At 66.3% G+C, this 114,411-nt stretch carries 105 protein-coding genes, 1 tRNA gene and 2 pseudogenes (2 of these 108 cut by a window edge); 60 read left to right on the forward strand and 48 right to left on the reverse strand.

The features are described from left to right. The 15 genes from F8O06_RS02810 to F8O06_RS02875 form a co-directional block, all read right to left on the reverse strand. Positions 1–49, reverse strand: the beginning of a protein-coding gene (locus tag F8O06_RS02810; protein WP_158037339.1) for a hypothetical protein. It extends 392 nt beyond the left edge of the window; 49 of the gene's 441 nt are visible here — the first part of the coding sequence; its start codon is at positions 47–49; its stop codon lies off the left edge, out of view. Beyond that, positions 46–225: a hypothetical protein gene (locus F8O06_RS02815; RefSeq protein ID WP_158037340.1), complete on the reverse strand. Its 180-nt coding sequence runs from the start codon at positions 223–225 to the stop codon at positions 46–48. The genes F8O06_RS02810 and F8O06_RS02815 overlap by 4 nt, the downstream gene beginning before the upstream one ends. Next, the gene (locus F8O06_RS02820; RefSeq protein WP_158037341.1) at positions 222–965 is read right to left on the reverse strand and encodes a hypothetical protein; all 744 of its coding nucleotides are present in this window, start codon (positions 963–965) and stop codon (positions 222–224) included. The genes F8O06_RS02815 and F8O06_RS02820 overlap by 4 nt, the downstream gene beginning before the upstream one ends. A 14-nt stretch (positions 966–979) precedes the next feature. Further along, the gene (locus tag F8O06_RS02825; RefSeq protein WP_225733373.1) at positions 980–3,535 is read right to left on the reverse strand and encodes a phage/plasmid primase, P4 family; all 2,556 of its coding nucleotides are present in this window, start codon (positions 3,533–3,535) and stop codon (positions 980–982) included. After that, entirely contained in the window at positions 3,532–3,771 is a 240-nt protein-coding gene (locus F8O06_RS12140) for a hypothetical protein (protein ID WP_192496829.1), read from the reverse strand. Before F8O06_RS12140 ends, F8O06_RS02825 begins: the two co-directional genes overlap by 4 nt. Positions 3,772–3,853: 82 nt before the next feature. Next, positions 3,854–4,594: a hypothetical protein gene (locus F8O06_RS02830; protein ID WP_158037343.1), complete on the reverse strand. Its 741-nt coding sequence runs from the start codon at positions 4,592–4,594 to the stop codon at positions 3,854–3,856. 29 nt (positions 4,595–4,623) lie between these two features. Further along, positions 4,624–5,361, reverse strand: coding sequence for a hypothetical protein (locus F8O06_RS02835; protein WP_158037344.1), 738 nt, complete (start codon positions 5,359–5,361; stop codon positions 4,624–4,626). Continuing rightward, positions 5,358–5,546: a hypothetical protein gene (locus F8O06_RS02840; RefSeq protein WP_158037345.1), complete on the reverse strand. Its 189-nt coding sequence runs from the start codon at positions 5,544–5,546 to the stop codon at positions 5,358–5,360. The genes F8O06_RS02835 and F8O06_RS02840 overlap by 4 nt, the downstream gene beginning before the upstream one ends. Beyond that, a complete protein-coding gene (locus tag F8O06_RS02845) occupies positions 5,543–5,794 on the reverse strand; it encodes a hypothetical protein (RefSeq protein WP_158037346.1) in 252 nt (83 codons plus the stop codon). Before F8O06_RS02845 ends, F8O06_RS02840 begins: the two co-directional genes overlap by 4 nt. 2 nt (positions 5,795–5,796) lie before the next feature. Beyond that, positions 5,797–6,162, reverse strand: a complete 366-nt coding sequence (locus tag F8O06_RS02850) for a hypothetical protein (protein ID WP_158037347.1) — start codon at positions 6,160–6,162, stop codon at positions 5,797–5,799. A 16-nt stretch (positions 6,163–6,178) separates the two neighbouring features. Then, positions 6,179–6,532, reverse strand: a complete 354-nt coding sequence (locus F8O06_RS02855) for a hypothetical protein (protein ID WP_158037348.1) — start codon at positions 6,530–6,532, stop codon at positions 6,179–6,181. After that, the gene (locus tag F8O06_RS02860) at positions 6,529–6,735 is read right to left on the reverse strand and encodes a hypothetical protein (RefSeq protein ID WP_158037349.1); all 207 of its coding nucleotides are present in this window, start codon (positions 6,733–6,735) and stop codon (positions 6,529–6,531) included. The genes F8O06_RS02855 and F8O06_RS02860 overlap by 4 nt, the downstream gene beginning before the upstream one ends. Further along, the gene (locus F8O06_RS02865; RefSeq protein ID WP_158037350.1) at positions 6,732–6,974 is read right to left on the reverse strand and encodes a hypothetical protein; all 243 of its coding nucleotides are present in this window, start codon (positions 6,972–6,974) and stop codon (positions 6,732–6,734) included. The genes F8O06_RS02860 and F8O06_RS02865 overlap by 4 nt, the downstream gene beginning before the upstream one ends. A 2-nt stretch (positions 6,975–6,976) precedes the next feature. After that, positions 6,977–7,246, reverse strand: coding sequence for a helix-turn-helix domain-containing protein (locus F8O06_RS02870; protein ID WP_158037351.1), 270 nt, complete (start codon positions 7,244–7,246; stop codon positions 6,977–6,979). Between the two features lie 83 nt (positions 7,247–7,329). Further along, the gene (locus F8O06_RS02875) at positions 7,330–7,566 is read right to left on the reverse strand and encodes a helix-turn-helix domain-containing protein (RefSeq protein ID WP_158037352.1); all 237 of its coding nucleotides are present in this window, start codon (positions 7,564–7,566) and stop codon (positions 7,330–7,332) included. 100 nt (positions 7,567–7,666) lie between these two features. Between F8O06_RS02875 and F8O06_RS02880 the strand changes: the two genes are divergently transcribed. From F8O06_RS02880 to F8O06_RS02890, 3 genes are read left to right on the forward strand one after another with little or no spacing between them, the layout of a single operon-like run. Then, complete coding sequence (locus tag F8O06_RS02880; protein ID WP_192496812.1) at positions 7,667–8,161, forward strand: helix-turn-helix domain-containing protein; 495 nt, start codon at positions 7,667–7,669, stop codon at positions 8,159–8,161. An 11-nt stretch (positions 8,162–8,172) separates the two neighbouring features. After that, positions 8,173–8,595: an ImmA/IrrE family metallo-endopeptidase gene (locus tag F8O06_RS02885; RefSeq protein WP_158037354.1), complete on the forward strand. Its 423-nt coding sequence runs from the start codon at positions 8,173–8,175 to the stop codon at positions 8,593–8,595. A 2-nt stretch (positions 8,596–8,597) separates the two neighbouring features. Next, positions 8,598–9,110, forward strand: coding sequence for a DUF4352 domain-containing protein (locus tag F8O06_RS02890; RefSeq protein WP_225733374.1), 513 nt, complete (start codon positions 8,598–8,600; stop codon positions 9,108–9,110). Between the two features lie 938 nt (positions 9,111–10,048). Here F8O06_RS02890 and F8O06_RS02895 read toward each other — a convergent pair. The 4 genes from F8O06_RS02895 to F8O06_RS02910 form a co-directional block, all read right to left on the reverse strand. After that, positions 10,049–10,906, reverse strand: coding sequence for a potassium channel family protein (locus F8O06_RS02895; RefSeq protein WP_225733347.1), 858 nt, complete (start codon positions 10,904–10,906; stop codon positions 10,049–10,051). Continuing rightward, positions 10,876–11,520 (reverse strand): DedA family protein, encoded by a 645-nt coding sequence (locus tag F8O06_RS02900; RefSeq protein WP_158037356.1) that lies wholly within the window; start codon positions 11,518–11,520, stop codon positions 10,876–10,878. The genes F8O06_RS02895 and F8O06_RS02900 overlap by 31 nt, the downstream gene beginning before the upstream one ends. A 170-nt stretch (positions 11,521–11,690) precedes the next feature. Then, entirely contained in the window at positions 11,691–12,392 is a 702-nt protein-coding gene (locus F8O06_RS02905) for an iron transporter (protein WP_192496814.1), read from the reverse strand. A gap of 156 nt (positions 12,393–12,548) precedes the next feature. Further along, a complete protein-coding gene (locus tag F8O06_RS02910) occupies positions 12,549–14,027 on the reverse strand; it encodes an FTR1 family iron permease (RefSeq protein ID WP_158037358.1) in 1,479 nt (492 codons plus the stop codon). A gap of 269 nt (positions 14,028–14,296) precedes the next feature. Here F8O06_RS02910 and F8O06_RS02915 point away from each other — a divergent pair, with 269 nt between their 5' ends. The 3 genes and pseudogenes from F8O06_RS02915 to F8O06_RS02925 all read left to right on the forward strand — a co-directional run. Beyond that, complete coding sequence (locus tag F8O06_RS02915) at positions 14,297–14,701, forward strand: fluoride efflux transporter FluC (protein ID WP_158037359.1); 405 nt, start codon at positions 14,297–14,299, stop codon at positions 14,699–14,701. Next, a complete protein-coding gene (locus F8O06_RS02920; RefSeq protein WP_158037360.1) occupies positions 14,698–15,123 on the forward strand; it encodes a fluoride efflux transporter FluC in 426 nt (141 codons plus the stop codon). Before F8O06_RS02915 ends, F8O06_RS02920 begins: the two co-directional genes overlap by 4 nt. Before the next feature lie 114 nt (positions 15,124–15,237). Beyond that, positions 15,238–17,454 (forward strand): annotated as a pseudogene (locus F8O06_RS02925) (heavy metal translocating P-type ATPase); the annotation flags it as partial. Here the strand turns inward: F8O06_RS02925 and F8O06_RS02930 are convergent. Then, positions 17,452–18,180, reverse strand: a complete 729-nt coding sequence (locus F8O06_RS02930; RefSeq protein ID WP_158037361.1) for a VIT family protein — start codon at positions 18,178–18,180, stop codon at positions 17,452–17,454. The pseudogene F8O06_RS02925 and the gene F8O06_RS02930 overlap by 3 nt on opposite strands. A gap of 203 nt (positions 18,181–18,383) precedes the next feature. On the opposite strand from F8O06_RS02930, the gene F8O06_RS02935 reads away from it, so the two are divergent. From F8O06_RS02935 to F8O06_RS02985, 11 genes are all read left to right on the forward strand, one after another. Next, positions 18,384–18,779, forward strand: a complete 396-nt coding sequence (locus F8O06_RS02935) for an ArsR/SmtB family transcription factor (RefSeq protein WP_158037362.1) — start codon at positions 18,384–18,386, stop codon at positions 18,777–18,779. Continuing rightward, positions 18,779–19,705 carry a cation diffusion facilitator family transporter gene (locus F8O06_RS02940; protein ID WP_158032027.1) on the forward strand — a complete coding sequence of 309 codons (927 nt, stop codon included), beginning with the start codon at positions 18,779–18,781 and terminating at the stop codon, positions 19,703–19,705. The genes F8O06_RS02935 and F8O06_RS02940 overlap by 1 nt, the downstream gene beginning before the upstream one ends. Before the next feature lie 443 nt (positions 19,706–20,148). Beyond that, positions 20,149–21,120, forward strand: a complete 972-nt coding sequence (locus F8O06_RS02945) for an ATP-binding cassette domain-containing protein (protein WP_158037363.1) — start codon at positions 20,149–20,151, stop codon at positions 21,118–21,120. Further along, the gene (locus F8O06_RS02950) at positions 21,117–23,324 is read left to right on the forward strand and encodes a YhgE/Pip domain-containing protein (RefSeq protein WP_158037364.1); all 2,208 of its coding nucleotides are present in this window, start codon (positions 21,117–21,119) and stop codon (positions 23,322–23,324) included. The genes F8O06_RS02945 and F8O06_RS02950 overlap by 4 nt, the downstream gene beginning before the upstream one ends. Continuing rightward, positions 23,324–23,977, forward strand: a complete 654-nt coding sequence (locus F8O06_RS02955) for a TetR/AcrR family transcriptional regulator (protein ID WP_158037365.1) — start codon at positions 23,324–23,326, stop codon at positions 23,975–23,977. Before F8O06_RS02950 ends, F8O06_RS02955 begins: the two co-directional genes overlap by 1 nt. A 10-nt stretch (positions 23,978–23,987) precedes the next feature. Then, entirely contained in the window at positions 23,988–26,501 is a 2,514-nt protein-coding gene (locus F8O06_RS02960; protein WP_158037366.1) for an ATP-dependent helicase, read from the forward strand. A 37-nt stretch (positions 26,502–26,538) separates the two neighbouring features. After that, positions 26,539–27,774, forward strand: a complete 1,236-nt coding sequence (locus F8O06_RS02965) for a DUF6350 family protein (protein WP_158037367.1) — start codon at positions 26,539–26,541, stop codon at positions 27,772–27,774. A gap of 9 nt (positions 27,775–27,783) precedes the next feature. Then, entirely contained in the window at positions 27,784–28,413 is a 630-nt protein-coding gene (purN, locus tag F8O06_RS02970; RefSeq protein WP_158037368.1) for a phosphoribosylglycinamide formyltransferase, read from the forward strand. A gap of 13 nt (positions 28,414–28,426) precedes the next feature. Then, on the forward strand, positions 28,427–30,019 hold the full coding sequence (gene purH / locus F8O06_RS02975) for a bifunctional phosphoribosylaminoimidazolecarboxamide formyltransferase/IMP cyclohydrolase (protein ID WP_158037369.1): 1,593 nt from the start codon (positions 28,427–28,429) through the stop codon (positions 30,017–30,019). A 129-nt stretch (positions 30,020–30,148) separates the two neighbouring features. Then, positions 30,149–31,957: an ABC transporter ATP-binding protein gene (locus F8O06_RS02980; protein ID WP_225733348.1), complete on the forward strand. Its 1,809-nt coding sequence runs from the start codon at positions 30,149–30,151 to the stop codon at positions 31,955–31,957. Continuing rightward, the gene (locus tag F8O06_RS02985; protein WP_158037370.1) at positions 31,954–33,801 is read left to right on the forward strand and encodes an ABC transporter ATP-binding protein; all 1,848 of its coding nucleotides are present in this window, start codon (positions 31,954–31,956) and stop codon (positions 33,799–33,801) included. Before F8O06_RS02980 ends, F8O06_RS02985 begins: the two co-directional genes overlap by 4 nt. On the opposite strand, the gene F8O06_RS02990 is transcribed toward F8O06_RS02985, so the two are convergent. Continuing rightward, positions 33,770–35,068: an MFS transporter gene (locus F8O06_RS02990; RefSeq protein ID WP_158037371.1), complete on the reverse strand. Its 1,299-nt coding sequence runs from the start codon at positions 35,066–35,068 to the stop codon at positions 33,770–33,772. The genes F8O06_RS02985 and F8O06_RS02990 overlap by 32 nt on opposite strands. Positions 35,069–35,214: 146 nt before the next feature. Here F8O06_RS02990 and F8O06_RS02995 point away from each other — a divergent pair, with 146 nt between their 5' ends. Continuing rightward, positions 35,215–35,736, forward strand: a complete 522-nt coding sequence (locus F8O06_RS02995) for a hypothetical protein (protein WP_158037372.1) — start codon at positions 35,215–35,217, stop codon at positions 35,734–35,736. A gap of 30 nt (positions 35,737–35,766) precedes the next feature. Here the strand turns inward: F8O06_RS02995 and purU are convergent, their stop codons facing one another. After that, positions 35,767–36,639: a formyltetrahydrofolate deformylase gene (gene purU / locus F8O06_RS03000; protein ID WP_158037373.1), complete on the reverse strand. Its 873-nt coding sequence runs from the start codon at positions 36,637–36,639 to the stop codon at positions 35,767–35,769. 284 nt (positions 36,640–36,923) lie between these two features. On the opposite strand from purU, the gene glyA reads away from it, so the two are divergent. Together glyA and F8O06_RS03010 are read left to right on the forward strand one after the other, a co-directional pair. After that, positions 36,924–38,204 (forward strand): serine hydroxymethyltransferase, encoded by a 1,281-nt coding sequence (gene glyA, locus F8O06_RS03005; protein ID WP_158037374.1) that lies wholly within the window; start codon positions 36,924–36,926, stop codon positions 38,202–38,204. A 4-nt stretch (positions 38,205–38,208) separates the two neighbouring features. Further along, positions 38,209–39,093, forward strand: a complete 885-nt coding sequence (locus F8O06_RS03010; RefSeq protein WP_158032014.1) for a bifunctional methylenetetrahydrofolate dehydrogenase/methenyltetrahydrofolate cyclohydrolase — start codon at positions 38,209–38,211, stop codon at positions 39,091–39,093. A gap of 136 nt (positions 39,094–39,229) precedes the next feature. Here F8O06_RS03010 and F8O06_RS03015 read toward each other — a convergent pair whose 3' ends face one another. The 11 genes and pseudogenes from F8O06_RS03015 to sdhC all read right to left on the reverse strand — a co-directional run bounded on the left by F8O06_RS03015 (position 39,230) and on the right by sdhC (position 52,269). After that, a complete protein-coding gene (locus tag F8O06_RS03015; protein ID WP_158037375.1) occupies positions 39,230–41,218 on the reverse strand; it encodes an ABC transporter ATP-binding protein in 1,989 nt (662 codons plus the stop codon). A 194-nt stretch (positions 41,219–41,412) separates the two neighbouring features. Then, on the reverse strand, positions 41,413–42,858 hold the full coding sequence (locus F8O06_RS03020) for an MFS transporter (protein WP_158037376.1): 1,446 nt from the start codon (positions 42,856–42,858) through the stop codon (positions 41,413–41,415). A gap of 224 nt (positions 42,859–43,082) precedes the next feature. After that, positions 43,083–43,673 (reverse strand): annotated as a pseudogene (gene ribA / locus F8O06_RS03025) (GTP cyclohydrolase II); the annotation flags it as partial. 10 nt (positions 43,674–43,683) lie between these two features. Then, entirely contained in the window at positions 43,684–44,772 is a 1,089-nt protein-coding gene (gene ribD, locus F8O06_RS03030) for a bifunctional diaminohydroxyphosphoribosylaminopyrimidine deaminase/5-amino-6-(5-phosphoribosylamino)uracil reductase RibD (RefSeq protein WP_225733349.1), read from the reverse strand. 177 nt (positions 44,773–44,949) lie between these two features. Further along, the gene (gene trpS, locus F8O06_RS03035; RefSeq protein WP_158037379.1) at positions 44,950–45,951 is read right to left on the reverse strand and encodes a tryptophan--tRNA ligase; all 1,002 of its coding nucleotides are present in this window, start codon (positions 45,949–45,951) and stop codon (positions 44,950–44,952) included. Between the two features lie 57 nt (positions 45,952–46,008). Further along, positions 46,009–46,995 (reverse strand): exodeoxyribonuclease III, encoded by a 987-nt coding sequence (locus tag F8O06_RS03040; RefSeq protein WP_158037380.1) that lies wholly within the window; start codon positions 46,993–46,995, stop codon positions 46,009–46,011. A 75-nt stretch (positions 46,996–47,070) separates the two neighbouring features. Beyond that, entirely contained in the window at positions 47,071–48,111 is a 1,041-nt protein-coding gene (locus F8O06_RS03045; protein ID WP_158037381.1) for a YihY/virulence factor BrkB family protein, read from the reverse strand. Positions 48,112–48,764: 653 nt separating this feature from the next. Then, positions 48,765–49,595, reverse strand: a complete 831-nt coding sequence (locus F8O06_RS03050) for a succinate dehydrogenase iron-sulfur subunit (protein WP_158032006.1) — start codon at positions 49,593–49,595, stop codon at positions 48,765–48,767. 2 nt (positions 49,596–49,597) lie between these two features. Next, positions 49,598–51,400: a succinate dehydrogenase flavoprotein subunit gene (gene sdhA, locus F8O06_RS03055; RefSeq protein ID WP_158037382.1), complete on the reverse strand. Its 1,803-nt coding sequence runs from the start codon at positions 51,398–51,400 to the stop codon at positions 49,598–49,600. Between the two features lie 39 nt (positions 51,401–51,439). Next, entirely contained in the window at positions 51,440–51,874 is a 435-nt protein-coding gene (locus tag F8O06_RS03060; RefSeq protein ID WP_158032004.1) for a succinate dehydrogenase hydrophobic membrane anchor subunit, read from the reverse strand. Positions 51,875–51,891: 17 nt separating this feature from the next. Then, on the reverse strand, positions 51,892–52,269 hold the full coding sequence (sdhC, locus tag F8O06_RS03065; protein ID WP_225732980.1) for a succinate dehydrogenase, cytochrome b556 subunit: 378 nt from the start codon (positions 52,267–52,269) through the stop codon (positions 51,892–51,894). A gap of 212 nt (positions 52,270–52,481) precedes the next feature. Here sdhC and F8O06_RS03070 point away from each other — a divergent pair, with 212 nt between their 5' ends. Both F8O06_RS03070 and F8O06_RS03075 read left to right on the forward strand, forming a co-directional pair. Beyond that, positions 52,482–53,606, forward strand: coding sequence for a mannose-1-phosphate guanylyltransferase (locus F8O06_RS03070; RefSeq protein WP_158037383.1), 1,125 nt, complete (start codon positions 52,482–52,484; stop codon positions 53,604–53,606). A gap of 46 nt (positions 53,607–53,652) precedes the next feature. Further along, complete coding sequence (locus F8O06_RS03075; RefSeq protein WP_158037384.1) at positions 53,653–54,804, forward strand: adenosine deaminase; 1,152 nt, start codon at positions 53,653–53,655, stop codon at positions 54,802–54,804. Between the two features lie 6 nt (positions 54,805–54,810). Here the strand turns inward: F8O06_RS03075 and hrpB are convergent, their stop codons facing one another. Genes hrpB through F8O06_RS03090 form a run of 3 tightly spaced genes read right to left on the reverse strand, consistent with a single transcriptional unit; the run spans position 54,811 to position 60,187 of the window. Next, complete coding sequence (gene hrpB, locus F8O06_RS03080; RefSeq protein WP_158037385.1) at positions 54,811–57,546, reverse strand: ATP-dependent helicase HrpB; 2,736 nt, start codon at positions 57,544–57,546, stop codon at positions 54,811–54,813. After that, positions 57,543–59,318: a phospho-sugar mutase gene (locus tag F8O06_RS03085; protein ID WP_158037386.1), complete on the reverse strand. Its 1,776-nt coding sequence runs from the start codon at positions 59,316–59,318 to the stop codon at positions 57,543–57,545. Before F8O06_RS03085 ends, hrpB begins: the two co-directional genes overlap by 4 nt. Further along, positions 59,315–60,187, reverse strand: a complete 873-nt coding sequence (locus F8O06_RS03090; RefSeq protein ID WP_158037387.1) for a purine-nucleoside phosphorylase — start codon at positions 60,185–60,187, stop codon at positions 59,315–59,317. The genes F8O06_RS03085 and F8O06_RS03090 overlap by 4 nt, the downstream gene beginning before the upstream one ends. 42 nt (positions 60,188–60,229) lie before the next feature. Between F8O06_RS03090 and F8O06_RS03095 the strand changes: the two genes are divergently transcribed. Together F8O06_RS03095 and F8O06_RS03100 are read left to right on the forward strand one after the other, a co-directional pair. Next, positions 60,230–61,654: an NAD(P)H-quinone dehydrogenase gene (locus tag F8O06_RS03095; protein WP_158037388.1), complete on the forward strand. Its 1,425-nt coding sequence runs from the start codon at positions 60,230–60,232 to the stop codon at positions 61,652–61,654. A 184-nt stretch (positions 61,655–61,838) separates the two neighbouring features. Beyond that, positions 61,839–62,864 (forward strand): LLM class flavin-dependent oxidoreductase, encoded by a 1,026-nt coding sequence (locus tag F8O06_RS03100; protein WP_158037389.1) that lies wholly within the window; start codon positions 61,839–61,841, stop codon positions 62,862–62,864. 368 nt (positions 62,865–63,232) lie between these two features. Here the strand turns inward: F8O06_RS03100 and F8O06_RS03105 are convergent, their stop codons facing one another. Both F8O06_RS03105 and F8O06_RS03110 read right to left on the reverse strand, forming a co-directional pair. Then, on the reverse strand, positions 63,233–65,026 hold the full coding sequence (locus F8O06_RS03105) for an acetyl/propionyl/methylcrotonyl-CoA carboxylase subunit alpha (protein ID WP_158037390.1): 1,794 nt from the start codon (positions 65,024–65,026) through the stop codon (positions 63,233–63,235). Positions 65,027–65,135: 109 nt separating this feature from the next. After that, on the reverse strand, positions 65,136–65,861 hold the full coding sequence (locus F8O06_RS03110; protein ID WP_158037391.1) for a Maf family protein: 726 nt from the start codon (positions 65,859–65,861) through the stop codon (positions 65,136–65,138). Between F8O06_RS03110 and F8O06_RS03115 the strand changes: the two genes are divergently transcribed. The 5 genes from F8O06_RS03115 (at position 65,856) to F8O06_RS03135 (ending at position 70,943) form a co-directional block, all read left to right on the forward strand. Next, positions 65,856–67,229 carry a class I SAM-dependent RNA methyltransferase gene (locus F8O06_RS03115; RefSeq protein ID WP_158037392.1) on the forward strand — a complete coding sequence of 458 codons (1,374 nt, stop codon included), beginning with the start codon at positions 65,856–65,858 and terminating at the stop codon, positions 67,227–67,229. The two genes, F8O06_RS03110 and F8O06_RS03115, sit on opposite strands and share 6 nt — an antisense overlap. Positions 67,230–67,387: 158 nt before the next feature. Continuing rightward, a complete protein-coding gene (locus F8O06_RS03120) occupies positions 67,388–67,909 on the forward strand; it encodes a hypothetical protein (protein WP_158037393.1) in 522 nt (173 codons plus the stop codon). Between the two features lie 131 nt (positions 67,910–68,040). Next, on the forward strand, positions 68,041–68,967 hold the full coding sequence (locus tag F8O06_RS03125; RefSeq protein ID WP_158037606.1) for an ATP-binding cassette domain-containing protein: 927 nt from the start codon (positions 68,041–68,043) through the stop codon (positions 68,965–68,967). Next, the gene (locus tag F8O06_RS03130; RefSeq protein WP_158037394.1) at positions 68,964–70,025 is read left to right on the forward strand and encodes an ABC transporter permease subunit; all 1,062 of its coding nucleotides are present in this window, start codon (positions 68,964–68,966) and stop codon (positions 70,023–70,025) included. The genes F8O06_RS03125 and F8O06_RS03130 overlap by 4 nt, the downstream gene beginning before the upstream one ends. A 213-nt stretch (positions 70,026–70,238) precedes the next feature. After that, positions 70,239–70,943 carry a DJ-1/PfpI family protein gene (locus F8O06_RS03135; protein WP_225733350.1) on the forward strand — a complete coding sequence of 235 codons (705 nt, stop codon included), beginning with the start codon at positions 70,239–70,241 and terminating at the stop codon, positions 70,941–70,943. 43 nt (positions 70,944–70,986) lie between these two features. Here F8O06_RS03135 and F8O06_RS03140 read toward each other — a convergent pair whose 3' ends face one another. Further along, entirely contained in the window at positions 70,987–71,271 is a 285-nt protein-coding gene (locus tag F8O06_RS03140; RefSeq protein ID WP_158031990.1) for an acyl-CoA carboxylase epsilon subunit, read from the reverse strand. Beyond that, a complete protein-coding gene (locus tag F8O06_RS03145) occupies positions 71,268–72,845 on the reverse strand; it encodes an acyl-CoA carboxylase subunit beta (protein WP_158032146.1) in 1,578 nt (525 codons plus the stop codon). Before F8O06_RS03145 ends, F8O06_RS03140 begins: the two co-directional genes overlap by 4 nt. A 563-nt stretch (positions 72,846–73,408) precedes the next feature. On the opposite strand from F8O06_RS03145, the gene F8O06_RS03150 reads away from it, so the two are divergent. Genes F8O06_RS03150 through F8O06_RS03170 form a run of 5 tightly spaced genes read left to right on the forward strand, consistent with a single transcriptional unit; the run spans position 73,409 to position 77,899 of the window. Continuing rightward, complete coding sequence (locus F8O06_RS03150; RefSeq protein ID WP_158037395.1) at positions 73,409–74,224, forward strand: biotin--[acetyl-CoA-carboxylase] ligase; 816 nt, start codon at positions 73,409–73,411, stop codon at positions 74,222–74,224. Between the two features lie 10 nt (positions 74,225–74,234). Further along, a complete protein-coding gene (locus F8O06_RS03155; RefSeq protein WP_192496815.1) occupies positions 74,235–74,903 on the forward strand; it encodes a PH domain-containing protein in 669 nt (222 codons plus the stop codon). Then, positions 74,900–76,060 carry a 5-(carboxyamino)imidazole ribonucleotide synthase gene (locus F8O06_RS03160; RefSeq protein WP_158037397.1) on the forward strand — a complete coding sequence of 387 codons (1,161 nt, stop codon included), beginning with the start codon at positions 74,900–74,902 and terminating at the stop codon, positions 76,058–76,060. Before F8O06_RS03155 ends, F8O06_RS03160 begins: the two co-directional genes overlap by 4 nt. An 11-nt stretch (positions 76,061–76,071) precedes the next feature. Then, positions 76,072–76,575, forward strand: a complete 504-nt coding sequence (gene purE, locus F8O06_RS03165) for a 5-(carboxyamino)imidazole ribonucleotide mutase (protein ID WP_158037398.1) — start codon at positions 76,072–76,074, stop codon at positions 76,573–76,575. Between the two features lies 1 nt (position 76,576). Then, positions 76,577–77,899, forward strand: a complete 1,323-nt coding sequence (locus F8O06_RS03170; RefSeq protein ID WP_158037399.1) for an LCP family protein — start codon at positions 76,577–76,579, stop codon at positions 77,897–77,899. A 73-nt stretch (positions 77,900–77,972) separates the two neighbouring features. Here the strand turns inward: F8O06_RS03170 and F8O06_RS03175 are convergent, their stop codons facing one another. Both F8O06_RS03175 and galE read right to left on the reverse strand, forming a co-directional pair. After that, the gene (locus F8O06_RS03175; RefSeq protein WP_158037400.1) at positions 77,973–79,109 is read right to left on the reverse strand and encodes a glycosyltransferase; all 1,137 of its coding nucleotides are present in this window, start codon (positions 79,107–79,109) and stop codon (positions 77,973–77,975) included. Positions 79,110–79,173: 64 nt separating this feature from the next. Continuing rightward, positions 79,174–80,157, reverse strand: coding sequence for a UDP-glucose 4-epimerase GalE (galE, locus tag F8O06_RS03180; protein ID WP_158037401.1), 984 nt, complete (start codon positions 80,155–80,157; stop codon positions 79,174–79,176). A gap of 194 nt (positions 80,158–80,351) precedes the next feature. Here galE and F8O06_RS03185 point away from each other — a divergent pair, with 194 nt between their 5' ends. The 3 genes from F8O06_RS03185 to F8O06_RS03195 are packed head-to-tail and all read left to right on the forward strand — an operon-like array spanning position 80,352 to position 84,997. Further along, entirely contained in the window at positions 80,352–80,669 is a 318-nt protein-coding gene (locus F8O06_RS03185) for a WhiB family transcriptional regulator (protein WP_158031982.1), read from the forward strand. Positions 80,670–80,685: 16 nt separating this feature from the next. Then, on the forward strand, positions 80,686–83,499 hold the full coding sequence (locus F8O06_RS03190; RefSeq protein WP_158037402.1) for a glycosyltransferase family 2 protein: 2,814 nt from the start codon (positions 80,686–80,688) through the stop codon (positions 83,497–83,499). After that, positions 83,489–84,997 carry a DUF5719 family protein gene (locus tag F8O06_RS03195; RefSeq protein WP_158037403.1) on the forward strand — a complete coding sequence of 503 codons (1,509 nt, stop codon included), beginning with the start codon at positions 83,489–83,491 and terminating at the stop codon, positions 84,995–84,997. Before F8O06_RS03190 ends, F8O06_RS03195 begins: the two co-directional genes overlap by 11 nt. Positions 84,998–85,006: 9 nt before the next feature. On the opposite strand, the gene F8O06_RS03200 is transcribed toward F8O06_RS03195, so the two are convergent. After that, complete coding sequence (locus tag F8O06_RS03200) at positions 85,007–85,423, reverse strand: hypothetical protein (RefSeq protein WP_158031979.1); 417 nt, start codon at positions 85,421–85,423, stop codon at positions 85,007–85,009. A gap of 72 nt (positions 85,424–85,495) precedes the next feature. Between F8O06_RS03200 and ahcY the strand changes: the two genes are divergently transcribed. From ahcY to secA, 6 genes are all read left to right on the forward strand, one after another. Next, positions 85,496–86,968, forward strand: coding sequence for an adenosylhomocysteinase (gene ahcY / locus F8O06_RS03205; RefSeq protein WP_158037404.1), 1,473 nt, complete (start codon positions 85,496–85,498; stop codon positions 86,966–86,968). Between the two features lie 3 nt (positions 86,969–86,971). Then, on the forward strand, positions 86,972–87,649 hold the full coding sequence (gene mtrA, locus F8O06_RS03210; RefSeq protein ID WP_158037405.1) for an MtrAB system response regulator MtrA: 678 nt from the start codon (positions 86,972–86,974) through the stop codon (positions 87,647–87,649). Between the two features lie 2 nt (positions 87,650–87,651). Continuing rightward, on the forward strand, positions 87,652–89,184 hold the full coding sequence (gene mtrB / locus F8O06_RS03215; RefSeq protein WP_158037406.1) for an MtrAB system histidine kinase MtrB: 1,533 nt from the start codon (positions 87,652–87,654) through the stop codon (positions 89,182–89,184). Then, positions 89,181–90,887 carry a GerMN domain-containing protein gene (locus F8O06_RS03220; RefSeq protein ID WP_158037407.1) on the forward strand — a complete coding sequence of 569 codons (1,707 nt, stop codon included), beginning with the start codon at positions 89,181–89,183 and terminating at the stop codon, positions 90,885–90,887. The genes mtrB and F8O06_RS03220 overlap by 4 nt, the downstream gene beginning before the upstream one ends. A 60-nt stretch (positions 90,888–90,947) precedes the next feature. Further along, complete coding sequence (locus F8O06_RS03225; protein ID WP_158037408.1) at positions 90,948–91,601, forward strand: ComF family protein; 654 nt, start codon at positions 90,948–90,950, stop codon at positions 91,599–91,601. A gap of 129 nt (positions 91,602–91,730) precedes the next feature. Beyond that, a complete protein-coding gene (gene secA, locus F8O06_RS03230; RefSeq protein WP_158037409.1) occupies positions 91,731–94,421 on the forward strand; it encodes a preprotein translocase subunit SecA in 2,691 nt (896 codons plus the stop codon). Positions 94,422–94,507: 86 nt separating this feature from the next. On the opposite strand, the gene F8O06_RS03235 is transcribed toward secA, so the two are convergent. Further along, positions 94,508–94,891 (reverse strand): Rv3235 family protein, encoded by a 384-nt coding sequence (locus F8O06_RS03235; RefSeq protein ID WP_158037410.1) that lies wholly within the window; start codon positions 94,889–94,891, stop codon positions 94,508–94,510. Positions 94,892–95,072: 181 nt separating this feature from the next. Here F8O06_RS03235 and F8O06_RS03240 point away from each other — a divergent pair, with 181 nt between their 5' ends. Then, positions 95,073–96,572, forward strand: coding sequence for a sensor histidine kinase (locus F8O06_RS03240; protein ID WP_158031971.1), 1,500 nt, complete (start codon positions 95,073–95,075; stop codon positions 96,570–96,572). A 101-nt stretch (positions 96,573–96,673) separates the two neighbouring features. Here the strand turns inward: F8O06_RS03240 and F8O06_RS03245 are convergent, their stop codons facing one another. Continuing rightward, positions 96,674–96,922, reverse strand: a complete 249-nt coding sequence (locus tag F8O06_RS03245; protein ID WP_158031970.1) for a WhiB family transcriptional regulator — start codon at positions 96,920–96,922, stop codon at positions 96,674–96,676. Between the two features lie 188 nt (positions 96,923–97,110). Here F8O06_RS03245 and F8O06_RS03250 point away from each other — a divergent pair, with 188 nt between their 5' ends. Continuing rightward, the gene (locus F8O06_RS03250; RefSeq protein ID WP_158037411.1) at positions 97,111–97,509 is read left to right on the forward strand and encodes a hypothetical protein; all 399 of its coding nucleotides are present in this window, start codon (positions 97,111–97,113) and stop codon (positions 97,507–97,509) included. A gap of 36 nt (positions 97,510–97,545) precedes the next feature. Here F8O06_RS03250 and bcp read toward each other — a convergent pair whose 3' ends face one another. Continuing rightward, the gene (gene bcp / locus F8O06_RS03255) at positions 97,546–98,037 is read right to left on the reverse strand and encodes a thioredoxin-dependent thiol peroxidase (protein ID WP_158037412.1); all 492 of its coding nucleotides are present in this window, start codon (positions 98,035–98,037) and stop codon (positions 97,546–97,548) included. Between the two features lie 87 nt (positions 98,038–98,124). On the opposite strand from bcp, the gene F8O06_RS03260 reads away from it, so the two are divergent. The 10 genes from F8O06_RS03260 (at position 98,125) to F8O06_RS03305 (ending at position 106,990) form a co-directional block, all read left to right on the forward strand. Continuing rightward, a tRNA-Lys gene (locus F8O06_RS03260) sits at positions 98,125–98,197 on the forward strand. Positions 98,198–98,355: 158 nt separating this feature from the next. Then, positions 98,356–99,003 (forward strand): DedA family protein, encoded by a 648-nt coding sequence (locus F8O06_RS03265; protein ID WP_158037413.1) that lies wholly within the window; start codon positions 98,356–98,358, stop codon positions 99,001–99,003. 54 nt (positions 99,004–99,057) lie between these two features. Next, positions 99,058–99,765, forward strand: a complete 708-nt coding sequence (locus F8O06_RS03270) for an SGNH/GDSL hydrolase family protein (RefSeq protein WP_158037414.1) — start codon at positions 99,058–99,060, stop codon at positions 99,763–99,765. 43 nt (positions 99,766–99,808) lie between these two features. Beyond that, complete coding sequence (locus tag F8O06_RS03275; RefSeq protein ID WP_158037415.1) at positions 99,809–101,308, forward strand: alpha,alpha-trehalose-phosphate synthase (UDP-forming); 1,500 nt, start codon at positions 99,809–99,811, stop codon at positions 101,306–101,308. After that, a complete protein-coding gene (gene otsB, locus F8O06_RS03280) occupies positions 101,305–102,090 on the forward strand; it encodes a trehalose-phosphatase (RefSeq protein ID WP_158037416.1) in 786 nt (261 codons plus the stop codon). Before F8O06_RS03275 ends, otsB begins: the two co-directional genes overlap by 4 nt. A gap of 258 nt (positions 102,091–102,348) precedes the next feature. After that, the gene (locus F8O06_RS03285; RefSeq protein WP_158037417.1) at positions 102,349–104,142 is read left to right on the forward strand and encodes an acetolactate synthase large subunit; all 1,794 of its coding nucleotides are present in this window, start codon (positions 102,349–102,351) and stop codon (positions 104,140–104,142) included. Between the two features lie 4 nt (positions 104,143–104,146). Further along, a complete protein-coding gene (ilvN, locus tag F8O06_RS03290; protein WP_158031962.1) occupies positions 104,147–104,656 on the forward strand; it encodes an acetolactate synthase small subunit in 510 nt (169 codons plus the stop codon). Positions 104,657–104,732: 76 nt separating this feature from the next. After that, positions 104,733–105,773: a ketol-acid reductoisomerase gene (gene ilvC, locus F8O06_RS03295; RefSeq protein ID WP_158031961.1), complete on the forward strand. Its 1,041-nt coding sequence runs from the start codon at positions 104,733–104,735 to the stop codon at positions 105,771–105,773. 237 nt (positions 105,774–106,010) lie between these two features. Continuing rightward, positions 106,011–106,478, forward strand: coding sequence for a hypothetical protein (locus tag F8O06_RS03300; protein WP_158037418.1), 468 nt, complete (start codon positions 106,011–106,013; stop codon positions 106,476–106,478). Further along, a complete protein-coding gene (locus F8O06_RS03305; RefSeq protein WP_158037419.1) occupies positions 106,475–106,990 on the forward strand; it encodes a hypothetical protein in 516 nt (171 codons plus the stop codon). Before F8O06_RS03300 ends, F8O06_RS03305 begins: the two co-directional genes overlap by 4 nt. Before the next feature lie 26 nt (positions 106,991–107,016). Here the strand turns inward: F8O06_RS03305 and F8O06_RS03310 are convergent, their stop codons facing one another. Further along, positions 107,017–107,319: a rhodanese-like domain-containing protein gene (locus F8O06_RS03310; protein ID WP_158037420.1), complete on the reverse strand. Its 303-nt coding sequence runs from the start codon at positions 107,317–107,319 to the stop codon at positions 107,017–107,019. A gap of 151 nt (positions 107,320–107,470) precedes the next feature. Between F8O06_RS03310 and F8O06_RS03315 the strand changes: the two genes are divergently transcribed. The 3 genes from F8O06_RS03315 (at position 107,471) to F8O06_RS03325 (ending at position 110,683) form a co-directional block, all read left to right on the forward strand. Next, on the forward strand, positions 107,471–108,517 hold the full coding sequence (locus F8O06_RS03315; protein WP_225733352.1) for a 3-isopropylmalate dehydrogenase: 1,047 nt from the start codon (positions 107,471–107,473) through the stop codon (positions 108,515–108,517). 200 nt (positions 108,518–108,717) lie between these two features. Continuing rightward, the gene (locus F8O06_RS03320; protein ID WP_225732976.1) at positions 108,718–109,821 is read left to right on the forward strand and encodes a branched-chain amino acid aminotransferase; all 1,104 of its coding nucleotides are present in this window, start codon (positions 108,718–108,720) and stop codon (positions 109,819–109,821) included. Between the two features lie 91 nt (positions 109,822–109,912). Next, positions 109,913–110,683: a fumarylacetoacetate hydrolase family protein gene (locus tag F8O06_RS03325; protein WP_158037422.1), complete on the forward strand. Its 771-nt coding sequence runs from the start codon at positions 109,913–109,915 to the stop codon at positions 110,681–110,683. Positions 110,684–110,716: 33 nt separating this feature from the next. On the opposite strand, the gene F8O06_RS03330 is transcribed toward F8O06_RS03325, so the two are convergent. After that, positions 110,717–112,180, reverse strand: a complete 1,464-nt coding sequence (locus F8O06_RS03330; protein ID WP_158037423.1) for a glutamyl-tRNA reductase — start codon at positions 112,178–112,180, stop codon at positions 110,717–110,719. A 64-nt stretch (positions 112,181–112,244) separates the two neighbouring features. On the opposite strand from F8O06_RS03330, the gene hemE reads away from it, so the two are divergent. Together hemE and F8O06_RS03340 are read left to right on the forward strand one after the other, a co-directional pair. Continuing rightward, the gene (hemE, locus tag F8O06_RS03335; protein WP_158037424.1) at positions 112,245–113,357 is read left to right on the forward strand and encodes a uroporphyrinogen decarboxylase; all 1,113 of its coding nucleotides are present in this window, start codon (positions 112,245–112,247) and stop codon (positions 113,355–113,357) included. After that, positions 113,354–114,411 carry the 5' portion of a protoporphyrinogen/coproporphyrinogen oxidase gene (locus F8O06_RS03340; protein WP_192496816.1) on the forward strand. 505 nt of this gene lie beyond the right edge of the window, so the window shows 1,058 of its 1,563 coding nt (coding positions 1–1,058); it begins with the start codon at positions 113,354–113,356; the stop codon falls past the right edge of the window. The genes hemE and F8O06_RS03340 overlap by 4 nt, the downstream gene beginning before the upstream one ends.

Raw genomic sequence — 114,411 nt, forward strand, 5'->3', positions numbered from 1 at the left:
CCATGCGGCAGCGGGGGCAGCGCGACCAGGTGACGTGCTGGGCGGTCATCGCTTCGCCTGCTTGTCTTCGGCTCGGCGGCGCGAGATCTCGGCACGGTACAGGTCGACGGCCACGGTGTCGCCGGCCTCGCGGGCGACCTTGATCATGCCGCGCAGCCCCGACGTCGGGAACACTTTGCGGTCGCGCAGCGCGGCTTCGGCTTTCGGGATCCAGTCGGCGGTCATGAGCGGGCCTGCCGGTCGGCGAAGGCGATCGCGTCAGCGAACGTCGGGAAGATCGTGATGGTGCGTCCGTCTGGCCCGATGGGCTCGCTCGCGAACCAGAAGTGCATGCCCTTGTCGACCCGCCAGCGGCGCCGCTCCTGCGCGCGTTCGGATTGGGCGAACGTTCGTGGCTCGTTCGCGTGTTCGGTTGCCGGTGTTGGTCGGGTGACCCTTGGTGACCTGTTTTCCTGTTGAGCAGTCTCCTGCGCGCGCGTAGTAGTTAAGTTAATATGCGCGCGTGTGGTGCCTACATGTTGCAGAAACTGGTCACCAAGGGTCACCCGTGCCGTTGGATCGGCTTGTTTGTGCGGATGTAGCGGGTGACCAGTTTCTGAAAAACTGTTCCCCAACTGGTCACCCAGAGAAAAAACCGGTCCCCCGTTTCTGTGTGTTTGCTGTGTGGCAGGGTGACCAGTTGCCTGTCCGGGTGACCAGTTTTCAGGAGCCTGAGTCGAACTGGTCACCCGGTTGTCGAGTGGCCGTTGGCTGATGTATTGGAGTGGTGCGAACAGCTCAAGGAGCGCCTCATCTTTGCACTCGCCTGCGGTCGTTTCGCGGCGCCACCATGTTCGTTTTTTTGTCCAGGTTGAGCCGTACTTGTCTCTCAGGATTGCACGCGAGGGGAGTGTCTTGATCTGCTCGATCTTGAGGATGGGCCGCTCCATCCTGAGCTCTTGTATTGTCTTCTGCTTGTTTGTCATGGGTGTGGCTCCGTTCATTTGTTCCAGTACTCGGTGTCGATGACGGGTTCGTCTGTGGCGAGGGAGAGGTTGGTGTAGTAGTTGCGGCCGTGACTCTTCATGGATCCGAGCTCGGGCAGTTTCTGTTTGAGGGCACGGCCGAACGCGGTGACGTTGAGTTCGTGCTCGCCGGAGGATTGGCACCAGTTGATGTAGTCGGCGCGCACTTCAGCTTTTGGTACGGCCATGATGCTGCCGCCGCCGACTTTGAGCCGTTCGGCGGCGTACCGGCCGAGGTGGTCTTCTTCCTGCTTGTACTCGGCGGTGGCGGCGCGTACGGCGTCGGGTTCGTCGAGTCCTTCGTTCAGGTAGTCGACGGCTCCTTGGACGATCCAGGCGAGGATGCCGGCGCCTTCGTGTTCGATGAGGCGTTCCTGCAGGTTCTCGACGCGCTGCTCCTTGGTGACGGTGTGCAGGAATGGGATGAGGCGCAGGCGTCGCCAGAATGAGTCGCCGCCGGTTTCGACTTTGGGCTGCGAGTTGCCCATGAGCCAGAGCGTGTGTGACGGGGTGAAGGTGAAGAAGTCCTGCCGCATGTACCGGGCGGTGATTTTGTCGCCGCCTGTGAGCATTTTGACTTTGGCTTCGTCGAAGCGGGTGCCTTCGTTGATTTCTGAGGCGACGGCCATGCGCCTGCCTTGCAGGTTGGCGAGTTCGGTTTCGTGGCGGTCTCGGCCTGCGAGGAGGAAGTTGGGTGGTGTTTCGGTGGCGTATTCGCCGAGGATGCTGGTGATGGTTTCGAGGAACACGGTTTTGCCGTTGCCGCCTGATCCGTGGAGGAAGGGGAGGATGTTCTCGAGCACTTCGCCGATCGCGGACAGCCCGGTGAGGCGTTGCACGTAGGTGATCATTTGCTGGTCGCCTTCGAAGGTTTGCTCGAGGAATGTCGTCCAGAGGGGTGTGGGCTGCCCGTCGTCCATGCTGACGCGGGTCTGTTTGGAGTGGAACAGGGTCGGCAGGGGTTCGATGTGTGCGCCGGTGCGCAGGTCGATGGCGCCGTCGGGGGTGTTGAGCTGGTAGGGCTGCCGGTCGAATCGGTCGGCTGCGACGCGCATGTCGGGCATGGTTTTGAGGATGGCGACGGCGTTGGAGAGTGACCGTGCGCTGAGGGATTTGAGCCGGTGGGCGTGGGTTTGTTTGTCGACGTCTGGGAGCCGGTCTGCGATGTCGAGGGCGGCTTGGATGGCGGCTGCCTGGTCGGGCTGCCATTGCCAGCGGGTGTTCTCCCAGGTGGCCCATTTGCCTGCGTCGGGGATGTATTTGAGGGTGGTGGAGTATTCCTGTGCGGCGAGGCGGGCGTTGCCGGTGTCGGTGAGGTCGTCGTCTTCGCCGGTGGTGGTTGCGGGTGCGGGTGCTGCGCTGGCGGTGGTGCGGCCGCCTTGTACGACGGAGAGTGCGGGGCGCTCGGTCTGTGCGGGTGTTGCTTCGGCGGTCATATTATTCTGGCCGGCCTGAGATTGGAATGTTATTCCATCGGATGTAACAGGAGCGCTGTTATCTGCTTGGGGTGCCTCGCGCGGCGTGAGTTCGCGTGCTGCCCGTTTGCCGTATCCGGCGGCGTGGAGTGCACGGGCGGCGGCGGAGTGGTCGCCGCTGTGCTGCAGGAGCGCGTAGGCGCCGAACTTGGTGTAGGGCTTCTCTGCTTCGAACTCGGTGGAGGTGGAGAAGACGTAGAGGCGGTCGCGGTCGTCGGCGTGCCCGGTGGTGGCGGAGATGCCTTCGTCTTTGCCGGGGCGTCGCCAGTAGCGTGTGCGGCCGCGGGCGCCGAGCAGTGTCCAGCCCGCGGGGGTGAGGATGTCTGCCCAGTCGGTGCGCTGCTCGTAGTCGTCGCCGGGTTTCACGTCGCCGGGCTGATCGGTGACCTTTTCGTTGGCGCCACCGAATTGGTCATCCCAGATGCTGGCTGTCTGGGTGGAGTCCCAGGGTTCTTCCTCGGGGGTCTTGTCGAGGGCGAGGTTGAACACGAGGTGCAGTGCGTCGCGCTGCGCCTTGGTGATACTGGTGATGGTGTCGGGGCCGCCGAGGAGGCGCACGTATGGGCGCCCGGTGGGGTGGACGGTGCCGGCGGAGGGTGCGAGGACGACGAAGCCGCCTTCGCCGCGGGTCTCGGCCAACGTTTCGTGGTTGTCCGCGCGGGCGATCTTCTCGTTGCCTGGCACGGGTGCGTCGCTGATGCGGTAGAAGAGGTGCAGGCCGCCGGAGGGTGACTGTTCGGACCAGCCTTGGAGGATCTGCTGGTAGAGGCCGGTGAGTTCAGCCCCGTCGAGGAGTTCGAGGAGTGCGGGCATGTCGGACATGGCGCGGCCCTCGATTTCGAGGAGTTCGATGCTCCCGGAGATTGCGCCGGTGATCATGCCGACACCGAGTGGGCTGCCGTCGGGGAACCAGTCGGTGATCTGTTGTTCGGTGGCGCGCTCGCGGGTGTAGGGCTTCCAGGCGATGGCGGGTGATTTCGACCCGTCTGCTTTGACTGGCACGACGGATGCGCCGGCGGCGTGGAGCTGGAGCGCGGCGTCTATGATTGTGCTCATTTGGTGGCCTCGACCTTGGGAGAGTTGTGAGTAATTTGTACGTGGATTCGCATGGTGTCGATGTCGAGCTGATCGCGAACCCGGAGACGGATCCGGCGTTGACCGGCGCACAGGTCTTTCGTGTTGTGGAGACTGGTGCCCTTCGTGCCATCACGGACGATGATCAGCGATACATCTTTGGCGGTGGGGAGGGTGATCACGGGATCACGGAGCCTGCTCGCGACTGAGTTGTTCATGTGCCCCTGCCGCAGACTCGACTGCGGGTGTATGCCGTTCCAGGGGCGGCCTGCATGACGCTGCAGACGGGCGATTGGGCTGTTAGGCGACCTGCAGGCCGTTGGCTGCCGCGACCTGTCGGACGGTTGCCTCGTCCACGCCGGTGGCGCGGGTGAGGGTGTCGAGCGGCGTTCCGAACTGCAGGAGGGGCAGCACCTTGGCGACGACGGCCGGGTCGATCGCGGGCGCTGCAGGCTGTGGTGTCTGCTGGATCGGGGTCTGCACTGGCTGGGGTGCCTGCTGTGCCGCCGGCACCTGCTGGGTTGGCTGTGCGGCGGGCTGCTGCACGTAGCCCTGCTGGACGGGCTGTGCAGCGGCCTGTGAGAGTGCCTGGTCGATGCCCGCCGGCGCACCCTTGACCAGCGTGTACGTGTAGTCCTTCTGCGTGAACGTGCCGGTCTTGCCCTGCACCTGCTTCTCGCCGACGAACGTGGCGGTCATGACCGTGCCGGGCACGAGGATCTCGGACGCCTTGTGTGCGCCTGACGCCTGGATGGCGGCGGCGAGCGCCTGCTTCTTCGACCCCCAGGCGTTGATGTAGAGGGCGCGGATGCCGTCGTCGTCAGGGTCGTCGTGCTCGGTGGTCTGCAGCTGGATGACGAACTGCATCTTCGGGTCACCGGAGGGGAACACGGCGGGCTGGTTGGTGCCGTATTCGGTCTGCTGACGGTAGTCGACGGCGGTGATGGTGCCTGTCACCGTGGTGCCGGGTGCACTGTACTTGTCGAAGGGGGACTTGCCGCTGCCGGCGAATGCTTTGTCGAGGTCTTCGAAGTTGACCATGATGTGTTGCTCCTTTGTTGTGGTGGTGATCAGGCGAGTGCCCGGTCGATTCGTTGGGTCTTGGTGCCCCGGTTGCGTTGCTCTGTCTTGCACCAGGGGCAGAATGGGTTGCTGCAGGGGTCGTATGCGGCGAGCGCCGCATCTTTCCCGACGACGCGCACCATTTCGGCGAGCATGTTGAGCCGTGCGAGCGCGTCGAGGGCGACCTGCTCGTCGTAGGGCTCTGTCCACAGGAACCTCTTTGACCATTCGGCTTCCCTGGGGAGGAAGCAGATGGCGACGGCCTGCACCGGGTATCCGCGGCGCGCCCACCCTCGCCCGTACAGGTGTGCTTGGGTGCGGTACTGGCGGGACGGGCCGTGCGTGCGGTACTTCGACAGGGTCGAGTTGCCGACGATCTTGTGGTCGAGGACGGTGCCGGTGAACGTGTCAAAGAGGTCCGTGCTGCCGGTGATGTGCGTGTCGCCGAGTTCTCCGACGTCGACGCGGTCTTCGCAGATCCACCGAATCACCGGATCGTAGTGGGCGTTGTCGGTGTTGAACCATTCTTCGAGCTGCGTGTGCATGGCTGTGCCCAGTGCTGGCTTCCAGGGGATGCGACTGTCGGCTGGTTCGTCGTCGCCTGCGATCTTGTGGATGAGGCGGCGCTCGCAGTCGATGCCGATCTCGGACGGGCCGATGCGTTTCTGCAGGCTGCGTGGGTGGGCGGCGATGGACTCTTCGATGACTTGCACGTAGTCGGCGAGGACGTCCCGTGTGTCGCTCATGACGAGTGCTCCTGGCGGATCATGCGCGCCCACCATTCGGCGTCGCCGTCGATCTTGTAGACGACGTTGGCGATCGCTTCGGCGAGCTCGGACGCGGTCTTGGTGTCGAGGATGTGCACGTGCCCGTTGATGGTGGCGCGCACTTCACCACGGGTGGTCTTGCCGACCGAGCAGGTGACGCTCATGCTGGTCGCCTCTCTCCGGTGTGCGCCAGGCGGAACACCTGGGCGGGGCGCTGGTGTATGCCTTGGGTGGCTTCGGTGAGCACCTCGGCGAGCTGGGCGGCTTCGGTGACGGGGATGAGCAGGGTGCGGTCGCGGATGCTGCCACCTTCGACGACCGGTATACGGACACGCAGTGCTGTGGCGACGCCGGGCACGTCGATGTCGGCGAGCACAGCGGGCGACTGGAAACGAATGTGCTGGGCGGGCATGCTCACTTCACCTCGTCGATGTGGACGGTGGGCGCCGACTGTGTTTGGAATGCCTCGAGCGCGGCCGGGGCGAACTGCTTCTTCACTGCGGCAGTGTCGAGCTTCGCCGCGTACAGTCCTGGGTACTGGGCTGCCGGGTAGGCCTTCTCGATCTTCTTTGCGTCGATGCGGCGGGCGCCCTGCTGGATGCGCACCTTGAAGCCTGCGACCAGGTCGGTGCGTGGCTCGGTGATGTGTTGCAGCAGCACTTCGTCGATCTGCTCGATGCGTTCCTTCCTTTCCGCGATCTCGGCGGCCAAGTCGAGGCGTTCGATCGCGAGGGCACGTAGCTGCTCGTCCGTGGCCTGGGTGGCGGTGGTTTCAGTCATGCTGGTGTGCTCCGTTTCAGATGAGGTTGAGGATGGTGAGGAAAGTGGCCAGGGTGAGGGTCACGTACTGGTCGGCTGGCTGGCCTTTGCCGCGGCGCTTGTGCACCACGACCCCGCCGAGCACGTCAGGAAACCGCTTGTCGGCGTTGCCCGCCTCGGCGTCCGCCTGGGCGACCCAGTCAGCCAATTCCATGCGCTGGTGGTTCTTCGCCTCGATGACGATCCGCCCGCTAGGTGTGGGCAGGTGCAGGTCGCCGTCATCGGCGGTGCCCTTGAGCGCGCGGCGTTCGACCGGCTGGCCGACCACGTCGGACAGGTAGCCTGCGAGCGCCGTCTCGAACGCGGTGCCCTTCTGCTTGCTGCGGCTCATTCGTCGACCTCGATTCGGGTCAGCTGTTCTGGTGCCGCCGAGGCGTTCGTGTAACGCTTCTTGGACTCTGGGTAGGGCTCGAGACTGACGATGGTCTTGCCGGTGTATGACTGAGAGCCGGCAGTGATGGAGTTCACGCGCCACTGCAGCTTGGACTTGCCGCGGGTGACGATGTCACCGACCCTGATCATGCTGCGGTTCATGCTGCCCGCCTTCCGTGGTCGCGTGCCGGCTCGAGCACGGCATCGGGGTCCTGCTCGGCTCGCCATTCGTCGACCATCTGGGTGACGGCGCCGGCGATAGCCAGGCCGATGAGGGTGATCGCCGCAGCGCCGAGCACCGCCCACACCCAGCCGGGCACGGTGACGAGCGCGGCAGAGAACGCGATCACGGACAGGAGGGTGAGCAGCCAGACGATGCAGATCATGTGGAAGCGGGTCATGGTCAGATCACCGCCCGGAGTCCACGCTGGATGCGTTCGCGGTCGCGTTTGCCGCGGCGTGCGGTCGAGCGGGGCGCGTGGTGCAGCAGTTCGAAGATCGCTTCGAGGTCGTCGTGGGTGATGACCCGGTTGCGCTCGCTGATCTTGGTGTGTGGCCATGCGCCGGAGTAGATGCGTTTGCGCACCAGGTCGCGGGGGACGCGCAGGATCTCTGCGACCTCGTCGAGGGTGTAGACGGCCGGGCGGTCGCCGGTAGGATTGGTGTCAGGCATGAGAGCCTTTCCTCTCTTGTTCTTGGCCCTGCCGGGTGCGATCCGGTGGGGCCTTTTATGTCAGTGGGTCGGTGTTGACTTGGTCAGGCGACGTCGGCGACGCTCGTCTCGATCGGATTGGCGACGAACTCGGCCAGCTTCGACATCGCGTTGGCGATGTAGCGTGGCGTGACGTTCGGCGCCTTCCCCGTCTCCACCTGCGAGAGGTAAGAGGGCGAGGAACCGACGAGGCGTGCGGCTTCGGCGAGCGTGAGACCAGCCATTTCGCGTACCGCCCGGATGCTTGTCCCGGCGGCTGCGGTGGTGGTTGCTGTGCTCATGTGTAAGAACGTAGCACAGTTACACACAGAGATGTGTCAGCTTGGTTTGATGTTGCGCTCACAGTTACCCTCAATGTGTAACTGTGGTACTGTTATCCCCATGACAACGCCGGATGATGTGCAAAAGATTTTTTCCACGATTTTCGACGTGGACTCTCTGACATTGGACGAGCGACAGAAACTCGGTCCGAAAGTGCGCGAGGCTCGCCTGAGCCTCGGGATGAAGCAAGCGGAGCTTGCGGACGCCGCTGGTATCTCACGCAAGACGCTGTCCGACCTCGAGCAGGGGCGCCGCGGCGCGCAGGCCGGTGTGCTCCACAAAGTGCTGTCAGTCCTGGGTGTGCCGCAGGTTGGCGACGCCGAGACCAAGTACAGCGAGGCGACACAGCTGTTCATCGCGTCGACGGCACCGATCTTCGACACGCTTCCAGTCGATGAGCAGAGTGGTGCTCACGAGGATGTGGTGGCATTGCTGGCGTCTCGTCTCGCGCGTGCGAACCGTGGTGGCCTCCGCCTTGTCGGTGGCATGGACGAGGATGAGCGCAGAGCCGCCTCGCATGACCAGGGCGGGCTCGAAGAGAGCGACCTGGACTGATAGGGGAGAGCATGGGGGAGACGTACGATCCGGGCGTCGAGGCAGACCGTCTCGGCGCCCGTGTCATCGAATGGGCGGCACCGTTGCGGCCCGGCGAGAACGGGCTCTACCTGGACGATTTCCGGCTGATCATCCTGCGCCCGAAACTCGAGCCGATCGCCCAGCGCTCCGTGCTCGCTCACGAGGTGGAGCATGCCCGCTCCCATGACAGGCCGACACGGCTGACGAAGCCACGCATGGAGCGCCTCGCCGACGAGCGGGCGGCCGCGAGGCTGATCGACGACGACCGCTTGGACGACCTCATGCGCACGTACCCATCATGCGCGGCACGGTGGGCGGTCGACCTGCAGGTGTCCCCGCACCTGCTGACCGTGCATCTGGACGCCACCGGTAGGATGATCCCGGATCTCACCGACGACGCGATAGGGGCATGAGCATGGGGGAATGGCGCAAGGCAGGGGCGATCGCGGCCGGAGGTGCCGTGCTCGCGACCCTCCTCCTGGCAGGATGTTCGACAGAGACGGAAAGTCAGGACAGCACTCCGGCTTCGACCGACCAGACCTTGAAAGTTGGGGAGACCGCACATACTGATGGTGGTGACGTCACCGTGCACTCGGTAAAGCGATACGCGGTCCCCGAGAATACTCCGGATGGGGAGCCGCGCCTGTCGGCCGATGTCGAGCTTTGTAACACGAGCGACGCAAGCTACGAATACTCATCGAGCCCCTGGGAGTTGGCTCTGGACGGTGGCTACCGCATGCACACTGCCAGCACCCTGTACGACCCCGAGCAGCCCTACTACGGGCTGCCGTCCGGAACGCTGCAGGCAGGCAAGTGTGCGCGCGGCAACATCCCATTCAGTCTCGGAAGCGTGACAGACCCGAAGCCTGTCGAGATCACGTACTCTCCGCAGCGCATCAAGACGGTCATCACCTGGACGATCAGCTGACCCATACTGCCCGTTGAAATTTCAACGGAACCAGGCCGAAACCGGCTCTAGGCGGTCACCCAGAAATGGCTGTACCCGCGTAAACACTGGGGTGACACGCCCGGGCGGGCGTCCGTAAGGGGTTCGATTCCCGGCGGCTCCACAATGAAACAAAGAAACACTGAACTGCAGCCTCTGCTGTCGACACGACCAGTCGTGTTGACGCGGAGGCTGCTGCCGTTTCCGTGCGTCACCGACACGCAGCACCCGCTCTGCCGAACAAGTATCATGGCCGAAGTGCGCTGTCCGACATAGGCCAGCCCACGGAGCCGCACAAGCGCCCCCCGATCGATCGCATCCCCAATGAGCTGCTCTCGACATCCGTGTGAGCGCCTCGGCAGCCTCCGGGAAGGGCACATCACTACGGAGCGGAGTGCTGCCGTTGATGAGAAGGCTAGTGAAGAGACCACCGTTGGAAAGATCGCCATTGAAGAGAAAGACGCCGCTGCGAGTCGCCTTCGCCGCTGCCCTTCTGCTGGCGACTGCAGCGGGAGCCGCTGGGTGTGGTGACACCGCCGGCTGCGACGACAACGAACCCAAGAGCTCCTCAGCGGCGACGGTCAGCGTAGCGCCAGCTGTGGTGTCATCGTGGAAGACGCGTGGAGGCCATGGCCACGGGCACGGGCACGGGCACGGGCACGGGCGAGATCATGACACCCACACCGAGGGGTGGTGGCCCCCATTCGGCGGACGCTCCCACAGTCATCCATGTCACACCGCGACCCCTGACGTGGGAAGCGATCGCACGCCCTGACCGGCCACGTCGATCGTGTGCCCTCGCTGTTCGAGCAAGATCGAGGTCACACCAGCGCTCGTCGACGCACAAAATCAGTCGCCGCCAGACCCAGTCGCCGCCAGCCCCAGTCGCGCACCGACCTTTGATCGCGGCGAACGCCGAATCATGTCTGGTCGGAGGATGCGGGCGCGACCGCGGCATCCGTCGATGCGTCTGTTTGCGAGGCGGGCGGATGCGGAGTCGTGTGGCCTTTCTGCGCAGCGAGCAGCTGATCGATCTTGCCTTCGAGCTCACGGAACTGCGCGCGGGTCGCGGCCTGATTGTCTTCGTCGACCTGATGGATGCGCTCGACGATCCACGAGGCGAGCGTGCCGGTCACGGTGCTGATCAGCGTGATGCCACCGGCCATGAGTGTGATGGCCACAAGGCGCCCGGTGAGCGTCACGGTGGTGAGATCGCCGTAGCCGACGGTCGTGATGGTGACGATGCTCCACCAAATCGCGTCGCCGTAGGTCTCGATGCTCGATCCAGGCTGACCGCGTTCAGCGTCGAGGATCGCGAGCGACCCCACGAGCACGAGCATGCCGACGGTGCCGATCACATAGACGAGGATCTTGCCGCGCAGCGCGGCACCGGCTGTGCGCTGCAGCACGCGCAGCAGAGTGACCAGGCGCAGCAGCCTGAGCGGCCGAGCCATCGGCAGCAGCACCATTGCCAGATCCAGCAAGTGTGTGTAGAACCAGCGCCAGCGGGGTCGAGCGAGGAGAATCGAGACCACATAGTCGACGAGGAAGATCGCCCAGGTGACATTCATCGTCCACTCGGTGATGGTGCGCAGACGGCCGTCGAGGTCGCCGAGCACCTGCCAGGCGTAGGCGAAGAGAAAGACCAGTGCGGCGATGGCCAGCGGCCAGTCGGTGGCGCGCTTCCAACGCTCCAAGTCGGCCCCGAAGGTGCGCTTCGACTCGAACATCGTCTCCCCGATCGCGTTCAGGCAGCCGCTCGTCGACTCTGCAGCCATCCGACCGCGAGTCTGATGGCCACGGGCAGAACCGACAGCACGACGATGAGAATGAGAATGACGTCGACATGGTCGGCTATCCAGGGGATGCCGCCGAGCAGATGCCCGGCCACCGGAAGCCCGATGCCCCAGATCAGGGCGCCGATGCCGTTCCAGAACAGGAATCTGGTGCGTCCGTAGCCGGCGACGCCTGCTGCGAAGGGAACGAATGTGCGAATGATCGGAATGAACCGAGCCAAGAGAATTGCCGGCCCGCCGAAGCGTGCGAAGAAATGACTGGCCTTCGCCGAATGAGGGGCGAGGCGGCCCTGCACAGAGCGGGCGATGCGCTCACTGCGCAGTGAGAGGCGGCCGATGCTGTAGCCCGTCTGATCGCCTGCGAACGCCATCACGGCGATCACCAGACACACCAGCCACAGCGGCAGTGCCGAGAGCGCCTCGTTCTGCGACTGAGCGGCGCCGGTCAGCATGCCGAGCAGAAAGACCAGCGAGTCTCCCGGCAGAAAGAAACCGATCAGCAGGCCCGTCTCGGCGAAGACGATGACTGCGCAGACGACCAGCGCCCATGGGCCGGTGGTAGCGAGAATGAGGTGAGGATCGAGCCAAGGAAACACCTGCTCACTCTACTCGCCGGATGGCCCGGTCGCGCCCGTCTCACAGCCACGCCTTCTGCGCTGAAATGACGGCGGTCGCCTGTCGTCTGCCGGAGGGAACGCCATCCGTGACAGAGACAGGCGACCGTGCGGGTGGACATCCGGACGCCGCCGTCAGCGTCAGCCGTCGATTAGGCGCGAGGATCGTCGACGATGCACTTCTTCTGCTCAGCGGTGTAGAGCCAGTCCATGCTCACGTCGAACGGAGCGAACCACTCGGTGGCTTCGATGCCGGTGCGCTTGTCCTGGTGCAGGCCGTAGTTCTTCGGAGGCGCGATGTGGAACGTCACCGTGTACTCTCCGGGGTTCTCCAGCGATCCAACGAGCCCGGCGGCCTCTGCCGACTTCGGGATGTTCGTGCCGTAGTGCGACCCGTCGGCGGCGTTCATCTCCATGAACATGCCCTTGACGATCTCTTTGCCTGACTTGTCGGTGACCGTGTAGTCGATATTGAGGTCTGCCGGTGTCTCGTCGACTGACCAGCCGTACTTGGTGCCCTCTTCATTGACCTTGACGTCGAGCTCGATGTGCGCGATCGAATCGGCGTAAGCCGGCATCATGCCGCCGTCAAACGCCATGTCGCCGGGCTGAAAGTAGTTGGCCTCCATATGGAACGGGCCCTCATCGGCGTCTCCGACGGGAATCTCATGGTTCTGACCGTCGTCTTCAGGCGTACCGCACACCGAAGGGGCCAGGCGGGCGTCTTCAGCGGACGAATCGCTGCTCGCGGCCGCACTGCTCTGCGTGCTGGCATTGTCGCTCGATGAGCAGCCGGTCAGCGCCAGCGTGCTGGCGGATGCGACCAGGCAGATGCCCAGTGCGGTGCGGGTCATGCGGTTCATTGTCATTCTTTGCTCCTTTGTCTCTGGGCGACCGGACGTCGCCCCGAATGGGGGAAAACTGCGGGGAAGGGTGATGGCTGGCGCCCAGAACACATGCTGCAGCCAGTCAACGGTGGGCTGATATCGGCCGGGTCTGTGCGGTCGTGCTCAGTCGTCGCTCTTCGCCGAGCTCAGTGCTGCCTCGGCGAGTTCACGTTTCTCGCGGCGCAGCTGTCTGTTCTGTGCCATGGTCAGCCAGACAGCGGCGACGACCAGAATGAGCTGCGGCAGCAGCGTTTCGGCACGTGGGTAGAGCCCGAGTACGGGCACTGTCAGCCAACTGAGTGAGGGAATGCTGGTCTGCCCCAGAATGAAGCCGGCCTCACCGAGCTCCACCACTCCGTTGCCCACGAAGACGATCGCGAGCAGGAAGAGCAGGGCCGAGGTCGCCTTGAACACGATGCCGATCGGCAGCTTCACCGCGAAGTAGCGGAAGACGACGAAGACGCCGACGAGCAATGCCGCGGCTGCGGCGATGCCGATGCCGACCCAGAGCGAGTCGGCCATGCCCCCTTGGAACGCGGCGGCATAGAACAGCACGAGCTCGGCGCCCTCTCGGCTGACGGCCAGGAAGGCTGCGAACGAGAGCAGCCACATGCTGCCTGTGGTGATCGACTGGTCGACCTTTCCGCGCACATACCGCTCCCAGGCCTGTTCGTCGGATTTGCTGAGCATCCAGTTCGAGATGTAGAAGAGCACGAGCACCGCGAGGAACATCGTGCCGCCTTCGAGCATCTCCTGCCCCGCACCCGCGTTCTGGAACACCGCGCTCAACAGCACGGCCAGCAGAATGGAGACCCCGATGCCGGCGAGCACGCCCCAGTAGACGTACTTCGTCAGCTGTCTGTTGCCTGACCGAACCAGGTACAGCACGATCGCTGCGACGACGAGCAAGGCCTCAAGGCCTTCGCGGAGCAGAATCGTGAAGGCTGTGACGAACGAGTAGACGCGGCGTGCCTCGGGCGTGACCGCCGTTGTCGAACGCTGGTCGAGCAGTTTCTGTGCGGCGGCCTCTTTCTGATCCTCAGGCAGGTCGTCTGCGATCACGCCGTCGAGCTCGAGCGCATCGCGTGCTGCGTTCAGTTTGATGCTCTCGATGGTGCTGCGCGCGGCAGCGGAGTCTTTGGCCTTGGCCTGGGACTTGGCCTTGCCGAACAGGCCTTCCATCATGGGCTTGCGGTTGCCGCTCAGTGACATCGACGGCCCCTCAAGCAGTGGGTCGTAGTACTTGAAGTAGGCGTTCTGCACCTCGCGGTAAGCCGACTCGTAGTCGGAGCCGTCCAGAGCGTCGATGGCGCTGTCGAGGGTGTCGGCGATCTTCAGTGCGACGTCTTGGTTGCTGGTCTCTGAGGTGTCGGCGGCAGCGTGCGCGGGAGTGGGGGAGAGGGCGACCCCGATGAGCGCCATCAGCGCCAGCGTGAGGCAGACGATGACGCGACCGATCCTGGCCAAACGGGGGTCGAGAGCTGCGACCGCAGATCGCGTCGGCTGCGAGGCTGGGCGCCGCACCGCCGATACGGATGTGGTCTGGGAGTGCGACGCGACGACGCGCGGCGCCTGATTCTGCAGAGATTGGCTGTGTGCCACGACTTCCCCTAAAGGTCTGATGATGCCTTAGTGAGGTTAGACCTTCCTAATTTATTCGGCAACCCGAACATTCTGCGAAGGCTACCCTGACACTGCACTGTGAGGTGGGGCGCATCTCGGCCTGTTCGCAGCCGGGCCGCGGAACTGTCCAGAACAGATCTGCCCAGAACCGGCCTGTCCAGAACAGATCTGCCCAGAACGGGCGCTGCCCAGAACGGCGCTGCCCGGTCGTGTAGGTCGCCGCATCATGGGGAGCGCATAATGGCTGCATGGTGAAAGCGCGCGGCTGGTTCCAGAACGTGTGGCCGGTGGCCGTCGGCGGCATGTTCGGCACGGCAGCGAGGGCCTCGATCGAGAGCGCCCTGCCGGTGGTCTCCGGATGGCCCTGGCCGACATTTCTGATCAACCTCGGCGGGTCTCTCATGCTCGGCCTGCTCACGGGGCTGCTCGCTCGCGGTGCGAGCGTCGGGTGGCGACGCCTGCTGCGTCTCGGCGTCGGCACCGGGGTCATCGGCGGGTTCACCACCTACAGCACGTTCGTGATGGAGGTCGATATGCGACTTGCGGGAGGCAGCACGACGCTGGCGCTGCTCTACGCGTTCGCCAGCATCCTCATGGGCGTGGCCGCTGCGATCGCAGGTCTGGTCATCGGGCGAAAGGCGGTGCGGGCATGACCTTCGCACTGCTTGCACTGACGTCGATCGCGGGCGGCGTCGGCTCTGGCCTGCGCTATGTCGTCGACACGCTGGTGACCGGTCGGCGGCTCGAATCATCGCCGAACGGCATGCCGATGGGCACGATCGTCGTCAACCTGAGCGCCTGCCTGCTGCTGGGGGTGCTCACCGGATGGGCGGCAGCGGAGGCTGCGCCGACGGTGGGGGCGGGGTCAGCCGGCGCGGATGTCTCGACCGGAGTGACCGTGCTCGGCGTCGGTCTGCTGGGCGGGTATTCGACGTTCAGCACAGCCTGCGTCGAGACCGGTCGTCTGCTGCTTCAGGGCAGGGTGCGGCAGGCGGTGGCACATGGGCTCGGCATGATCGTCGGATGCCTCATCGCCGGCATGATCGGCATCGCTTTGGGCGGGCTGCTCGGCTAGCGGCGCCGCCGTTCTGCGGCGAACTGGCGCCGTGTTCGGCTCGGTCGTCGAGCCGACGAGCGCCGCTCGCAGTGAGGGTTCCCAGTGTCGGCGGGTCGGGCTATGGTGTCTGACATGAACGGGACCCCAGACGACCGCAGCGAGATGTCTCACGATGACGGCATGTCGCATCAGGGCGTGCGCCATGACGACATGGCGCACGATATGTCGCACATGCAGAAGAGCTACGGCACAACGAGTGAAGACGCTCTGGCCGGCATGGCAGATATGGGCGATATGGCAGACATGACCGGTACAGGATCGATGGCCCACATGCATCATGCCGGGCACGTGCTGCGCTTCCGACGCCTCTTCTGGATCATGCTCGCGCTGTCGATTCCCACTGTGCTGCTCAGCTCGATGTTCGCAGACATCTTCGGTTACGGCCTGCCTGATGCGCGGTGGGTCACTTGGGTGAGTCCAGTTCTGGGCACCGTCATCTATGCGTGGGGCGGCCGACCCTTTCTTTCCGGCGCCGTCGACGAGATTCGGTCTCGGCAGCCGGGCATGATGCTGCTGATCGCGCTTGCGATTACCGTGGCCTTTCTCAGCTCGTGGGGTGCGTCGCTGCATCTGCTGAGTCATGAGCTCGACTTCTGGTGGGAACTCGCGCTGCTCGTGGTCATCATGCTGCTCGGCCACTGGATCGAGATGCGCTCGCTCGCCCGCAGCGGGTCTGCGCTCGACTCACTGGCCGCTCTGCTGCCCGACGTGGCCGAGCGCGTGGTCGCTCATGGCGATGGCGAGCAGACCCAGGAGGTGGCGCCGGCAGAGCTGCGTGAGGGCGATATCGTTCTGGTGCGGCCGGGTGGCTCGGTACCGGCCGACGGCGTCGTCATCGACGGCACCGCGAGCCTCGATGAGTCGATGATCACTGGCGAGTCCCGCCCAGTGCGGCGCTCGCTCGGCGACCACGTCGTCGCCGGCACCGTTGCGACGGATTCCGGCCTGCGCGTCCGTGTGACGGCAGTGGGGCAGAGCACGGCGCTCGCAGGCATCCAGCGTCTGATCTCCGATGCGCAGCAGTCCACGTCGCACACGCAGCGTCTGGCCGACCGTGCTGCCGGGTGGCTGTTCTGGTTCACGATCGCCGCGGCTGCGATCACGGCGATCGTCTGGGTCGTCGGCGGGCGGCCTGATCAGGCGGTCGTCCGAGCGATCAGCGTGCTGGTGATCGCGTGCCCGCACGCCCTCGGGCTGGCGATCCCGCTGGTGGTCTCGATCGCCACCGAGATCGCGGCGCGCTCCGGCGTGCTGGTCAGTGATCGGCTCGCGCTTGAGCGGATGCGCACCGTCGACACGGTGATCTTCGACAAGACCGGCACACTGACACAAGGGCGCCCAGAGGTCACTGCGGTGCTGCCCGTGGGCCAGTCGACGTCGAATCAGCCTAGTTCGAGTGCGGCCGAGAACGCAGTGCTGTTGACGGCAGCCGCAGTCGAGAAGAGCTCGGAACATCCGCTTGCCGCTGCGATCGTCGGGGCGGCGCAGCAGAGAGAACTCGCACTGTTGCCGGTCGATGACTTCGTGTCGGCTCCGGCGACCGGGGTCTCTGGCACGGTCAATGGACACCGCGTTCGCATCGGCGGGCCGGCAATGCTGGCCGAGACCGGCTTGGCGGAGCTGGAAGGGGTCGAGGCATGGCGTGCCGAAGGCGCGATCATCCTGCATGTGGTCGTCGACGAACGAGTCGTTGGTGCGCTGCGTCTCGCTGACGCCGTGCGCCCCGAATCGAAGCAGGCGGTCGCCGCGCTGCACGATCGCGGGTGCCAAGTGATGATGCTCACGGGCGACGCGGAGGCCGTCGCAGACCATGTGGCCGAGTCCGTCGGCATCGATCGCGTCTTCGCCCAGGTGCGCGCCGAAGACAAGGCCGCGAAGCTTCGAGGTCTTCAGGGTGAAGGCCGCATCGTGGCGATGGTCGGCGACGGGGTCAACGACGCACCTGCACTGGCTCAGGCCGATGTGGGGCTGGCGATCGGGGCCGGAACCGATGTGGCGCGCGGTGCCGCAGGCATCGTGCTGGCCGGGTCGGATCCGCGCGCCGTGGTCTCGGTCATGGAGCTTTCGCGGCACACCTACCGCAAAATGCTGCAGAATCTGTGGTGGGCCGTCGGTTACAACCTGATTGCGGTGCCACTGGCCGCCGGTGTGCTCGCTCCCCTCGGCTTCGTCCTGCCGATGAGCGTTGGGGCCCTGCTGATGTCAGCTTCGACCGTCGTCGTGGCGATCAACGCCCAGCTGCTGCGCGAGATTGATCTGAGTCCGACACGCCTATGCCGTCAGATCTTAGGCCCCGACGGTGGTGCCGAAGAGCATGCCCACGGCATAGGTCACGACCATCGTGAGCAGCCCCATGCCGACGTTGCGCACGACGGCCCGGCCACGTTGCGCACCGCCGAGCGTGGCGCTGACGAACCCAGTGAGCAGCAGCGCGATCGCGACGGCCACGATGGTCACCCCGATGCGCACCGTCTGGTCGAGTGGCAGCAGCATGGCAATCAGCGGAATCAGCGCGCCGACGGTGAACGAGACGAATGACGACCCGGCTGCGGCCCAAGGATTGGTCAGCGCATCAGGGTCGATGCCGAGCTCCGCATCAGCATGAGCGCGCAGCGCGTCGTGCTTGGTGAGGTCGCGTGCGACCAGCTTCGCCACCTCGGGGGTGACTCCGCGGTCGACGTAGATGCCGACCAGTTCGTCGAACTCTTCACGGGGCATCGTCTTCAGCTCGTGGCGTTCCTTGGCGAGCATCGCCTTCTCTGTATCGCGCTGTGTGCTTACTGAGACGTACTCGCCACCGGCCATCGAGAAGGCACCGGCGACTAGTGCCGCGATCCCGGAAGCGGCGATTGCCACCGTGTTCGTCGTCGCGCCGGCGACGCCGATGATAGTGCCTGCGACCGAGACGATGCCGTCGTTGGCTCCAAGCACGCCTGCGCGCAGCCAGTTGAGCTTCTCTCCGACCGCTTCGACATGCTCTTCGCCCTCGTGGTGGGCGTGGGTCGACTTCGCCATGACGGTTCCTCTCGCCGGTGGATTCTGCAGGTGATGACTCTCATGGGATTGTACTGACCGCCGCGGGCCGGCCTGGTGCGCGGCACTGATCACCGCCGCGCAGATCTGACGGTCGGTATGTCATCGCCATTCCTCTCCGCGGAGCCGAACCGCGTTCTCGATGGGCACTTACAATTATCGTTGAGCGTCGATATCATCGTCTTATGGCGATCAAACTCACAGAGCAGGGGCCGATCCGCAGTACCGACTACGCGCAGCTGTTCCATGCTGTGGCCGATCCTGCTCGACTGCGCATTCTGCGCCACCTGATGCTCGGCGAACACAATGTGAGTCAGCTCGTCGACCATCTCGGGCTGGCCCAGTCGACTGTGAGCGCACATCTTGCCTGTCTGCGTGACTGCGGGCTCGTTCGACCTCGTGTGTCAGGACGGTCGACCTACCACTCGATTGTCGCCGAGGGAGAGGTGCGGCGACTGCTCTCGGCCGCCGAGTCTCTGATCGCTGCTACCGGAGTCTCAGGGCGGCATCCGCATGATCATTCACGCATCGAGCGCAGCGTCGATGCGATGCCTGCGGCGTCGGCGCGAGAGGAGGACTGATGCACGACACGCACACTGCCCCAGACGGCGGAGTCGGCGGCCGTGCCCAGCGTCGCCGTCTCGCTTTTGCCTTCGGCATCACGGCCACGATATTGGTGGCCCAGGCGATCGGCGCGGTCGTCACCGGCAGCCTCGCGCTCACCACCGACACGGTGCATATGCTGGTCGATTCGTCTGGCCTGCTGCTCGCACTGGTCACGGCGCATCTGGTGCTGCGGCCGGCGTCGCCGGAGCGCACTTGGGGGTTCCGCAGACTCGAAGTCGTCGCTGCACTGGTGCAGGCGGGGGTGCTGCTGGCTGTCGGGGTCTATGCGCTCGTCTCAGGTGTGCTGCGGCTCTTTCGGCCGCCTGAGGTGCCGCCTGTCGAGCTGCTCGTCTTCGGTGTCATCGGGCTGTTGTGCAACATGCTCTCGATCATGGTGCTGGCCGGTGGTCGCGAATCCAGTTTCAATATGCGCGGCGCGTTTCTCGAGGTGCTCAACGACGCACTGGGGTCGGTCGGCGTGATCGCAGCGGCCGTCGTCATTTGGGCGACCGGCTGGCAGCAGGCGGATGCGGTGGCGGGGCTGTTCATCGCGGTGCTGATCGTTCCGCGTGCGGTCGTTCTGCTGCGCGACACCGTGCAGGTGCTGATGGAGTTCACACCGAAGGGCCTCGACCTCGCCGATGTGCGGCGGCATATTCTGTCTGTCGACCACGTGCGCGAAGTACATGATCTGCATGCGTCGACGATCGCGACCGGGCTGCCGGTGCTCTCGGCGCACGTCGTCGTCGACGACCAGTGCTTTCGCGATGGGCATGCGCCGCTGATTCTCGAAGAGCTGCGCGACTGTCTGTCGCGGCACTTCGACATCTCGATCGAGCATTCGACGCTGCAGATCGAGACCGCCGGGGTGAAGGCGGGCGAGACTCTGCACCACGAGTAGGGGCTGAGTAGTGGCATTCAGGGTGTCTGTTCTGCACTGATCGCGCGAAAACATGGGGTTCTGGTGTGCTCTGTGCCTGCACCGATTGCTCGGCACCGCCACGGATTGGACGAAAACACCGTGTTTTGGTGCGAACGTGGTCTGCCCCGGCCAATCGACGCAGGTGCCTGCCTGTCTGGCGGTGGCACGAGCCGGCAGGCTGAGCTGCAGCGGTGTGGCGCAGGCCGCAAGATGGTGCAGCAGCGTGAGGTGTGTCGGCGGCGTCGGCTTGGGTCAGCAGGCGGATGCTGCGGTCGTGTGAAGCATCCTGGCGCACACGCTTCACAGCGATTGCATAAAACTGACCGGTCAGTATAAAGTTGCAATCAGTACAACGACGTCGGCTGCTGGCGCCGTAGGCGCCATCTGATCGACACCATGAGACAGAGACGAAGGTGGCATACGTGCAGCACGCAGACGTGAGCGAAGACTCCCGCGCAGAGCATAGGCGCGATCTGTCTCGCGACGCTGACGGCAGTGCCGACTCTGTCGACCTCGCCACACAGCCCCTCTGGTCTCTGGCGAACTCTGACGGCGCCCCACTTGTCGAGTACCGGGCTGCAGAACTGCGCACGAAGCGCGGGCAGGTCTACGGCCCCTTGACCTTCGTGTCGAGCACTCGCTTCGTCGTGCTGCTCGGCAACCGAGGCGACGGCCGCACGGCGCTGCAGCTCTGCGCCGCAGGGCGCATGCATCCCAGCGCCGGTGAGATTCTCACCGAGGGCATCGACATCGTGAAAGAGGGCCGTCGCGTGCGTCGGCTGACCGGCATCGTGGCTTTTCGCAGCATCGACGACCTGGAACCGCGGGCGAGCATCAGCGATCTGCTGCGTGAACGCACCCGGTGGGCGACGCCGTGGTGGAAGTATGTCCCGCGTTTCACCGAGGAACGCACCGCTGAAGCGCTTCGTCTCGTCTTCGGAGAGATTCCCCTGCCCAGTCACAAACAGCTGGCCGGCGGTCTCACCGAGACGCAGGAGTTTCTCTTCAAAGTGGTTCTCGCGCTGATCGAGCGTCCGGAGGTGCTGGTCATCGACGACCTCGATCAAGTCCATGACACCGAGGCGCGCGCGCAGATCATCCGTCGCCTCGAGACGCTCAACCGTGGCGGAGTCGGCGTGCTGATGGTCTCGTCCGACGAGCGGGACTTCGAGCTCACCCCGCCTCTGCAGGTCGAACATGAGCTCGTTCGCATCGCCGACATCACCGGTGATCGCGGCCCCCGCGGGTTACGCGAGCGCATCGAGCGTCGCGTCGCCGAGCGACGGGCGTCGGATGCGGTGGCCGGCGAGCAGAACGCCGCAGCCACGAGCCCCGCCGGCGTCGATTCCCCCAGCACGTCTGCGACACAGCAAGATCAGGAGCCTCACGCATGAACATCTTCGCCACTCTGAGCACCGAGCTCAAAAGGTTCTGGCGCGGCAGCCTCACCAAAGTCGCCGTGCTCATCATCGTGCTGTTCCCCCTGATCTACGGGGCGCTCTACCTGTGGGCCTACTGGTCGCCAACCACAAACATGGGGTCGATGCCGGTCGCCCTCGTCAACGAGGATCAGCCCGCGACCACGAGCCAGGGCGAGCAGATCGACGTCGGCAAGCAGCTGGTCGAGAACCTGCAGGAGGACGGCAGCCTCGGCTGGCGCCTCGTCGACGCGAAGACCGCTGCCGACGGGGTCTCCGACGGTGACTACTACTTCTCACTGGTGATTCCCAGCGACTTCTCCAGCACGATCGCAGCCGCTGGAACCGATGCGGCGGCGCCTGCGAAACTGCAGGTCACCTACAACGACGCCAACAGCTACCTGGCCACCACGCTGGGCAAGTCTGCGATGACGAAGGTGCGCGACTCACTCGCACAGCAGACCAGCGAGCAGACCGCGAACGGCCTCCTGGTCGGCATCAACACGCTCTCTGACGGCATCCACCAGGCGTCTGACGGCTCGGCTCAGCTGGCCGACGGGTCGACGCAGCTGGTCGACGGCTCGGGGCAGCTGGTGGTCGGCATGAACGCCCTCGCCTCTGGCGCAGTGACGCTGAACACGGGAGCGGCCCAACTGGCCACAGGAGCCGACAAACTGGCTGTCGGCACGCAGCAGGCGAAAACCGGCTCGGCTCAGCTGGCCGCGGGCGCTCAGACCTTGGCACAGGGCACGCAGAAGACCGATTCCGGCGCACAACAGCTGTCTGCAGGCGTACAGAGTCTGTCCCAGAAGTACGACGGGCTCGTGAACGAAGTCAGTGCGGCGAACTCCCAGGTGCAGGCTCACCGCGACACGATTCAGCGAGTCGGGCAGGATGCGCAGACGCTCTCAGACCAGCTGGCCACGCTGAACGGCGGGCCGAACACCCCCGAGACGCAGGCGGCCCTGGGTCAGGCGATCGCAGGTCTCAAGGCGATCCAGCCTCAGACCGACCAGACAGCGCAGGCGATCGCACGGCTGGAGGCGTTGAAGACTCTGCTCAATTCCAGCGGAAGCTGGCAGCAGATCAGTGGTGATCTCTCGGCTGGGGCCAAGACGCTGGAGGGCCTTCCTGACCGTCTGAACGATGCGCAACAGCAGGTGGTGAACGGGCAGGACGCCATTCACAAAGAGCTCGTGCCCGGTGCCCAGCAGCTTGCCGCAGGCACACAGCAGGTCACCGAGGGTGCGCAGACCCTTGCGCAGAAGGCTGGAGAGCTCTCCGCAGGCGTTGGGCAGCTGAACGACGGCGCCCAGCAGCTCTCAGACGGCGCGACCAAGCTCGCGGGGGGCACCGGCGATCTGGTGACCGGCACGAACAGTGCGAGCAGCGGCGCCAGCCAGCTGAACGACGGCACCCAGCAGCTTAACGACGGTGCGCAGGAGCTCTCCGGCAAGCTGTCAGACGGCGCGGCGAAGGCCCCCAGCTTCTCTGACGAGTCTCGTGAGTCAAACGCAAAGGCCACAGCCGACCCGGTGCAGGTCGATGCGAACGAGCACAACCTCGCCTCGGCGCTGGGGCAGGGATTCGCCCCGATGTTCACCATGCTCGCGCTCTTCGTGGGCGGCGTGATCAACTGGCTGGTGCTGCGCCCGTTCCCGAAGCGTCCGATGGCCAGCAACGCCAGCGGATTCCGCACGGTGATGGCAGGCTTCGCTCCGGCGATCATCATGGGCATCGCGCAGGCGGTCATCCTCTTCGTGGTGCTGCAGCAGGTTTTGGGGCTCGATGCACAGCATCCGGTCTGGCTGGCGTTGTTCATGGTGCTCGTCTCGCTCAGCTTCCTCGCCCTGCAGCAGATGCTCATCATCGTGTTCGGCAGCGCTCCGGGCCGTGTCGTGAGCATTATCCTGCTGATGCTGCAGCTGACCTCGGCTGGCGGCACCTACCCGATCGAGACCACGCCGGCGTTCTTCCAGGCGCTGCATCCGTACATGCCCGGAACGTATGCCATTGAGGGCATGCGTCAGCTGACCGTCGGCGGCATCGACGGCCGGATGACCGGCTGCATCGGGTTCCTGCTCGGCATGCTGATCGTCGCGCTCACGATCAGCTCGATTACTGCGGCCAGGCAGAAGGTCTGGAACATGACCCGGCTGCACCCTGAGATCGAGGTCTGATGCATCACTCGAAGACCCGAGACGCCATCCTGCGCGCAGCCGTCGAGCTCGCGGCGAGCCAAGGCATCAGCGGCACCTCGATGGATGCCATCGCCGAGACGGCCGGAGTCGCCAAGGGCAGCCTGTACTACAACTTCAAGTCGAAGGATGCGATCTTCGAAGAGCTCGTTCACACCGGGCTCAACGACTTGGCGGAGTACCTGGAGCGCTCGCGCGCGCAGCTTCGCGGGGGCGCAGCGCTGGCCGCCATGATCCACGAGATGTTCGGCATTCTGCAGCGGCATCCGCAGATGGCGAAGATCCTGGCCGCAGAGCTGTTCCGCACCGATCGCTCCTGGGCTGACAGCCTGATGCTGCTGCAGCGCGGCATCGTCGAGCAGTTCCATGAGTGTCTGGTCGAGGCCTGGGGCGACGAGGCGTCGGCGGATGCTCCGCTCACCTCGATCTCGGCATCCGGCGTCTTCGGCATGGTGCTGTTCGCCGGCATCGGCTGGCTGCGGTTCTTTCCGGAGCGAACGCTCGACGAGGCGACCCAGGCCACGCTGCTCACCCTTGCCGTTCCAGGCATCGACCAGTGGCATCCTGATGCCGTCAGCGGGGCTGAGCGAGGCCAGAGTCACGGCTGCTCACACGATGTCGCACCTCGACCGTAGAATCGAGCAGATGCCACTCACGTCAGAAGACCCCAGCTCCGACCACTCGTCGAACCGTGACCCGCGGCCAGCGAAGGGCGCAGCCGACACCCCTGAGGCCGATCAGCAGCTCGTGCGCGGGCTGAACCCGCAGCAGCGTGAGGCCGTGCTCTACTCGGGGCAGTCACTGCTGATCGTGGCTGGTGCGGGGTCGGGCAAGACACGCGTGCTCACCCACCGCATCGCGCATCTCATCGCCACGCACCGAGCCTGGCCCAGCCAGATTCTGGCGATCACGTTCACGAACAAGGCCGCCAACGAGATGCGCGAGCGCGTGGGTCAGCTGCTGGGCGGGGCCGCCGAGGGCATGTGGATCAGCACGTTTCATTCGGCGTGCGTGCGCATCCTCAGACGCGAGATCTCCGAGCTGGGGTACAACTCCAGCTTCACCATCTACGACACACACGACTCGCGCGTGCTGCTCAAACGGCTGATCAAAGAGCGACATGCCGACACCGACGGTCTGACTCCGGCTGCGGCACAGCACCGCATCTCACAGCTGAAGAACGAACTGCGCGACGCCGACGATCTCTCCCGCGACTCAGGCAGCCGCAGCCCGGTCGACGAAGCGCTGATCGACGTCTTCCGCGCCTACGATCAGGCGCTGCTGCGCGCGAACGCGCTGGACTTCGACGACATTCTCGTGCAGACGGTGCACCTGTTCGAGGCATTTCCCGAGGTGCGGCGACGCTACCAGCACAAGTTTCGACACGTGCTCGTCGACGAGTACCAAGACACCAACAAGGCACAGTACGAGCTCATCCGCCTGCTGACGACCTCAGCCGACGGCGCCGGTCCGGCGACCGCTCCCCGCCGAAGTGAGCCGCGCATCCTCGCGGTCGACGGCTCGACTGCGACCGAGCAGACGGGCGTGCGGCAGAGCAGCGAGGCGGTGGCGAGCTTCGGCGGCCCGCAGCACGTCGACGCCCCGACGCTGACGGTCGTCGGCGACTCCGATCAGTCGATCTATGCGTTCCGCGGCGCCGATATGCGCAACATCGTCGACTTCGAGAAAGACTTTCCAGGCACGCACGTCGTGCTGCTCGAGCAGAACTACCGATCGACCCAGCGCATCCTGAGTGCGGCCAATGCGGTCATCGGCAACAACTTCGACCGTGCTGAGAAGAATCTCTGGAGTGCCCTGGGCGAGGGCGAGAAGATCACCGCCTACGCGGGCTACACGGCTCACGACGAAGCCCAGTTCGTCGCCGACCGCATCGACGATCTGCACCTGGACGGGCTCGACTACCGAGACATCGCGGTCTTCTACCGCACCAACGCGCAGACTCGGGCGCTCGAAGAGATCTTCGTGCGTGCCGGTATCCCGTATCGCCTCATCGGCGGAACCAAGTTCTACGATCGCGCCGAGGTGAAAGACGCGCTCGCCTATCTCGTGGCGATCGCCAACCCGGTCGACGAGCTCTCGGTCAGGCGCATCCTGAACGTGCCCAAACGCGGCATCGGCCCCACCACCGAGCAGCGGCTGATGATGTTCGCCGAGCAGCAGCGCATCGACCTGCCCACAGCGCTCACGCGTGCCGAAGAGATCGGGCTGGGCCCCAAAGTGACGCAGGCGATGAGCGCGCTCGGCGGTGCCATCGTCGAGGCCCGCACCGCCCTCGCAGAGGATCGTCTCGACGATGTGGTCGGCCGGTTCTTCGAGCACATCGGCATCATCGAGGTGCTGCGCAGCTCGCTGGACGCTCAGGATCAGGCCCGTGCCGAGAATCTCGAGGAGTTCCTCGCCCAGCTGACCGACTACGTCGACAAGCATCCCGACGCGAGCATGGTCGACTTTCTCACCGAGGTGCAGCTCACCGCAGCGGCCGACGACCTCGACGACGAGTCGGGCACCGTGTCGCTGATGACTCTGCACACCGCCAAAGGGCTGGAGTACCCGGCCGTGTTCATCACCGGGCTCGAAGAGGGGCTGCTGCCGCATCAGATGTCGATCGACGAGATCGGCGGCCTCGCCGAAGAGCGGCGACTGTTCTACGTGGGCATCACGCGAGCCCGCCGTCGGCTCTTCCTCAGTCTGGCGATCAACCGCACCGTGTTCGGTCAGACCCGCGACCAGCTGCCGAGTCGCTTTCTCGACGAGATTCCGAGCGAACTCATCGACTGGCGGCAGCATCCCGACGAGATCGGGGCGAACCGTCGGGGCATCAGCTGGGGAGGCAGCCAGCGCGCCAGCGACGACGATGACTTCGAGACCGGCGGGGGATGGGGCGGGGCCCGCAGTCGCGACGTACGACCGAAGCGCAGCGGCGCCACACACGCCTGGGCCAACGAGATCGGCGTCGGCTCGACCCCGAAGACCGAACTGCACCTGGCCGCAGGCGACCGCATCAGACACAAGAGCTTCGGCGAGGGCACCGTCGAAGAGCTCACCGGAAGAGGTGCGAAGCAGGTGGCTGCAGTGCGCTTCGACTCAGGGCAGCGCAAGAAGCTCGTGGTCGCCCTTGCCCCGATCGAGGCACTGTGAGACGGTGCGCACTCGGCGAGACGGGTAACCTGTTCTGGTGCTGAGACGTCGACTTCGCGAGATCGCCCCGGTGAGCGTCGAGCCGCTCACCCTGCTGCTGGTCACGTTCCTGCCGCTGCTGGTCGTCACCACCGCCATGTGGATCTTCGACGACGGTCTGCGCACCTCCTGGGGCGGTGCCTGGTCACTGGCTGTGCGCGTGTGGCTGCTCGGCTTCGGCGTGCCCAGCGAGGTGACCGCAGGCGCGCTCGCCGCACCCGGCACCATCGGCTCGTATTCGTTCACGCTGATGCCGCTGGGCGTGCTCATCGGCGCCGTGTGGTCGAGCTGGCGCAGCGGAAGCCGCACCGCTCAGGCAGGGCCGCTGCCCACCGTGTGGATCGGCTACGCGCTCGTTCTGGCCGTCGCCGTCGGGCTGCTGGCGACCACGGCATCGAACGCGTCGGCGCGCGTCTCTCTGCTGCCTGCCCTGCTGCTGCCCTGGCTGCTCAACCTCATCGTGTTCGTTGCGGCCACTCTGGTGCATGCGCCTGACTCACGGCCGGGCGCAGGCGTGCGCGTGCTGCTGAGTCGGCTGCGCACATGGACGCACATCGACGAGGTCGTCGCCGGACCGTTCGTCTGGGCGGCTCTGCGCGGCGCAGCTGTCACGATGGTCGCGCTCGTCGGCGCCGCGACGATCGGTCTGACCGTCTCGGTGCTGGGCAACTGGATGAGCATCGTCGCCGTCTACGAGTCGCTGCACGGCGGATGGACCGGTGTGATCATCATGAGTCTCACCCAGCTGCTCTACCTGCCGAACCTCATGATCTGGGCGATCGCCTGGGTCGGCGGTGCTGGCATCGCTGTGGGCACGGGGTCGCTGGCCTCACCGCTCGGCACTCTGGTCGCCCCGATGCCGGCCATTCCGGTGCTCGGCGCGATTCCCACTGGTGGCTCTTGGCAGATCGTGCTGTTGCTGCTGCCCGTTCTGGCGGGGTTCGTCGGGGTCTGGTTCGCGCTGCGACCTCTGGCCGCAGAGCTGGTCGGCGGATGGCATGGCTGGCTTGTCGTCGCGGCCAGCGCAGTCGGTCAGGCCGTCGCGACCTGGCTGGTGCTGACGGTGCTGGCCGCGCTGGCGTCAGGCGCTCTCGGCCCGGGACGGCTGCAGGAGGTCGGCGTGCCGATCTGGCGCATGATCATTCCGGCCGGCTTCGTGGCGCTCGGTGCGCTCATCGCAGCCACAGTTCTGCTGCTCAGGCGACCGGCGCTCGACGAGACTGCGAACCGGTAGGCTGGACAGGTGCTCAGACTCGTCGTGCTCATCTCGGGAGCGGGAACCAACCTTCGTGCGCTCATCGCGGCGCAGTCCCAGCCTGACAGCGGCTTCGAGATCGTGGCCGTCGGAGCCGACCGAGCTGCCGCCGGGCTCGACTATGCCGACGACGCCGGCATCCCGACATTTCGGGTCGACTATCGGAACCATCCCGATCGTGGCTCATGGGGGCGCGCCCTTGCGGCTGCAGCAGACGACTTCCGGCCCGATCTGATCGTGCTCTCGGGACTGATGCGCATTCTGCCCGCCGAGCTCGTCGACCACTGGGCGCACCGCATCGTGAACACGCATCCCGCGCTGCTGCCGAGCTTTCCCGGCGCTCACGCCGTGCGTGATGCGCTCGCCGCCGGGGTCGACGAGACCGGCGCGACCGTGCACCTCGTCGACAGCGGGGTCGACACCGGGCCGGTGCTGGCCCAGCAGAGCGTGGCGATCGTCGCCGGCGACGACGAGACGACTCTGCACGACCGCATCAAGGTCGCCGAACGGCAGCTGCTCGCGCAGACGCTCACCCGCATCGCACACGGCGACATCGACTGTGATGCGGTCGCCGTGGCGACGCAGCCACCGACCTCACAACTTCGAACCCACGATTGAAGGAGACAATCTGATGAGTGCTGGACACAGCGCAGGCGAATACCGCGAACGCGATGTCGTGCCGATCAAGCGCGCGCTGATCTCGGTGTCGGACAAGACCGATCTCGACCGACTCGGTCGTGCGCTGGCCGAGGCAGGCGTCGAAGTGATCTCGACCGGATCGACCGCCAAAGCGGTCGCCGCCACCGGTGCCAAGGTCACCGAAGTCAGCGAGCTGACCGGGTTTCCCGAGTCGCTCGACGGTCGCGTCAAGACCCTGCATCCCAAGGTGCACGCGGGCATCCTCGCCGACCTGCGCCTGAGCGACCACGAGAAGCAGCTCGACGAGCTCGGCATCGAGCCGTTCGACCTCGTCGTGGTGAACCTGTACCCGTTCGTGCAGACCGTCGCCTCGGGCGCACAGGGCGACGACGTGGTCGAGCAGATCGACATCGGCGGGCCCACGCTCGTGCGCGCTGCGGCCAAGAACCACGCCAATGTGGCGATTGTCGTCGACCCGGCCGACTACTCGGCGATCATTGCGTCGCTGCAGGGCGGCACCTCGCTGGCGCAGCGTCGCAATCTGGCCGCGAAGGCGTTCGCCCATACCGCAGAGTACGATCGTGCCGTTGCCGACTGGTTCCAGAGCAACCTGGTCAGCCATCCCGAGGCTGAGGGTCGCTTCTGGCCTGAGAGCGTCGGCGTGGCCGGCGAGCTCGGCCACGTGCTGCGCTACGGCGAGAACCCGCATCAGCAGGCTGCGCTCTACCGCGAGCCCCTGGGACACGGCATCGCTCAGGCCGAGCAGCTGCACGGCAAAGAGATGAGCTACAACAACTACGTCGACGCCGATGCCGCGCTGCGCGCTGCATTCGACTTCGAGGCTCCGGCCGTCGCGATCATCAAGCACGCAAACCCCTGCGGCATCGCGGTCGGCGAGACCATCGAAGAGGCGCACCAGAAGGCGCACGCCTGCGACCCGCTCTCGGCCTACGGCGGCGTGATCGCGGCCAACCGCACCATCACTCTGGCCATGGCCGAGACGGTGAAGGGCATCTTCACCGAGGTCGTGGTCGCTCCGGACTTCGAGCCGGCGGCGCTTGAACTGCTCGAGACCAAGAAGAACATTCGCCTGTTGCGTCTGCCCGACGACTTCTCGCGCGACGAGACGATCTTCAAGCAGATCTCTGGCGGCCTGCTGGTCAGCGACGCAGACAACTTTCCGGGGCATGTCGACAGCTCGAAGTGGCAGCTGGTCACCGGCGACGAGGTCGACGAGGCCACCCGTCGCGATCTCGAGTTCGCCTGGGCCGCCGTGCGATCGGTCAAGTCGAACGCCATCCTGCTCGCTCACGACGGTGCGTCGGTCGGCGTCGGCATGGGCCAGGTCAACCGAGTCGACTCGGCACACCTCGCGGTGAACCGTGCCGGTGATCGGGCCAAAGGCTCGGTTGCCGCGTCAGACGCCTTCTTCCCGTTCGCCGACGGTCTCGAAGTGCTGCTCACAGCCGGTGTGCGCGCCGTCGTCGAGCCCGGCGGCTCGATTCGCGACGACGAGGTCATCGCTGCGGCGAAGCAGGCGGGTGTTCCGCTCTATTTCACCGGTGAGCGTCACTTCTTCCACTGATCATCGTCGTCATCTGACTGCACTCCTGTGACCGAGCCCCGCCCAGCACACAAGCCCACCCGGGCTTCGTCTGGGCGGGGCTCGTCGGCGTCCCAGCGGAGTTCATCAGCGTCCCGGCAGGGCTCGTCCATGTCTGATGGCGCTGCCCGAACCGGCAGCCTGCCGCACGACATGGTGCGTTCGACGCCGCAGGGGGCCAGCATGTCGACGCTGCTGAGGCTGCTGCCCGCGCTGAAACCGGTGATCTGGCGCTACGTGGCCGGGCTGTGCGTCGGCTTCGCCGCCACCGGACTCGGTCTGGCCATCCCACAGGTGATCCGCGCGCTCGTCGACGGGCCGATCAGCGCCGGGCGAGACTCGGGCAGCTCCCGCGGCGTCTGGGTGGCTGCCGGCATAGTGCTCGCGCTCGGCGTGCTGCAGGCCGCCATGTGGTACTCCAGACGCATGCTGCTGATGGGCCCGATGGTCGGTGTCGAGCACCGGCTGCGCACATCGCTCTTCGATCATCTGCTCGATCTGTCGGTATCGTTTCACGATCACTGGGAGTCAGGACAGCTGCTCTCTCGGGCGAGCACCGATCTCAGCCGCATCAGACGCTGGCTGTCGTTCGGTTCGATCCTGCTCGTCGTCAACGTCACGACGGCCGTCGTCGGCATCGTGATCCTCATCGCGCTCAGCCCGCCGCTCGGCGGCATCTTCGCATTGTTCGCCATACCGACAGCCTGGCTCTCGCTGCGCTTCCAGCTGCGCTATCGGGTGCTGACCCGACGCGGCCTCGACCAGGCCGGTGCGCTCGCCACCGAAGTCGAAGAGAGCGTGCAGGGCATTCGAGTCATCACGGCATTCGGGCGCAGCGGCGAGTTCGCCGACCAGTTCATGGACGCCGCACGTCGGCAGCGCGACACCGAGATCGACAAGGCACGGTCGTTGTCGGGCATCCGCATGTGGCTGTCGCTGCTGCCGCAGCTCGCCTTCGCGGTCTGTCTCGCCGCCGGCGTCTGGCTGGTGCGTGACGGCGCTCTCTCACTGGGCGACGTCGTGGCGTTCTTCGGCACCGCGGCCTTTCTGCTCTGGCCGGTGCGGTCGTTGGGCTTCGCCTTCGCCGACGTCATGGACGCCACTGCAGCCACCGCGCGGGTCTTCGAAGTGCTCGACACGGCACCAGACGTCACCGACCCGGTCGATCCCATCGAGGACGACCCCGACCCGAGTCGCATCGGCGAGCTCCTCTTCGACGACGTGCATGTCGGCTACGGCGACCGCGAGGTGCTTGCCGGTGTCGATCTTCGGATCGCCCCGGGTGAGACAGTGGCTCTGGTCGGTGCCACCGGATCGGGCAAGACGGTCATGGTCGAGCTGGTGCCCCGGTTCATGGACGTCACGGGCGGTGCCGTGCGCGTCGGCGGGGTCGACGTGCGCGACATGACCCGACAGCGGCTGCGTGGGCAGCTCGGCATGGCCTTCGAAGCCCCGCAACTCTTCTCGGGCACGGTTCGCGAGAACGTACTCGTGGGGTGCCCGGATGCCGATGCCGATCAGCTCGACGAGGCGCTGGCGATCGCTCAGGCAGGATTCGTCTATGACCTGCCCGACGGCGTCGACACCGTCATCGGCGAAGAGGGGCAGAGCCTCAGCGGCGGTCAGCGTCAGCGGCTGGCACTGGCGCGTGCCATCGCAGCCGAACCGCGCATCCTCGTGCTCGACGACCCGCTCTCGGCGCTCGACGTCAACACTGAAGCATTGGTGGAGGCCAGCCTGCGCCGTGTGCTGCAGGGCGTCACCGCGCTGATCGTGGCCCACCGCCCGTCGACCGTCGCGCTGGCCGACCGCGTCGCTGTGCTGCGCGACGGGCGCATCGTCGCCACAGGAAGACACGACGAACTGCTGCGCAGCGACCCGTACTACCGTCAGCTGATGTCGTTGGAGGTGACCTCATGAGCGCAGCCGACGACCAGAATGCGCCGCTCGGCGTCTCACTTGAGCACCGTACGGCGGTGGATGCGCAGCAGTCGCGTCGCCTGCGCCGGCGATCGCTGCGTCTGCTCGCAGAACTCGTGCGACCCGTGCGCGGCCGAGCCATCCTGCTGTCGCTGTGCGTCGTCGTGGCACAGGCCGCAGGCTCGCTCGGACCGCTGCTGATCGCCACTGCGCTCGATCACGCCCTGCCCGCCGCCATCGACGGCAGCCTCGACGAGCTGACTCTGGTGATCTGCGCCTACCTGGCCGCGGCGGTGTGCGAAGCCGGACTGATGCGCATCTTCGTCGTGCAGACTTCGTCGCTCACGCAAGGAGTGCTGCTCAGTCTGCGACGCCGCCTCTTCGTGCACACACAGCGGCTCGGCGTGAGCTTCCACGAGGGCTACACCTCTGGACGCGTGATCAGCCGACAGACGAACGACATCGACAGCATCCGCACTGCGCTCGACTCAGGGCTCAACGACCTCGTCACCGCAGTGATGCGCATGCTCTTCATCGCGGTGGCGCTCTTCCTGCTCGACCCGATCAGCGGTCTGGTCGCGGTCGTCGCGCTGATCCCGGCGGCGCTGCTCACCCGCTGGTTCCAGGGAGTCTCGACCAGGCTGTATCGCGAGTCGAGCGAGCGCTCGGCCCGACTCATCGTGCGCTTCGTCGAGGTGCTGCACGGCATCCGAGCGGTGCTGTCGTTCCGCACAGAGCGGCGTGACGCGGCACGCTACAGCAGACTGAGCGCACAGTACGCCGAGGCGAGCCGTCGCCAGATCACCACCATGGGCATCTTCTTCACACTGCTCGCCCTGATCTCGAACGTCGCGATCGCCGCGCTGGTGGCGGTCAACGGGCTGCGTGTGATGGACGGCACGATCGGCGTCGGGGTACTGATCGGGTCGCTGCTCTACCTCACCCAGTTCTTCCAGCCGATGGAGGAGATCGGCATGTTCGCGAACACCTTCCAGTCGGCCGCCGCCGCTCTCGAGAAAGTCTCGGGAGTGCTCGAAGAGCAGCCGGCTGTGCGCCCCGCCGCCGGCCAGATCGCCGAAGACCGGGCGCAGGGGCGCATCGACTTCGACGACGTGACGTTCGCGTATACGGGGCTCGGGTCGAAGCGCGGTGCGACCGAACCGGTGCTCTCCGGGCTCGACCTGCACATCCCCGCAGGGCAGACCGTCGCCCTCGTCGGCGCGACTGGCGCCGGAAAATCGACCATCGTCAAGCTGCTCGCCCGGTTCTACGATCCCAGTGCGGGCATGGTGCGCCTCGACGGGCTCGACCTGCGCGAGATCCCTGATGCCCAGCTGCGTCGTGATGTGGTGATGGTGACACAGGAGGCCTTTCTGTTCAGCGGCACGATCGCCTCGAACATCGCGCTGGGGCGGCCCGGTGCCAGCCGCGAGCAGATCGCGGCGGCGGCGGATGCCGTGGGCGCCGATGCCTTCATCCGTGCGCTGCCTGAGGGGTACGACACCCCGATCAGCCATCGCGGCATTCGACTGTCAGCGGGGCAGCAGCAGCTGGTCTCGTTCGCTCGCGCCCTGATCGCCGACCCGCGCGTGCTGGTGCTCGACGAAGCGACCAGCTCGCTCGACATCCCGGGCGAGCGCGAGATACAGCTGGGGCTGCGCCGCCTGCTCGCCGACCGCACGGCGGTGATCATCGCGCACCGGCTGTCGACCGTTCGAGACGCCGACCGGGTGATCGTGCTCGACCACGGCGCCATCGTCGAAGACGACGCCCCTGGCCGTCTGATCGCAGCGGGCGGTGCCTACGCTGATCTCAATCGTCGCTGGCAGGAGTCACTGCAGTAGCACTTGGGCCGTCGTTCCGGGTCGCATCGCGCCCGAGCACGCGGTACGAGACGATCAGCGCGATGCCCAGCGCAGCCGCCGCGACCAGTGCGACTCCCGGCCACCACATCCATCGCAGGGCCAGGCCTGCGAACCAGCCGAGCAGACTTGACCCGGCGTAATAGAAGAGGTTGTAGAGCGAGCCCGCCTGCGCACGCCCCTGCAGCGCGATCGCGCCCACCCAGCCCGATGCGATCGCGTGAGCGGCGAAGAACCCGGCGGTGAACAGGAGCAGTCCGGCGAGAATCGCCCAGATGCTCGAGAACAGAGTGATCAGGGCCCCGGCGAGCATCATCGCGGTCGACGCGGCGAGCACATGGTGCCGCCCCCAGCGGCCGACGAACGAGCCGGCCATCGACGACGAGAGCGTGCCGACCAAGTAGGCGAGAAAGAGCAGGCTGACGATGGTCTGAGGCAGGTCGTAGGGAGGCTGGGTGAGGCGGAACCCCAGGTAGTTGTACACGGCGACGAACGAACCCATCAGCAGAAAGCCGTTGAGAAAGAGTACAAGCGTTCGCGGGTTGCGCAGGTGGCGTCTCACCTGGACGAAGACCCGTGCGTCGGGCAGCAGGTTCGTCGGGCGTCGCCGCAGCGGAACGAAGCCGCGGGAGCGGGGAATGACCGACACGAACACGATCGCGGCGGTGACGCACACCAAGACGACGGCGAGCACGCCGAGCTTCCAGCTGCCGGTGAGCTCGGTGACCGGCCCCGAGATGATGCGGCCCGAGAGCCCGCCGATCGACGTGCCGGCGACGTAGATCGCGCTGGCCTTTGCGGCGGCTCGGCGCGAGACTTCTTCGTTCAGGTAGGCGATCGCGATGGCAGGCACGCCACCCAGCGCACAGCCCTCAAGCAGCCGGAACACGACGATCGGGCCGATCGAGTCGAAGGCGATCGCGCTCAGGGCGAGCACGGAGGCGGCGCTGATCGAGCAGACCATGGCCGGCACACGGCCGATGTGGTCGGCGAACGACGACCATGGAATGACGCTGATCGCGATGCCCAGGGTGACCGCAGAGACGGTCAGGGCAGTGCTCGCCTCGTCTGTGCCGAGGGCATGACTCACCTCGGGCAGGATCGCCTGAAACGAATAGAGCTGGGCGAAGGTCGCAACGCCGGCGCAGAAGAGACCGAGCAGGATGCGGCGGTAGGCGGGTGAACCGGGCTCATGACCTGACCACGGCTGGTCGTCGGCTGCAGACTGCGCGTGCGAGCGGTCGGACACAGGTGACGTCGCCTCCTTCAGCTGCCGGGAGCGGCCGGCGAGCGCAGCCGGCACGGTCACCAGCGTAGACCATGCGACCTGCTAGCATTCCGACCGGGGGAGTCGTCTTGTGATCCCTCGATTGTGCCGATGAAAGGATCCCAGTCATGTCCACTCTGCCTCCGCCGCCGCCAGGTTCGAACCACCCGGGCAGCACCCCTCCCGCGCCGCCGGCTCCTCCTGCCGGCTTCGGCGCGCAGCCCCAGTTCGGCGGCCAGCCCGCGCAGCCACAGTTCGGCGGTCCGCAGCCTCCACAGCAGCCTGGCTATGGGCAGCAGATGCCGCAGCAGCGTTCGGGCGGATCGGCGATGGGCGATATGTTCAATCTCGACTTCGGCAACTCGGCGGCCGGCCGCAAAGCACGCGGGGGCTACCTCATCGTGCTGATCTCGGCGTTGGCAGCCGCGGCGAACACCATCGTGCTCGGCATTATCTACTCGATTCAGCTGTTCAAGACGACCTCGTCGATCGCCGCCTCGTTCACCGGAGCGAACACGACCGGCGGCATGCTCTTCGGCGTCTACCTGCTGCTGGCGAGCATCATCGGCAGCCTGCTCACCGCAGCCGCCGTGCTGGTGGTCGCTCGAACGATCTTCAGCAACTACGTGCGTCTCAACGAGCGCGGCTGACCCGCGAGGTCATGGCGTCGGTGCCCCTCATCACTGGAAGATGATGGTGCGCTGGCCGTCGCGCAGGATGCGCCGCTCGGCGAACCAGGTCACCGCCTGCCGCAGCGTGCGGCTCTCGACGTCCTGGCCGATCGCCCGCAGCTGCGCGGGCGATTTCGAATGATCGACGCGCACCACGTTCTGCTCGATGATCGGGCCCTCGTCGAGGTCAGCGGTCACGAAGTGCGCGGTGGCGCCGATCAGCTTCACGCCGCGCTGGTGGGCCTGCAGATACGGATTCGCACCCTTGAACCCGGGCAGGAACGAATGATGGATGTTGATCGCACGGCCTGAGAGAAAGTCGCAGAGCTCTGGCGAGAGAATCTGCATGTAGCGGGCGAGAACGACCAGCTCGATGTCGTTCTCTTCGACGTACTTCATGATGCGCTGTTCGAACGCATGCTTGTCTTCGGCGCTCTTGATCGGCAGCGAGGTGAACGGCACCCCGTAGAACCCGGCGAGATCGGCCAGATCGGGGTGGTTGCCGAACACGCGGGGAATCTCGATGTTGGTCTGGCCCGAGTTCTGCCGAAAGAGCAGATCCTGCAGGCAGTGCGCGGCCTTCGACACGAGCACGAGCGTCTTGGTCGGGCGGTCCGACTCGCGCAGCGTCAGATCCAGGTGATACTGCTCCACGACCGGAGTCAGCGCGGCGCGCAGCTGGCGTTCGCTCGCCGGCGTGCTGATGCGCAGCCGCATGAAGAAGCGACCCGTGTCGGTGCTGTGGAACTGCTGCGATTCTTCGATGTTGCCGTGAGCGTCGACGATGCCGCCCGTGATGGCGTGGACCAGTCCCGGCTGATCGTCACACGTGATGGTGATGATCCAGTCGTTGTTCGGGGTGCTGTCTGTGTGCTGGGTCACGATGAAAGATCTCCGCTCGATGCTTGACGACAGAGACCAATCGTAGTCGACAGCTGCGGGGGCTGGATCCCTGTATAGAATGGACGCTGTCGCGACTGGCGTTTTTGCAGTCTGACTGCCGAATGCGAATCAGACGGGTGATCTGTCTGATGAGCATCCAGTGGCAGACTTCGAAATGAGATGGACACCATCGGGGAGCGACACACGGATTGGGCCGCACGCCTGGGCCTCGACAGTCTGCTTGACACGCAACCGCAGTTTGCAACCATGACAAGGAGATCCGCGTGACTGGAACAAACCCCACGCTCAACACCCCGATCGAGCAGCTCGACCCTGAGATCGCTCAGGTGCTCGACAACGAGCTCAATCGTCAGCGCAACACCCTCGAGATGATCGCCTCAGAGAACTTCGTGCCACGTGCCGTTCTCGAGGCGCAGGGGTCGGTGCTGACGAACAAGTACGCCGAGGGCTACCCCGGACGCCGCTATTACGGCGGCTGCGAGTTCGTCGATGTGGCTGAGACGCTCGCTCAGCAGCGTGCGCTCGCCGTGTTCGGCGGCGACCATGTCAACGTGCAGCCGCACTCGGGCGCACAGGCCAACGCCGCAGTGCTGCACGCGCTCGCCAAGCCCGGCGACACGATTCTCGGTCTCGAGCTGGCTCATGGCGGGCACCTCAGCCACGGCATGAAGATCAACTTCTCGGGCAAGTTCTACAACGCCCGCGCATATGGCGTCGATCCTGAGACCTTCCGCATCGACATGGACAAAGTCCGTGAGATCGCGCTCGCTGAGAAGCCCAGCGTGATCATCGCTGGATGGTCGGCCTACCCGCGCATCGTCGACTTCCAGGCGTTCCGCGAGATCGCCGACGAGGTGGGCGCACGTCTTTGGGTCGACATGGCGCACTTCGCCGGTCTCGTCGCCGCAGGACTGCATCCGAACCCGGTGCCGATCGCCGACGTCACGTCGACGACCGTGCACAAAACCCTCGGCGGGCCGCGCTCGGGCACGATCTTCTCGAAGCAGGAGTTCGCCAAGAAGATCGACTCGGCCGTGTTCCCCGGTCAGCAGGGCGGGCCGCTCATGCACGTGGTCGCCGCCAAAGCGGTCGCGTTCAAGATCGCAGCGACCGATGAGTTCAAAGCGCGTCAGGAGCGCACACTCGAGGGTGCCCAGATCATCGCCGAGCGCCTGACCGCACCCGACGCCAAGGCGAACGGCATCGACGTGCTGACCGGCGGAACCGACGTGCACTTGGTGCTCGCCGACCTGCGCACCTCGCAGCTCGACGGCCAGCAGGCCGAAGACATCCTGCACGAGGTCGGCATCACGGTCAACCGCAACGCCGTGCCGTTCGATCCGCGCCCGCCGCGCGTCACCAGCGGTCTGCGCATCGGCACGCCGGCACTCGCCACCCGCGGGTTCGGCGCCTCCGAGTTCACCGAGGTCGCCGACGTCATCGCCGAGGCGCTTAAGCCGACGCCCGACGTCGAGGCGCTGAAGGCCCGCGTCGCCAAGCTCGCCGACGACTTCCCGCTGTACCCCGGCCTCGAGCAGTGGTGATCGCATGACCGCGATCAAGATCGACGGCAAAGCGACAGCGAAAGCCATCAAGGCCGAGCTCGCCGAGCGAGTCGACGCCCTTCGCCAGCACGGCGTGACACCCGGCCTCGGCACGCTGCTGGTGGGAGAAGACGCCGGCTCGCAGATCTACGTGGCGGGCAAACACCGTGACTGCGCCGAAGTGGGCATCGCATCCGTCAGAGAAGACCTGCCGGCCACCGCGACCGCTGCCGAGGTGCACGCAGCGATCGAGCGGCTGAACAGCTCGGACGAGGTCACCGGCTACATCGTGCAGCTGCCGCTGCCGAAAGGGCTCGACGAGCTGGCCGCGCTGGAGCTGATCGACCCGGAGAAAGACGCCGACGGGCTGCACCCGACCAACCTCGGGCGCTTGGTGCTCAACGTCGGAGGCGAGATCTCGACGCCGCTGCCGTGCACCCCTGCAGGCATCCTCGAACTGCTGCGCCGCTATGAGGTGCCGCTTGAGGGCCGCAAGGTGGCCATCATCGGCCGTGGCGTGACGGTGGGGCGCCCCTTGGGGCTGCTCCTCGGGCGTCGCGGCGTCGATGCGACCGTGACGACGCTGCATTCGCACACGCCGAACCTGGCCGACGAAGTGCGTCAGGCAGACGTCGTGGTGGCGGCACTGGGCAGGCAGCACTTCGTGCAGCCCGACTGGGTGAAGCCGGGTGCCGCGGTCATCGACGTGGGCGTCAGCCGTGTGGTCGACCCCGAGACCGGCAAAGGGCGCCCCGTCGGCGACGTGCACCCGGACGTCGCCGAGGTCGCCGGCTGGCTGACGCCGAACCCAGGCGGGGTCGGGCCGATGACCCGTGCCGAGCTGCTGGTCAATGTGGTTCGACTGGCCGAACAGCGTCTCGCGAAGTAGCCGATGGCCGAGTCCGGCTCGGCAGGCAGTGAACGACCGCAGGCCTCTCTGACACAGAGACCCTGCGGTCGTTCTGTCTTGCGTGACCGCAACAGGAGCCTGGGCCGTCTGCCAAGAGCAGACGAGGCCGAACGACTCAGGCCAACAGCTGCTGCTCTGCGAGCTCTCGATACAGGGGGCTCAGAGCGAGCAGCTGTTCGTGAGTGCCTGTGGCGACGGCCTTGCCGTTCTGCATGACCACGATCTGGTCGGAGTCGATCACGGTCGACAGACGGTGTGCGATCACGACGAGAGTGCGCTCTGCGGCCACGTGCGCGATGGCCTGTTTGAGCAGCTCTTCGTTCAGGCCGTCGAGACTCGACGTGAGCTCGTCGAGCAGCAGAATCGGCGGCCCGGCCAGCAGCACGCGCGCCAGTGCCAGGCGCTGACGCTCGCCCCCCGAGAGCAGCGAACCGCCTTCTCCGACAGAGGCGTCGAGCCCGGCACCGTCGCGGGAGACGAGATGCTCGAGATTCACCTCGCGCAGCACGGTCAGACACTCATCGTCTGTGGCATCGGGCGCTGCCAGCCGCAGGTTGTCTCCGAGAGAGCCTGCCAGCACGGGGGAGTCCTGCTCGACGTAGCCGAACTGGGCGCGCAGCAGATCGCGATCCCAGCTGCGCACATCGACACCGTCGACCTGCACCGATCCGCTCTGCACATCGTAGAAGCGCTCGAGCAGACCGAGCACAGTCGACTTACCGGCTCCTGAAGGGCCGACCAGTGCGGTCTTGGTGCCCGGGGCCATCGAGAACGAGAGGCTCTGCAGCACGTCTTCGGCACTCGATGGGTAACGGAACGTCACCTGGTCGAGCGCGATTGCCGCGCCAGTAGGCACCGCTTCTGAGACCGAGGACGTCTGGGCAGCAGTCGCTGGCGTGTCAGCGGGCTGGGCCCCGTCAGACAACTGCTCATGTGAGCCTGGGCGCACGCGATCGTGGGCATCTTCGTCGGGCAGATCGAGCACCTCTTGAATGCGGGCCAGCGCACCCAGCGCGCTCTGCACCGAAGTGAAGGCGCCTGCGGCACTCGCCAGGGGCATGACCATCATGAACAGGAAGATCACGAAGCTGACCAGCTGCGCGATGGTGATCACCCCTGCTGCCACTCGCAGACCGCCGACGCCCAGCACAACGAGCACTGCGGCCTGGAGGGCCACCTGCACCGTGGGCCCGACCAGCGCCGACAGACGCGCGATGCGCAGACCGCGATCGTAGGCCTGGTGCGCGTCAGTGAGGATGCCTGCGGTCTCTCGTGCGGTCGCTCCGTTCGCGCGGATGGTGCGCACCGCACGAACCGACCGTTCGACAGCTGCGGTGAGGGCGCCCACGCTCTTCTGCGCCTCGCGCGTCGCCGACTGCACCTGGCGTGCGACGACAGAGACGGCGACGATCGCCACGACGAGCACCAGTGCGGTGAGCGCGAAGAGCAGCGGATCGAGTACGAGCATGCCGACGATCGCACCGACGAGAATGAAGACGCCGCCGACCGCATCGACCAGCCCTTGGGTGAGCACGGCCCGCAGCAGGGTGGTGTCCGAACTGACCCGGCTCACGAGGTCTCCGGTGCGACGCTGATCGATCTCGCTGATCGGCAGCCGCAGAATCTTGTGCACCAGCCGCTGCCGGCTCGAGAGCACGACGCCTTCGCCCGTGCGACTCAGCACGTAGTACTGCACACCAGTGATGACGCCGGCCACGATCAAGAGTGCCACGACGAGCCAGACGAGAGAACCGAGCACCTCGCCGTTCTGCACCCGGGTGATGAGCACATTGAGCAGCAGGGGCTGGCACAGCGTGAGTAGGGCTCCGACGACGGAGAGCACCGCGGCGGTGATCAGAATGCCTTTGCGCTCGACGAGATACGGCCAGAGCTGTGAGAATCGGGCCCGAGGCTCATCGGATCGTGCGCGGCCGAACGGCCCCCGACGTCTCGGCTGCTCCGTTCGGGCGGCATGGTCGGACGACGGGTGCGTCACGTGCCCGAGAGTCTGCTGCGGATGCTGCGCTGCGGGGGACGCCGCACCCTGCTGAACCGAGCTGGCGGGGTCAGAGTGCTGCGGATGCGATGAGGCGTTGGCGGACATGCTGCTCCTTCGACTGCTCCATGCTATAGCCACCCGCTGACCGGGCATGACTCTTCTCGTGACGCTGCGGTGAGATCGATGCCCTGCACTCCCATGCTCCGGCTCCAGACAGAGCAGGGGCCTCGGACGCAGCGTCCGAGGCCCCTGGGCGTGTGGCGCATCCTTCGATCTGCCACGCGGTCTGAATGCCGAGATCAGATCTCGTCGAGGTCGAGATCCTTCGTCTCGGGGCTGAAGAGCAGTGCGACGAACGTCAGCACCGCGCTCACCGACAGATAGACACCGACCCACACCGGGTTGCCGTTGCCCTCGGCCCACAGCCACACGGCGATGATCGGAGCCACAGCGGCACCGAGGATCGAGCTGATGTTGTAGGCGATCGCCGAGCCCGTGTAGCGGGTCTCGGTGGGGTACAGCTCGGGCAGGAACGCACCCATCGGGCCGAACGTGATGCCCATCAGGGTGAAGCCGATGATCAGGAAGCCCTGTGCGAGCGCTCCGGTGAACTTCGGGTCGGCGCTGGGCAGCAGGAACAGCTGGAACAGCAGACCGAAGATCACGATCCCGCCGGTCACCCAGATCAGCAGTTTGCGGCGGCCGACGCGGTCGGCGATCGGACCCGACAGCAGCGTGAAGACGCCGAAGAAGATCACGCCGATGATCATCATCATGACGAAGTTGTTGTACGAGAAGCCCAGCCCCGGGTAGAAGCTCGACGGGTCGAACGGCTTGCCGGCCTTCTCTGCCGCTTTCGCCGCTGCCTCTGCACTGGCGGGTTTGGTGCCGTACGACAGTGTGAACGCAGTCATCAGGTAGAAGAGCACATATGTGGCGAGCATCGCGAAGGTGCCCAAGATCAGCTGCCACCAGTTATTGCGCAGCACTTCGCCCAGCGGCAGCTTCTTGACCTTGCCCTGCTTCTTCGCCTTGGCGAAGCTGTCAGACTCGACCAAGTGCATGCGCACCCACAGGCCGACGAGCACCATCAGTGCGCTGAACAGGAAGGGAATGCGCCAGCCCCAGGCCTGGAACGCGGCGGACTGCAGCGAGGTGTCGCCGCTCTCATGCGGAAGCAGGGCGTTGATCGTGAGGAACAGGCCATTGGCGATGATGAAGCCGATCGGCGCGCCGACCTGCGGGAAGGTGCCGAACCAGGCGCGCTTGCCCTTGGGGGCGTTCTCGGTGGCGACCAGCGCCGCACCCGACCACTCGCCTCCCAGCGCGAACCCCTGTGCCAGACGCAGGATGAGCAGCAGCACGGCGGCGGTGATGCCGATGTCGTGATACGTGGGCAGCAGGCCGATCAGGAACGTCGCGATGCCCATGGTGAGCAGGCTCCAGATCAGCGTGGTCTTGCGACCGACTTTGTCTCCGAGGTGGCCGAAGACGAGCGCCCCGATGGGGCGTGCGATCATGGCCGCGCCGAAGACCGCGAACGAGGCGAGCAGGGCGACGGTGTCGTTGCCCGCGGGAAAGAAGAGGGCTGGGAAGACCAGCACCGCTGCGGTCGCGTAGACATAGAAGTCGTAGAACTCGATCGTGGTGCCGATGAGGCTGGCGAGCACCACGCGTGAGGGCGGATTCGCCGGCTTGTTCTGCTGACTGGCGTCGACGGTGGCCGTCGCTGTTTCTGTAGACATCGTGAAGAAGACTCCCAATGAGAATGAGTGGTCGCGTCGTGCGGCCTACCGGTGCGTGGTCAGGCCATGGACGCTGATGTGAACACCCATGTTGGGGCGCGAGATGAACGCGGAAACGATGATGATCGCATACGCGTGTGCAGCGCTTGTGGCGCGCTGCACTATATTACGTCCTGGTTACGAGATTGACAAGAAGATCACAGTGCGAGGATGCCAGGCGGTGCTCAGAGATCAGCCGGCAGGATGTGACCCATGCGGTCGCGCTTCGTTTCGAGATACCCCTGATTGAACTCGGTCTCACCGACCACCAGAGGCACCTGGGCGGTGACCGTGATGCCATGCTGCTCGAGATCGGTGCGTTTGAGCGGGTTGTTCGTCAGCAGCCGCACGTGGTCGATGCCCAAGTCACCGAGGATCGCCACTGCCGCGCCGTACTCTCGTTCGTCGTCGGCGTGGCCGAGTGCGCGGTTCGCGTCGACGGTGTCGAGACCCTGCTCTTGCAGCCGGTAGGCGCGCAGCTTTTCGAGCAGACCGATGCCGCGGCCCTCGTGTCCGCGCAGGTAGATCACCACGCCGCCTCGGGCGTCGATCATGCGCAGCGCCGCGTGCAGCTGCGGGCCGCATTCGCACTTCTGCGAACCCAGCACCTCGCCGGTGAGGCACTCGGAGTGCACGCGAACCAGCGGCTCGCCGTCGAGCGGGCGCTCAGAGATGACGGCGAGGTGATCTGCCCCGGTCACGAGGTCACGATATCCGCGCACACGAAAGATTCCGTAGTCAGTGGGAATGCGGGTTTCGACTACGAACTCGATGCGATCTGAACTGCTAACCAAGTGAACCATCGCCTTCTATTCTCGCACGCCACAGTATGTCGCAACCCAGCTGCGTCGTGGTGACATCGGTGAGACGCAGCGCGTCGCCGATGCTGCGCACATCGATCTGCTGCACGGCGAGCTTGGGCCCGCCGATCAGCACGGGGGCACTGTAGACGTGCAGCTCGTCGACCAGCCCGGCGCGCAGAAACAGGGATGCTGTGGTGGGCCCGCCTTCGACGATCACGCGGCGCATGGCGTCGTCGCCGTCGAACAGTCTGCCCAACATCTCGATCAGCTCAGAACGCACGCGCGCACCCGGCTGCTCGCGCAGGAATCGCAGGTCGAGCGGAACATCCACCACACGTTCATGGGCGACCCGCAGCTTTGCGCCGAGGTCCGAGCCCGGCTCGGTGCCCAGCACGACGGGAACCGGCTGGTGCGGGCGCAGCGAGCCGTCGGCGAAGCGCGCCGTGAGGGTCGGATCGTCGGCGGCCAGCGTACCGGCGCCGACGATGATGCCGTCGACCTCGCCGCGCACCGCGTGCGCATGGTCCCGAGACTCGGGCGAGGTGATCCACTGTGACGTGCCGTCGGCTGCGGCGGCCCGGCCGTCGAGCGACATGGCGAGTTTCACGATGACCCAGGGACGGCGACGGCGCATCGCGACGAACCAGTCGTGATTGACCTGCTCTGCTTCGTCGTGCAGCACGCCTGAGACTACCTCGATGCCATGAGCGGCCAGACGCTCGGCGCCGTGCGCTGAGGCGTCACCGGGGTCGTCCACGGCATAGACCACGCGTCCGACGCCCGCATCGATGAGCGCCTGGGCGCAGGGGCCGGTGCGTCCGATGTGGTTGCAGGGTTCGAGAGAGACGACGGCCGTCGCGCCGCAGGCCTGCTGTGCGGCCACCTGCGCCAGCGCATCGACCTCGGCGTGCGGCGTGCCTGCGCCATGGTGCCAGCCCTCGGCGAGCGTGGCGCCGTCGGCCGCCAGCAGCACACAGCCCACACGCGGGTTGCCGCCGGCCAGTGGGCCGCGCTGCGCGAGCTCGAGCGCACGGCGCATTGCCGCGCGTTCGGCGGGCAGCGGTTCAGGCATGGTCATCCTCATTTGCAACGACGACGATGTGCAGTCCATTCCGTTTGGCCTGCGGTCGTGTGCGTCACGTCAGAAGCGCGGACTGCCCACGCTCTTCGGTCTGCTGCGGGCGCTTGCGCGCCGAAATCGTCGGGTGCATCAGGAGGCCGAACGGCCAAGTGACACCAGGCGTGCATCTCAGCTGGCGGCCACGAACCCGATGCGGTCGTAGACCTCGGCAAGGGTCTTCGAGGCGATCTCGCCTGCGCGCTCGGCGCCGATGGCGAGGAGGCGATCGAGCTCGGCCGGGTCGTCGAGTAGTTCGAGCGCACGAGTGCGGATCGGCGACAGCGCCTCGACGACGATGTCGGCCAGATCTTTTTTGAGATCGCCGTAGCCGCGTCCTGCGTACTGCTCTTCGAGCTCGGGAATCGACGAGCCGGTGAAGACGGAGTTGATCGCGAGCAGGTTCGAGACACCGGGCTTGTGCTCGCGGTCGAAGCGAATCTCACGGCCGTCGTCGGTCACCGCCGAGCGGATCTTCTTGGCCGTCTTCTTCGGATCGTCGAGCAGGCGGATCAGCCCGGCGTCGCTGGCCGCCGACTTCGACATCTTCGCCGTGGGGTTCTGCAGGTCGAAGACCTTCGCCGTCTCGTCGGGGATGTACCCCTCAGGCAGCGTGAACGTGTCGCCGAAGCGCGAGTTGAAGCGCTGCCCGAGGGTGCGCGTGAGCTCGAGGTGCTGCTTCTGATCGATGCCGACCGGCACCAGATCCGCGTTATAGAGCAGGATGTCAGCCGCCATCAGCACCGGGTAGGTGAACAGACCGACCGACGTGTGGTCGGAGCCCTGTTTCGCCGACTTGTCTTTGAACTGGGTCATTCGGCTGGCCTCGCCGAAGCCGGTGATGCACGCGAGCACCCAGCTGAGCTGGGCGTGCGCGGGCACGTGAGACTGCACGAAGAGCGTCGAGCGCTCAGGGTCGATGCCTGCGGCGATGTACTGAGCCGCCGTGCCCCGAGTGTTGCGGCGCAGCTGCTCAGGGTCCTGGTCGACGGTGATCGCGTGCTGATCGACGACGCAGTAAATGGTGTCGTAGTCGTTCTGCAGGCTCACCCAATTGCGCAGGGCTCCCACATAATTACCGAGATGTAGAGAGTCACTGGAGGGCTGCATGCCCGAGAAGATGCGTTTCACCATGACTCCCAGTGTAGCCCCGAGAATCCGAAGGCAGCTTCGAGCTCGTACAGTGCCCGCTCAGAGCTGGTAGTCGACCACGATCGGCGAGTGATCGGTGAATCGCTGGTCGTACGTCGCCGGGCGATCGACGAAGTAGTGTCTTGCCGCCGCCGCCACCTGAGGTGTCGCCGCCTGATAGTCGATGCGCCAGCCGGCGTCGTTGTCGAAGGCCTGTCCACGCCATGACCACCACGTGTATGGGCCGGGCTGATCACCTGCGGCTGACCGACCGAGGTCGATCCAGCCGAGCCCCTCGCCCAGATCGGTGCCGTCGAGCCGCTGATACCGCTCGTCGGGTCGGCCGAAGAACTGGTCGAAGTAGGCGCGCTCTTGGGGCAGGAACCCCGCACGCTTGAGGTTCGACCGCCAGTTGCGAATGTCGATCTGCTCGTGACACACATTGAGATCGCCCATGAAGACGGCCCGTTCATGCTCTTTCGGTAGTGCCGCAAGCCGTTCGCTCATCGCCTCGAGCATGCGATACTTCTCGACCTGCTTCGGGGTGTCGACCTCGCCCGAATGCGCATAGACGCTCACCAGCGTGAGCGGTGTGCCGTCGACGTCGAGGTCGACCTCGAGCCAGCGTCCTGAGGCATCGAAGTCGTCGTCGCCGATCTGCGTACGCGTCTCACCGAGCGGCAGTCGTGACACGATGGCGACGCCGGCGCGGCCCTTCTGCGAACACACGTCGTCGGCGATGTGCCAGCCCGGCAACAGCTCGCGCAGCTGGTCACCGGACGCTCTCACCTCTTGCAGAGCGATGACGTCGGGCTGAGCCGCTTCGATCCACGATTCGATGCCCTTGCGGAACGCCGCGCGGATGCCGTTCACGTTGACGGTTGCGACGCGCAGCGCACCAGCGGGCTTCGGCGTCTCAGCGGATGCACGGGTACGTGCCGCCTGCGTGTTGACGCCCGGCTTGGGCTTCGGCTGCTCGTCGACCGGAGGCGGCGCGATGATCGTCTCGTGCAGGGCGGGGGAGAGTGCAGGCTGCTTCTTGCTCATGACGCCGATTCTAGGCGATGCCTCTGACCCGCCTCGGCAGCGCACGGCGACATCGCCGAGGGATCAGCGTGCGCGTCACCGGGCCTCGGTATCGGGCTCGTCGGTCTTGATGGCAGAGTCAGGCACCTCGACCGGCAGCGGACTGTCCACGGCGTGCGGGCCGCGCACGGCATCCTGCAGACGGCTTGCGCCCCAGAAATCGAGATCGCCGTCATGCCGCTCGTTGACCTCGTGGTCTGAGGCGACGACGGCCAGCCAGGCGGCCGCGATGAGCACGGTCTGACTGAGCAGGTTGAACCAGAGCAGCAGACCGACGATGGTCAGAAAGCCGGCGAGCAGCGGGTTCGACCCGCCGCCGATGAGCGACCCGCCGACGGCCTTCAGCAGGGTGGTCGCAACGGCGCCCCAGATGACCACCGGCAGCATGCGCCGCACGGGGATGATCACCTGTGCGAGCACGCGCATGATCACGATGAGGATGATGGCGTCCAGCACCAGAGAGAGCAGCAGTGAGCCGATGGTGACCAGCAGCCACGAGAGCATGCTCTGCTCGCCGAAGCCGAGCAGCGCGGAGATGCGCCGGCCCAGACCCGAACTGACGGTAGAGGCGAGAGCCGAGATGATGACGAGCAGGCCGAACCCGACCAGCAGGCCCAGATCGCGCAGTTGCGCCACGACCGGCTGCTGGGGCAGAGGAGAGCGGCCGAACTGGGCGCGCACGCCTGTGCGTACGGCCCCGAGCCAGCCGAAGAGAGTGAAAAACAGCGAGACGAGGGCGACGGCGCCGGTCCAGGACAGTGTGGAAGGCACGCCCTGCAGCGTCTCTGGACTGATGGCGCCGCCCTCGCCGGTGTCGATGAGACCGGGCACTGACTTGGCCAGGTAGTCGACGAGAGCGTCCCAGACGGTCTCGGAGCGAGCGATGAAAAGGCCGATGACGCTGAAGAGCGTCCAGACGCCGGCGAATGCGGCGAACAGTGAGCTGTAGCTCATGCCGCCGGCGAGGACGGGGCCGCCGCGCGAGGTGTAGTGCGCCATCACACGTGCCGGTCTGGTCTGCATCGCCCAAGCGATGAGACCTTGGACCGTGCTGACCGGTTTCTGTTGGGCGCTCATGGGTCAATGGTATCTGCAGACGCCGCGGGGTCGGTGGCGCCGACGCTCTGGAGCCGGCGCTCTGGGTCCGGCCCATGCCACGGCACATGCCGCTCTCCAGGATCGAGTCATGGCAGATGTCGTTCAGGTGCTTCGAGACATGGAACTTGGCATGTCTGGATGTCTCTGGGCGTCATTTGCGCCGACTCGAGGTGCAGAAGTGGTGTGTTGTGGGGAGGGGGGTGAGAAGCATGTGGGGGAGGCTAGGAGGGAGGAGAAGTGTGTCGGGGGGTGAGGGAGGGGGAGAAGTGTGTCGGGGATGAGGGGGCAGACACAGAAACGTGTTGGGGAGGCGAGGATGAGGGTGTGAGGAGCGTGTCGGGGGGGGGAAGAGAGAAGCGTGCCGGGTCGAGGAATGCCACAAGGCCAATGCCGGACCGAGCGATGCCCGAGCCGCAGAGGTCAGATTCGCCGGAGGAACGAAGAACCGCCGCGCTCCGACTCAGCGAGTCAGAACCGGCGGTTCTCGTGCCGTGACAACTGTGCGGCTGTCGAAACGTTGGACAGCTGCTCACGAACGGCTGCACACGATCGGGTGCACACGAACAGCGGCACACGAACAGCCGGGACCGCGGCGGTACTGCAGCGCGCGAGCCGTTCAGCCGATCGCTAGATCAGCGGTGGCCGCGAATGGCCGCCTGCTTGACCTCGGCGATCGCCTTCGTGATCTGGATGCCACGCGGGCAGGCCTCGGTGCAGTTGAAGGTCGTGCGGCAGCGCCACACGCCCTCTTTGTCGTTGAGGATGTCCAGACGCACCTGCGACTCGTCGTCACGTGAGTCGAAGATGAACCGGTGCGCGTTCACGATGGCAGCGGGGCCGAAGTACTGACCGTCGGTCCAGAAGACCGGGCAGCTGGTGGTGCAGGCTGCGCAGAGGATGCATTTGGTCGTATCGTCGAAGATCTCGCGATCCTTGATCGTCTGCAGCCGCTCACGGCCTTCCGCAGGCTCCGAATGGGCCTGAAGGAAAGGCTGCACGTCACGGTAGGCCTTGAAGAAGGGCTCCATGTCGACGACGAGGTCTTTCTCAAGAGGCAGGCCCTTGATGGCCTCGACGTAGATCGGCTTGTCGATGTCAAGGTCTTTGATCAGCGTCTTGCAGGCCAACCGGTTGCGGCCGTTGATGCGCATGGCGTCAGAGCCGCAGATGCCGTGTGCGCAGGAGCGACGGAACGTCAGCGAGCCGTCCTGCTCCCACTTGATCTTGTGCAGCGCGTCGAGCACGCGATCGGTCGAGTACATCTCGACGTCGAACGACTCCCAGCGGGGCTCGGTGTCGACATCGGGATCGAAACGCCGGATGTTGAACGTGACGGTGAACGGCTTCACCGATGCGTCGTGTGCTGACGGAGCGTGCTTCGACCGGTCGGCAGCATCGGCGCTGTACGACTCGGCGTGTGCCTTCGAAGTGACGTTCTCAGTGGTCGCGGCAGCAGTCGCCATGATCAGTACTTCCTCTCCTTGGGCTCATACCGGGTGAGCACGACAGGCTTCCACCCCAGCGTGATGTGCGAGCCGGGCTCGCCTTCGTTGGGGTCACCTGTCAGGTAGGCCATCGTGTGCTTGAGGTATGTGGCGTCGTCGCGCTTGGGATAGTCGTCGCGCATGTGGCCGCCGCGGCTCTCCTTGCGGTTCAGCGCGGCTGCGATCAGCACCTCGGCAAGATCGAGCAGGAACCCGAGCTCGACGCCTTCGAGCAGGTCGGTGTTGAAGCGGCGACCGTGGTCGTGGATGCTGATGTGCTGGTAGCGCCTGCGCAGAGCTCGCACATCGTTGGCGGCCTGAGTCAGCGTCTCTTCGGTGCGGAACACCTGCGCGTTGGTGTCCATGGTCTCTTGCAGCTCTTTGCGGATCTGCGCGAGCGACTCGCCGCCGTCGTTGTTGCGGATGCCGTCGAGCAGATCGATGACGCCCTGCTCGGGTGCCTCGGGCAGCGGAACGAACTCCGCCTCACGAGAGTACTTGACCGCCTGACGACCGGCACGTTTGCCGAACACGTTGATGTCGAGCAACGAGTTGGTGCCCAGTCGGTTCGCACCGTGCACCGAGACGCACGCGCACTCGCCGGCCGCGTAGAGGCCGGGCACGATGTCTTTGATCGTGCGCAGCACCTCGCCGTTGTTGTTGGTGGGGATGCCGCCCATGGCATAGTGCGCTGTCGGATAGACCGGCACGGGCTCGACGACTGGGTCGACGCCGAGATAGGTGCGGGCGAACTCAGTGATGTCGGGAAGCTTGGTCTCGAGCACCTCGGCACCCAGATGGGTGCAGTCGAGCAGCACGTAGTCTTTGTTCGGGCCGACGCCGCGGCCCTCCTGAACCTCCTGCACCATGCATCGGGCGACGATGTCGCGAGGTGCGAGGTCTTTGATGGTCGGCGCGTACCGCTCCATGAATCGCTCACCATTTGCGTTTCGCAGAATGGCGCCTTCGCCACGGGCACCCTCGGTGAGCAGGATGCCCAGACCGGCGAGGCCGGTCGGATGGAACTGGAAGAACTCGATGTCTTCAAGGGGCAGGTGCTGACGCCAGATGATGCCGACGCCGTCGCCGGTGAGCGTGTGAGCGTTCGACGTGGTCTTGAACATCTTGCCGAAGCCGCCGGTCGCGAAGACGATCGACTTGCCCTGGAAGACGTGAATGTCGCCGGTGGCCAGCTCGTACGCGATGACCGCTGCAGGGCGGCGTTCGCCGTCGATCTCGGTGAAGACCAGATCAAGTGCGTAGTACTCGTTGTAGAACTGGATGCCGAGCTTGACGCAGTTCTGGTAGAGGGTCTGCAGAATCATGTGGCCGGTGCGGTCTGCGGCGTAGCACGAGCGACGAACGGGTGCCTTGCCGTGCTCGCGGGTGTGGCCTCCGAATCGGCGCTGAGCGATCTTGCCGTCTTCGGTGCGGTTGAACGGCAGACCCATGTTCTCGAGGTCGATGACTGCGTCGATGGCCTCTTTGGCCAGAATCTCGACGGCATCCTGATCAGCGAGGAAGTCGCCGCCCTTGACCGTGTCGTAGGTGTGCCACTCCCATGAGTCCTCTTCGAGGTTCGAGAGAGCTGCAGCCATGCCGCCCTGAGCCGCACCCGTGTGCGAACGAGTGGGGTAGAGCTTGGTGATCACGGCGGTGTCGGCATGGGGGCCGGCCTCGATCGCAGCGCGCATGCCGGCGCCGCCGGCACCGACGATGATCACATCATGCTGGTGGTAGTGAACGGTGTAGTCGCCGTTCTTGGTCGTTGAGGTCTCAGTCATCTCAGTCTTTCATCGCCTTTGACTCGGCGCCGTCAGGCGTCACTTCGTGCAGAACTGCTGCCAGTCTGCGTTCAGGTTGGGGTCGGCGCAGGGGTCGAAGCCGAAGACGACCCAGGTGCCGAGAATGATCAGCACGCCGGCTGCCGCGAAGATCGCGATGCGCAGGCCTTTGGCCACCCGCTGGTTCTCGACGTAGTCGTTGACGATCGTGCGCATGCCGTTCGCGCCGTGCAGCAGCGCGAGCCAGAGCATGAGGATGTCCCAGACCTGCCAGAACGGGTTGGCCAGCTTTCCGGCGACGAAGCCCCAGTCGACCTGGTGAATGCCGTCGCCGGTGAGCAGATTGAAGTACAGATGCCCGAAGATGAGCACGACGAGCAGAACACCCGAACCGCGCATGAAGAGCCAGGCGAACTTCTCGCGGTTCGAGCGCTTGTGAGGTGCGCGGGCGGGTTTTTCGATGGTGACGGTCATTGTCGTTCAGCCCTTCCCTAGAACCCGAACACGTGTGACAGGTGCTGTGGCACGAAGAAGATCATCAGCACAAGCCAGACGAGCATCACACCGTAGAAGAGTCCGCGCTGATGCTTCGTGCCCTGCGACCAGAAGTCGATGAGGATGACACGCAGGCCGTTGAGTGCGTGAAATGCGATCGCGGCGACCAGTGCGACCTCGCCCACGCCCATCAGAGGATTCTTGTAGGTGCCGATGACCGCGTTGTAGGCCTCGGGAGAGAGGCGAATGAGCGCGGTGTCGAGAATGTGCACCAGCAGGAAGAAGAAGATGGCCACGCCGGTGATGCGGTGGAAAACCCAGGACCACATGCCTTCTCGGCCACGGTACAGAGTACCGGCTGGTTTCGGTGACACGAACAACCCTCCTTGGTTGAGTACGCCCGGCAACAGAAACCTATCGGACGCTGACTGTGTTGTGGCAAGTCTAGACCCGGCGTGCATTCGCATATCAGTAAGGTCTGCCTAAGCAAGCGGCAGGATCATGGACGCCGAGCCGATTACTCCGACATCTGTCCTCGCGGTGTCAGTCCACGTCGGGTCGGGGAGGGCTCTGGTAGCCTGTGGGCATGTCTGCATCTGCCGCTGACCACGTGTATGCGATTATCCCGGCGGGAGGTGTCGGTTCCCGTCTGTGGCCTCTTTCTCGGGCGAAAGAGCCCAAATTCCTCCTCGACCTCACCGGATCAGGCCATTCCCTGCTGCGGTCGACTTGGGATCGCATCGTCCCGCTGATCGGCAGCGACCACATCATGGTGGTGACGGGTGCCGCGCACCGGGCCTCGGTCGTCAGCCAGCTGCCCGATCTCGACGGCGACAACCTGGTACTCGAGAGTGAGCCTCGTGACTCGACCGCGGCGATCTGTCTGGCGGCTGCCCTGATCGCCCGCCGAGACCCAGACGCCATCGTGGCCTCGTTCCCCGCCGACCACTTCATCGGCGATGAGCGAGCCTTCCGCGAGGTCGTCACCGAGGCCGCGCAGGTCGCAGCGACCGGCCGGCTGGTGACGATCGGCATCACCCCGACCTCGCCCTCGACCGGCTTCGGGTACATTCGCACCGACGGCACTCTTGACCCGGACGGCTCGCAGGGGCTGCCGCGGAGCGCACGGGCGGTCACCAGCTTCGTCGAGAAGCCCAAGGCCAGCGTCGCTCGGGAGTACGTCGCCAGTGGCGAGTATCTGTGGAACGCGGGCATGTTCGTGGCACGCGCGGGCAACCTTATGGGCTGGCTGCGCGAGAGCGAGCCCGAGCTCGCCGCCGGCATCGACCGCATCGCCGACGCCTGGGGCACTCCCGCCGTCTACGAAGTGAAGGCCAAGACCTGGCCGAAGCTCAAGAAGATCGCAATCGACTACGCCATCGCCGAGCCGGTCGCTGCAGCGGGTCAGGTCGCGGTGATCCCGGGTGACTTCGACTGGGATGACGTGGGTGACTTCTCTGCGGTGGCCCGGCAGGTGCGTAAGCGCAACCCCGGCAACCTTGCCATTCTCGGCGAGGCGAGCGTGCTCTCCGAGTCGAGCACCGGTGTGCTGGTCAGCGAGACGGATCGGCTGATCGCGATCATCGGGGTGCAGGATCTTGTCGTCGTCGACACCGAAGACGTGCTCATGATCACCACCAGCGATCACGCCCAGCGTGTGAAAGAGATGGTGAACATGGTGCGTCAGACGGGAAACGAGAATCTGCTCTGAGCGCTTCGACGGCTGATGGCATCGTCGGCTCCGCTAGAGTTGGCGCATGAGCGCTGAGCACGATTCCGCAGAAGACCGAATCCTCGATGACGACACCCTCGATCTGACCCTCGAAGGGGTCGATCTGGTCGAGGTTCCCAAGATCAGCCTGCACGACCATCTCGATGGAGGACTGCGCCCTGAGACCATCGTCGAACTGGCCGACCAAGCCGGTCTCGAGCTGCCGGTCGACGATCCCGAAGAGCTCGGGGACTGGTTCGCCGACAGCGCCGACTCCGGCGACCTCATCACCTACCTCAAGACCTTCGACCAGACCGTCGGCGTCATGCAGACCGCCGACTCGCTGGCCCGGGTCGCCCGTGAGTTCGTCGAAGACTCGGTCGACGACGGCATCATCTACGTCGAGGCGCGGTGGGCTCCCGAACAGCACCTCGCTGGCGGTCTCACCCCTGAGGCAGCGGTCGAGGCGGTCGCCGCCGGGTTCGAAGAGGGCATGCGAGACGCCGCCGAGCGCGGCTGCCAGATCGAGGCCAACCAAATCGTGACCGCGCTGCGTCACAATGATCGCTCGCTTGAGATGGCCAAGCTCGCAGTGCGCTATCGGGATGCCGGCGTGGTCGGGTTCGACCTGGCCGGCCCCGAGAAGGGCTTTCTGCCGTCTCGTCACCAAGAGGCCCTCGACTATCTGGCGCGCAGCTTCTTTCCGACCACGGTGCATGCCGGCGAGGCTGACGGCCTCGACTCCATCGTGTCGGCCCTCATCGACGGCCGTGCGCTGCGTCTCGGCCATGGCACGCATCTCGTCGACGACATCCAGCTGATCGACGAAGGCGACGACTCCGACGAGGTGCTCGCCGTGCTCGGCGACGTCGCCGCATGGGTGCGCGATCGCGGCATCGTGCTCGAGACGAACCCGTCGTCGAATCTGCAGACCGGCGCCTTCGCCGGCCCGTTCGACGAGCATCCGCTCGACCTGCTCTACCAGCTCGACTTCCGAGTGACCGTGAACGTCGATAACCGGCTGCAGTCGAACACCACGCTGACCGAGGAGTTCGCACGCGTGGCGCAGGCTTTCGACTATGGTCTGGACGATCTGGCCGTACTGACGCTCAACGCAGCCGAAGGCTCCTTCCTGCCTGCCACCGATCGTCAGGATCTTGCCGATCGCGTCATCGCGTTCTACGACGACCTCGACTGACCTCGGTCAGCGTCGCGGGGTTCGTTTGACGCCTCGCGTCGCCTTCGCTGTGGTCGGGTCTTCTGGCCATGGGTGCTTCGGGTATCGGCCGCGCATCTCGGCGCGCACCTGTCGGTAGCCGTCCTGCCAGAACGACGCCAGATCCATCGTCACTGCGAGCGGGCGACCGGCGGGTGAGAGCAGATGCAGTTGTACGGGAACTCGGCCGTCGACCAGATACGGAACCTGCTGCCAGCCGAAGCACTCCTGCAGCTTCACCGCGAGCACCGGCGGCGCATCGTCATCCGACGGGTAGTGCACTCGAACCCATGACCCAGACGGTACTTCGAGGCGTTCCGGCACCAGCGCATCCAGTCGCGACGCGTCAGGCCAGGGCAGCAGTCGGCGCAGCGCGGATGCCAGGTCGAGCCCGGCTGTCGCGGTTCCAGCCGCAAGCCGCTCGATTTCTGGAGCGAGCCAGTCATCAAGTCGACCGCTGAGGGCAGCGTCATCGACGGCCGGCCAGGGGTCGCCCAGCTCACGATGCAGCATGTGTAGGCGGTCGCGCAGATCGCTCGCTGCCTGAGACCAATGCAGCGAGGCCAAGCCGTCTGCGGTGGCGAGCAGGCTGCGCACCTGAGCACGCGCATCGGCCGCGGCCAGACGTGCGGGCGCCCGTGAGAGCTCGATCGCTCCCAGCCGGCGCACCCGCCGGGCGCTGAGCCGGCCGTCTCGCCACTCGCTCTCGACCGTGTCTTCGATGAGACCTGCGCCGACGACGAGAGCTGCGTCGACGGTCAGCGGTGCAGCGGCACGAATCATGGCCCCAGAGCCCTCGCCGGTTCGCGCGACGCTCACTTCGCTGACGGCCAACCACTGCGACCCGCGCAGTGCTGAGCCGCGGGGCAGCACGGCACCGGTGCCTGAGGCAAGCTGATAGCTCAGCCCGGAGTCGCTGGGCCCAGAGTTGCTGGGCCCAGAGTCGCTGGATCGCAGGCGAGCCAGGCGCTCCGGGTATGCGAGTCCAGCGATCGCCGCGATCACCCCGTCGGCGTCGACCGACGAGTGACTCACCCCGCTTCTCGAGGTGCTGCTGTGATCGGGCATGAGCGCGACGAGGCGGCGCACATCCTGCTGCCACCGGTGCGCTGCTGCAGGCGAGACGGCGGCATCGGCCTGGCTGTGTGAGCCCTCGGTGCTGCCTGCACGTCGAGATCGGTGCCCGCCGCGGTGCCCGCCACGACGCAGCTCGTGCAGCAGCGCAGGCAAGTCGCCTCCGGGAGCCCGTGCGTCCGATTCGATGGCCGCCACTGCCTCGGCTGCCAGCGTCACAGCTGACCGGCGATCACCGTTGATCAGCGCGGCGCCGTCGATCAGCGCGCGTGCCAGTCTCGGGTGCACCGGCATCCGAGCGATCAGCCGTCCGAGGTCGGTGACACGCCATCGCATCGTCCTGCCGCTCTCAGGCGCGATCGCACCCAGCCGAACCAGCGTGCGCTGGGCGAGCTCGAGCGACGCCCGCGGCGGGGTATCAGGCAGCGCGAGCTCTTGAGCATCGGGGTCGCCCCAGAGCGTCAGCATGAGAGCTGCCTCGGTGAGGTCCGCAGTGGTGATCGCCGGGCGTGCCTGTGCGGGAGCCGACGCGAACTCGGCCTCGCTGTAGCAGCGCACGACTGTGCCGGGGCCCAGACGGGCGGCACGACCGGCGCGCTGCGTCGCCGCCGCGCTCGACACCGGAACGGTCACCAGGCCGGACATCTCGCGCATCGCATCGAGCCGGGGCTCGCGCGCGAGGCCGGCGTCGACGACGGTGTGCACGCCGGGCACGGTCAGCGACGTCTCGGCGATCGAGGTCGACACGATCACTCGGCGTTCGTGCGTGCCCAAGGGAGCGAGCGCCGCTCGCTGCGCCGACGCGGGCAGCGAACCGTGCAGCGGCAGGGCAGTGACTCCGGAATCGCGCAGGCGGGCGACCACAGCGTCCACCTCACGGCGGCCCGGAAGAAAAGCCAGCACGGTGCCCTCAGCCTGCTCGCGCGACTTGGCAGCCACGACCGTGGCGACGTGTCGCAGAAAACCGGGAGTGACGCCGCGGGCGTCGAGTCGTTGGGTGCCGACGGGCGCCGGCCGCCATTCCACCGTGAGCGGGTGCAGGGGCACCTCTGCGGTGAGCACCGGCGCGGCGTCGCCGAGCAGCGAACTCCAGCGTTGTGCGTCGAGCGTCGCCGACATGACGATCAGAGCGAGATCGCCGCGCAGCAGGGCCACTTCGCGGAGCATGGCGAAGAGCAGATCGGCGTCGAGGTCGCGTTCGTGCACCTCGTCGAGCACGACGGCATCGACTCCTGCGAGCTCGGGGTCGGCAGTCAGGCGACGCAGCAGCAGACCTGTGGTGACGAACTCCACCTGCGTCTGCGGGCCGATGTGGTGTTCGCCGCGCACGGCATAGCCGACCGCGTCGCCGATACGAGTGCGGCTGAGGTCGGCGAGCCGTTCGGCTGCGGAGCGCGCGGCGAGTCGGCGTGGCTCGGTGACGATGACCCGTCCGGTGACCGCGTTCGCCACTGCGGGTGGTACGACCGTCGTCTTGCCTGATCCCGGTGGAGCCTGCACGACGGCGAACGGCGGACGACGAGTGGTCTGCGTGAGCACGTCGTGCAGTCGAGGCATCAAGGATGCCGCGGGAAGCTCGGCGCCGATGGCTGCCAGGTCGAAGACGGCCTGCCGCGCTTCGCCAGCGGCGGGCGCGGCAGAAGACGTCATCCCAGGTGCAGACGCTTCTGCCACCAGTCGCGCAGCTCGGCGAGCTTCGCCGCGTTCTCAGCCGCTGCCGCGGCCGGATCGGGCAGACTGCTCGAGACGTCGAGATAGATCTTGAGCTTCGGCTCGGTGCCCGAGGGGCGCACGATGACCCGCGAGCCGTCGGCGAGCGAGTAGCGCAGGATGTCTGCCGGGGGCAGCCCGTCGATGCCGTGCAGCAGGTCGTCGTGAGCGACGACGTCGAGACCGGCGATCGTGGTGAGCGGTTCGGCGCGCAGGGCGGCAGTCGCCTGTGCGATGAGCGAGCGGTCGGCCACGCGAATGGCCACCTGGTCGCTCGCTGCCGAGCCATAGTCGGCAGCGATGCGCTGCAGAGCCTGCGCGATGGTGTGGCCCTCGCTCTTCAGTCGTGCGGCCAGCAGCAGGAACAGGGCGGCGGCGGAGATGCCATCCTTGTCGCGGACGAGCTCCGGGTCGACGAGGTAGCCGAGCGCCTCTTCGTACCCGAAGATCAGCCCGGGCACACGGTTCACATACTTGAAGCCGGTGAGCGTCTCGACGTGCTCGATGCCGTAGTGCTCGGCGATGCGGCCGAGTAGCGGGCTGGACACCAGCGAGGCGGCGAGCGCACCCGGAGTGCCGGGGCGGTGCTCGCTGGCGATCAGATCGCCGAGCAGCCAGCCGACCTCGTTGCCGGTGAGGCGACGCCAGCCGCCCTCGGCCGCATCGTCTGGAATTGCCACAGCCAGTCGGTCGGCGTCGGGATCGTTGGCGATGATGAGATCGGCCCCGGTCTTGCGGGCCAGTGCGAACGAGAGGTCGAGCGCGCCGGGTTCTTCAGGGTTCGGGAACGCGACGGTGGGAAACTCGGGATCCGGCGCGATCTGCTCTGTCACCGTCGCCGGTGCCGGAATGCCCAGCGTCTCGAAGAGTCGTGCGGCGACCTCCCAGCCCACACCGTGCATGGCGGTGTAGACGAAGCTGAGCCCGTCGGCAGAAGCCTGGGGTGCCCGTTGAGCGACTGCCGCCGCGGTCTCGGTGACGTAGGCGTCGATGACGTCTTCGCCCAGTACCCGATAGGCCTGCGAGCGGGGCAGCTGGTCGACGGTGAAGTCTTGGGCGATCTGATCGATGTGCGCGGCGATCAGCTGATCGGCAGGGCTGATGATCTGTGACCCGGCGTCGATACCGCCGAGGTACACCTTGTAGCCGTTGTCGGCGCCGGGATTGTGGCTGGCCGTCACCATCACGGCGGCCGAGGCGTCGAGGTGGCGCAGCACGAACGCGGTGACCGGGGTGGGCAGGTTGCGCGGCAGCAGCAGCGCGTCGACGCCGGCGGCCTGTGCGAGCTCGGCGGTGTCGCGAGCGAAGATCTCGGAGTTGTGGCGACCGTCGTAGCCGATGACCAGCGTCGGGCGTTCGTCGCCGGCGTGCTCGACCAGGTATGAGGCGAGGCCGGCGGCGGCCTGCGAAACGAGCACGCGGTTCATGCGAGCGGGGCCGGGGCCCATCTCTCCGCGCAGTCCGGCGGTGCCGAAGGCGAGGCGCTCGTCGAACTCGCTGTGCAGGGTGCTCAGAGCCCGCTCGTCGCCCTTGCGTGCCAGGTCGATCTGGTCGTCGAGCAGCTTCGAGGTCTTCGGGTCTGGGTCTTGGTCACGCCACTGCTCGGCCTGAGCGACCAGAGCGGCAAGCTGCTCAAGCTCTGCGGCGTCGCCGGGTTCTCGACCCGACGCGTCGGCGTGCGTGTTCCCCTGGGCGTTGGCGGTATCGGTCATACGATGTTCTCCAGTATCTCGGCAAGCAGTTCGGTGAGCTGTGGCGCTGCATCGCGGCCAGCCTGAATGACCTCGGCATGGCTCAGCGGCTGGGCAGAGACCCCCGCAGCGGCGTTCGTCACCAAAGACAAGCCTAGAACCTCGAGGCCCAAGGCGCGAGCTGCGATCGCTTCGAGGGCGGTCGACATGCCCACCAGATCGGCTCCGATCGCCCGCGCCATGCGCACCTCGGCCGGGGTTTCGTACTGTGGGCCGCGAAACTGGGCATAGACGCCTTCGCGCATCTGCGGATGCCGCTCGCGCACCGCGGCGCGGAGCCGGGGGGAGTACACGTCGGTCATGTCAACGAAGGTCGGGCCACTCAGCGGTGAGGTGCCGGTGAGGTTGACATGGTCGCTGATCAGCACCGGACTGCCGGGAGCGAGCGACGGGTCGACCCCTCCACAGCCGTTGGTCAGCACGATCGAACCCGCCCCGAGCGCGGCGGCGGTGTGCACGCCGTGCACCACGGCATCCACACCAAGCCCCTCATAGAGATGCGTGCGCGCGGCGATCAGCAGCACACGACGACCTGAGGCGGTCTGCACGATCAGCAGCGTGCCGGCATGGCCGGGCACGCCCGACACATGAAAGCCGGGCACCTCGGCCGCGGGCAGCGTCGCGAGGGTGGTGCCGAGACGGTCGGCGGATGCTCCCCAGCCCGATCCGAGCACCACGGCGCGATCGATGCCCGAGACGCCGGAGCGCCGCCTGATCGTATCGGCCGCCTGCTGTGCGAGCGGTGTGGGTGTGCGTCCGGAGGCCGCGGGTGCATAATGTGCAGGCGTGGCGGTCTCTGATGGGCCATCTGGAGTGGCAGAAGCTGTCATACTGATAAAGATAGGCAACTCTGCAGAGGGAGAACACCGCACATGGCATACGAGTTCGGCGACAAGCACGATCTGGTGGTCATCGGAGGAGGGCCTGGCGGTTACGAGGCTGCGCTGACCGGCGCCCAGCTCGGAGCCAATGTCACCCTCGTCGAACGTCATGGAGTCGGCGGCTCTGCCGTGCTCACCGATGTCGTGCCCTCGAAGGCGCTGATCGCGGTGGCCGAGGCGACGACGCAGGTCGCCAACGCACAGCGTCTGGGCGTGCAGATCTTCGCGCCGGGCAGCGACGAGCCGATCGCTCCCGACTACCGCATCGACCTCAAGACGGTGAACCGTCGACTGCTCGATCTGGCCCGACAGCAGTCGGCCGATATGGCGGCGGCCCTCGAGAAGCAGGGCGTGCGTATCGTCAAGGGCACGGGGCGGCTGCTCAATCATCACGCCATCGCGGCAGATCTCACCAACGGGGAGGTCAGTGAGTTCCACGCCGACACCACGGTCATCTCTGTGGGTGCGCATCCTCGCAAGCTGCCGAGTGCGATGCCAGACGGCGAGCGCATCCTCACCTGGACTCAGCTGTATCAGCTCGAAGAGCTGCCGCAGCACCTGATCGTCGTCGGCTCCGGTGTGACCGGTGCCGAGTTCGCCAGCGCGTTCCGCCACCTGGGCAGCGAGGTCACGCTGATCTCGAGCCGCGACCGCGTGCTGCCCGGACAGGACGAAGACGCCGCACGCGTGATCGAAGAGGTGTTCCTGCGCGAGGGGATGAACGTGCTCTCGAAGTCTCGCGCCGAGAGCGTGGTGCGCGAAGGCGACGAGGTCATCGCCACGCTCAGCGACGGCAGCACGGTGGTCGGCAGCCACTGTCTGATGGCGGTCGGGTCGATTCCGAACACGGCCGGGCTGGGGCTTGAGGGTGCCCGGGTGCAGACGACGGCATCCGGCCATATCAAGGTCAACCGTGTCGCGCGCACCTCAGTGCCCGAGATCTACGCCGCCGGAGACTGCACCGACTTCTTCCCCCTGGCCAGCGTGGCGAACATGCAGGGCCGAACCGCGGTGTTCCACGCGCTCGGCGACGCGGCGCAGCCGATCAAGCTGCGCAACGTGGCCTCGAACATCTTCACCGCGCCCGAGATCGCCTCGGTCGGCTGGTCGCAGTCGCAGATCGAGGAGGGCCTCGCACAGGGCGTCATCTACAAGTACCCGCTCGCCGAGAACCCGCGCGCGAAGATGCAGAACATCAGCGACGGGTTCGTCAAGCTCTTCGCCCGCACGCAGTCGGGCACGGTCATCGGCGGCGTCGTCGTTGCGCCCAAAGCCAGCGAGCTGATCTTCCCGCTCGCACTTGCGGTCGAGCAGCGGCTGACCGTCGACCAGGTCGCCAACGCCTTCGCGGTCTACCCCTCGCTGTCGGGAGCGATCACCGATGCGGCGCGGGCGCTGCACATGCTGAAGGGCTGATTCGCGAGGCTGCGCGGAGAGCGGGCTGCGGTGCCCTGCAGGCGTGTGCAGCACTGGTGCGGGGGATCGGCCGTGTGGCTCGGCGGGCTCCTGCAGTCGATCCCGTTCGGCCAGCCAACCGAACGTCATCGGCGGTTCGCATCCTGTTGGGAATGGCCTCGGGCCGAATTTGTTGTAGCTTCATGTGAAAAATATCGCATTCCTGTCATTCGGGCATTGGCAGAACTCCATTCATTCGCCCGTGCGCACCGGCGGCGACGCGCTGCTGCAGTCGATCGATCTGGCTGTGGCCGCCGAAGAGATCGGCGTCGACGGCGCGTACTTCCGCGTTCACCACTTCGCTCAGCAGCTGGGGTCTCCGTACCCGCTGCTGGCCGCGATCGGCGCGCGCACCTCGCGCATCGAGATCGGCACCGGCGTCATCGACATGCGCTATGAGAACCCGCTCGCAATGGCAGAGAACGCCGGCGCGGCCGACCTCATCGCAGCGGGCAGACTGCAGCTGGGCGTCAGCCGTGGGTCACCTGAGCAGGTGATCGACGGGTTCCGGCACTTCGGCTATCAGCCGGAGGCACATGACCCCGACGGCGCTGAGATGGCGCGGGAGCACACCGCTCGTTTCCTGGAGGTGATCCAGGGCGAGGGCTTCGCCGAGCCGAACCCCCGGCCGATGTTTCCGAATCCGCCGGGCCTGCTGCGTGTCGAACCGTACTCGCCGGGCCTGCGCGATCGCATCTGGTGGGGTGCTGGTTCCCGGGCGACCGCGGAGTGGACGGCGCGTCAGGGCATGAACCTGATGAGCTCCACGCTGCTCACCGAAGACACCGGTGTGCCGTTGAGCGTGCTGCAGGCGGAGCAGATCCGTCTCTTCCGCGCGGCGTGGAAGGAAGCGGGATGGGACCGCGAGCCTCGAGTGAGCGTCAGTCGCAGCATCATGCCGATCACCTCTGACCTCGATCGGCAGCTGTGGGCGGGTCGCGACGAGAGCCATGACACGGTCGGCTGGATCGACTCGAAGACCGTGGCTCGGTTCGGGCGCAGCTATGCAGACGAGCCCGATCGTCTGGTCGAGCAGCTGGCGCAGGATGAGGCCGTCGCCGAGGCTGACACGGTGACGCTGACCGTGCCCAGCACGCTGGGCGTCGAGTACAACGCGCATCTGCTGCGCAGCGTCGTTGAAGACGTCGCACCCGGGCTCGGCTGGCGCTGAGGTCGGCTGGCTACGGGGTCGGCTGGCTACGGGGTCGGCTGGCGGCGAGGCTGCCTGTGGCGGGTTCGGGTGGCGGCGAGAGGGATGCCACGCGTGCGCGGATCCGCCAGCTTCGACACCGTACCGCTCAGATTGCCGTGATCTTGGCGGAACGGTGCTCGGCATGGCGGAACGGTGCACGGCGGAACGGTGCTGGTCGAAGCATGAGCTGACGACAGCTGTCTGTCGCCGACACTGCGCCATGCCGCCAGCGCACAGCGACTGTCGAGGCACTGTGAGGGCACAGCATCCGCAGCAGGGATGCGATCTGCACCAGCGATTCGACCTGCGGCAGCGATTCGACCTGCAGCAGCGACTCGGCGCGCTGACTACTCGTCTTCGATGGTGAGCAGCGTGTGCCCGGACGGAATCGTCTGCCCGAGCGGCGCGTTCAGATTGCGCACGACACCGGCGCGCTGCGCGGTGATCGGCTGTTCCATCTTCATCGCCTCGAGCACGACCAGCAGATCGCCCTCGATGACCTTCTGACCCTCTTCGACGGCGACCTTGACCACGCTGGCCTGCATCGGGGTCGAGACGGCGTTCGTGTTGTCGCCGGTGACCTCGGCGGCGCGGAATCGGCGCTTCGGGGCCGGGCGGCTCGCCGTGCCCCAATCGCCCTTCACCAGCACGTCTGGCACGCTGACCTCGATGCGTCGACCGGCGACCTCCAGCACGACGTCGCTGCGCTTGGCGAAGATGCTCTCGTCTTCAGAAGGGGTGCCGCTCCACGCCGGAATGCGATTGTCGAAATCGTTCTCGATCCAGGTGGTGTGCACCTTGAAGTGCCCGTCTGCGGCCACGAAGTCGGGCTCGTTGACCACCACGCGGTGAAAAGGCAGTGCGGTCGGCATCCCGGTGATCTCGAACTCGGCCAGTGCTCGGCGTGAGCGCTCCAGCGCCTCTTCGCGAGTGGCACCGGTCACCACCACCTTGGCCAGCAGCGAGTCGAACGCACCGGAGACCACGTCACCGCCGGTCACTCCTGAGTCGACGCGCACGCCTGGGCCGCTGCACTCGCGGTAGGTGACGATTGTGCCGGGCGCAGGCAGAAAGTGGTTGCCTGGATCTTCTCCGTTGATGCGGAACTCGAACGCGTGCCCGTGATTCTCCGGGTCTGGGTAGTCGAGTTCGCCGCCCTCTGCGATGCGGAACTGTTCGCGCACCAGGTCGAGGCCGGTCACCTGCTCTGAGACCGGATGCTCCACCTGCAGTCGCGTGTTCACCTCGAGGAACGAGAGTGTGCCGTCGTGCCCGATGAGAAACTCGCAGGTGCCTGCGCCGACGTACCCGGCCTCGCGCAGGATCGCCTTCGAGGCGGCGTAGAGACGATCATGCTGTTCCTGCGTGATGAACGGCGCCGGGGCCTCTTCGACCAGCTTCTGGTTGCGCCGCTGCAGCGAGCAGTCGCGCGTGCTGACGACGACGACGTTGCCGTGCTCGTCGGCGAGGCACTGCGTCTCGACGTGGCGAGGGCGCAGCAGGAACTTCTCGACGAAGCACTCACCGCGACCGAATGCTGCGACGGCCTCACGTGTGGCCGAATCGAACAGCGCGGGAATCTCGTCGAGCTCGTAGGCCACCTTGAGACCGCGACCGCCGCCGCCGAACGCCGCTTTGATCGCGACCGGCAGGCCGACCTTCTCGGCGAAGGCCACGACCTCGTCGGCGCCCTTGACCGGGTCGCTGGTGCCCGGAGCCAGAGGAGCCCCGACCTTCTCTGCGATGTGTCGCGCCGAGACTTTGTCGCCCAGCGACGTGATCGCTGCGGGCGGTGGGCCGACCCAGATCAGACCGGCGTCGATGACGGCCTGTGCGAAGTCGGCGTTCTCAGAGAGAAAGCCGTAACCGGGGTGGATCGCATCGGCGCCGGAGCGTCGAGCCACCGAGATGAGCTTCTCGATCGAGAGGTAGGTGTCGGCGGCGCTGTCGCCGTTGAGTGCGTATGCCTCGTCGGCCAGGCTCGCGTGAATCGCGTTGATGTCCTGGTCGGCATAGACGGCGACCGATGCGATGCCGGCGTCGCGTGCGGCTCGGATCACACGAACGGCGATCTCACCGCGGTTGGCGATGAGAACTTTGGTGATCTTACGAGGCAGAGTGGTGTTGAGGGCAGTGCTCATAGTCGAACAGCCTACGATGCTGGCGCACAGATTCTGTGGCAACCTCCGACAAAATCGATTTGCCGGTTTCGTGCAGTCCTACAAGCGCACGACGCTCTGGCCTCGCACGTCAGTCTCGGGCCGCGCCCATGTTCCACAGGTCGGGCCAGAACACTCCGAGCTGTGCGGCGAGTCGGCGCACGACAGGCACTGAGAGTCCGATGACGCAGCTGGGCGCGCCCTGCACCGACGTGATGAACGCCTGCCCGAGCCCGTCGACAGTGAAACTGCCGGCCACTTCGAGCGGCTCGCCGGTCGCGACATAGGCCTCGATCTCGGCGTCGCTGATGTCGTCGAACGTCACAGTGGCACTGTCCCACGCGCCTGCCTCGGCGATGGTCGAACCCCCGCGGTGGTCGACCAGCCAGTGCCCCGAGTAGAGCGTCCCGGTGCGTCCGCGCATCTGACGGATACGCTCTGCGGCCCGCTGCGGTGTGTGCGGCTTCCCGAGCGGCACGCCGTCGATCTCGAACATCGAATCTCCGCCGAGAACGAGTCCGTCGACCTCGGGGGTGAGCACCGCTCGCGCCTTGGCGCGGGCGAGCGTCGAGACGATCTGCGCGGTGCGCCCGCCGCCGTCGACCGTGCGGTCGCGACCCTCGACCACGCTGTCACCGGCCAGTCCGGCGGCGGCGACCACGGCATCCTCGTCAACGTGGCTTGGCACGACGACCGGCTCGATGCCGGCCGAGCGCATCGTGGCGAGGCGGGCCGGTGACGTCGAAGCGAGCACGAACGGCACACGCGGGCGCCGAGCGGGCGCTGCCGTTGGCGCAGTAGAGTCGTTGATGTGCATGAGCAGACCTTTCCCGAACCGCAGTCGAACGCCAAGAACCCCAGCCGCAAGTCGTCGAACGTCGAGGCCGGTGCGGCGAGTGACACGCAGCCGCAGGTCGGCGACGTGATCGATCTCGATGTTACCGGCGTCGCTCATCAGGGCGTCTTCGTCGCGCGTCACGCGGGCCGCGTCGTGTTCGTGCCCGACACCATGCCCGGCGAGCGGGTGCGTGCCCGCCTGACCGAGGCGAAGCCACGATTCGCCAGAGCCGTCGCGCTCGAAGTCTTGGAGGCATCCTCGGATCGCCGTCGTCAGGTGCTGCCCGAAGGCGACATCAGTCGTGAGCCCGAGGTCCGGGCCGGCAGCGCCGACTTCGGGCATATCGCCCTGCCGCGCCAGCGCGAGCTCAAGAGCATCGTGCTGCGGGACGCCTTCGAGCGCATCGGCCACTTCGATGCGGATGCGGTTGCGGCCTGGAATCTCGATGTCGCGCCCGTCGGCGACGCGGCGTCGCGCGATGCCGTCGATCTGCCGGGACTCGACCCCGATCACAGACCCGGGCGGCGCTGGCGCACCCGCGAGCTGCTGCACGTCGACGCCGAAGGGCGGGTCGGCCCCTACGCGGCGCGTTCCCACACGGTCGTTCCGGTCGAGCATCTGCCGCTGGCCGTCGACGAGCTCGAAGAGCTGGGCGTTCACCGCGGACTGCGCAAGGGACACAAGACCGTGCAGCTGGTGCTCGACGAGCGCAAACACTTCGACGGGCCCGGTCGCGCACGCATCGTGCTCGACGGCGGACACGGCGCAACGGTCGTGCGTCGGGTGCACGGTGTCGAGTTTCAGGTCGACGAGGGCGGGTTCTGGCAGGTGCATCGTGATGCGCCGACCACGCTGGTCGATGCGGTGGCAAGCCTTGTCGCCGTCGATCGGATCGACCCGGACGCACCCCACCTCGACCTCTACGGCGGCGTCGGACTCTTCGCCGTGTGGCTCGCACGAGCAGGCCTGGCAGTCACCACGGTCGAGGCCGACCAGCGCGCCAGCGAGCTGGCCGACATCAACGCCCGCGAGTTCGAACGCGTCGACGCACGCAGTGAGTCGGTCGAGGGCTTCCTGCATCGTGAGGCGGAGCAGGCGCCCGCATCGATGTACCGGCGTTCGCTGGTCGTGCTCGACCCGCCGCGCTCTGGCGCGGGCAAGAAGGTCGTCGCCGATCTGACGAAGCTGCAGCCGGCGCAGGTGATCTACGTGGCCTGCGATCCCGTCGCTCTGGCTCGGGATGCTCGGCTGCTCGCCGACGCCGGCTATCAGATCGCCGACGTGCGCGCGTTCGATCTCTTTCCCCACAGCCACCACTTCGAGACGGTCGTGTCGTTCGTGCGCTGAGTCGTCAGACGACGGCACACACATGACGCTCGCCCAGACACCGCTCGTACGGCGGGCTTCCGAAGGATGCTCTGAGCTCGCTGTGAATGCCGTCGTCGCTGGTCGCCCAGAGCGAACGCCTCGGTGGGCCGACGTGCGCGGCCGGTAGTCTGGGCGGCATGGTTCTCCAACGTGTGATGGCTCGTCTGCAGCCTGCGCTCACTGTGCTCTTGCCGCTGTGGCTCTTCTTCGGCGGCGGCTTCCGCGCGCAGAGCGGATGGCAGGTGCTTGCGCTCGGAATCGGCGCACCGGTCCTGTTCGTCGCACTGATCGTGCTGGCGCTGCTGATCTTTCTGCGTCCGGGCCGTCGCCCGGGGCACTTCGACTGGGTCGACGTCGTGGTGGTCATCGTCGTCGACATACTGGTGGTCGTGGCGTCGCTGCTGGGCGATCTCGCCTGGCTGAGCTTTCTCCTGCTTGCGGTTGCTGCGGTTGGGGCGATCGCCCTGTCAGGCTGGCGACTCGTGCAGGCGGGCAGACAGTCGGTGCAGCAGATGCGCGAGCGGTTTCAGCCGCGCACCGAGATCTCGGGTGAGACCATCGATGGCGGCGAGTACACCGTGATCGAGGTCGAGGAGTCGGGCCCGAACACTGATGACCAGGCCGACGATTCGAGTCGCTCCAGAGAACCGAGAGCGTGAGACGACTCGCTCACAACGGCGCTCCGCTAACCTAGTCGTGTATCTCGTGCCTTGTTTCGTCGACACCGAAGCAGACGGCGCACGATTCGCGACCGGCAGCATCCCCTCACCAGATGACAGGAGCACCTCCGATGATCGAGGCCCGCGACCTCAGCAAAAGGTATGGCAGCAAGACCGCTGTCGACCACGTCACCTTTCGTGTGGAGCCCGGCCGTGTGACCGGGTTTCTCGGGCCGAACGGCGCCGGCAAGTCGACGACGATGCGGCTGGCACTCGGCCTCGACCGCCCGACCACCGGCGCGGTGACGGTCAACGGACGTCGCTACGCCGAGCATCGTGCTCCACTGCGTGAGGTGGGCGCCCTGCTCGACGCCAAGGCCGTGCACCGCGGCCGCTCCGCCCGAGCACATCTGCGTGCGCTCGCTGCCACGCATGGCATCCCCGACGCACGTGTTGACGAGGTCATCGCGATGGCCGGGCTCGAATCGGTCGCCGACAAGCGGTCAGGCGGCTTCTCACTCGGCATGGGCCAGCGGCTCGGCATCGCGGCCGCGCTGCTCGGCGACCCCGACACGCTCATTCTCGACGAGCCGGTCAACGGCCTCGACCCAGACGGTGTGGTGTGGGTGCGGCAGCTGCTGCGCTACGAAGCGTCGAAGGGCAAGACGGTGCTCGTCTCAAGCCACCTCATGGCCGAGATGGCGCAGACCGCCGATCATCTGATCGTGCTCGGCCGCGGTCGGGTGCTGGCCGACACGTCGCTGCAGCAGTTCATCACACACGCAGGGCGAAACTACGTGCGGGTGCGCTCGCCACAGGGCGCCGACCTCGCCGCCGAGCTGCAGCGCATGGGTGCGACCGTGACCGCCGGCGCCGATGGCGCACTGTCGGTCACCGGGCTCGATGCCGCGGTGATCGGCCAGACGGCAGCCGACACACATGTCGTACTGCACGAACTGCACACCGTCGAGGCCTCGCTCGAGCAGGCCTACCTCGAACTCACTGAGAACGCCGTGCAGTACAACGCCGGCAGCCTGCCCGAAGGAGCCCGCGCATGACACCTCAGCCAGGACAGCCAGATCAGCCCGTACAGCCAGGACAGCCCGTCCAGCCAGGCCAGCCGGCTCAGCCGTCGGCCGAGTGGCAGGTATTGTCAGGCCCCGCCCCGCAGCCCGCGGCCGCACCTGTTTCCGGTGCCGCACCGCAGCCCCCGACGCGTCGCGCAGCCGCGGCAGCAGCTCGTCGCGACCGGCTTGGCAGCGCACGTCTCGGATTCGGGGGAGTGCTGCGCTCTGAGTGGATCAAACTCTGGAGCGTGCGCTCGACGTGGTGGACGCTCAGCGTGCTCATCGTTGTCGGAGTCGGTCTCGCCCTGTTGGTCGGCTTGGCGATCGCCTCGGTCGCCGGGCAGGCCGGTGCGGATGGCTCTGGGGTGACCGGTCTCTTCGAGTCTGGAGACGCCGACGCACAGACCGCACAGATGCTGCAGCTGGCTGCCTCCGGCATCGGAGCTGCGGCGCTCGTCGCCAGCGTGCTCGGGGTGCTGAACATCACCACCGAGTTCTCGGGCGGCTCGATCACTACCTCGATGCTCGCCGTGCCGCGGCGATGGCCGGTGCTGCTCGCCAAGGCCTTGGCAGTGGGCATCGTGCTCGCGGTACTCGGCTTCGTCACGATGCTGTTGAGCGCGGTCGTGGTCTCTCTGCTGCTGCACGGTGTGCTGCCCGACCAACAGCCGTTCAGCTCTCAGATGCTGTTGGTCAGCCTGGGCGCCGCCGCCTACCTGGCCGCTCTCGGCATCATCTCGGTGCACATCGGAGCGGTCGTGCGCTCGCCGGCCGCCGGCATCGCGATCGTGGTGGGGCTCTTGATGATCGTGCCGACAGTGCTCTCGATCGTCAGCGGCTTCGACATCGACTGGGCTCTGACGGTCAACGACTGGCTGCCCAGTCAGGCTGGCACAGCACTGACCACGATACCGATGGATGCTCCCGCTGGCATGCCCGCACCAGAGCACGCCGCGATGACGGCATGGCAGGGCGGGATCAGCCTCGCTGTCTGGTCGGTCGTGTCAGGCGCGGTCGCCTGGCTGCTGACACTGCGTCGAGACGTGTGACAGCTGGTGGGCAGACAGCAGGTCGGCCGCTCTTCGGCTGAGTGCTGCTGGTGATGGGTATCGGCTCCGGATCGATTCGCAGCCGTCGGAGTGGAGCGTCTGCGGCTCACCGGCATGGCAGCGAAGGGGCGCCGTCTTGCTCTGCGGCCCGGTGCGGGCGCGGCGCGTGACGAACCACTTGTGCTGCGACAGGCTGAGGGACATGATCGACACATGACCGTCGAACCATCCCATACCGTTCAGCCGCTGACCATCACCATGCTGCTGTTTCCTCAGATCACTCAGCTCGACCTCACCGGGCCGGCCGAAGTCTTCGCACAGATCGAGGGTGTGCACATGCAGTACGTGTGGCACGACCTGAACCCCGTCGAAACGAGCGCCGGCTTCGCGCTGGTGCCGACTGTTCGCTTCGACGAGGCGCAGCAGGCCGACGTTCTCGTGGTTCCGGGAGGCCAAGGCGCCTTCACTCTGCTCGAAGACGAACAGGCGATCGGGTTTCTGCGCAGCCAGGCCGAACACGCCCAGTGGATCACCTCGGTGTGCACCGGGGCCTTCGCTCTCGCACAGGCCGGATTGCTCGCCGGCCGACGCGCGACCACGCACTGGAGCAGTCGGCCGCTGCTGGCAAGGTACCCCGACATCCACGTGACAGACGAGCGCGTCGTCGTCGACGGCAATCTCATCACCGCAGGCGGGGTCACCTCGGGCATCGACTTCGCACTGACCCTCGTCGCGCGGCTGCGCGGCGAACAGGCCGCCCGAGACATCGCGCTCAGGCTTGAATACGACCCACATCCGCTTTTCGAGGCAGGCACGCCTCGCACACATCCGTCAGAACAGGTGGAAGGCATCATCGCTGCCAACGAGCGCCGACGCGGCCCTCTGGTCGAACATGCGCTGACGCATCTCGGGCGCTGAAGGCCGCCAGCTGAAGGCCGCCCGCGGCCCGAGAGTCGCCGCCTCAGTACAACTGGCGATCGCGTCGCGCTGACCGCTGCTTCTCACGCCAGGAGGGCTCCGGCTCGTGCGACTCAATGGCGCGCTTTCGCTGCTCGCGGTGCCGCTCGCGCTCGGCCAGGCTCAGTGCCGAAGCGATCGCCGAGAGATCTTCGGGCGTCGGCGAGCCTGAGACGACCTGCAGCTGCTCGAGATACTCCTGTGGGCTGTGCGCCTCAGGCTCGTCTGCGGGGATGCTGGGCTCGGGTCCGCCCGCGGCGGTGACGTTGGTGTGCTGGTCGTCGATCACAGCGGGATGTTCCCATGCTTCTTGGAAGGCCGGTTGTCTCGCTTGGTGCGCAGTGTGCGCAGGGCCTTCGTGATCTCGACTCTCGTAGCCGCGGGTTCGATGACGCCGTCGAGCTCGCCTCGTTCGGCTGCGAGGAACGGACTCGCGACGTTGTAGGTGTACTCATTTGCCAGCCGGGTGCGCACGGCTTCGACGTCTTCACCGCGTTCTTCGGCCTCTTTGAGCTCGTGGCGGTAGAGAATGTTCACCGCGCCCTGGCCGCCCATGACCGCGATCTCTGCCGTGGGCCAGGCGAGGTTGAGATCGGCGCCCATCGATTTGGAGCCCATCACGATGTACGCGCCGCCGTAGGCCTTTCGGGTGATCACGGTGACCACAGGCACGGTTGCGTCGGCGTAGGCGTAGAGCAGCTTCGCCCCGCGGCGGATCACGCCGTTCCACTCCTGATCGGTGCCGGGCAGGTAGCCGGGCACATCCACCAGGGTGACGATCGGAATCGAGAAGGCGTCGCAGAACCGGACGAAGCGGGCGGCTTTCTCACCGGCGTCGATGTTCAGGGTGCCGGCCATCGCGGCTGGCTGGTTGGCGATGACGCCGACTGTGTGCCCCTCGACGCGGCCGAAGCCGATCACGATGTTCGGGGCGAAGAGCGCCTGCACCTCCAGGAACTCGCCGTCATCGACGATCGTCTTGATGACCGTCTTCATGTCGTAGGGCTGGTTGGTCGAGTCGGGGATCAGCTGGTTGAGCCGTCGGTCGACGTCGGTGATCTCGAGCTGGGTGTTCGACGCATACGTCGGGGCGTCGTTGAGGTTGTTGTCGGGAAGGTAGCTCAGCAGCGTGCGCGCATAGTCGAGCGCGTCGTCTTCGTCCTGCGCCAGATAGTGCGAGACGCCGGAGGTCTTGTTGTGGGTGAGCGCACCGCCGAGCTCGTCGAAGCTCACCTCTTCGCCGGTGACGGTCTTGATGACGTCCGGGCCGGTGACGAACATGTGGCTGGTCTTGTCGGCCATGATCACGAAGTCGGTCAGCGCGGGGGAGTAGACCGCACCACCGGCGGCCGGGCCGAGCACGATCGAGATCTGCGGGATGACACCGCTGGACTTGGTGTTCAGCCGGAAGATCTCGCCGTACTTCGAAAGTGCGGTCACCCCCTCCTGGATGCGAGCGCCGCCCGAATCGAGGATGCCGATGATCGGGATGCCCGTCTTGAGGGCAAGCTGCATGATGCGCACGATCTTCTCACCGGCGACCTCGCCGAGCGATCCGCCGAAGACGGTGAAGTCCTGACTGTAGACGGCGACCTGCCGGCCGTGGATCGTGCCGGTGCCGACGACGACGGAGTCACCGTATGGGCGCTTGTCCTCCATGCCGAAGGCATGCGTGCGGTGCCGCACATAGGAGTCGATCTCGACGAACGATCCGTCGTCGAGCAGTTCGTGCACGCGCTCGCGGGCGGTCTTCTTACCGCGCTTGTGCTGCTTCTGCGCAGCTGTTCTGCTCGGCTCGACGACTGCTTCGCGGTAGCGGTCAGTGAGGTCGGCGATGCGTTCGGCAGTGGTGGATGGAACCACTTTGTCCGTGCTCTCGGCCGTGCTCTCGGCCGTCTTCGCGCTCGGGTTGGCGCTGGAATTCGCTGTCACAGAGGTCTCCTCGATGTCGATCGCAGACGAGTCTACCGGCGGGGTATGCCCGTTCTGCTGTAGTGATCACGCAAGACGACGGGGGGTGAATTGTGCGATCTGCACACTGTTTGGCCGCGTTCGCTGGTGTGAACCGGTCATTTTTGCTCTGAGGCATCCCCGCCTCTGCTTCTGGAGGCATGCCCGTCTCTTCTCTGGCGAGGGCATGCTCGTCGTGCGTTCTGGCGGGCGTGCCGAGGCAGTGGAGTTCGGAGACATCGAGCCAGGGGAAGTATCGATCCATGGGAAATGCTGTCCATACCGATCGAGACATGGCAAGTTCCATGTCTGGACGTTGTGGTGCAGCATTTGCGGCGACTGGACTGACGTTGCTCGGGCACCGCTCCGCCCGCGATCTGCAGCGGTGATCCGTTCCGTGCTTCGCAGCCCTGATACACACGGGCTGCCCGCCCAAGGCGAGACCGCGAGAACGACCGGCTCCGTATGATCGAGGCATGGAGTTTCCCCTGAGCAGCGCCGAGTCGCCTAACCTCATCGCTCTCGATCACGTCGATTCGACGAATACCGTGCTCTCAGACATGATCCGCACCCAGTGGGCCGATGGGCAGCCCACCGAAGCCTTCACGACTGTGGCGACACTCGATCAGCGCGGCGGTCGCGGCCGACTGGATCGCGTCTGGCAGGCGCCTCGCGGGTCGGCACTCGCCGTCTCGATCGCATTCGTCGTCCCAGCAGAAGACGTCGATCTGCTCCCATGGCTCCCACTCATCTGCGGAGCAGCCACCCAGCAGGCCATGCAGCAGCTCGGGGTGCACGCCGGCGTCAAATGGCCCAACGATCTGCTGATCGAAGGACGCAAAGTCTGCGGCATCCTCAGTGAACTCGTCTCGACGACGCCTCCACCGGGACGCCAGGTGCCGACCGATCTGCCCGTCTTGGTGGGCTTCGGCATCAACCTCATGCAGACCGCTGCAGACTTCGAGGCGCAGGGGCTCGATCCCCGAACCGTGACCTCGCTTGCACGTGAGGGCGTCATGGTCACCGGCGACGTCATGCTGCAGCATCTGCTCGCGCGGCTCAGAGACCTCTGGGCGCGCGCGCTGCGGCACGACCCCTCTGTGTTCGACGCCGTGCGCGATGCCTGTGTCACCGTCGGGCAGCGGGTGCGCGTGATGCTGCCGGGCGGCGACGCCCTGGTCGGCGTCGCCGTGGGCCTCGACGCCGGCGGCAGATTGATGGTCGAGGCCGACGGAACGACGCACGCGTTGTCGGTGGGAGACGTGATCCATGTGCGCCCCGCGGCGCGCTAAGGTTTCTGACATGACGTTCGGCACGCAACCCGCAGAGGCGCCCCGCTCGCGGCCGCAACTCGACGGCGGCGACGAGGTGGCATCCGCCCGCGCCTCACACGGCGAGGCGGGCGGCGAGCGCGATCGGCGCGAGATCCGTCTGCGTGCGAGAGCGACCCGCCTGATCCTGCCGGTGCTGCTGCTCTGGGCTGCTGCCTGGGCGGTGCCGCAGTATTGGGGCGCTGCCGCAGGGGCCATGCGGTGGGTGCTCGCCGTTGTCGCCGTTGCGATCGTGGTGCTGCTGTTCTGCGTGTGGATGTCATGGCGGGGTCGCGCCTGTCGACTCACCGACGAGACAGTGGCCATGACCGAAGGAGTGCTGCGCCGCCGGCTGCGACAGATGCCGCTCGACACGATCTCATCGGTCGAGATGCACCAGTCGCTCTCGCAGCGTTTCTGGGGCAGCGGAGACATCCGTCTGCTGGCCGGCGACCAGTTCTCGCTCGTGCTCGGGTCGATGCCTGACCCGACCAGCCTTCGTGAGGCGATTCTCGAGCGCTCGGCCCAGGCCCGTGCACGCCGAACCCGCTATCAGCTCGCTGCGATCACCACGCAGCCCATGCAGCCACCGACGTCCCCCGGCGTCGGCCCCCGATTCGCAATTGCGCCCCCGAGCGCAGAGAGGTTTCCGCAGCCATGACATATCGTGTCGGAGTCATCGGAGCAGGCCAGCTGGCCCGCATGCTCACCCCAGTCGCCGTCAATCTCGACATTGAGCTGAAAGTGTTCGCCGAGGCGGAAGGAGCTTCGGCGAAGCTCGCGACGACAGTGGTCGGCGACTACACCGATGTCGAGCAGGTGCTCGAGTTCGCACGCGGCGTCGATGTGATCACCTTCGACCACGAGCATGTGCCGCAGCCGGTGCTGCAGCGCCTCGTCGAAGCCGGTGTCGCCGTGCGACCGGGCCCGCAGGCGCTGCGCTTCGCACAGGACAAGATCGAGATGCGCCAGAAGGTCGCCGAACTCGGGTTGGGCCAGCCAGAGTGGACGCGGGCGACCACAGCGGACGAGGTTCAGGCCTTCGTCGACCTGCACGGCGGTCGCGCGATCGTGAAGACGCCGCGTGGTGGGTATGACGGTCACGGCGTGCGACTGGTCTCATCGGGCAGCGAGGTGGCCGACTGGCTGGCGGCCGAGGTGCTCGACCAAGTCGGCGGCGCGCTGCTGGTCGAAGAGGCCGTGGACTTTCGGCGCGAGCTGTCGCAGCAGGTGGCGCGGCGTCCCTCGGGTGAGATGCGTGCCTGGGCGCTGGCCGCCAGCGAACAGGTCGACGGTGTCTGCGCCGAGGTCATCGCCCCGGCGCCTGACACCACGGATGACGTGGTCGAGCAGGCCCGTCACATCGCGACGACCATCGCCGAGGCCGTCGAAGTGACCGGTGCGCTCGCAGTCGAGCTCTTCGAGACGAACGATGGTCGTGTGCTGGTCAACGAGCTCGCCATGCGCCCGCACAACTCGGGGCACTGGAGCATGGACGGTGCGGTCACCGGGCAGTTCGAACAGCATCTGCGCGCGGTGCTCGACCTGCCGCTGGGCGACCCCGAAGCACGCCAGCCGGTGACGGTGATGGTCAACGTACTGGGCGGCCACGACGGCACCGAGCACGAGCAGGCGCTCGTCAGTGCTCTCGCCGAGGTGCCGCAGGCGAAAGTGCACTGGTACGGCAAGTCGTACCGGCCGGGCCGCAAGATGGGGCACGTCAACGTGACCGGGTTCGACCTGGTCGAAACGAGGGATGCGGCCCGCGACGCCGCTCGCGCGCTCGGCTCCGAGGTCGTTGACAGCCTCTCCGTGTAGTCTGGGGTGTCATGACAGCTGTGAACCCCAAAGTCGCCATTGTGATGGGATCCGACTCCGACTGGCCGGTCATGTCGAAGGCCGTCGAGGCGCTTGACCGCTTCGGTGTCTCGCACGAGGTCGAAGTGGTCTCAGCACATCGCACGCCGCGCCGGCTGATGGAATTCGGATCGGCTGCAGCGGGTCGCGGCCTGCAGGTGATCATCGCCGGTGCCGGCGGCGCCGCGCATCTGCCCGGTATGCTCGCCGCGGTGACCGAGCTGCCCGTCATCGGAGTGCCGGTGCCGCTGGCGAAGCTCGACGGTCTCGATTCGCTGCTCTCCATCGTGCAGATGCCGGCCGGCATCCCAGTCGCAACCGTCGCGATCGGCAACGCGTTCAACGCCGGACTGTTGGCGGTGCGCATCCTCGGGGCCTCCGACCTCGGGCTGCGCGAGCAGCTGCACGACTACGCCGTCGAACTCGAAGAGCTGGTCGAGCAGAAGAACGCACGACTGCAGCGCTCGCTCGACTGAGATGACCTACCAGACCCCACTGCGCACCCCGAACCAGACTGACGAGCCGCTGATGCGGCGACGTGCCTGGTGGCTCGTCGTGCTGAACTTTCTGCTGCCAGGAACCCCGCAGCTGCTGACCGGCAATCGCCGACTCGGTCGTCTCGGCTTCGGCGCCTGGCTCATCATGGTCGTCGGTGCGATCGCTGCGCTGATCTGGTCGAAGAACAACCTCGCCGGGTTCACCTCCGTGGCGCTCAACGTCTGGACGCTCACGGCGCTGCAGGTGCTCATCGTGGCCTGGGTGCTGCTGTGGGTGCTCCTCACCGTCGACACCTTTCGCACGGCGAAGATCGGCCGGGTGCGGCCGGGCGCTCGAGCCGCGCTGAGCCTCGTCACCGTGGTCGGACTCGCCGCGACGCTCTTCGGCGCATATGGCGCCGTGCAGTACATCGGCTCGGCGCGGTCGCTCTTCGACGATCTGTTCAAAGGCCAGGGGCAGCTCGAAGCGGTCGACGGCCGATACAACTTCCTGCTGCTCGGCGCCGATTCGGGCGAAGGCCGCGACGGTATGCGTCCCGATTCGATCTCTGTCGTGAGCGTCGATGCGAAATCAGGGCAGGCCGCGATCATCGGCATCCCGCGCGACCTGCATCCGGTGCGACTGCCGGAAGGGTCGCCGCTGCAGGGAGTGTACCCACGGTCGTGGAAGGCCAACGGCGGCTACACCTACGTCACGCAGGTCAAGACGGGGCTCTACCCAGACATCCATGACGACACCGGCTTTCAGCAGGGGATCCAGGCGATGAAAGACATCGCGTCGGGCGTCACCGGGCTTCGCGTGCCGTACTACGTGATGATCGACATGAACGGCTTCTCGAAGATGGTCGATGCTCTCGGCGGTGTCGACATCGACGTCACCGAGCATCTCGACTTCGTCGACGGCAGTGACACCCATCACGTCTATCACGGGTCTGTCGAAGCCGGACGACAGCACATGAACGGTGAGACGGCGCTCTGGTATGCGCGCAGTCGAAAGACGACCAGCGACTGGGATCGCATGCGCAGGCAGCGGCAGGTGCAGGAGGCGCTGATCCAGCAGTTCACCCCGCAGACGCTGCTCACGAACTTTCAGCAGATCGCCGAGGCAAGCCCCGACTTCGTGAACACCGACGCTCCGCGCAATTCGATCGGGGCGCTGGTGTCGCTGGCCGACAAATCTCGCAAGCTGCCGATCAACAGCCTGGAGCTGGTCCCGCCCGACTTCCCCGAGGCCAACCTCGACTGGTCGAAAGTGGATGCCGCAGTGGCCGACGTGATCGCTCGGTCGCGCGGTGAGGGCTGAGGGCACCGGCGCACGTCGGCGTCAGCAGGAAACCGACCGGCATCTCGGTGCGGAGCGGCCCTCCAGGCGGTGATCAGGCCAGGCTGCGATGCAGCGCCCAAATGGCGCGCGCAGAGTCTTCCCAAGTGAACGAGCGAGCCCGATCAGCGCCCTCCTGCGTGAGGCGTTTGACCGCCTCTTTGTCAGTCATGACTGTGCGCATGGCGGCGGCCATGCCGTCGACCAGCGACGAACCCTCCAAAGGCACGCTGAGACCGGCGCCCCCTGTGACCTCGAGCAGTGACTCGGCATCCGGGTAGATGACCGGGGTGCGAGCGACCATCGCATCGAACAGCGGCAGCCCGAGGGCGTCTCCGTCGCCGAAGTAGATCAGAGCGCTGGCCCGGGTGTTCAGCACGGCAAGGGCTTCGTCATCGACCTCGCCGAGAAGCCGCACCTGATCGGCGTTCAGCCCGGAGTCGGCGATGATCCGCGAGGCCGGAGTCTGGCCGGGATCCTGGCGGCCGATGAGCAGCAGCGGTTCGTCGAGGTGTGCCTGAGCGTAGGCGGCCAGCAGCAGTCGCAGGCTGGCCGGCCGTTCGCTGGCGAATGCGATCAGGAATCGATCGGGAAAGCCCAGCTCTCGAGCGCGCCCAGCGACCGACCCACGGGCGACGAGATGGCGGGTGGGCGAAACCGGCACGACCTGCACTCGGTCGCCCATGCGCGTGTTCTGATCGACCAGATGCGCCAGCTCGTGGTGTGTGACCACGATCGCATCGGCGTATCGCTCGGTCAGCTTCAGCAGTCGTCCGATTCGCATGCGCTCACGGCGCGAGAGCGTCTCGGGAGCGGTCCAGATCGCCCCGGAGTGCAGCGTCACGGCGGTCTGAACGCCCGGCTCGAGCATGCGGTTGTGCGAGAAGAACGGGGCCAGCATCGTCGGCGAGTGCGTCGTGCCGTCGCTGAGCAGTCGCGGCGGAATGCCCATGTTCCAAGCGAGCGCGAGCTGACTGCTGCTGGCAGGCAGTCGGATGAGACGGTCGAGTCCCGGAAACTGGGATTCGAGCCGTCGCGTGAGCTCCTGCGGGTGCGAGGCGATGACACCGCTGACCGTATCGCCGTTCTCCGCGGTGCGAATGAGCGCGCGCGTGATCTCGGTGGTGTAACGGGTCACTCCGCTGGGGTCGGCATCGAAGAGATTGTCGATGACCACGCGAAGCTGCGTCATCTGTCCTCCTGTGCGATCATCGCATTGCTGTCGGTGTATGTGGGATGCGGTGCAAGGCCGGGGCTCAGGCCTCGGTGCCGGGGTGGCTGACGAGCCAGGCCTGCCAGGCGCTCGTCACGATATCAGACAGGTCGTGGCTGGCGTGCCAGCCCAGCACCTGATTCACTCGCGAGCTGTCGGCGATGAGCTGCGGAGGATCGCCTGCCCGCCGGCCGCGCACCTCGGGCACCAGATCGCTCCCGGTGACCTTGAGAATCTCGTCGACCACCTGGCGCACGCTGAAGCCGCTGCCGGTGCCGATGTTGAAGGTCGACTCGGGGCGGTCGTCGCCCTTGAGATAGGCGAGCGCACTCAGATGGGCGTCGGCCAGATCGTAGACATGGATGTAGTCGCGCACGCAGGTGCCGTCGGGAGTGGGGTAGTCGTCGCCGAAGATGAGCGGCGCTTTGCCCTGGGCGATGCGGTCGAAGACCATGGGAACGAGATTCAGGATGGCCGGATCGCCGAGGTCGTCCCAGCCTGAGCCCGCGACGTTGAAGTAGCGCAGCTTGGCGACGTGGATGCCGTGGGCGCGAGCCACGGCGTCGATCAGCCATTCACCCGCGAACTTGGTCTGGCCGTAGGGGTTGATCGGCTGGCACACGACATCCTCCGGTACGACGGCCACGTCGGGCTCGCCGTAGACCGCTGCGGAGGACGAGAAGACGATGTTCTGCGCATCTGCGTCGACCATGGCCTGCAGGACGTTGTTCAGGCCGTCGAGGTTCTGGCGGTAGTACCAGAGCGGACGCTCGACCGATTCGCCGACCTGCTTCTTCGCCGCGAAATGGACGACAGAGTCGATCTGCTCCTCGCGCATGATGTCAGCGAGTCGCTCGTTCGCGCCGGCGGCCGAGATGTCGAACTGATGCAGCGTGGCGTCACCGACTCGATCGGCCGCTCCGGTCGTGAGGTCGTCGACGACGACGACGTGTTCGCCGCGCTCCTGCAGCAAACGGACGACATGTGCGCCAATGTACCCGGCACCGCCGGTAATCAGAGTTCCCATGAGAGCCAACTATACCGACTGGTGTCTGCCCGACGCGGATGCGAAGGGCTCGCCGTTTCGAGGATGCGGGGTGGATGATCAGCCATCGGCGGTCTGTCTTCCGATGTGGTTCGACTTGACTCAAGGGAATTACACGGGTGTAATTAGACAGGTCGAATTGCTTACACACCATCTGCACAGAGGGAGGCACCTGCATGGCCGAGCAGCATCTCAGCGCGGTGCCTGACGACTGGTTCGACGACCCCATTCTGCGCGGTGTGGCCGGCTATACCGGCTATGATCGCGAAGCCGGCGTGCTCGAATGGCAGTCTGAGGCGCTGTGCGCCCAGACTGATCCCGAGGCGTTCTTTCCTGAGAAGGGCGGCTCGACTCGGGATGCGAAGCGCATCTGCTCTTCCTGCGAAGTGCGAGCCCAGTGCCTTGAGTATGCTCTTCAGAATGATGAGCGATTCGGTATTTGGGGTGGTCTGAGTGAGCGTGAGCGCAGAAAGCTCAGAAGGCGTGCAGTCTGAAAGGCAGCAGTCTTAGATGAGCGCGCGCATTTTCGCTGTCGTCGTCGTGCACAATGGTGCGTCGCAGCTGGCTGACACGCTCACGGGCCTGCGCCAGCAGACGGTGCAGGCTCCGGTCATCGTCGTCGACACCGCATCCACCGACGACTCTGCGGCCGTCGCCAGGGCCGGCGGCGTCAACTACATCGTTCGCACCGGAGCAGACACATCGTTCGGCGCCGCTGTCGGCGACGCCGTCCACGCCGTCATCCCTGACCTCCAGGACGACGACTGGCTCTGGCTCCTGCACGACGACAGCACCCCTGAACCCACTGCTCTCGCTCAGCTTCTCTCAGAGCACGATCGGTCGCCGAGTGCGCTGCTGCTCGGGCCGAAGCTGATCGACGCCGACCGTCCCGATCACCTCGACGAGTTCGGCCTCACCATGACGACCCGAGGCGAGAAGGTGAGCCCCGCCGCGGGCGAGCTCGATCAGGCACAGTTCGACACACAGTCCGATGTGCTCGCCGTCGGCACGGCAGGCATGCTCGTCCAAGGCGGGCTGTGGAGGCGCCTCGGCGGCCTCGACACCAACCTGGCCTTCAGCGACGACGGACTCGACCTCGGCATCCGCGCACGCCTCGCCGGCGCTCGCGTCGTCACGGTGCCTTCGGCACGTGTGGCGCATCATCGTCTCAGCGAACGCAGCAGCACTCCGGCCGCGCGGACGCGTCGGCCGAAGTATCGTCAGGTGCGCTGGGCCCAGCTGTACCGTCGGCTGAGCTACACCACCGGCACGAGCGCCGTGTTTCTGTGGCTTGCGCTGCCCTTCATCGCGTTCGGGCGAACGCTGCAGCACCTCTTCGACAAGCGTCCCGGACTGATTGCAGGGGAGTGGGCGGCCACTGTCACCGCCATGTTCAGTCGCGGCCGTGTGGCCGCGCATCGCCGACGCATCGCCGACGCATCGGTCGCCCCCTGGTCGGCCATCGAACCGCTGCTGCTCTCGGCGGGCAGCGTGAACCGACTGCGGGCCGATCAGCGTGAAGAGGCCCTCTTCATCGACACCGACGTCGACGACGATGACACGGTGCCGTTCTGGCGCTCGAAGGCCCCTCTGGTCGCTCTCGCGCTGTGGGTCTTGAACGTGCTGCTGCTGTGGCGCCTGATCGCCGCGGGCGAGGTCTCGGGCGGTGCAGTCGAGCCGCTGCGGCCTGACTGGTGGACGAGCTTCACCTCGCTGTTCTCGCTGCAGCACTTCGGCGCCGTCGACAGCGGTTTGATGACCGATCCGAACTCCGCCCTGTGGACTCTGCTCTCCGCCCTCACGTTCTGGCATCCGTCGACCGTCATCGTGCTTCTGCTGCTGACGGCGATGCCGCTCGCCTTCGCGTCCGGCTGGTATCTGATGCGGGCGCTGTCGAAGACGTCTTGGGTGCGCATCGTCGGCGCTGCCGTCTGGGCGCTGTCCCCGGTGTTCGTGCAGGCGCTCGTCTCGGGAGACCTGTCACCGACGGTCTTCCACATCGTGCTGCCTCTGGCGGTCGGCTCTCTGCTTGCGGTGGCGCGCCCCGGAAACGGTCGAGAGCGCTCGATCGGTCGCGCAGCCGCTGCGGGCCTCTGGCTCGCCCTGCTGAGCGCCTCCTCTCCGATCGGATGGGTCGTCCTGCTGGCGGGCATCCTCGTCTGGTCGGTCTTCGCACACCGACTGCTGCGGTCTCTCTGGGCGGTGCTGATCCCCAGCCTCGTGGTCTGGGCGGGGCCGGTGCGCGACGCAGTCGTGACCCACGACTGGCTGGGGCTCCTCTCCGTCGGCGGCTCGCTGCCGTCCAACGGCTCCAACGATCCTCTCGATCTGCTGCTGCCCGGCTCTGCTCCATGGCTGTGGCAGACTCTGATTCCTGCTCTCGACGGCCAGCCGCTGGTCGCACAGGCTGTCGCCGCGATCTCGGCGGCGGCGCTCATCGTCATCGCGCTGGTCGGTCTCTTCACCCATCGCTGGGGACGCGTTCTCATCGGTCTCGTCCTGTTCGCGGCGACCGGTGCGCTGGCCGTCGTGCTCTCTGGGATCACGTCGATCCGGGTCTTCGGAGCGCCCAGCACCTGGGACACGACCCCGCTGCTCTCTGCGGCGACGCTGTTTCTGCTGGTGGCCATCTCGGGCACGCTCGTCGGCGCACGGGTCGGTCTGGCGAAGACGGCGGCCGCCGTCGCCATCTGCGGTGTCGCCGTGGGCATGGCCGCGCCCGGAGCTCTGGCGATCAGTCAGGGCGGGGCCGTGGGGGCGGTCGCGAACACCGCCCCGGCGCTGGTGCAGGCCGAAGAGCGCAACGCCCCCGGCGGGCGTGTGCTCGAGATCGTCGAGAACTCCGACGGGTCGTTCGATGCGACGACGACTCCGTCGGCGTTCTTCGGCACGCTGCAGGGCCGACATCGCCAGGTGATCAGCGCGAGAAGCCTCGACGACGGCCGGCAGCAGGTCGAATCGACCGTATCGAATCTGGCGAGCTACAGCGGCTACGATCCCACAGACGCGCTGAACCAGATGGGGGCCCGTTTCGTCCTGCTGCGCGCCGCTGACTCCACCGTCTCGACCGATCGCGTGAGCTCGGTGCTTGACGCCAACACCGCGCTCGAGCCGGCTGGTCGCAGCGACATCGGTCAGTTGTGGCGCGTCACGGGATCGACTGCGGTGACCGACTCCGGGCCCAGCATTTGGTGGCTCATCGTGCCTCAGGCGATCGTGCTGCTGTTCTTCCTCGCGCTGAGCCTGCCGACCGGCCGCCTGCGCGACGACGCCGAGACGTCGTCGGCACTCTCGCTGCTGGAAGGAGACGCCGATGATGTCTGATACGGCATCCGAACAAACGACCCCGAAGACCTCCGATGCCCCCGCAGCCCAGCCAGAGGCGTCGTCGAGCGGGACGCAGCCGGGCGGCGTTCGTCGTGTCGCTCGCCAGGCCTCCCGGTGGCTGCTGAGTGTCGTGGTCGTCGTCGCACTGGTCGCCGGAGGCTGGGCGCTGACCAGATTCGCCACACCCGAAGTCGACCTCAGTCGTCAGGCCAGCACCGTCGTGCCGGCCTCGGTCGAGAGCACCCGAGTCTGCCCGGTCGGCTTCCGCACCGGGGGCTCCATGACCTCGGTGGACGCCGGTGAGGCCGTGGGCAGAGGATCGATCGCTGCGATCTCTGACTCAGACCTCACGGTGCAGAGCCTCGGCCAGTCCGAGGCGACACCGTTCGGCGCGGCCGGCCGAGTCGCGACGCGCGACGGCGTCTCAGCAAGCACCGTCGTGCGGACCAGCACTGACCATCAGTCTGCCCTGGGCGTGCTCAGCGGTGCCCGGGTCGACGACGGGCAGAGCAGAGGCACGCTGCTGGCCGACTGCACCAGCCCGACGTTCGACAGCTGGATCGGCGGCGGTTCTCAGCAGGTGGGACGCTCCACGTCGGTGCGTGTGGTCAATCCGAGCTCGCTCGCCTCGACGGTGACGCTCACGGTGTTCACCGGCGAAGGACAGCTTCTGTCCAGCACCGGGGAGCTGAATGTCGAAGCAGGCAGCGAGCGTGTGCTGCCGATCTCGGCCGTCACCACCACCGACCAGCAGATCTTCGTGCGCGTGCAGGCGGTGCGAGCACCAGTCGCCGCATTTCTGCAGCAGTCGACGGTTCGCGGTCTCGAAGCCGGCGGCCTTGATGTGCAGGCACCGGGGGCTCAGCCCGCGACGCAGCAGAGCATCACCGGTGTGCGCATCTCCGGTGGCGCCGAACGGGCAGACCTGGCCGGCGAAGGCGGCTGGGAGGACACCCAGCCGGTGCTTCGCCTGCTCTCGCCAGACGAAGGAACAGTCGCACACGTGACGGTGAGCGGCGCCGACTCGCGGTCGTTCGACGTCTCGCTCACGCAGGGAGTCGTCGTCGACACGCCGCTCGGTGACCTGCCCGACGGCGACTACCAGATCTCGACCACGGCCGACGCATCGATCGTCGCTGCAGCGCGTGTGACCTCGGGCGGGCGCGATCAGGCCGACTTCACCTGGCTGCAGAGCTCAGACGCGGTGACGGCGCCGCTGTCGTTCGCTGTTCCTTCGACTCCGACTTCGCTGGCTCTGAAGCTCAGCGGCGCACCGTCGTCGACGGTGTCGGTGCAGGTCGACGGGGCGTCCCGAGACGTTCAGCTCGACGACAGCGGCCTCGGCTCGTTGGATCTCTCGGCGGGGCAGTCCGTCGAAGTGCGCCCGACGCAGGCCGTGCATCTCTCGGTGGTGACGAGCGGTGGCGATGGCATCGCGGCGGCCGCGCTGGCAGGGGCAGAATCCGCTGGTGCGGTGGACGTGCTGGCGCGCTGACGTCGACCGCTAGATCTGGTGGCCGTGCATCTCCCACGGCTGACGTCCAGTGAGTTCGGCGAAAGCCGACAGCACACAGTACTCGATCGTCATCTGACGCTGCACCTCGTCGGCGTCCTCCACCTCGGCGCCGAGGGTCAGAGGCAGGCGATGCAGAACGATGGTGCGCTGACTCTGATCGACCGTCCAACGAGGGTCATGCCCGTCTTTGAGCTGATTCGGCATGTCGGAGAGCAGAACTGTCACGTCGTCGAGTTCGGGGGCCCAGTTCGCCTTGACGTACGAACTCGTGGCGGTGATCCGGTCGATGAGCGCCTGTCGGCGAGAGCCGAGCCTCTGCAGGTACGGACCTCCGACACGGCTGCGCAGACGGCGGTGCCGTGACCGGTGCCCGGAGCGTGACGGGTGAGACGAAGACGCTGACATAGCTCCAGTCTAGAGGCGAGCGCACCGACTACAGTTGGTACAGTCCCTCGATACTGCAAGGAGCACTACCCAATGAGCGAGACCCACGAGCCCTTCGACTATCAGATTCGCGATCTGACGCTCGCCGAGGCAGGTCGGCATCAGATCCGTCTCGCCGAGTACGAGATGCCGGGCCTGATGTCGCTTCGCGAGCAGTATGCCGGGCAGCAGCCGCTGAAGGGCGCTCGTATCGCCGGTTCGCTGCATATGACGGTGCAGACCGCCGTGCTCATCGAGACGCTGGTCGCGCTCGGTGCTCAGGTGCGCTGGAGCTCGTGCAACATCTTCTCGACGCAGGACGAAGCCGCCGCCGCTGTGGTGGTGGGGCCCCACGGCACCCCTGACGCGCCGGCGGGAGTCCCGGTCTTCGCGTGGAAGGGCGAGACGGTCGACGAGTACTGGCAGATGCTCGCTCGGGTGTTCGACTGGTCGCATGAGGCAGAGCAGCAGGGGGCTGACTGGATCGGCCCGAACCTGATCCTGGACGATGGGGCAGACGCCACCGGATTCGTGCACCTCGGCTTCCAAGCCGAGCAGGATGTGACCTCGCGGCCGTCGCATGAGCTCAGCCACGAAGAGACGGCCATGTGGACGGTCATCGACGCGCTGCTGTCGGAACGACCCGGCTGGTTCACTCGCGTCATCCACGACATCAAGGGGTCGTCCGAAGAGACGACCACCGGTGTGCACCGGCTGGCGCACATGGCCCGCGATGGAGAACTCCAGTTCTCGGCCATCAACGTCAACGACTCGGTCACCAAGAGCAAGTTCGACAACAAATACGGCATTCGACACTCGCTGCCCGACGGCATCAACCGCGGCACCGACACACTGATCGGCGGCAAGGTGGTGTTCGTCGCCGGCTACGGCGACACCGGCAAGGGCGCGGCCGAGGCGATGCGCGGCCAGGGCGCTCGCGTGATCGTCTCTGAGGTCGACCCCATCTGTGCGCTGCAGGCGGCGATGGACGGCTTCCAAGTCGCCCGACTCGACGACGTCGCCCACGAGGTCGACATCGTGGTGACCGCCACCGGCGACCTCGGAGTCGTCACCGTCGATCAGCTGCTGAAACTGAAGAATCACGCCATCGTCGGCAACGTCGGGCACTTCGACAACGAGATCGATATGGCTGGTCTCGAACGCCTTCAGGGCGCCAGCAAAGTGAACATCAAGCCGCAGGTCGACGAATGGCACCTGCCGAACGGCCACAGCATCCTCGTGCTCAGCGAGGGACGCCTACTGAACCTCGGCAACGCCACGGGGCATCCCAGCTTCGTCATGAGCGCCTCCTTCACCAACCAGGTGCTGGCGCAGATCGAGCTGTTCACCAACCTCGAGGCATACCCGATCGGTCTGCACCGGCTGCCGAAGGCGCTCGACGAGCACGTGGCACGGGTGCATCTTGCCGCCCTCGGCGTCGAGCTCACCACTCTGACGCCTGCACAGGCCGACTACCTCGGCGTTCCCGTCGACGGCCCGTACAAGCCGGATCACTATCGGTACTGACCTATGGCTCATCGCATTCTCGCCGTCGACGACGATCCCGATCTGCTGGAGATGATCGAGATCGTGCTGCGCGGGCAGGGGTGGTCGGTCGTCACGGCAGCGGACGGACCGTCAGCCGTTCAGACCTGCCGCGATCAGCACCCTGATCTGGTGCTGCTCGACGTGATGCTGCCCGGCTTCGACGGCGTCGAAGTGGCGCGACGCATCCGCAGAGAGTCCGATGTGCCCGTCGTCATGCTCACAGCGCGCACCGACACCACCGACGTGGTCGCCGGGCTCGCTGCCGGCGCAGACGACTATGTGTCCAAGCCGTTCTCACCGCAGGAGCTCGTGGCCCGCATCGAGGCCCGCCTTCGCCGACTGCCCGGAGACATCGCCTCGGTGCTGCGTCTTGGCGCGCTCACGATCGACACCGCAGCGCATCAGGTCACGAAGAACGGCGAGATCGTGCGACTCACACCGCTCGAGTTCGACCTCTTGGCGGCCCTGGCTCGACAGCCTGGGGTCGTCGTCAGCCGCGACCAGCTGCTCGAGGAGGTCTGGGGCTACCACTACAAGGCCGACACTCGACTGGTGAACGTGCACGTGCAGCGCCTGCGGGCCAAGATCGAAGACGACCCGGAGAACCCCGAGTACGTGCTCACCGTGCGCGGCGTCGGCTACACCGCAGGAGAGCGCTGATCGTGGCGGCAAGTCTGCTCCGCGTGCCCGCCCGGCGTCTGATGCAGTGGCTGCGGCGCTCGCTGACGGCTCGCGCGCTCGTGGTGTCTCTGGTGCTCAGCACGCTGACCACACTGCTCGTGTTCGGACTCATCTCACTGCGCATCTCGACCGAGCTGTTCAAGTCGCGCAGCGAGACGGTGGTCGGGCTCAGCCAGTCGGCGATCGAAGACGTGCGATCGATCGGTCTGGGCTCGACGGCGCAGGACGAACAGTCTCTGCAGACGCTGAAAGTGTCGATGCTGCGCAGCGCCGAGTCTCTGGCCCTCTCGCAGCAGGTCGCGCTGCTGCAGACGGAATCAGGCGAGCGGCCGGTGCTGAACAGTCCCGATCTGATCAGCGCCTCGCTGAACGCGCAGAGCATTCCCGCATCCCTGCGCGAACAGGTGCAGGCCAACCCCGACACGATCTTCTGGCAGTCGGCGAAGGGCGCCTCCGGAGAGCCCGCCATCGTGGTCGGCGGTTCGTTCAGCGTGCCGCTCGCCGGCGAGCACGAGATCTACATCGAGAACTCGCTGGCCCCTGAGCAGCAGACGCTGGAGTTCGTGCAGCTGATGCTGTTGATCGCGGCTCTCGTGCTGGTGCTGATGACCGGTGCGATCGCGGTCATCGTCACCTCGCTGATTCTGCGGCCCATTCGCCGCACCGTCCAAGTCTCGAGCCGCCTCGCACGAGGCGACCTCGGGCAGCGTCTGCCTCAGACCGGTGCGGCCGAGGCCGTCGCGCTGGGGCGTTCGTTCAACAAGATGGCCGACTCGCTCGAACGGCAGATCCTCGAGCTGCGTCGGCTGTCGACCCTGCAGCGGCGCTTCGTCTCGGATGTCTCACATGAGCTGCGCACCCCGATCACCACGATCAGTCTGGCGGCAGACGTCATCTACGCCAAACACGACGATCTGGAGGGGGCGACGCGGCGATCGGCCGAGATTCTGCACACCCAAGTGCAGCGCTTCGAACGGCTGCTCAGCGAGCTGCTCGAGACCAGCCGTCTCGACGCCGGCGTCGTCGCGCTTGACCGTTCAGAGGTCGATCTCGTCGGGCTGGTGCGCAGCGTCGTCACCGACTGCGAGGCGCTCTCCCAGCGGCAGGGCAGCCCGATCACGGTGACGGCTCCAGACGGGGCCGTTCCCGCATCCATCGACAGCGTGCGAGTGGGGCGAGCGGTGCGCAACCTGCTCTCGAATGCTCTGGAGCACGGCGCAGGATCACCCATCGAGGTCATCGTCGACCGACCGATCGGGGCGACGCCGGCCGTCGGGCGCATCCGTGTCGTCGACCACGGGCGCGGCATCTCGGCCGACGATCTGGAACACGTGTTCGACCGGTTCTGGCGGGCCGACGCCTCGCGTCAGCGCACACTCGGCGGCACCGGGCTGGGGCTGTCGATCACACGTGAGGACATGCAGCTGCACGGCGGCAGCGTTTCGGCCGAGTCCGAGCTGGGGCACGGCGCGACGTTCACGATCACGCTGCCGCTCGAAGAGGAGAGCGCATGATGAGCGGGCCGAAACGAGTGCTCGTCGGGCTGGTCGCCGCTGTGCTGCTGCCGGTCGCTTTACTGCTCGGCGGATGCGTCCGGCTGCCCGATTCCGGGTCGCCGCAACGCGTGGTCGACAGCGGAGGCAGCGAGAACAGCAGCGGCTACGTGGTCAACGCCTCGGGGCCGGCTGACGGCGCGAGCCCGATCGAGGTCATCAACGGGTTCATCCTGGCGTCGGCCGACACCAGAGGCAGCCACTCTGTCGCCCGAGAGTTTCTGACCGACGGTCTGGCAGCCAGCTGGCAGCCAGATGCGCAGGTGCAGGTGCTCGACAGCATGCCCGACCTCGACGATCACGACAGCGGCCACGTCGAGGCGACGGGTGCGCTGCAGGCGACGGTCGACGCCGTCGGCGTCTACCGCGAGCAGACGTCTCGGCTGAAGCAGGAGTACTCGCTCGTGCAGGTGAACGGGCAGTGGCGCATCAGCTCCGCACCCGACGGAGTGCTGATGACTCGAGCGAGCTTCGACCTGGTGTTCAGAGCAGCGCGACTCGCCTACCTCTCGACGTCCGGCGACACGCTCGTGCCCGACGTCCGCTGGTTCCAGGCGGGCGACCAGACGGCCACACGACTGGTCAAGGCCTTTCTCTCCGGCCCCGTGCCCACCGTGCAGGCCGGCGTGCAGCAGCTGATCGGCAGCGATCTGCATCTTGCGGTCGAGGCCGTGGGCGTGAGCAGCGGGGTCGCCTCGATCTCGCTGAGCGGTGAGTTCCTCTCACTCGACGAACTGCACCAGCGTCAGGTGAAGACCCTGTTGGTGCGCTCGCTCGAGCAGGTCGACGACATCCACGAAGTCAGTCTCACCGTCAACAATCTGCGCATCGATCTGCCCACCATTCCGACCGCTGAGATTGATTTTCCCCATACCCAGAACGGCGTCGTGCTCGGGTCCGAAGGCGAGAGTCTGCAGGCCATGGACGGCCAGAGCTGGCAGCCGGTCGATCCTCTGCCATCCGAGCTGCAGCCAGTTCGCTCGGCGCTGACCGACACCTCGGTCAGCTCGCTGAGCGTGGCGCGTGGGCGACTGGCCGCGGCCGCAGCCGACGGCATGCACTACATGGGCGACGACCAAAACGCGCGCGTACTGAGCGGAACGGCATCGGGCGTCGCGTCGATCGACGTCGTCGGCACCGCCTGGACGCTGCGCGACGGCCAGATCGTCTGGGTCGATGCCAACAGCGGAGTCTCGGGTGCGCTGCCGCTGCCCGCAGACGTCGTCGGCACCGGAGCCGTGGTCGCCACTGCAGCAGCTGCGGATGGTGCCCGCGTCGGAGTCGCGGTGGCCGAGGGGCAGAGCATTCGCCTGCTGGCGTTCGGTGTGCGTCGTGACGCGACGGGGCATCCGGCCGAGCTCACCGCGGCGACAGAGCTCGGACAGGCGTCAGGCACGGTGACGGCCCTCGCCTGGAACGCCGACGACCAGGTCGCAGTGGCTCTCGCTCCGGAGTCCTCGACAGGTGAAAGCACGATCCTCGTGCGTTCGATGAGTGGGCGGGGCACTCAGGCCACAGTGCACGGGCATGTCACGCAGCTCGTCGGCGCGCCCCGCGACGGTCAGCTGCGCGTGGTGAGCGACGATCGGCTCTTCTCTGTGCAGAGCGGCAGCGTGACCGAACTCGGCGTGCGCGTCTCTGCACTGACCACCATCTGGCATTGACGCGTGCACAGGGGCGTCGAGAGCTGGTCTGTCGATTTCTGTCTGGGCGATTCTCGACGCATGGACGTCATGGGCGCGCTGCGCGAGATCGGAACGCTGCTGCTGCCCGAGACCTGCCTTGCCTGCGGAGGCCGGACGTCGACGGCTCTGTGCATCACCTGTCTGCAGGCGTTCGACGATTCTCCGACGGCCGTGTGCGTCGACGGTGTGCCCTGCCTGGGGTGGGATGACCACGACGGTCGCATCCGCGTCGTCATCCGTGCGGTGAAAGACGATCGGCGCACGGCCGAACTCGGCTTGCTGCGCATGCATGCGAACCGGCTTGCAGCAGTCGCACGCCGACGGCTCGCTTCTGACGGCGCAGTGTGGGCGGCGCTGCCGTCGTCGGCGGCTGCCCGACGCCGACGAGGCTTCTGTCTTGCCGAGCGGGCATTCGGCCGCAGCGGGGAGTCCGTGCGCGAAGACGTGCTCTGGCCGGTTCGGAAGCTGCATGACCAGCGGGCGCTCAGCGCGTCGGGCAGACGAAGCAACCTCGCAGATGCGCTGTATGCGGATCGGGGCGTGGTCGACGGGCGGCAGGTGCTGCTGATCGACGACGTGATGACGACGGGCGCCACCATGCGGGCGGCGAGAGACGCAGTGCTCGCGTCCGGTGGAGACGTCGTCGGAATGCTGGTGCTTGCGCGAACGCCTCGTGCGCTGGCTGCTCGATGAGAGAGCTGGGCATTCTCTGAGATGGCTCCACACTTCTCTTGCAGACACGTAGAATGGTTCGGTGTGCGCCCTGCGGCAGCGACTGACAGTGTGCTGAGGCCTGCACGAGACCTGAGAGAGAGTGGACACGTGGCTGGAATCGTCGACAACATCCTGCGCATCGGTGAGGGGCGCATCCTCAAACGACTGAAGCGGGTGGTCAGCCAGGTCAACGCGCTGGGCGACGACTACAAAGAGCTCAGCGATGACGAGCTTCACGAAGAGACGCAGCGTCTGCGTGACCGCTATGACAGCGGCGAGACGCTCGACGATCTGCTGCCCGAGGCATTCGCCGCCGTGCGCGAGGCCGCCGACCGCACGTTGGGCATGCGTCACTTCGACGTGCAGATCATGGGCGGCGCGGCACTGCACCAGGGCAACATCGCCGAGATGAAGACCGGTGAGGGCAAGACCCTGGTCGCGACGCTGCCGGCCTACCTGAACGCGATCGCGGGCAAAGGCGTGCACGTCGTCACCGTCAACGACTTCCTGGCCAAGTACCAGAGCGATCTGATGGGCCGCGTGTTCCGTGCGCTGGGCATGACCACCGGCTGCATCGTCGCCGGGCAGACTCCGCAGCAGCGCCGCGAGCAGTACGCCGCCGACATCACCTACGGCACGAACAACGAGTTCGGCTTCGACTACCTGCGTGACAACATGGCCTGGCAGAAGAGCGACCTGGTGCAGCGCGAGCGCTTCTTCGCCATCGTCGACGAGGTCGACTCGATCCTGATCGACGAGGCGCGTACCCCGCTGATCATCTCGGGTCCCGGTGACGGCGACGCCAACCGGTGGTTCGGCGAGTTCGCCAAGGTCGCCCGTCGCCTCAGAGAGGGCACTGACTACGAGGTCGACGAGAAGAAGCGCACCATCGGCGTGCTCGAGTCCGGCATCTCGAAGGTCGAAGACTACCTCGGCATCGAGAACCTGTACGAGTCGGCGAACACACCGCTGATCTCGTTCCTGAACAACGCCATCAAGGCCAAGGCGCTCTTCAAGCGCGACAAAGACTATGTGGTGCTCAACGGCGAGGTGCTGATCGTCGATGAGCATACGGGCCGAATCATGCAGGGGCGTCGCTACAACGAGGGCATCCATCAGTCGATCGAGGCCAAAGAGGGCGTCGAGGTCAAGGCCGAGAACCAGACCCTCGCCACGATCACGCTGCAGAACTACTTCCGCTCGTATGACAAACTCGCCGGCATGACCGGTACCGCCATGACCGAAGCGGCGGAGTTCTCGAGCACCTACGAGCTCGGCGTCGTGCCGATTCCCACGAACAGGCCCATGATCCGCAAAGATCAGGCCGACTTCATCTTCCGCACGGCCGAAGCTAAGTTCCACGCGGTCGTCGACGACATCGTCGATCGGCATGAGTCCGGCCAGCCGGTGCTGGTCGGCACCACGAGCGTCGAGAAGAGCGAGTACCTCTCGCGTCTGCTTGCCAAGCGCGGGGTCAAGCACGAAGTGCTGAACGCCAAGAACCACTCGCGTGAGGCCGCGATCGTGGCTCAGGCCGGTCGCCTCGGGTCGGTCACGGTGGCCACGAACATGGCCGGTCGTGGTACCGACATCATGCTCGGCGGCAACGCCGAGTTCCTGGCGGTGTCTGAGCTGGCCAGCCGCGGGCTCTCGCCGACCGAGACCCCAGAAGAGTACGAAGAGGCCTGGGACACCGCCTTCGCCGACGTCAGACAGCGTGTGCACGACGAAGCCGAGAAGGTCATCGAGGCCGGCGGTCTGTACGTGCTCGGCACCGAGCGGCACGAGTCACGCCGCATCGACAATCAGCTGCGCGGTCGTTCCGGCCGTCAGGGAGACCCTGGCGAGTCGCGCTTCTACCTGTCACTCGAAGACGATCTGATGCGGCTGTTCAACTCGTCGGCGGCCGAGGCGCTGATGGCTCGCACCTCGCCAGAAGACGAGACGCCGATCGAGTCGAAGATGGTCTCGCGTGCGGTCGAGAACGCCCAGGGGCAGGTCGAGGCGCGCAACACCGAGATTCGCAAGAACGTGCTGAAGTACGACGACGTGATGAACCGCCAGCGCAACGCGATCTACGCCGACCGTCGGCGCATCCTCGATGGGGCCGACCTCGCCGAACAGGTGCAGGGCTTCCTCACCGACAGCGTCGAGGCGATCGTCGACGACCACGTGACCTCGGGGTCGGCGGCTCAGTGGGATCTCGACGGACTCTGGCGTGACCTCAAGGGCGTCTTCCCCGTGTCGGTCACCCGTGACGAGGTGATCGAAGAGGCCGGTGGCGACCTTGGTCGAGTCACCGTGTCGATGCTGAAAGAGCAGCTGCTCTCAGATGCCCGCATCGCCTACGAGAAGCGCGAGCAGCAGCTCGGCGAAGAGGCCATGCGCGAGCTCGAACGCCGCGTCGTGCTCTCGGTGCTCGATCGCAAGTGGCGCGATCACCTCTACGAGATGGACTACCTCAAAGAGGGAATCGGCCTGCGGTCGATGGCGCAGCGCGATCCGCTGGTCGAGTACCAGCGCGAGGGCTTCACGATGTTCAACCAGATGATGGGCGGCATCAAAGAGGAGTCGATCGGGTTCCTGTTCAACCTCGATGTGCAGATCGAGCACAAAGACATCGACGGCGACGGCATTCCCGACGTGCAGGTCGAGGCGAAGGGGCTCGATCGCACCGACAAGCCTGCGCAGTACAGCTACTCTGCGGCTGACGAAGACGGCGCCGAGAGCGACGGCGGCGAAGGCAAGCCTGCACCGGCCGCCAATCGCGCCCAGCGGCGCGCCAACAAGCAGAAATAGCCGTCGCGGGCGCATACGTCGCCGATGGAGCAGTCAGGCCGGTCGTCCCACCTGGGAGACCGGCCTGACTCGTCTTCCCAGACGGGCTACAGCACGGCGAGCTCTTCGACCATCCAGCGCTCCCGACTCCGGGCGAAGACCACGGTCGCGACCTGGGTGCGTGCACCGTCTTTGGTGAACACCACGACGCAGTCGACACGGGCCAGGTCGTAGGTCGGGCGAACCAGTGTGCGCAGCACGCGCACGTCAGGCCGTGTCGGTCGTACTCGCCTGAGGCGGTGCCTCTGCTGAGCGAGCTCTGACCGAACCCGGATCTTCATGAGCACGTCGGCAGACACCCACCTCGTGAGATGCTCCGCCGGGCGCGCGCCGGCATCCACCTCTTGGGCGGCGACGAAGAGCTGGATCAGACGGCGCTCGAAGGTCGTCTGACTGCTGCGGTTCGGTGGATATGACGTCTGCTCTGACATGGTGTTCCCCTTTGATCGTGATCTCTAACTGCGCCAGCCGGCGATCTGCAGACGACCGATCTGACGTGGTCTCAGACTAAAAGTCGGGTGCCGTTGAGGCGGCGGATGCTGTGGAGAGATCTGTGGAGAGCCGACGTGGAGTCGGGGCGCCGTCGTCGCACAGGGCCGGTACACTGACAAGGTGTCGATACTCTCTGAATTCGCCGAGAAGAACCCCGGACTGGTCGCCGAAGACCTCGACTGGTTGCATTCGCTGATCGGCGACTGGCAGATGATCGCCGACATGGCGCTCGCCGATCTCATTCTCTGGCTGCCCACCAACGACGGTCAGTACGAGGCGGTCGCTCACGCTCGGCCGAGCGGGTCGCCCACGGCCTTCGCCCATGATCTCATCGGGCATCGAGCTCGCGAGGAGTGGGCGTCGCTGATCGATCAGACCTATGTGCAGGGCGTCGGACACGTCTCGAAGAACCCCGACTGGACTCAGCATTCGCCGACCCGTCTGCGCGCGGTGCCGGTGCGCCGGGCGATTCGCAAAGAGGGCGACCACATCGAGACGACCGCGCCGATCGCCGTGGTGACCAGACATACGAACGTGGCAGAGTCTCGCACACCGAGTCGGCAGGATCTGGTCTTTCTCGGCTGTGCCAGTGATCTGCTCGATATGATCGCCGTCGGTGACTTTCCCGATCTCTCGGCACCGACCGGCCCGCGTCGCGGCGCTCCACGGGTGAGCGACGGTCTCATTCGTCTCGATCGCGTCGGAGAGGTGCTCTTCGCGAGCCCCAACGCCATCTCGGCCTATAACCGTCTGGGGTTCGACGGCGAGATCGAGGGGCGCAATCTCTCAGATGTGACGGTGACGCTGGTCACCGGCGAGAGCATCGCCGACGAGAGTCTGCCTGTGGTGACGAGCGGCAAGGCGTCGTGGCGGGCCGACGTCGAAGGCAATGGCGCTACGATCACGCTGCGAGCCATTCCGCTGCGTCGCAACCACCACCGCATCGGGGCGATCGTGCTCTGCCGAGACGTCTCTGAGGTGCGTCGCCAGGAGCAGGAGCTACTCACCAAGGATGCGACGATCCGCGAGATCCATCACCGCGTCAAGAACAACCTGCAGACGGTCTCGTCGCTGCTGCGCATTCAGTCGCGACGCACTCAGACTGAGGAGGCCCGGGCTGCGCTGCTCAAGGCCATGCGGCGCGTCGAGGCCATCGCCGTGGTGCATGACACGCTCTCTGAGGGGCTGTCGCAGTCGGTCGACTTCGACGAGGTGTTCGAACGCGTGCTGCGTCTGATCACCGAGGTGGCCTCGGTCGACACCGGCAAAGTGTATCCGACGTTCAGCGGCAGCTTCGGCGAGCTGCCCTCGGCCTCGGCCACGCCGCTGGCACTGGCGCTCACCGAGCTGGTGACGAACGCGGTCGAACACGGGCTCAACGGCGCCGACGGTCAGGTCTGGGTCAAGGCCGATCGCGACGAGCAGGAGCTGCGCATCATCGTCGGCGACGATGGCGGGGGGCTGCCCGAAGGCAAGGTGGGTTCAGGCCTCGGCACTCAGATCGTGCGCACGCTGATCGAGGGTGAGCTCTCGGGCGCGATCGACTGGCACACGCTGACGGGCAGTGGCACCGAGGTGACCATCACCATTCCGGTGCGCTCGCTGCGCAGCCACGGCTGACAGGCATCCGTGGCGTCAGGGGACGGCACCCGTCGACAGACAGAATGAGAGCCGAGCCCCAAAGGGCTCGGCTCTCATGAGTCTTCTCAGCTCTGCCGAGGTCAGCTGGCGCGGCGTGCACGCGCTGCGCGGCGCTTCAGTGCCCGGCGCTCGTCTTCGCTCAGCCCGCCCCAGACGCCGGCGTCCTGCCCGGTCTCCATCGCATAGTGCAGGCACTCGTCAGTGACCTCGCAATCGGAGCAGACCACTTTGGCCTTCTCGATCTGGTCTACTGCTGGCCCGGTGTTCCCCACGGGGAAGAACAGCTCCGGGTCGGCTGCCAGACACGCTGCGTGATCGCGCCAGTCCATACCACTCCTTGTTCGAATTCCTTGCAGAGATGACGTGTCGCTGTAAGCGATACCGTCATGAGTGCATCTGAATCTTGGCATAGCATCGTTTCGAGCGCAAGGGTTCTGCCCCGACGAAATCGGGTGCTCTGCGCTAGGCTCTTCACCGCGAATCGTCCGTGTGGACGAAGAATCAGGAGAACACGCTCATGGCTGACGGCAGGCATCCGTGGCAGCTTCGACTCGCGAGCGTGCTGATGATGCTCGAGGGCGCGGCGGCATTGGTCTTGGCAGTGTGGCTGCTGATCGAGCTCTTCGTCGCCAAGGCGGAGTCTCCGGTCTCGGCGATCGCACTGATCGTGATCTGTTTGGGCGCAGGGCTCTGGATCTTGAGCGCCGGTCGCTCCCTGCTCAAGGGGCGCGGATGGGCCCGATCCGCAGGCGTCTTCGTGCAGCTCGTACTGGCGGCCTTCGCTGCGGGCAGTCTGGGTGGAGAGGGTTCGAGCGTGCGCGCGTTCGCCTTCCTGCTCGCCCCCGCCATCGTCACAGTAATCCTGCTGTTCACGAAGCCGGTCGTCCAGGCCAGCCAGCAGCGCACCGAGCGCTGACCTCGCGGCGCACGCGCGGCATCCGCCGGCGCTCGGTCAGGCGTCGAGCTTCAGCGCCTTGCGCAGTGAGGCGACATGCCCGGTCGCGCGCACGTTGTAGCGGGCCAGGGTCAGCTCACCGGTCTCGTCGATCACGAAGGTCGAGCGAATCACACCGGTGACCTCTTTGCCGTAGAGCTTCTTGACGCCATAGGCGCCATAGGCCCTGTGCACTGTCAGATCGGGGTCGCTGAGCAGTGCGAACGGCAGATCGTGGTGCTCTCGAAAGCGCTGCAGTTTGGACGGGGCGTCTTTCGAGACCCCCAGAACCGTGTAGCCCGCGGCCTGCAGCGACGCGATGCTGTCGCGGAAGTCGCAGGCCTCTTTGGTGCAGCCGGGAGTCTCGGCGGCAGGGTAGAAGTACACGATGACTTTGTGCCCACGCAGGTCGTGCAGTGAGACGGGGCGGCCGTCGGCGTCGGGCAGCGTGAAGTCGGGTGTCGGTGTGCCGGCCTGCAGGCGTTCGGGGTGGTTCTGTGCGGTGCTCATGCGAGCGATTCTAGACACTGTCAGCTGAGTTGTGACATGCATGCGCACTGTGCTAATGTCTTCTCTTGGCTCAAGCGAGCACAACATGCGCCTCTAGCTCAATTGGCAGAGCAGCTGACTCTTAATCAGCGGGTTCTGGGTTCAAGTCCCAGGGGGCGCACAAGGGGAACCCGGAGACCTCGTGTCTCCGGGTTTTTTCGTCACCGGGTACCGCCGCGCATCGTCGCCGAGCCGAACCCGCGCGACCGAGTGTCGTCGAGCAGCGTGCTCCGACATCGGCCCGCCGAAGTCGCGTTCGACAACGAGAGATGGTGCACCATGCTGTTCGCTGCCGCAGACTCAACCCCAGAGCTGGGGGCCTTCGCCGGATTCATCACCACGATCATGGACGCACTCGGGGCGTTCGGCGTCGCCGTCCTGGTGGCCGCCGAGAACCTCTTTCCTCCGATCCCCAGCGAGGCCATCCTGCCCTTGGCAGGCTTCGCCGCGTCGCAGGGGTCGCTGAACCTCGTGGCCGTGATCGTCTGGGCCACGGTGGGCTCGGTCGTCGGTGCGATCGCCCTCTACGCTCTGGGAGCATGGCTCGGGCGCGAACGCTTCATCCGTCTCGCCGCCAAAGTGCCGCTGATCAGCGTCAGCGACATCGAGCGCACTGAGCAGTGGTTCGTGAGACACGGCCGCATGACGGTCTTCTTCGGGCGGCTGGTGCCGATCTTTCGCAGCCTGATCTCGATTCCGGCGGGCATCGAGCGCATGCGTCTGATCGTGTTCATTCCGCTGACCGCATTCGGCTCGCTGATCTGGAACACGGTGCTCGTTCTCGCAGGCTATGCGCTCGGCGAGAACTACGGCCTCGTCGAAGAGTACGTCGGGGCGTTCCAGTGGGTCGTCATCGCCGTGGTGCTGGTGGTGATCGTCGCATTCGTGGTGTGGAAGGTGCGCGCGTCGCGTCGCACACGCGACTGACCTGCCGTGGCCGCCGATGCGGTCTCGGCTCTGCAACGCGGTTAGGCTGGTGCCGTGACCAGCGACCCGAGCAGACGTGCGTTCCTGAGCGCGGCACTGGCAACGGGGATGCTCACACTCGCCGGGTGCAGCGCTGACGGCGTCGAGCCTGGTCACTTTCGCAATCTGCCGCTGCGCACCTTCGGTGGCTACTCTCCGAGCGACACCGTGCATCTGGCCGTGGTGGGCGACTCCCTCAGTGTGGGCGTCGTCGGCCAGCTGACCGGGGCGAACGTCAACGGCGACTGGCACGACACAGTCGACCTCGGCGCACTGCAGTTCTTGGGCGGCTGGTCGAAGGTCGGTGCGACGACCGCCGACATGGCGCGCTCCGCGAAGCCGGTCAGCGGTGCCGATGCCCTGCTCATCATGGCGGGCACGAACGACGTCGCCGCCAAGACGGTCTTTGACGACAGCAGCGTCTCGATCGGTCGCATCGTCGACGCTGTGCATCTGGACCGGGTCTCGGTGGCCATGATCCCACCGTCGAATGCTTCGCCCCAGGCCGCCCTCGACTTCAACGACCAGCTGAGAGATCTCGCCGGAGATCGCGGCTGGAGCGTGGTCGACCCTTGGCGTTCGGCGCGCGACGACGAGGGCAGATGGGTGACCCGGTACCGCGGTGACGGAACGCATCCGAACCAGAGCGGATACCAGGCAGGAACCGATCAGCTCGTCGACGACCTGGCCGAGGTCTACCTCGGTGCCGAACCGGTCGGATGACTGGGTGAGCTACCATGAAGGCAACTGACGCGAGGGAGACGGCATGAGCACACCCGCGGAGAAATTCGACCTGATCGTCGTCTCGAACCGACTGCCGGTCGACCGCACCGTCGACTCTGACGGAAATCCGGGATGGCGGCGCTCGCCGGGCGGTCTGGTCACCGCACTCGAACCGGTCATGGAGCTCTCGAACGGAGCCTGGGTCGGCTGGCCCGGCGTGCCGGACGAAGAGTTCGAGCCGTTCGTCGCCGAGGGGGGATCGCGCGGCGGGTCGTTCCACGTCTACCCGGTCAGTCTTAGCGAGACGGAACTCGAAAGCTATTACGAGGGCTTCTCGAATGCGACGCTCTGGCCGCTCTATCACGATGTGATCGCGCCGCCGCTCTACCATCGGGTGTGGTGGGACTCCTACAAATCGGTCAACGAGCGCTTTGCCGCTCGCGTGGCCGACATCGCGAGCTCTGGGGCGACGGTGTGGGTGCAGGACTACCAGCTGCAGCTGGTGCCGCGCATTCTGCGTCGCATCCGGCCAGATCTGAGCATCGGGTTCTTCAACCACATTCCGTTCCCGTCCTACGGTCTCTTCGCCCAGCTGCCCTGGCGTCGCCAGATTCTTGAGGGGCTGCTCGGCGCAGACCTGATCGGCTTTCAGCGCAGCGAAGACGCGCGCAACTTCGCCCGTGCCGTGCGCACGCTGCTGGGCATCACGGTTCGGCGCGGCCAGATCGACGTTCCGGCCGAGCTCGACGGCGGCAGCGGGCATGTCGCGGCCTTTCACGACTACCCGATCTCGATCGACGCCGACGAGTTCGAACAGCTCGGCGAAGATCCCGAGGTGCAGGAGCGCGCGCGGCAGATCCGCCGAGACCTGGGCGATCCTCATCGTGTGCTGCTCGGCATCGACCGACTCGACTATACGAAGGGCATCCGTCATCGGCTCAAGGCCTACGGCGAGCTGCTCGACGAAGGGCGCGTCGACGTCGAAGACACCACGCTGATCCAGATCGCCGTGCCGAGTCGCGAACGCGTCGAGACCTACAAGCGCCTGCGCGATGACATCGAGCTGTCGGTCGCCCGCATCAACGGCGACCACAGCACCATCGGCCGGCCCGCGATCCAGTATCTGCACCGCAGCTTTCCGCGACGTGAGATGGCGGCGTTCTACCTCGCCGCAGACATCCTGCTGGTCACGGCCCTGCGTGACGGCATGAATCTGGTCGCCAAAGAGTTCGTGGCGACGCACGTCGACAACGACGCCGTGCTGGTGCTCAGCGAGTTCGCCGGCGCCAGCGACGAGCTGAAGACTGCTCTGCTGATCAACCCCCATGACATCGACGGGCTCAAACAGGCCATCGTGGATGCGATGCAGATGCCCGAGGCAGAGGTGGCCCGGCGCATGCGCATCATGCGGCGGCACGTGCGCGAAGACAACGTCGAGCGCTGGTCGGATGCCTTCCTGGCTCGGCTGCGCGAGGTCAGCGCTGAGAATCGTGCGCAGAGTGAGGAAGCGCCTGAAGACGCAACGCCGGAGACTCGCGCATGACGCCCGAACTCGACGCCGCTCTGCAGCGCATCACCCAGACTGAGAGACTGCTGATCGCTCTGGACTTCGACGGCACGGTCGCGCCCTTCACCGACAATCCGGCAGACTCCCGGTCACTGGCTGACTCGCATCTCGCCGTCATCCAGCTCTGGCAGCTGCCGCATACCGATGTCGCGTACGTCTCGGGGCGCGCTCTCGAGTCGCTGCGTGCGGTCAGCGACGCCCCTCCGGGCATGCTCCTGGTGGGGTCACACGGGGCGCAGATCCAGCTCGACAGCGGCGTGCCCGATCCCAGCCCGCTCAGCACCGGGACGATCCGCGACGTGAGCCGCCTGAGTTCGACGCTCGAAGATCTGGTGACAGGCGTGCACGGCGCCTGGGTCGAGCACAAGCCAGTCGGCGCGGTGCTGCACACCCGCAGCGTCGGCCGTGCAGAAGCCGAACGACTGCAGCGGCTGGCCCGTGAGCGAGTCGCCGCAGAGCTTCCCGTCGCACGTGTGCTCACCGGCCATGACGTGCTCGAGTTCTCGCTGCGCGAGACGAACAAAGGCGACGCGATCGAGCAGCTGCGCGCGCACACCGGCGCAACCGTCGTCTTCTACGCTGGCGACGACCGCACCGACGAAGACGTGTTCCGCGTGCTGCACGACGGCGACGTCGGCGTCCACGTGGGCGAGGGGCGAACAGCTGCCGAGTTCACCGTGGCGGGCCCTCGGGCGCTTGCGGGCGTGCTGCTCACCATGGCCTCGCGGCGACGACGGTATCTCGCCCTTGCCCGGTGACCGTCGCGGTGCGAACGACCCCACTGCGTGTGCTAGCGTTGAATGTCGCAGGCCTGATCGATGCAACCCATCTGATCGGCCGCTGAGACAGATCGCGTCGCCGAACCATGGCAGACGCTCTGAACAGGGGTGCACCGCAGAGACGATACGCTCGCAGGCTCATCGCGCAGCTCGCCCCTGCGTCCCCTTCCCGATGAACTCGGGTTCTTCTTCTGACTTGCCGCACGATGGCGACAACCAACGAATCATGATCGAGGAATGACAGGCATGGCTCCCACACCGAAACCGACACCCACCGTGCAAGAGCGCGATCTCACCGGGGCGGAGATTCTCATCGCCTCGCTGAAGAAGCTCGGTGTCACCGACGTGTTCGGGCTGCCCGGCGGCGCCATTCTGCCGACCTACGACCCGCTGATGGATGCCAAGGGGCTGCGGCACTACCTCGTGCGTCATGAGCAGGGCGCCGGGCATGCGGCCGAAGGGTACGCAACGGCCGGTCAGACGGTCGGCGTGTGTCTGGCGACCTCAGGGCCCGGTGCCACCAACCTGGTGACTGCGATCGGCGACGCCTATATGGATTCCGTGCCGATGATCGCGATCACTGGTCAGGTCTTCTCGGCGCTGATCGGCACCGACGCGTTCCAAGAGGCCGACATCGTCGGCATCACGATGCCCATCACCAAGCACGCCTTCCTCGTGCGCAGCGCAGACGAGGTCGCACCGGCGCTCGCTGCGGCCTATGAGATCGCCAGCACAGGTCGCCCTGGTCCGGTGCTCGTCGACATCAGCAAAGACGCCCAGCAGGGGCTCGCCGACTTCAGCTGGCCGCCGCAGATCACCCTGCCCGGCTACCACCCGGCGACGCAGCCGCACGGCCGCCAGGTGCAGGCAGCGGCACAGCTGCTCGCGAACGCCCAGCGTCCCGTGCTCTACGTCGGCGGCGGCGTCATCCGCAGCGGAGCATCCGCCGAACTCACAGCGCTCGCAGAGGCCTCCCATGCGCCGGTCGTGACCACGCTGATGGCCCGCGGTGCGTTTCCCGACTCGCACCCGCAGAACCTCGGCATGCCCGGCATGCACGGCACCGTGCCTGCTGTGCTCGCCCTGCAGCAGGCCGACCTCATCGTCAGCCTCGGTGCTCGCTTCGACGACCGCGTCACGGGCAACGCCAAGACCTTCGCGCCGCTGGCCAAGGTCGTGCACGTCGACATCGACCCGGCCGAGATCTCGAAGATCAGGCACGCCGATGTGCCGATCGTCGGCGATCTGCGTCAGGTGCTCGACCAGCTCGTGCCCGAGTACGAGGCAGAAACCTCTGAGCACACCCCCGATCTCACACATTGGTGGGAGCATCTCAACAAGCTGCGCGAAGACTATCCGCTCGGCTTCACCCAGCCCACCGACGGTCTGATCGCGCCGCAGCACGTCATTCAGCGCATCGGCGAGCTCACCGGCCCAGAGGCCGTCTACGCCGTGGGCGTCGGCCAGCACCAGATGTGGGCCGCACAGTTCATCAAGTACGAGCGCCCGAACTCGTTCCTCAACTCGGGCGGCGCCGGAACCATGGGCTACGGCGTGCCCGCAGCGATGGGTGCGAAGGTGGCGCAGCCCGACCGAGTGGTCTGGGCGATCGACGGCGACGGCTGCTTCCAGATGACCAACCAGGAGCTCGCGACCTGTGTGCTCGAGGGCATCCCCATCAAGGTGGCGATCATCAACAACTCGTCGCTGGGCATGGTCAAACAGTGGCAGTCGCTGTTCTACGACAAGCGCTTCTCGAACACCGAGCTGCACACCGGTCACGGCTCAGAACGAGTGCCCGACTTCGTCAAGCTCGCCGAGGCGTACGGCTGTGCTGCGCGCCGCGTCGAGAGCGAAGACGAGGTGGATGCGGCGATCGAGTGGGCGCTGTCGGTCGACGACCGGCCCGTGGTGATCGACTTCGTGGTCTCGGCCGACGCCATGGTGTGGCCGATGGTGCCGCAGGGAGTCAGCAACGACTTCATCCAGTATGCGAAAGACGAGTCACCGGCATTCGAAGGCGAGGAGTGATCTGATGAGCAAGCATGTGCTCTCAATGCTGGTCGAGGACACCCCCGGCCTGCTGACCCGAGTCGCGGGGCTCTTCGCCCGGCGTGCGTTCAACATCGACTCGCTCGCCGTGGGGCAGTGCGAGGTCGAGGGGTTCTCGCGCATGACCGTGGTCGTGAACGTCGAGCGTCAGCCGCTCGAACAGGTGACCAAGCAGCTGAACAAGCTGGTGAACGTGATCAAGATCGTCGAGCTCGAAGACGAGACCTCGGTGCTTCGCGAGCACATGCTGGTGAAGGTCAAAGCCGACCCCGGCACCCGCTCGCAGATCGTCGAGATCGTCGAGCTCTTCCGCGCCCGCATCGTCGACGTCAGCCAGGACGCCGTCGTCGTCGAGGTGACCGGCGACGCCGCGAAGAACCGCGCACTGCTCAAACTGCTCGAGCAGTACGGCATCCGCGAGCTGGTGCAGTCCGGCCTGCTTGCGATCTCGCGCGGCCCCCGGTCGATGACCGACCGCGTCACCCGTGGCTGACCCCGGCCACCCTCGGGCAGCGACCCGACAGACTCACCTTCCGACCGCATCCACACAACAGAAATGGAGTAACACCATGGCAGCAGAGATCTTCTATGACGACGATGCCGATCTGACCATCATCCAGGGCAAGAAAGTCGCCGTCATCGGCTTCGGCTCACAGGGCCACGCGCATGCGCTGAACCTTCGTGACTCGGGCGTCGAGGTGAAGGTCGCCCTGCGCGAGGGCTCAGAGACGCGCTCTCGCGTCGAGGAGCTCGGCTTCGAGGTGCTCGACAACGCAGAGGCGACCAAGTGGGCCGACCTCATCGTCGTGCTCGCTCCCGACCAGTACCAGGCCGACATCTACAAGAACGAGATCGAGCCGAACCTCTCAGAGGGCAAGACCCTGCTCTTCGCTCACGGCTTCAACGTGCGTTTCGGCTACATTCAGGCGCCGAAGGGCGTCGACGTCGTCATGATCGCCCCGAAGGGCCCGGGACACACCGTGCGTCGCGAGTACGAAGCAGGTCGTGGCGTGCCGATCCTGGTCGCCGTCGAGAACGACGAGTCGGGCAAGGCCTTCGAGACCGCCCTCTCCTACGGCAAGGGCATCGGCGGCACCAGAGCAGGCGCCATCAAGACCACGTTCAAAGAAGAGACCGAGTCTGACCTCTTCGGCGAGCAGGCTGTGCTCTGCGGCGGCCTGTCGAAGCTCATCCAGAGCGGCTTCGAGACCCTGACCGAGGCCGGCTACCAGCCCGAGATCGCGTATTTCGAGGTCTGCCACGAGATGAAGCTCATCGTCGACCTGATCAACGAGGGCGGCATCGCCAAGATGCGCTGGTCGATCTCTGACACCGCCGAGTACGGCGACTACGTGTCAGGCCCGCGCGTCATCGACGCCAGCGTCAAGGAGCACATGAAAGAGGTGCTCGCCGACATTCAGTCGGGTGCCTTCGCCGAGCGTTTCATGGCCGACCAGGCGGCGGGCGCTCCGGAGTTCAAGAAGTTCCGCGCCGAGGGCCAGGAGCACCCGATCGAGGCGACCGGCAAGGGGCTGCGCAAGCTGTTCTCGTGGTCGAACGCCGAGATCGACGCCGACTACGTCGAGGGACAGGTCGACCGCCACGCCTGATCCGCGCTGCTCACCATGTGACCTCCTCCGCGTACAGATGAGGTGACGCAGACCCTGAGGGCCGTCCGAACTCGTTTCGGGCGGCCCTCAGTCGTCTCTGCAGACGTGGTCGTCTCGGGTGCACTGGCAGCTCGACCGTGCCGTGCCACGGATCGGTATCATTGAGGGCGGACGCTCGGGCAGATCACGCCCGACAAGATGACGTTCGCACAACCGGAGATGGCGAGGCCTGACAGCATGGGTGACAAAGAACGCGACGGCACCGACGACGAGGCGCTCGTCTGGGAGTCAGACCGGCTCGATACGTCGGCCGTCGTCCCGGGAGGCCGATCGACAGCCTATGACGAGGTGCCGGTGGTCGAAGAAGACCGCAGCGCACTCGCTGCGATCGACCAGCTGCCCTCCGGCGTGCTCGTCGGGTATGGCGCGATTCTCGGCGTCTTTCTCGTCTACACGATCTCGTGGGTGACGATTCTGCTCAAGCGCCTCTCGACCCCGCCGCAGCCTCTGCTCGACGGCATCGACCGCGCGCAGATGCTGCTGGGGCTCGCCGGGCCCGCTCTGTGGGTCGTGTTCGCCTTCTTCTTCGTGCGCGGCCGCCGCTGGTACTGGCAGACGCTCTGGCTGGTGCTGGGGCTGGTGCTGCTGGCACCGTGGCCCTGGATCATCACACTGATCACCGCGAGCAACGGAGGCGCACAGTGAACACCGGCGACGAACTGAACGAGACGAGTGGTGCGAGCATGAACCGCAGCAGCACTGACCACGTCGACACCGCTGTGCTCGGCGATGACGTCCAGCGGCTCGGCGGGCAGTCGAACGCCGATCATGCTGGGGCCGCAGCCGAACAGCCGGGCGGTTTGAGCATCCGCGTCTCAGACGCACTCTGGGGCGTGCTGGCGGCGGTGCTCTTCGCCTACCCGGTGTGGCAGGCGTTCGCGTTCGCATTCGCGAACTCAGACACCGGCTGGCAGGCCGTCTTCGGCGGGCTCGGCTGGGTCAGATGGACGCTGCTGCTGGTCGGCCTCGTCGTGCCGCTCGCGCTGCTGGCCGCGTCGTGGTGGATCACTCGTGGGATGACCTGGTGGCGTCGTCTGCTGGCCTATGCGACCGGGTGGGCGATCGTGCCGCTGATCATGATCTCGGTGCAGCAGCTGGTGATGGCCAACCCGCAGGTCAACGACATCGTGCTCTCGCACCTGCTCTTCGGCGACTGAGCCGAAGCGGCTGAGGTGAGCCTCGCTCAGTCGACGGGCAGGCCCTCTGAGGCCCAGGCGAATGTGCCGCCGCTGACGTTCGCGGCGGTGACGCCCTGCTGATCGAGCCAGAGCGCGGCCTGCTGTGAGCGTCCGCCGGCCTGACAGATGACCAGCAGATCGTCGGCGTCGGGCACGTCGCCCAGACGTGACTGCAGCTCGGAGAGCGGGATGTTCACCGCGCCCGTCGCATGGCCAGCAGCGAATTCGTCGGTCTCGCGCACATCGAGAATGACGGCGCCGGCCTGCTGCCGTTCAAGTGCCTGCTGCGGGGTGATCTGCTCGACCATGGTGACTCCTCGTGTGCGAACCCGCGCGTCGCGCGCCGATTCAGTGATCTGTCTTTTCTGACACTGTACCTGCGCTGCCGCTAGGCTGGAACACGTCATGCCCGGAGGCGCTGCAGCGCCCTGTTCGCGGGTCAATGCTGAGGAGGAAACGGTGAGCACACAGATCGATCTCGGAGTCATCGCCGGTGACGGCATCGGGCCAGAGGTGGTCGCCGAGGGGCTCAAAGTGCTCACCGCGGTCGCCGCCGCAGACGGGTTCGCCTTCGCCACGACTGACTACGATCTGGGTGCACGCCGCTATGAGCGCACCGGCGAGGTGCTCTCCGACGAGACTCTGGACGAACTGCGTCAGCACGACGCACTGCTGCTCGGTGCCGTCGGCGATCCGCGCCGTGTGCCCGCCGGCGTGCTCGAGCGCGGCCTGCTGCTCAGGCTGCGCTTCGCGTTCGACCAGTACGTCAACCTGCGCCCGGTCGAGCTCTTCCCGGGTGTGCGCTCGCCGCTCTCGAGCCCCGGTGACATCGACTTCGTGGTCGTGCGCGAGGGCACAGAGGGGCTCTACACGGGCAACGGGGGAGCGCTCCGGGTGGGCACGGAGCACGAGGTCGCCACCGAGGTCTCGGTGAACACGGCGTTCGGTGCGGCACGGGTGATCCGCTACGCGTTCGAGACGGCGGCGAAGCGCCCGCGTCATCACGTCACGCTCGTGCACAAGAAGAACGTGCTCGTGAACGCCGGCGGCATGTGGCAGCGTCTGGTCGACGAGATCGCCGCCGATTTCCCCGACGTGACCCACGACTATCTGCACGTCGATGCTGCCACGATCTTCCTGACGACCGACCCCGCCCGCTTCGACGTGATCGTCACCGACAACCTGTTCGGCGACATCCTCACCGACCTCGCTGCCGCGGTCACCGGCGGCATCGGGCTGGCGGCGTCGGCCAACATCAACGCCGACGGCACCGCACCCAGCATGTTCGAACCCATTCACGGCTCTGCGCCCGACATCGCCGACCAGCAGAAGGCCGACCCGACCGCAGCGATCCTGTCAGTCGCCCTCATGCTGCAGACGCAGGGGCATGCCGAGTCGGCCGCTCGCATCGTCGAGGCGGTACGGGCCGACACCGCGTCGCGGGCGGATGCGGTGCGTTCGACTGCCGAGATCGGCGACGCGATCGTCGCGCGACTGCGCGCCTGACCACACCGCGAGGCCTCGGTTCGACTGATCTGGGCGAGCGTACCGCGGCCTGGCGTCATGCGCGGTACGATAGAGAGCGCGGCGTCGAGGCCGCCTCGCGCGACACGATCGCGCCCCATGTGCGCCCCGCGCTCCACCATCCCCGAGCTGGCAGCTGCACCACGACAAGAACTCTGTAGACCTCTCTGAGGAAGGACGAAATGACCGAGACGAACGCGATGACTTTCGCGAAGCACCTGACCACGAACCCCACCGATGCGGCGAAGCGCAGCGAGATTCTGAAAGATCCGGGGTTCGGCGTGAACTTCTCGGATCATATGGTCACCATCGACTACAGCCAGGACAAGGGCTGGCATGATGCGCAGGTGCTGCCGTACGGGCCACTGTCGGTCGATCCGGCGGCGAGCGTCTTCCACTATGCGCAGGAGATCTTCGAGGGACTGAAAGGGTTTCGCCACGACGACGGCAGCGTGTGGACGTTCCGTCCCGACCGCAACGCCCACCGCTTTCAGCGCTCGGCCGAGCGCCTGGCGCTGCCGCAGCTGCCGGTCGACACCTTCGTGCAGTCGCTGAAAGAGCTCGTCGAGGTCGACGCCGACTGGGTGCCCGACGCTGAGGGCGAGAAGAGCCTGTATCTGCGCCCGTTCATGATCGCCACCGAGGTGTTCCTCGGCGTGCACTCGGCGCATGAGGTCAAGTACGTGCTGATCGCCAGCCCGGCGGGGCCGTACTTCAAAGACGGCGTCAAGCCTGTCAACATCTGGCTGTCGACCGACTTCTCGCGCGCGGCCCTGGGCGGCACGGGCGAGGCCAAGTGCGGCGGCAACTACGCCGCCAGCCTGGAGCCACAGGAAGAGGCCTACCGCAATGGCTGCTCGCAGGTGCTCTTCCTCGACGCCGAGACGCACACCAACGTCGACGAGCTGGGCGGCATGAACATCATGTTCGTGACCAAGGACGGCCGCCTGGTCACGCCGAAGCTCACCGGATCGATTCTGCACGGTGTGACTCGCGAGTCGGTGCTGCAGCTCGCCGAAGAGGAGTTCGGCCTGAAGACCGAAGAGACCTCGGTGTCGCTCGACTGGTGGCGCGACGGCGTGGCTTCGGGCGAGATCACCGAGATCTTCGCCTGCGGCACCGCAGCGGTCATCAACCCGCTCGCCGAGCTGCGCAGCCCGGACTTCACGATCGCAGCCCCGGCCGAGACCGCTGGCAAGATCACTTCGGGTCTGCGCAAGGCACTCACTGACATCCAGTTCGGCCGCGTCGAAGACAAGCGCGGCTGGCTGACGCGTCTGGCCTGAGCCGTTCAAGAGTCAGTCCCTCATCCGAAGGCGGCGGCACTCGTGCGAACTGCGCAGGTGTCGCCGCCTGACTTGACCAATGGAGTGAAGCATGAAGATCGCACGTTTCAGCCACGAAGGCGCTGACCCGGCATTCGGAATCATTGACGGGGACGAAATCGTCGTCCTCAGCGGAGACCCGATGTTCGCCGGCTACGACACGACGGGCGATCGCGTTCCGCTTGCCGAGGCGCACCTGCTCGCCCCGGTCATCCCTCGCTCGAAGGTCATCGCGGTGGGACGCAACTATGCTGCGCACGCGGCCGAGAAGGGCAACGCGGTGCCGACGCATCCGCTGCTCTTCTTCAAGCCGAACACCTCGGTGGTCGGCCCGGGCGACCCGATCGTGATTCCGGAGTTCGCCGGAACCGTCGAGCCCGAGGCAGAGCTGGCGATCGTGATCGGCAAGGTCGTGAAGAACCTGCCACGCGAGCACTGGCAGAAGGCGGTGTTCGGCTACACACTGGGCAACGACGTCAGCGCGCGCACGCTGCAGCAGGGCGACGGGCAGTGGGCTCGTGCAAAGGGAATGGACACGTTCTGCCCGCTGGGTCCCGTGATCGAGACCGAGCTGGATCCGGCGGCAGTGACGGTGACGTCGTCGATCAACGGCGAGGCGGCGCAGTCGGGCGAGACGAAAGACTTCATCTTCGATGTGCCGACCCTGCTGGAGTTTATCAGCCAGGCGTTCACTCTTCTGCCGGGCGATGTGATTCTGACGGGAACGCCTGCGGGCGTGCGGCCGATCGTGCCCGGAGACACCGTGACAGTCGCGGCCACGGGCATCGGCGAACTCACGAACCCGGTGCGCGCTGCACTGTGAGGTGCGGCGGTCTGCAGGTCGCCTTCTGCCGACTCAGCTCACCGAGCGCAGCGAGCCATCGTCATCGGCACGATGCGTGTGCGGCCCCAACAGCTCATGCGCGATCGGGCAGCGTCCGCAGGTCTCGGCGTCTTCGTCAGGCATGTCGACCTGGATGCCGTAGAGCGCTTCGAGCGCATCGACGAAATCGTGCGGACGATCTTCGGCCGCCAGGTCGCGCGAACGCTGCATCGACGTGTTCAGCAGCACCCCGACTAAGTGGTGCAGGGCCTTCTCAGTGTTCGCCTGGCTCGGCTCATGGCGTCGTGACCGTTCGATCTCGGCATCGAGCTTGTCGAAGAACATCGCCTTCAGCTGGGCGAGGCCGCGGCCCACACGCTGCTGATTGCGCTGCTGGTGGAAGCTCTGTGCAGCCTCGTCGACGAGCGAACGTGCGTCGTCGCTCGATCTCAGCTCGCTCAGCGGCGCATGCAGCTTGATCGTCTCGAGATCGAGCAGCTCCACCTCGGGCAGGTCGGTGACGTCGACGGCCACGTTGCGCGGCATACCGAGGTCGATGACGAGCTGGCGCGCGGGCAGGTTCGGCACTGCTGCGACCGAACCGACGGAGCTGTGATCGAAAGGGCACCCCGTGGCGTTCGCGTCGCTGCCTGTCGCCTCGACGGCGGCCCGCGACACCCCGGTGTGGGCGGCCTCGGTGCGGCTGGCGCGCAGGAGTGCGGCGTCGATCACCGTGTGCGGCGACGTCGTGCAGGTGACGATCAGGTCGGCGCAGGCGAGCTCGTGCGTGAGGCGCTCTGGCTTCACCGCGCGCAGTTCGCGCATCTCGGCGAAGTGCTCGGCGCGGCCGCGGGCCGAGTGCACGGCGATGTCTGTGACCCCGCGGGTCTTCAGCGCGGCGACGGTGACGCGTGCGTACTGCCCGGTGCCGACCAGCAGCACGCGCAGCTTCGACCAGTCCACGATGCGGCTGTCGCTGAGGTCGAGCGCCAGCTGCACGATCGAACGGCCCATGCGGCCGAGCTTGGTCTGATTCTTCACATCGCGCGAGGTCTTCGCTGCGGTCTGGAACAGCCGCTCAAGGTCAGAGGTCGTGGTGCCGATCTCGCGAGCGTGTTCGAGCGCGTTGGCGACTTGGCCAGAGATCTCTGTCTCTCCGACGACCAGCGACTCGAGCCCGGCAGTCACCGAGAACAGATGCTGGGCGGCGGCATCGCCGACATAGACCGCACTGCCGGTCTTCAGGTCTTCGTATTCGACACCGGTGTGCCCACAGACCGCCTGCCAGGCGGCCACCACCGCGAGACGGGGATCGGACCCTTCGGGCTGGCGCACATCGAGGTACGCCTCGAAGCGGTTGCAGGTGGCGACGACGACGGCGCCACTGAAGAACTCGTTTCGAGACGTGAGGGTGCGCGCAGCGTCAGCGGCGCCGGAAAGTCCCTCGAGCAGGGAGAACGGCGCGTTTTTATGACTGGACGACACGCAGAGAAGCACGTCTGACATTCTAGGCGTTTGGTGTCAATTCTCTAAATCGTCAGATGTTTGCGAGAATGGGGTCGTGAGTCTTTCTGCCGCACATCCCCTGAACCCGGTTTCTCAGGCATCGAACCCCCCGAAGTCCACGGCTGACTCGGCCCTGGTGCGCGCTCTGCGGGGCGAGCCGGTCGACCACGTGCCGGTGTGGTTCATGCGACAGGCGGGTCGGTCGCTGCCTGAGTATCGCTCGGTGCGCGAGGGCATCGCAATGCTCGACTCCTGCCTGCGGCCCGATCTCGCCGCCGAGATCACTTTGCAGCCGGTGCGCCGCCATCATGTGGATGCCGCGGTCTTCTTCTCTGACATCGTCGTTCCGCTGAAGCTTGCCGGGGTCGATGTCGACATCGTTGCGGGGCGGGGTCCCGTCTTCGGCTCGCCGGTGCGCACCGCGGCCGATGTGGATGCACTGCCCGAGCTCACCGTCGATCAGCTTGCCCCGATCGCCGAGGCCGTGCGGCTCACCGTCGCCGAACTGGGCGACACTCCGCTGATCGGCTTCGCGGGTGCGCCCTTCACTCTCGCTGCCTATCTGGTCGAGGGCGGCCCGTCGAAAGACCATCTGGCCGCGCGCACGCTCATGTTCGCCGAACCCGAGGTCTGGGATCGTCTCGTGATGAAGATGGCCGACTACTCGGCGGCGTTCCTGCGCGCGCAGGTGCTCGCCGGGGCCTCGACCGTGCAGCTCTTCGACTCGTGGGTCGGGTCGCTGGCACCGACCGTCTACCGTGCTCATGTGCGCCCGGCATCCGCTCGCGTGCTCGCCAGCGTCGCCGATCTGCGCACTGCCGACGGACGCGGCGTGCCGCGCATCCACTTCGGTCTCGCCGGGCCTGAGCTGCTCTGCGACCTGCGCGATGCGGGCGCTGACGCGGTGGGCGTCGACTATCGCACCGAACTCGCCGACGCGATCGATCGTCTGGGCGTCGACGTGCCTGTGCAGGGCAATCTCGATCCGGCGCTGTTGGGCGCCCCGGCCGCCGTGCGCGAGGCAGCGGCCGACCGCATTCTGAGAGCAGGGCAGCGAGCCGCCGGGCATGTGTTCAACCTCGGTCACGGTGTGCCTCCGGCGACCGACCCCGACGTGCTCACGCGCCTCGTCGCGCACGTGCACGCATGGGAGGCGACCGAGCGGTGACCGACGAACGCGACGCTGAGCTCGACGCCGACCTGCTGGTCGTCGGCGGGGGCATCGCCGGGCTGGTCAGCGCCTGGACGGCGGCTGAGGCCGGGCGACGTGTGACCGTGCTCGAGGCGGCAGGCCACGTGGGCGGGCCGGTTGCGGCGCACGTGCTCGCAGGCCTTGAGATGGACGCCGGCACCGAATCGTTCGCGACCCGCGGGGGGCGGGTCGAACCGCTGCTGGCCGAGCTCGGGCTGGCCGATCGGGTGGTCGAGCCGAACCCGGTGGGTGCGTGGGTCGGGTACCGCTATCAGGGACGCTTCGCCGCAAGCCGTCTGCCGCGCACAGGCATGCTGGGCATTCCGGGCGATCTCGACGAGCACGGCACTGCATACGGCGAGCTCGTCGAAGCCATCGGGGCCGAGGGGGCTCGTGCTGCTCGACGTGATCTGACTCTGCCGCCGACCGTGGGCGTCGACGCGACCGATCCCGGCGCGACGACCATCGGCGCATTGGTCGAGGCGCGCATGGGGCGTGCCGTGATCGATCGTCTTGTGGCGCCGGTCGCCGGCGGCATCTACTCGGGCGACCCGTATGAGATGCCTGCCGAGTCGGTTGCGCACGGCCTGCTCTCAGCGCTCGTCGAGGTCGGAACGCTCAGCGGCGCGGTGCGGCATCTGCAGGCGCAACGGGCTCCGGGGTCTGCTGTGCGCGGCCTCGTCGGGGGCATGCACACGCTGACCGATCGACTGCGAGACCGCATCGTCGCGGCCGGTGGCCGCATCCTGCTGCACCGAGAGGTCGACGGCATCGAACGCACGGCCGAAGGATGGCGCGTGCGGGTCGCTGCGGTCGGCGACCGCCCGAGCAGCGGGTCGCCGATGTCTCCGGGTGTGTGCGATCCCGGCTCACAGACATGTCACACCGCATCCCAGCTCGTGCTGGCGACCACGGCCGACCCTGCCCTGCGGCTGCTCGAGCTCTCAGAGGCGGGCCCGTGGGCGCATCCTGCGGCAGTCGCCCTCGTCACGCTCGTCGTCGACGATGCGCGACTCGACGTCGAACCGCG

This window comes from Pseudoclavibacter sp. CFCC 14310 (assembly GCF_008831165.1).
In the GTDB taxonomy this organism is placed as follows: domain Bacteria; phylum Actinomycetota; class Actinomycetes; order Actinomycetales; family Microbacteriaceae; genus Pseudoclavibacter_A.

Bases quoted from the DNA above. Each gene is read 5' to 3' on its own strand.
- F8O06_RS02815 (WP_158037340.1), bottom strand. From the start codon at position 225: ATGACCGCCGACTGGATCCCGAAAGCCGAAGCCGCGCTGCGCGACCGC.
- F8O06_RS02820 (WP_158037341.1), bottom strand. From the start codon at position 965: ATGACAAACAAGCAGAAGACAATACAAGAGCTCAGGATGGAGCGGCCC.
- F8O06_RS02825 (WP_225733373.1), bottom strand. From the start codon at position 3,535: ATGAGCACAATCATAGACGCCGCGCTCCAGCTCCACGCCGCCGGCGCA.
- F8O06_RS12140 (WP_192496829.1), bottom strand. From the start codon at position 3,771: ATGAACAACTCAGTCGCGAGCAGGCTCCGTGATCCCGTGATCACCCTC.
- F8O06_RS02830 (WP_158037343.1), bottom strand. From the start codon at position 4,594: ATGGTCAACTTCGAAGACCTCGACAAAGCATTCGCCGGCAGCGGCAAG.
- F8O06_RS02835 (WP_158037344.1), bottom strand. From the start codon at position 5,361: ATGAGCGACACACGGGACGTCCTCGCCGACTACGTGCAAGTCATCGAA.
- F8O06_RS02840 (WP_158037345.1), bottom strand. From the start codon at position 5,546: ATGAGCGTCACCTGCTCGGTCGGCAAGACCACCCGTGGTGAAGTGCGC.
- F8O06_RS02845 (WP_158037346.1), bottom strand. From the start codon at position 5,794: ATGCCCGCCCAGCACATTCGTTTCCAGTCGCCCGCTGTGCTCGCCGAC.
- F8O06_RS02850 (WP_158037347.1), bottom strand. From the start codon at position 6,162: ATGACTGAAACCACCGCCACCCAGGCCACGGACGAGCAGCTACGTGCC.
- F8O06_RS02855 (WP_158037348.1), bottom strand. From the start codon at position 6,532: ATGAGCCGCAGCAAGCAGAAGGGCACCGCGTTCGAGACGGCGCTCGCA.
- F8O06_RS02860 (WP_158037349.1), bottom strand. From the start codon at position 6,735: ATGAACCGCAGCATGATCAGGGTCGGTGACATCGTCACCCGCGGCAAG.
- F8O06_RS02865 (WP_158037350.1), bottom strand. From the start codon at position 6,974: ATGACCCGCTTCCACATGATCTGCATCGTCTGGCTGCTCACCCTCCTG.
- F8O06_RS02870 (WP_158037351.1), bottom strand. From the start codon at position 7,246: ATGCCTGACACCAATCCTACCGGCGACCGCCCGGCCGTCTACACCCTC.
- F8O06_RS02875 (WP_158037352.1), bottom strand. From the start codon at position 7,566: ATGAGCACAGCAACCACCACCGCAGCCGCCGGGACAAGCATCCGGGCG.
- F8O06_RS02880 (WP_192496812.1), top strand. From the start codon at position 7,667: ATGACAACGCCGGATGATGTGCAAAAGATTTTTTCCACGATTTTCGAC.
- F8O06_RS02885 (WP_158037354.1), top strand. From the start codon at position 8,173: ATGGGGGAGACGTACGATCCGGGCGTCGAGGCAGACCGTCTCGGCGCC.
- F8O06_RS02890 (WP_225733374.1), top strand. From the start codon at position 8,598: ATGGGGGAATGGCGCAAGGCAGGGGCGATCGCGGCCGGAGGTGCCGTG.
- F8O06_RS02895 (WP_225733347.1), bottom strand. From the start codon at position 10,906: ATGGCTGCAGAGTCGACGAGCGGCTGCCTGAACGCGATCGGGGAGACG.
- F8O06_RS02905 (WP_192496814.1), bottom strand. From the start codon at position 12,392: ATGACCCGCACCGCACTGGGCATCTGCCTGGTCGCATCCGCCAGCACG.
- F8O06_RS02915 (WP_158037359.1), top strand. From the start codon at position 14,297: ATGGTGAAAGCGCGCGGCTGGTTCCAGAACGTGTGGCCGGTGGCCGTC.
- F8O06_RS02920 (WP_158037360.1), top strand. From the start codon at position 14,698: ATGACCTTCGCACTGCTTGCACTGACGTCGATCGCGGGCGGCGTCGGC.
- F8O06_RS02930 (WP_158037361.1), bottom strand. From the start codon at position 18,180: ATGGCGAAGTCGACCCACGCCCACCACGAGGGCGAAGAGCATGTCGAA.
- F8O06_RS02935 (WP_158037362.1), top strand. From the start codon at position 18,384: ATGGCGATCAAACTCACAGAGCAGGGGCCGATCCGCAGTACCGACTAC.
- F8O06_RS02940 (WP_158032027.1), top strand. From the start codon at position 18,779: ATGCACGACACGCACACTGCCCCAGACGGCGGAGTCGGCGGCCGTGCC.
- F8O06_RS02950 (WP_158037364.1), top strand. From the start codon at position 21,117: ATGAACATCTTCGCCACTCTGAGCACCGAGCTCAAAAGGTTCTGGCGC.
- F8O06_RS02955 (WP_158037365.1), top strand. From the start codon at position 23,324: ATGCATCACTCGAAGACCCGAGACGCCATCCTGCGCGCAGCCGTCGAG.
- F8O06_RS02960 (WP_158037366.1), top strand. From the start codon at position 23,988: ATGCCACTCACGTCAGAAGACCCCAGCTCCGACCACTCGTCGAACCGT.
- purH (WP_158037369.1), top strand. From the start codon at position 28,427: ATGAGTGCTGGACACAGCGCAGGCGAATACCGCGAACGCGATGTCGTG.
- F8O06_RS02980 (WP_225733348.1), top strand. From the start codon at position 30,149: ATGTCTGATGGCGCTGCCCGAACCGGCAGCCTGCCGCACGACATGGTG.
- F8O06_RS02985 (WP_158037370.1), top strand. From the start codon at position 31,954: ATGAGCGCAGCCGACGACCAGAATGCGCCGCTCGGCGTCTCACTTGAG.
- F8O06_RS02995 (WP_158037372.1), top strand. From the start codon at position 35,215: ATGTCCACTCTGCCTCCGCCGCCGCCAGGTTCGAACCACCCGGGCAGC.
- F8O06_RS03010 (WP_158032014.1), top strand. From the start codon at position 38,209: ATGACCGCGATCAAGATCGACGGCAAAGCGACAGCGAAAGCCATCAAG.
- F8O06_RS03015 (WP_158037375.1), bottom strand. From the start codon at position 41,218: ATGTCCGCCAACGCCTCATCGCATCCGCAGCACTCTGACCCCGCCAGC.
- F8O06_RS03020 (WP_158037376.1), bottom strand. From the start codon at position 42,858: ATGTCTACAGAAACAGCGACGGCCACCGTCGACGCCAGTCAGCAGAAC.
- ribD (WP_225733349.1), bottom strand. From the start codon at position 44,772: ATGCCTGAACCGCTGCCCGCCGAACGCGCGGCAATGCGCCGTGCGCTC.
- trpS (WP_158037379.1), bottom strand. From the start codon at position 45,951: ATGGTGAAACGCATCTTCTCGGGCATGCAGCCCTCCAGTGACTCTCTA.
- F8O06_RS03040 (WP_158037380.1), bottom strand. From the start codon at position 46,995: ATGAGCAAGAAGCAGCCTGCACTCTCCCCCGCCCTGCACGAGACGATC.
- F8O06_RS03045 (WP_158037381.1), bottom strand. From the start codon at position 48,111: ATGAGCGCCCAACAGAAACCGGTCAGCACGGTCCAAGGTCTCATCGCT.
- F8O06_RS03050 (WP_158032006.1), bottom strand. From the start codon at position 49,595: ATGGCGACTGCTGCCGCGACCACTGAGAACGTCACTTCGAAGGCACAC.
- sdhA (WP_158037382.1), bottom strand. From the start codon at position 51,400: ATGACTGAGACCTCAACGACCAAGAACGGCGACTACACCGTTCACTAC.
- F8O06_RS03060 (WP_158032004.1), bottom strand. From the start codon at position 51,874: ATGACCGTCACCATCGAAAAACCCGCCCGCGCACCTCACAAGCGCTCG.
- F8O06_RS03070 (WP_158037383.1), top strand. From the start codon at position 52,482: ATGTCTGCATCTGCCGCTGACCACGTGTATGCGATTATCCCGGCGGGA.
- F8O06_RS03075 (WP_158037384.1), top strand. From the start codon at position 53,653: ATGAGCGCTGAGCACGATTCCGCAGAAGACCGAATCCTCGATGACGAC.
- hrpB (WP_158037385.1), bottom strand. From the start codon at position 57,546: ATGACGTCTTCTGCCGCGCCCGCCGCTGGCGAAGCGCGGCAGGCCGTC.
- F8O06_RS03085 (WP_158037386.1), bottom strand. From the start codon at position 59,318: ATGACCGATACCGCCAACGCCCAGGGGAACACGCACGCCGACGCGTCG.
- F8O06_RS03090 (WP_158037387.1), bottom strand. From the start codon at position 60,187: ATGACAGCTTCTGCCACTCCAGATGGCCCATCAGAGACCGCCACGCCT.
- F8O06_RS03095 (WP_158037388.1), top strand. From the start codon at position 60,230: ATGGCATACGAGTTCGGCGACAAGCACGATCTGGTGGTCATCGGAGGA.
- F8O06_RS03105 (WP_158037390.1), bottom strand. From the start codon at position 65,026: ATGAGCACTGCCCTCAACACCACTCTGCCTCGTAAGATCACCAAAGTT.
- F8O06_RS03110 (WP_158037391.1), bottom strand. From the start codon at position 65,861: ATGCACATCAACGACTCTACTGCGCCAACGGCAGCGCCCGCTCGGCGC.
- F8O06_RS03120 (WP_158037393.1), top strand. From the start codon at position 67,388: ATGGTTCTCCAACGTGTGATGGCTCGTCTGCAGCCTGCGCTCACTGTG.
- F8O06_RS03125 (WP_158037606.1), top strand. From the start codon at position 68,041: ATGATCGAGGCCCGCGACCTCAGCAAAAGGTATGGCAGCAAGACCGCT.
- F8O06_RS03130 (WP_158037394.1), top strand. From the start codon at position 68,964: ATGACACCTCAGCCAGGACAGCCAGATCAGCCCGTACAGCCAGGACAG.
- F8O06_RS03135 (WP_225733350.1), top strand. From the start codon at position 70,239: ATGACCGTCGAACCATCCCATACCGTTCAGCCGCTGACCATCACCATG.
- F8O06_RS03150 (WP_158037395.1), top strand. From the start codon at position 73,409: ATGGAGTTTCCCCTGAGCAGCGCCGAGTCGCCTAACCTCATCGCTCTC.
- F8O06_RS03155 (WP_192496815.1), top strand. From the start codon at position 74,235: ATGACGTTCGGCACGCAACCCGCAGAGGCGCCCCGCTCGCGGCCGCAA.
- F8O06_RS03160 (WP_158037397.1), top strand. From the start codon at position 74,900: ATGACATATCGTGTCGGAGTCATCGGAGCAGGCCAGCTGGCCCGCATG.
- purE (WP_158037398.1), top strand. From the start codon at position 76,072: ATGACAGCTGTGAACCCCAAAGTCGCCATTGTGATGGGATCCGACTCC.
- F8O06_RS03170 (WP_158037399.1), top strand. From the start codon at position 76,577: ATGACCTACCAGACCCCACTGCGCACCCCGAACCAGACTGACGAGCCG.
- F8O06_RS03175 (WP_158037400.1), bottom strand. From the start codon at position 79,109: ATGACGCAGCTTCGCGTGGTCATCGACAATCTCTTCGATGCCGACCCC.
- galE (WP_158037401.1), bottom strand. From the start codon at position 80,157: ATGGGAACTCTGATTACCGGCGGTGCCGGGTACATTGGCGCACATGTC.
- F8O06_RS03185 (WP_158031982.1), top strand. From the start codon at position 80,352: ATGGCCGAGCAGCATCTCAGCGCGGTGCCTGACGACTGGTTCGACGAC.
- F8O06_RS03190 (WP_158037402.1), top strand. From the start codon at position 80,686: ATGAGCGCGCGCATTTTCGCTGTCGTCGTCGTGCACAATGGTGCGTCG.
- F8O06_RS03195 (WP_158037403.1), top strand. From the start codon at position 83,489: ATGATGTCTGATACGGCATCCGAACAAACGACCCCGAAGACCTCCGAT.
- F8O06_RS03200 (WP_158031979.1), bottom strand. From the start codon at position 85,423: ATGTCAGCGTCTTCGTCTCACCCGTCACGCTCCGGGCACCGGTCACGG.
- ahcY (WP_158037404.1), top strand. From the start codon at position 85,496: ATGAGCGAGACCCACGAGCCCTTCGACTATCAGATTCGCGATCTGACG.
- mtrA (WP_158037405.1), top strand. From the start codon at position 86,972: ATGGCTCATCGCATTCTCGCCGTCGACGACGATCCCGATCTGCTGGAG.
- F8O06_RS03220 (WP_158037407.1), top strand. From the start codon at position 89,181: ATGATGAGCGGGCCGAAACGAGTGCTCGTCGGGCTGGTCGCCGCTGTG.
- F8O06_RS03225 (WP_158037408.1), top strand. From the start codon at position 90,948: ATGGACGTCATGGGCGCGCTGCGCGAGATCGGAACGCTGCTGCTGCCC.
- F8O06_RS03235 (WP_158037410.1), bottom strand. From the start codon at position 94,891: ATGTCAGAGCAGACGTCATATCCACCGAACCGCAGCAGTCAGACGACC.
- F8O06_RS03245 (WP_158031970.1), bottom strand. From the start codon at position 96,922: ATGGACTGGCGCGATCACGCAGCGTGTCTGGCAGCCGACCCGGAGCTG.
- F8O06_RS03250 (WP_158037411.1), top strand. From the start codon at position 97,111: ATGGCTGACGGCAGGCATCCGTGGCAGCTTCGACTCGCGAGCGTGCTG.
- bcp (WP_158037412.1), bottom strand. From the start codon at position 98,037: ATGAGCACCGCACAGAACCACCCCGAACGCCTGCAGGCCGGCACACCG.
- F8O06_RS03265 (WP_158037413.1), top strand. From the start codon at position 98,356: ATGCTGTTCGCTGCCGCAGACTCAACCCCAGAGCTGGGGGCCTTCGCC.
- F8O06_RS03275 (WP_158037415.1), top strand. From the start codon at position 99,809: ATGAGCACACCCGCGGAGAAATTCGACCTGATCGTCGTCTCGAACCGA.
- otsB (WP_158037416.1), top strand. From the start codon at position 101,305: ATGACGCCCGAACTCGACGCCGCTCTGCAGCGCATCACCCAGACTGAG.
- F8O06_RS03285 (WP_158037417.1), top strand. From the start codon at position 102,349: ATGACAGGCATGGCTCCCACACCGAAACCGACACCCACCGTGCAAGAG.
- ilvN (WP_158031962.1), top strand. From the start codon at position 104,147: ATGAGCAAGCATGTGCTCTCAATGCTGGTCGAGGACACCCCCGGCCTG.
- ilvC (WP_158031961.1), top strand. From the start codon at position 104,733: ATGGCAGCAGAGATCTTCTATGACGACGATGCCGATCTGACCATCATC.
- F8O06_RS03300 (WP_158037418.1), top strand. From the start codon at position 106,011: ATGGGTGACAAAGAACGCGACGGCACCGACGACGAGGCGCTCGTCTGG.
- F8O06_RS03310 (WP_158037420.1), bottom strand. From the start codon at position 107,319: ATGGTCGAGCAGATCACCCCGCAGCAGGCACTTGAACGGCAGCAGGCC.
- F8O06_RS03320 (WP_225732976.1), top strand. From the start codon at position 108,718: ATGACCGAGACGAACGCGATGACTTTCGCGAAGCACCTGACCACGAAC.
- F8O06_RS03325 (WP_158037422.1), top strand. From the start codon at position 109,913: ATGAAGATCGCACGTTTCAGCCACGAAGGCGCTGACCCGGCATTCGGA.